The organism is Croceibacterium atlanticum (genome assembly GCF_001008165.2).
Lineage (GTDB): Bacteria > Pseudomonadota > Alphaproteobacteria > Sphingomonadales > Sphingomonadaceae > Croceibacterium_C > Croceibacterium_C atlanticum.
The window spans coordinates 1-88,815 of record NZ_CP011453.2; the positions used below are offsets into that span (position 1 = coordinate 1).

The 88,815-nt window shown below is 62.4% G+C and carries 63 protein-coding genes and 3 pseudogenes; 25 read left to right on the plus strand and 41 right to left on the minus strand.

Annotated features, from left to right (window positions below):
- Nucleotides 1-38: 38 nt before the first annotated feature.
- The 3 genes and pseudogenes from WYH_RS17405 to katG all read right to left on the minus strand — a co-directional run bounded on the left by WYH_RS17405 (nt 39) and on the right by katG (nt 5,467).
- A pseudogene (locus tag WYH_RS17405) lies at nt 39-1,131 on the minus strand (Zn-dependent alcohol dehydrogenase).
- A gap of 129 nt (nt 1,132-1,260) precedes the next feature.
- Nucleotides 1,261-2,691 (minus strand): annotated as a pseudogene (locus WYH_RS17410) (aldehyde dehydrogenase family protein).
- 604 nt (nt 2,692-3,295) lie between these two features.
- Nucleotides 3,296-5,467: a catalase/peroxidase HPI gene (katG, locus tag WYH_RS16050; protein ID WP_046905285.1), complete on the minus strand. Its 2,172-nt coding sequence runs from the start codon at nt 5,465-5,467 to the stop codon at nt 3,296-3,298.
- A 337-nt stretch (nt 5,468-5,804) separates the two neighbouring features.
- Between katG and WYH_RS16055 the strand changes: the two genes are divergently transcribed.
- The 5 genes from WYH_RS16055 (at nt 5,805) to WYH_RS16075 (ending at nt 11,322) form a co-directional block, all read left to right on the plus strand.
- Nucleotides 5,805-7,007 carry an AAA family ATPase gene (locus WYH_RS16055; RefSeq protein WP_046905286.1) on the plus strand — a complete coding sequence of 401 codons (1,203 nt, stop codon included), beginning with the start codon at nt 5,805-5,807 and terminating at the stop codon, nt 7,005-7,007.
- 88 nt (nt 7,008-7,095) lie between these two features.
- Nucleotides 7,096-8,217: a ParB/RepB/Spo0J family partition protein gene (locus WYH_RS16060; RefSeq protein ID WP_046905287.1), complete on the plus strand. Its 1,122-nt coding sequence runs from the start codon at nt 7,096-7,098 to the stop codon at nt 8,215-8,217.
- A 145-nt stretch (nt 8,218-8,362) separates the two neighbouring features.
- Nucleotides 8,363-9,652, plus strand: coding sequence for a replication initiator protein A (locus WYH_RS16065; protein ID WP_046905288.1), 1,290 nt, complete (start codon nt 8,363-8,365; stop codon nt 9,650-9,652).
- A 499-nt stretch (nt 9,653-10,151) separates the two neighbouring features.
- Entirely contained in the window at nt 10,152-10,994 is an 843-nt protein-coding gene (locus WYH_RS16070) for a hypothetical protein (RefSeq protein WP_046905289.1), read from the plus strand.
- A 127-nt stretch (nt 10,995-11,121) separates the two neighbouring features.
- Nucleotides 11,122-11,322: a hypothetical protein gene (locus tag WYH_RS16075; protein ID WP_046905290.1), complete on the plus strand. Its 201-nt coding sequence runs from the start codon at nt 11,122-11,124 to the stop codon at nt 11,320-11,322.
- A gap of 24 nt (nt 11,323-11,346) precedes the next feature.
- On the opposite strand, the gene WYH_RS16080 is transcribed toward WYH_RS16075, so the two are convergent.
- The gene (locus WYH_RS16080; RefSeq protein ID WP_046905291.1) at nt 11,347-13,989 is read right to left on the minus strand and encodes an AAA family ATPase; all 2,643 of its coding nucleotides are present in this window, start codon (nt 13,987-13,989) and stop codon (nt 11,347-11,349) included.
- A 1-nt stretch (nt 13,990) separates the two neighbouring features.
- Nucleotides 13,991-15,097, minus strand: coding sequence for a metallophosphoesterase family protein (locus WYH_RS16085; protein WP_046905292.1), 1,107 nt, complete (start codon nt 15,095-15,097; stop codon nt 13,991-13,993).
- A 191-nt stretch (nt 15,098-15,288) separates the two neighbouring features.
- On the opposite strand from WYH_RS16085, the gene WYH_RS16715 reads away from it, so the two are divergent.
- On the plus strand, nt 15,289-15,633 hold the full coding sequence (locus tag WYH_RS16715) for a WGR domain-containing protein (protein ID WP_082348127.1): 345 nt from the start codon (nt 15,289-15,291) through the stop codon (nt 15,631-15,633).
- Here the strand turns inward: WYH_RS16715 and WYH_RS16095 are convergent.
- Nucleotides 15,563-15,793, minus strand: a complete 231-nt coding sequence (locus WYH_RS16095; RefSeq protein WP_046905294.1) for a helix-turn-helix domain-containing protein — start codon at nt 15,791-15,793, stop codon at nt 15,563-15,565. The two genes, WYH_RS16715 and WYH_RS16095, sit on opposite strands and share 71 nt — an antisense overlap.
- 242 nt (nt 15,794-16,035) lie before the next feature.
- On the opposite strand from WYH_RS16095, the gene WYH_RS17415 reads away from it, so the two are divergent.
- The 4 genes and pseudogenes from WYH_RS17415 (at nt 16,036) to WYH_RS16110 (ending at nt 26,752) form a co-directional block, all read left to right on the plus strand.
- A complete protein-coding gene (locus WYH_RS17415) occupies nt 16,036-17,055 on the plus strand; it encodes a DUF6923 family protein (protein WP_156320214.1) in 1,020 nt (339 codons plus the stop codon).
- Nucleotides 16,977-21,647 (plus strand): annotated as a pseudogene (locus WYH_RS16105) (beta strand repeat-containing protein); the annotation flags it as partial. The gene WYH_RS17415 and the pseudogene WYH_RS16105, both read left to right, overlap by 79 nt.
- An 888-nt stretch (nt 21,648-22,535) precedes the next feature.
- Entirely contained in the window at nt 22,536-23,039 is a 504-nt protein-coding gene (locus WYH_RS17420) for an OmpA family protein (protein WP_425304764.1), read from the plus strand.
- Between the two features lie 14 nt (nt 23,040-23,053).
- Nucleotides 23,054-26,752 carry an RHS repeat domain-containing protein gene (locus WYH_RS16110; RefSeq protein ID WP_046905296.1) on the plus strand — a complete coding sequence of 1,233 codons (3,699 nt, stop codon included), beginning with the start codon at nt 23,054-23,056 and terminating at the stop codon, nt 26,750-26,752.
- Between the two features lie 51 nt (nt 26,753-26,803).
- Here the strand turns inward: WYH_RS16110 and WYH_RS16115 are convergent, their stop codons facing one another.
- From WYH_RS16115 to WYH_RS16925, 12 genes are all read right to left on the minus strand, one after another.
- A complete protein-coding gene (locus WYH_RS16115) occupies nt 26,804-28,063 on the minus strand; it encodes a ferredoxin reductase family protein (protein ID WP_046905297.1) in 1,260 nt (419 codons plus the stop codon).
- Nucleotides 28,064-28,224: 161 nt separating this feature from the next.
- On the minus strand, nt 28,225-30,687 hold the full coding sequence (locus WYH_RS16120; protein ID WP_046905298.1) for a cation-translocating P-type ATPase: 2,463 nt from the start codon (nt 30,685-30,687) through the stop codon (nt 28,225-28,227).
- Nucleotides 30,688-30,702: 15 nt separating this feature from the next.
- Nucleotides 30,703-31,134: a universal stress protein gene (locus tag WYH_RS16125; RefSeq protein ID WP_046905299.1), complete on the minus strand. Its 432-nt coding sequence runs from the start codon at nt 31,132-31,134 to the stop codon at nt 30,703-30,705.
- A gap of 113 nt (nt 31,135-31,247) precedes the next feature.
- Nucleotides 31,248-32,351 carry a Fic family protein gene (locus tag WYH_RS16130; RefSeq protein WP_328700739.1) on the minus strand — a complete coding sequence of 368 codons (1,104 nt, stop codon included), beginning with the start codon at nt 32,349-32,351 and terminating at the stop codon, nt 31,248-31,250.
- Nucleotides 32,352-32,502: 151 nt separating this feature from the next.
- A complete protein-coding gene (locus WYH_RS16135; RefSeq protein WP_046905301.1) occupies nt 32,503-32,814 on the minus strand; it encodes a hypothetical protein in 312 nt (103 codons plus the stop codon).
- Nucleotides 32,815-32,941: 127 nt separating this feature from the next.
- Nucleotides 32,942-35,521, minus strand: coding sequence for a G8 domain-containing protein (locus WYH_RS16140; RefSeq protein WP_053833711.1), 2,580 nt, complete (start codon nt 35,519-35,521; stop codon nt 32,942-32,944).
- Nucleotides 35,522-35,696: 175 nt separating this feature from the next.
- Nucleotides 35,697-36,227, minus strand: a complete 531-nt coding sequence (locus tag WYH_RS16145) for a MarR family winged helix-turn-helix transcriptional regulator (RefSeq protein ID WP_046905302.1) — start codon at nt 36,225-36,227, stop codon at nt 35,697-35,699.
- 137 nt (nt 36,228-36,364) lie between these two features.
- The gene (locus WYH_RS16150; RefSeq protein WP_046905303.1) at nt 36,365-38,824 is read right to left on the minus strand and encodes a TonB-dependent receptor; all 2,460 of its coding nucleotides are present in this window, start codon (nt 38,822-38,824) and stop codon (nt 36,365-36,367) included.
- A 103-nt stretch (nt 38,825-38,927) separates the two neighbouring features.
- Complete coding sequence (locus WYH_RS16155) at nt 38,928-39,734, minus strand: hypothetical protein (protein ID WP_053833712.1); 807 nt, start codon at nt 39,732-39,734, stop codon at nt 38,928-38,930.
- A 26-nt stretch (nt 39,735-39,760) separates the two neighbouring features.
- Nucleotides 39,761-40,141: a DUF6152 family protein gene (locus tag WYH_RS16160; protein WP_046903031.1), complete on the minus strand. Its 381-nt coding sequence runs from the start codon at nt 40,139-40,141 to the stop codon at nt 39,761-39,763.
- An 18-nt stretch (nt 40,142-40,159) separates the two neighbouring features.
- Entirely contained in the window at nt 40,160-40,564 is a 405-nt protein-coding gene (locus WYH_RS16165; RefSeq protein WP_053833713.1) for a DUF6152 family protein, read from the minus strand.
- Nucleotides 40,565-40,656: 92 nt separating this feature from the next.
- Complete coding sequence (locus WYH_RS16925) at nt 40,657-40,821, minus strand: hypothetical protein (protein WP_156320215.1); 165 nt, start codon at nt 40,819-40,821, stop codon at nt 40,657-40,659.
- Here WYH_RS16925 and WYH_RS16170 point away from each other — a divergent pair.
- Nucleotides 40,820-43,537: a G8 domain-containing protein gene (locus tag WYH_RS16170; RefSeq protein WP_053833714.1), complete on the plus strand. Its 2,718-nt coding sequence runs from the start codon at nt 40,820-40,822 to the stop codon at nt 43,535-43,537. The two genes, WYH_RS16925 and WYH_RS16170, sit on opposite strands and share 2 nt — an antisense overlap.
- 58 nt (nt 43,538-43,595) lie before the next feature.
- Here WYH_RS16170 and WYH_RS16175 read toward each other — a convergent pair whose 3' ends face one another.
- On the minus strand, nt 43,596-43,916 hold the full coding sequence (locus WYH_RS16175) for a DMT family transporter (protein WP_046905339.1): 321 nt from the start codon (nt 43,914-43,916) through the stop codon (nt 43,596-43,598).
- Nucleotides 43,917-44,266: 350 nt separating this feature from the next.
- Between WYH_RS16175 and WYH_RS16180 the strand changes: the two genes are divergently transcribed.
- A complete protein-coding gene (locus WYH_RS16180) occupies nt 44,267-44,845 on the plus strand; it encodes a 5-formyltetrahydrofolate cyclo-ligase (protein WP_046905304.1) in 579 nt (192 codons plus the stop codon).
- A 141-nt stretch (nt 44,846-44,986) separates the two neighbouring features.
- Nucleotides 44,987-46,327, plus strand: coding sequence for an NADP-specific glutamate dehydrogenase (gene gdhA / locus WYH_RS16185; RefSeq protein WP_046905305.1), 1,341 nt, complete (start codon nt 44,987-44,989; stop codon nt 46,325-46,327).
- Between the two features lie 134 nt (nt 46,328-46,461).
- Here the strand turns inward: gdhA and WYH_RS16190 are convergent, their stop codons facing one another.
- The gene (locus WYH_RS16190) at nt 46,462-47,034 is read right to left on the minus strand and encodes an outer membrane protein (RefSeq protein ID WP_046905306.1); all 573 of its coding nucleotides are present in this window, start codon (nt 47,032-47,034) and stop codon (nt 46,462-46,464) included.
- A 259-nt stretch (nt 47,035-47,293) separates the two neighbouring features.
- Nucleotides 47,294-48,013 (minus strand): phosphatase PAP2 family protein, encoded by a 720-nt coding sequence (locus WYH_RS16195; RefSeq protein ID WP_053833715.1) that lies wholly within the window; start codon nt 48,011-48,013, stop codon nt 47,294-47,296.
- A gap of 83 nt (nt 48,014-48,096) precedes the next feature.
- Between WYH_RS16195 and WYH_RS16200 the strand changes: the two genes are divergently transcribed.
- Entirely contained in the window at nt 48,097-49,149 is a 1,053-nt protein-coding gene (locus WYH_RS16200) for a tyrosine-type recombinase/integrase (RefSeq protein WP_046905307.1), read from the plus strand.
- Between the two features lie 82 nt (nt 49,150-49,231).
- Here the strand turns inward: WYH_RS16200 and WYH_RS17035 are convergent, their stop codons facing one another.
- On the minus strand, nt 49,232-49,369 hold the full coding sequence (locus WYH_RS17035) for a hypothetical protein (protein WP_169780832.1): 138 nt from the start codon (nt 49,367-49,369) through the stop codon (nt 49,232-49,234).
- 28 nt (nt 49,370-49,397) lie between these two features.
- Between WYH_RS17035 and WYH_RS16205 the strand changes: the two genes are divergently transcribed.
- Nucleotides 49,398-50,231, plus strand: coding sequence for a polysaccharide pyruvyl transferase family protein (locus WYH_RS16205; RefSeq protein ID WP_169780834.1), 834 nt, complete (start codon nt 49,398-49,400; stop codon nt 50,229-50,231).
- A 103-nt stretch (nt 50,232-50,334) separates the two neighbouring features.
- On the opposite strand, the gene WYH_RS16210 is transcribed toward WYH_RS16205, so the two are convergent.
- From WYH_RS16210 to WYH_RS16240, 7 genes are all read right to left on the minus strand, one after another.
- Nucleotides 50,335-51,822 carry a lipopolysaccharide biosynthesis protein gene (locus WYH_RS16210; RefSeq protein WP_046905309.1) on the minus strand — a complete coding sequence of 496 codons (1,488 nt, stop codon included), beginning with the start codon at nt 51,820-51,822 and terminating at the stop codon, nt 50,335-50,337.
- Nucleotides 51,823-52,166: 344 nt separating this feature from the next.
- Nucleotides 52,167-52,559 (minus strand): hypothetical protein, encoded by a 393-nt coding sequence (locus tag WYH_RS16215; protein WP_046905310.1) that lies wholly within the window; start codon nt 52,557-52,559, stop codon nt 52,167-52,169.
- A 15-nt stretch (nt 52,560-52,574) separates the two neighbouring features.
- On the minus strand, nt 52,575-56,339 hold the full coding sequence (locus WYH_RS16220) for an Ig-like domain-containing domain (RefSeq protein WP_156320216.1): 3,765 nt from the start codon (nt 56,337-56,339) through the stop codon (nt 52,575-52,577).
- 30 nt (nt 56,340-56,369) lie between these two features.
- The gene (locus tag WYH_RS16225) at nt 56,370-56,960 is read right to left on the minus strand and encodes a hypothetical protein (protein ID WP_169780836.1); all 591 of its coding nucleotides are present in this window, start codon (nt 56,958-56,960) and stop codon (nt 56,370-56,372) included.
- A gap of 24 nt (nt 56,961-56,984) precedes the next feature.
- A complete protein-coding gene (locus tag WYH_RS16230; protein WP_169780838.1) occupies nt 56,985-57,743 on the minus strand; it encodes an SH3 domain-containing protein in 759 nt (252 codons plus the stop codon).
- 8 nt (nt 57,744-57,751) lie between these two features.
- Entirely contained in the window at nt 57,752-59,029 is a 1,278-nt protein-coding gene (locus WYH_RS16720; RefSeq protein ID WP_082348128.1) for a Yip1 family protein, read from the minus strand.
- Nucleotides 59,030-59,208: 179 nt separating this feature from the next.
- Entirely contained in the window at nt 59,209-60,138 is a 930-nt protein-coding gene (locus WYH_RS16240) for a helix-turn-helix transcriptional regulator (RefSeq protein WP_221232190.1), read from the minus strand.
- Between the two features lie 377 nt (nt 60,139-60,515).
- Here WYH_RS16240 and WYH_RS16245 point away from each other — a divergent pair, with 377 nt between their 5' ends.
- The 4 genes from WYH_RS16245 to WYH_RS16260 all read left to right on the plus strand — a co-directional run bounded on the left by WYH_RS16245 (nt 60,516) and on the right by WYH_RS16260 (nt 64,159).
- Nucleotides 60,516-61,388 carry a LysR family transcriptional regulator gene (locus WYH_RS16245; protein WP_046905315.1) on the plus strand — a complete coding sequence of 291 codons (873 nt, stop codon included), beginning with the start codon at nt 60,516-60,518 and terminating at the stop codon, nt 61,386-61,388.
- A 161-nt stretch (nt 61,389-61,549) separates the two neighbouring features.
- Entirely contained in the window at nt 61,550-62,524 is a 975-nt protein-coding gene (locus WYH_RS16250) for a DUF1852 domain-containing protein (RefSeq protein ID WP_046905342.1), read from the plus strand.
- A gap of 20 nt (nt 62,525-62,544) precedes the next feature.
- Nucleotides 62,545-63,636: a methionine synthase gene (locus tag WYH_RS16255; RefSeq protein ID WP_046905316.1), complete on the plus strand. Its 1,092-nt coding sequence runs from the start codon at nt 62,545-62,547 to the stop codon at nt 63,634-63,636.
- A gap of 13 nt (nt 63,637-63,649) precedes the next feature.
- Nucleotides 63,650-64,159, plus strand: a complete 510-nt coding sequence (locus tag WYH_RS16260) for a flavin reductase family protein (RefSeq protein ID WP_046905317.1) — start codon at nt 63,650-63,652, stop codon at nt 64,157-64,159.
- A 146-nt stretch (nt 64,160-64,305) separates the two neighbouring features.
- Here WYH_RS16260 and WYH_RS16265 read toward each other — a convergent pair whose 3' ends face one another.
- The 3 genes from WYH_RS16265 to WYH_RS16275 all read right to left on the minus strand — a co-directional run bounded on the left by WYH_RS16265 (nt 64,306) and on the right by WYH_RS16275 (nt 69,044).
- Nucleotides 64,306-66,681, minus strand: coding sequence for a TonB-dependent receptor (locus WYH_RS16265; RefSeq protein WP_082348125.1), 2,376 nt, complete (start codon nt 66,679-66,681; stop codon nt 64,306-64,308).
- An 83-nt stretch (nt 66,682-66,764) separates the two neighbouring features.
- Nucleotides 66,765-68,066, minus strand: coding sequence for a cytochrome P450 (locus tag WYH_RS16270; protein ID WP_046905318.1), 1,302 nt, complete (start codon nt 68,064-68,066; stop codon nt 66,765-66,767).
- A gap of 234 nt (nt 68,067-68,300) precedes the next feature.
- A complete protein-coding gene (locus WYH_RS16275) occupies nt 68,301-69,044 on the minus strand; it encodes a MerR family transcriptional regulator (RefSeq protein ID WP_046905319.1) in 744 nt (247 codons plus the stop codon).
- A 95-nt stretch (nt 69,045-69,139) separates the two neighbouring features.
- Between WYH_RS16275 and WYH_RS16280 the strand changes: the two genes are divergently transcribed.
- From WYH_RS16280 to WYH_RS16290, 3 genes are all read left to right on the plus strand, one after another.
- Complete coding sequence (locus tag WYH_RS16280; protein ID WP_235980155.1) at nt 69,140-69,976, plus strand: FadR/GntR family transcriptional regulator; 837 nt, start codon at nt 69,140-69,142, stop codon at nt 69,974-69,976.
- Nucleotides 69,977-70,089: 113 nt separating this feature from the next.
- Nucleotides 70,090-71,271, plus strand: a complete 1,182-nt coding sequence (locus WYH_RS16285; RefSeq protein WP_328700741.1) for a CaiB/BaiF CoA transferase family protein — start codon at nt 70,090-70,092, stop codon at nt 71,269-71,271.
- 47 nt (nt 71,272-71,318) lie between these two features.
- Nucleotides 71,319-72,536 carry a LysR family transcriptional regulator gene (locus tag WYH_RS16290; protein WP_046905320.1) on the plus strand — a complete coding sequence of 406 codons (1,218 nt, stop codon included), beginning with the start codon at nt 71,319-71,321 and terminating at the stop codon, nt 72,534-72,536.
- Between the two features lie 16 nt (nt 72,537-72,552).
- Here WYH_RS16290 and WYH_RS16295 read toward each other — a convergent pair whose 3' ends face one another.
- The 5 genes from WYH_RS16295 to WYH_RS16315 form a co-directional block, all read right to left on the minus strand.
- A complete protein-coding gene (locus WYH_RS16295) occupies nt 72,553-74,034 on the minus strand; it encodes an aldehyde dehydrogenase family protein (protein ID WP_046905321.1) in 1,482 nt (493 codons plus the stop codon).
- Entirely contained in the window at nt 74,031-75,689 is a 1,659-nt protein-coding gene (locus tag WYH_RS16300; RefSeq protein WP_046905322.1) for a GMC family oxidoreductase, read from the minus strand. The genes WYH_RS16295 and WYH_RS16300 overlap by 4 nt, the downstream gene beginning before the upstream one ends.
- A complete protein-coding gene (locus tag WYH_RS16305; RefSeq protein WP_235980143.1) occupies nt 75,673-77,034 on the minus strand; it encodes an MFS transporter in 1,362 nt (453 codons plus the stop codon). The genes WYH_RS16300 and WYH_RS16305 overlap by 17 nt, the downstream gene beginning before the upstream one ends.
- A gap of 66 nt (nt 77,035-77,100) precedes the next feature.
- Nucleotides 77,101-78,033, minus strand: a complete 933-nt coding sequence (locus tag WYH_RS16310; RefSeq protein WP_046905323.1) for a PDR/VanB family oxidoreductase — start codon at nt 78,031-78,033, stop codon at nt 77,101-77,103.
- Nucleotides 78,034-78,142: 109 nt separating this feature from the next.
- Complete coding sequence (locus WYH_RS16315) at nt 78,143-79,456, minus strand: Rieske 2Fe-2S domain-containing protein (protein ID WP_046905324.1); 1,314 nt, start codon at nt 79,454-79,456, stop codon at nt 78,143-78,145.
- A gap of 246 nt (nt 79,457-79,702) precedes the next feature.
- Here WYH_RS16315 and WYH_RS16320 point away from each other — a divergent pair, with 246 nt between their 5' ends.
- Both WYH_RS16320 and WYH_RS16325 read left to right on the plus strand, forming a co-directional pair.
- Nucleotides 79,703-81,988 (plus strand): TonB-dependent receptor, encoded by a 2,286-nt coding sequence (locus tag WYH_RS16320; RefSeq protein WP_082348126.1) that lies wholly within the window; start codon nt 79,703-79,705, stop codon nt 81,986-81,988.
- A 26-nt stretch (nt 81,989-82,014) separates the two neighbouring features.
- On the plus strand, nt 82,015-82,791 hold the full coding sequence (locus tag WYH_RS16325; protein ID WP_046905325.1) for an SDR family NAD(P)-dependent oxidoreductase: 777 nt from the start codon (nt 82,015-82,017) through the stop codon (nt 82,789-82,791).
- 6 nt (nt 82,792-82,797) lie between these two features.
- On the opposite strand, the gene WYH_RS16330 is transcribed toward WYH_RS16325, so the two are convergent.
- Genes WYH_RS16330 through WYH_RS16345 form a run of 4 tightly spaced genes read right to left on the minus strand, consistent with a single transcriptional unit; the run spans nt 82,798 to nt 87,296 of the window.
- Nucleotides 82,798-84,444 carry an electron transfer flavoprotein-ubiquinone oxidoreductase gene (locus WYH_RS16330; RefSeq protein WP_046905326.1) on the minus strand — a complete coding sequence of 549 codons (1,647 nt, stop codon included), beginning with the start codon at nt 84,442-84,444 and terminating at the stop codon, nt 82,798-82,800.
- Nucleotides 84,441-85,382: an electron transfer flavoprotein subunit alpha/FixB family protein gene (locus WYH_RS16335; protein ID WP_046905327.1), complete on the minus strand. Its 942-nt coding sequence runs from the start codon at nt 85,380-85,382 to the stop codon at nt 84,441-84,443. The genes WYH_RS16330 and WYH_RS16335 overlap by 4 nt, the downstream gene beginning before the upstream one ends.
- 2 nt (nt 85,383-85,384) lie before the next feature.
- Nucleotides 85,385-86,131, minus strand: coding sequence for an electron transfer flavoprotein subunit beta/FixA family protein (locus tag WYH_RS16340; protein ID WP_046905328.1), 747 nt, complete (start codon nt 86,129-86,131; stop codon nt 85,385-85,387).
- Between the two features lie 28 nt (nt 86,132-86,159).
- Nucleotides 86,160-87,296, minus strand: coding sequence for an acyl-CoA dehydrogenase family protein (locus WYH_RS16345; protein WP_046905329.1), 1,137 nt, complete (start codon nt 87,294-87,296; stop codon nt 86,160-86,162).
- Nucleotides 87,297-87,703: 407 nt separating this feature from the next.
- Between WYH_RS16345 and WYH_RS16350 the strand changes: the two genes are divergently transcribed.
- Complete coding sequence (locus WYH_RS16350; protein WP_046905348.1) at nt 87,704-88,747, plus strand: aromatic ring-hydroxylating dioxygenase subunit alpha; 1,044 nt, start codon at nt 87,704-87,706, stop codon at nt 88,745-88,747.
- Nucleotides 88,748-88,815 lie beyond the last annotated feature (68 nt).

An 88,815-nucleotide genomic window follows, 5' to 3' on the forward strand; every position in this document is an offset into this window, starting at 1 on the left:
GGCGCCGCTCCTTTTCTTTTACCTGTTTTCGGCAGCCCTCAGAACGAGGTGATGACGCTGCGTGCAATCGCGCCGCCCTTCAACTCTGCATAGGCATCGTTGATCTCGCCAATCCCGATCTCGCGCGAAATCAGGTCGTCGAGATTGAGCTTACCCTGCAGGTAAAGCTCGGCATACATCGGGATGTCGTGCTTGATATTCGTCGAACCCATATAGACGCCGCGAATGTCGACCTGGTTGGTCAGAAGGTCGACCGTGACATTGACGTCGATCGTCGATGTCGGCGCGTGGACGCCAATCAGATAGGCACCCCGCCCTTGCGGGCCATCCGGATCGCCTGCTCGGACGTGGACTTGATGCCGACCACCTCGAACACATGGTCCACGCCGCCAGGGATCAGGCTGCGAACCGCTTCGACGCTATCGCTCGTGGATGCGTCGATGAAGTCAGTTGCGCCAAATCGGCGGGCCAGTTCCTCTTTCTTTGATTGCATGTCGACCGCAATGATGCGGCCCGCACCTGCCAGTTTCGCACCTGAAATAACATTCAGGCCCACGCCGCCAATGCCGATCACGGCCACTGTGTCGCCGGGCCGGACCGAAGCGGTGTTAATTGCCGCGCCCGCCCCGGTGATCGTGCCGCAACCGAGCAGAGAAGCCTGCGCGAAAGGCAGTTCCCTGGGAACCTTGGCAAGCTGGTTTCATGCACCAGCGCCTTTTCGGCAAAGGCACCGGTCCCGAAAACCTGGGTAACGGGCGCGCCGTGCCGGCACAGGCGCGGATGATCGCCCTCATCCGCGCGTAGCGTCTGCTCGGGCCGGGTGCATTGCCAGGTGCGGCCGGCCTGACAGGCCTTGCAGTGCCCGCAGAACTGGATCAGCGAACCAACGACATGGTCGCCGATCTCGAATTCGCGCACTTCCGGGCCGATGGCGATTACCACGCCTGCCAGTTCATGCCCCAGCACCGCCGGCAGCGGCACGCCGAAATCCGTTTCGGCAAAGTGAAGGTCCGAATGGCACAACCCCGAAGCCTTCACTTCAACCAGAACCTCGTGATCGCGCGGTTCGTCGATTTCTATTTCCTCGATCTGGAACGTCCCGTCCAGATTGTTGAGAATGGCTGCCTTCATCCTGTCCTCCCAAGCGCGCTTTGACGCGTAACATTCATATCGGCGCGGCCATCATATTGGCGCGGCCATCTCTTCGTTCGTCACCACGGGCCATTGCCTGCGCGAATGGATCGCAGGCAGGCAGGCGCATCATTCGCCCAGCAAGGCTGTCACGGTTTTCGTCTCGGTATAATGCAGCAGCCCTTCTTCGCCGACTTCGCGGCCCCAGCCCGATTCCTTCACGCCGCCGAAAGGCGCGGACGGATCGTTCATTCCGTGCGTGTTGATCCACACGACCCCCGCTTGGAGCTTCCGGGCCGTCAGATGGGCGCGCGAAAGATCCCGGGTCCAGATATTGGCGGCCAGTCCATAGCGCGTGTCGTTCGCCGCCTTTACGACTTCCTCGACATCGTCGAAGGGAGTTGCGACCAGAACAGGCCCGAATATTTCTTCTCGCACGATGCTGGCATCCGGTGACGGATTGGCGAGATCGTCGGTTCGACGAAATATCCTTTCTTCCCGCCCGTTCCGCCGCCGGTGACGACTTCGGCACCGCACTGGCGCCCCTGCTCGATGTAATCGAGCACGCGGATTTGCTGCGTACGGGATACAAGCGGGCCCAGCATCGTGTCGGGATCACGTCCATGGCCAAGCTTGAAGCTCTGCGCAGCCCTGGCGACACCCTCGACCACTTCATCATAGACCGACCGCTCGACGAACAGGCGCGAAGCCGCGAGACACACTTGCCCCGAATTGAAGAAGATCGCGAGCGCTGCCCCAAGCGTTGCCTTTTCAAGATCCGCATCGGCAAAGATCAGCGACGGCGACTTGCCGCCCAGTTCCAACGTCACGCGCTTCAAATCGTCGGCCGCCATACGCACGATCTGCTTGCCGACCCGGGTTGATCCGGTGAAGGCAATTTGTCGACACCAGGGTGTTCGACAAGTGCCTGCCCCGCATCCTGACCATACCCGGTCACGACATTCAGCACGCCTTCGGGCAGCCCTGCCTCAAGCGCCAGCTCGGCGAGGCGCAATGCAGTCAGCGGGGTGAGTTCCGACGGCTTGAGAACGATGGTGCAGCCGGCAGCCAGCGCCGGCGCAATCTTCCATGCAGCCATTGCCAGCGGATAGTTCCAGGGGACGATCTGCCCGACAACGCCAACCGGCTCGCGAATGGAATAGCTGTGATATTGCTGCCCATCGCCGGAGATCGGGTTGACCTGCCGCCGATCTTGGAGGTCCAGCCCGCCATGTAACGGAAAATATCCACCGCGGCCGGCACGTCGACACTCAGCGCATGATGCACCGTCTTGCCGTTGTCATAGCTCTCCAGAAGCGCAAGTTCGTGCCCGTTTTCTTCGATCTTGCGCGCGATATTCTCGATGATCTTGCCGCGATCCAGCGGGCGCATGCGCGCCCAGCTACGGGATTCGAATGCCCGACGCGCTGCTTTGACCGCGCGGTCGATGTCTTCGGCGGAACCGCCCGGCACACGCGTGAACACCTGCGTGGTCGCGGGATCCTCGACATCGATTGTCTGGCCGTCTGCGCTTTCGACCCATTCGCCACCGATCAGCATCCGGGATGGCGGAAGCCTGACCTCATGCCCCTTTTCCCCGTGTGGCGCTTGCTGCCCGAGGTTGCTGCGTTCATGAATCTTCCCCACCTATCGCTTTATTCTTGGCCGACTTCGCAAGGCTTCAGGAACCGTTCCGAGCGGTATTGCCTTTGGAAACAGACATCAGAACGCGGTCTTTGAAAGATCGGGAAATCGCGATTTCATGGCACGAGCCTGCGCCCGCCCGACCAGCCTGGCCAATATCAGCCCTCTCATCCACCACGCATCTTCGCCCGTGCGTATTGCACATACGTAACTGCGCCACGGTTAGCGCGCAAATGAATTTAATGGTCGGACCATTTCCGCGGGGGCTGCCGGAAACTGGCGGATTCAAGCCAGAAATCCACCTGCCGGTTCGATGCCGTGCGCTAAAATGAATAACGCCAAATAAATCGAATAGGCGGCAAATCCGCCCACGACTGGAGGCGAATGCCGGGACGAAGGCGACAGGCAGGTTGCAAGGGGGCCGGCTCCGGAATGCAGCGAACAGTCCCGCCGGTCGGGAGAAGCGCCGGCGCTGCTTCAGCGCACAGGCTGAAGGCAGCGCCGGTCTTCCGATGCGGGATCAGTCCAGGTCGAACCGATCGGCATTCATCACTTTTACCCAGGCTGCGACGAAGTCTTTCACGAACTTCTCCGCATTGTCGTCCTGGGCATAGACTTCCGCATAGGCCCGCAGGATCGAATTGGAACCGAAGGTGAGATCGAGTTCCGTCGCGGTCCATTTCGTTTCGCCGGACTTGCGATCGATAATTTCATAGAGATTATCTTCCACCTTGTTCCAGCGATTGGCCATGTCCACCAGGTTGACGAAGAAATCATTCGTCAGCGCGCCTTCGCGGTCAGTGAACACGCCGTGCTTCGTGCCGCCGTGATTGGTGCCGAGCATACGCATCCCGCCGACCAGCACGGTCATTTCCGGCGCGGTCAGCCCCATGAGCTGGGTGCGGTCGAGCATGAGTTCCGCTGAACTGACGACATAGTCTTTCTGGAGCCAGTTGCGGTAGCCGTCATGGATCGGTTCCAGCGGCTCGAAACTCTCGCGGTCCGTCATCTCCTGGGTCGCGTCACCGCGGCCGGGGGCGAAGGGGACGGCAATGTCGAAACCGGCTGCCTTGGCCGCCTTTTCGACACCGACATTGCCGGCCAGCACGATGATATCCGCAATGCTGGCGCCCGTTTCGGCTGCGATGGGTTCCAGCACGGCCAGCACTTTCGCCAGGCGATCCGGCTCATTGCCTTCCCAGCCCTTCATCGGTTCCAGGCGGATGCGCGCGCCATTGGCGCCGCCCCGCAGATCCGAACCGCGGAACGTGCGTGCACTGTCCCAGGCGGTTGAAACCATTTCGCCGATCGACAGGCCGCTGGCCGCGATCTTCGCCTTGGCGCCTGCCACGTCATAGCTTGTCGAACCGGCCGGGACCGGGTCCTGCCAGATCAGCTCTTCCGAAGGCACGTCCGGGCCGACATAGCGGGCCCGCGGCCCCATGTCGCGATGGGTCAGCTTGAACCATGCCCGCGCGAACGTGTCCTTGAAATAGGCCGGATCGGCGCGGAACCTTTCCATGATCTCGCGATAGGACGGGTCCACCTTCATCGCCATGTCCGCATCGGTCATGATCGGATTGTGGCGGATCGACGGGTTTTCGACATCGAGCGGCCTGTCTTCCTCCGCGATCTGGACAGGTTCCCACTGCCAGGCGCCGGCGGGGCTCTTCTTCAGCTCCCACTCGTGATCCAGCAGCATGTCGAAATAACCCATGTCGAAGACAGTGGGATTGGTCGTCCACGCGCCTTCGATACCGCTGGTGACCGTGTCGGGGCCAAAGCCCTTGCCGGTGGAATTGGCCCAGCCGAAGCCCTGCGCCTCCACGCCGACAGCTTCCGGATCGGGGCCCAGCGTGCTGGCATCGCCATTGCCGTGACATTTGCCGACGGTATGCCCGCCCGCGGTAAGCGCAACGGTTTCCTCGTCATTCATTGCCATGCGGGCAAAGGTGACGCGCACGTCCTGCGCGGTCTTCAGCGGATCGGGATGGCCGTCAACGCCTTCGGGATTGACGTAGATCAGGCCCATCATCACCGCGGCAAGCGGATTTTCCAGGTCGCGTTCGCCGGAATAGCGGCTGCCTTCGCTGCCACTGGGGGCAAGCCATTCCTTTTCCGAACCCCAATATGTGTCCAGCTCCGGCCCCCAGATATCCTCGCGCCCGAAGCCGAAGCCGAATGTTTTCAGCCCCATGGTTTCATAGGCGATATTGCCGGCCAGGATAATCAGGTCCGCCCAGCTCACCTTGTTGCCGTATTTCTTCTTGATCGGCCACAGCAGGCGGCGCGCCTTGTCCAGGCTGACATTGTCGGGCCAGGAATTGAGCGGCGCAAAACGCTGATTGCCGGTGCCGCCACCGCCGCGCCCGTCCGCGACGCGATAGGAACCTGCCGAATGCCAGGCCATGCGGATCATCAGGCCGCCATAATGGCCCCAGTCAGCCGGCCACCAGTCCTGGCTGTCGGTCATCAGGTCACGCATGTCCTGCTTGAGAGCTTCGAAGTCGAGCTTCTCCAGTTCCTTGCGATAATCGAAGCCCTTCCCCATCGGGTTGGTCTTCGTGTCATGCTGGCTGAGAATGCCCAGATTGAGCGCCTGCGGCCACCATTCCATGTTGGACACGCCGGCGGAGGTCATGCCGCCATGCACCACGGGGCATTTGCCCGGTTGCTTCGCCATCTCGTTCATTGCGCTTCTCCTCTCCTGGGCCCTCTACTGGGCATCGTATTTCGCCAGAGTGCTGCCGCAGGTTTAACAAACAATGACAGGATAACGCAGGGTTCTGATTGCCAAAATCAATTTATCAATATGTATTGATCGATGCGCCCGATCATACTGGCCTGCGCCATATCTTGCCAAGGCCTGCAAGCTGGCCCGGCATACCATCGCTTTGCCCCGGATGAGTCAATGAAAAGCGCCAAGAGGTGTGAGATGGCGCCCGCCAAGGGAGGCGCGAAGGGCCGCTATTTACCAATTGAAGCAATTTCGGTAGAAAGCGCCTGAAACTCCTTCAAGGCGCACTGATATGACCGATCCGCATTCAATCGTCTCCCAAATCGGCGATCTCGCTCAAAATGGGGAGAGGATGATCGAGCGGCTTCGCAAGAGAGCCTTTTTGCCCGAAAGCCGCAAGGGGTTGAATGTGCGCTTCGGCATTGCCGAGGCGGCGCAATTGCTTGATTGTTCGACCAATCGCATCCGCATGGCGGAAGAAGACGGCCGCCTGCCCCCTCCCCCCGCAGGCGAAAACGGGCGCAGGCTCGGCTATACGGTCGAGGAATTGCTGAATATGCGCGAAGTGCTGGGCGCTTCGCCGCGCCGGGCCGAAAATGACGTGCCCGCCATGATCGCGGTGCAGAATTTCAAGGGCGGCGTGGGCAAATCCACCGTCACCACCCACCTCGCCCATTATTTCGCCGTGCAGGGTTATCGCGTGCTGGTGGTGGATTGCGACAGCCAGGCCACCACGACCACGCTGTTCGGCTTCAACCCGCATTTCAACATCACGCGCGAAGAAACGCTGTATCCCTATCTGTCGATCGACCCGACCCAGGCGGACCTGCTTTACGCGGTGATGCGCACGCCCTGGCCCAATGTGGACCTGATCCCTTCCAATCTCGAACTGTTCGATGTGGAATATGAACTGGCGGCGGCCGGGGCCGATGGGGAAAGCGTGCTTGCGGCACGTTTTCGCAAATTAAAACAAGGGCTTAATGACCTTGCCCGCAATTATGACGTGGTCATTCTGGACCCGCCCCCTGCGCTGGGCACGATCAGCCTGGCGGTGATGCAGGCGGCCAATGCGCTGCTGGTGCCGCTGGCGGCGACCACGCCGGATTTCTGTTCCACCGTGCAGTTTCTTTCGATGATGGACCAGGTGCTGCAACAGCTGATCGAAGCGGGGGTGCAGGTGGATTACAGCTTCGTCCGGCTGATCTGTTCCAAGTTCGATCCCGGCGATCCCAGCCATGACATGGTGCGGGCGATCATGGAACAGAGCTTCGGCCCTGCCCTGCTGCCGGTGCATATTCTGGAAAGCGCGGAAATCAGCCACGCCGCCATGCGGATGATGACGGTTTACGAACTGGAAAAGCCGATCGGCACGGCCCGCACGCACAAACGCTGCAAGGCCAATCTGGACGAGGCGATGGGCCAGATCGAACAGCTGGTCCGCAATGGCTGGGGCCGGGTGGAAAATGTGGACGAGGAACTGGTCGTCAATGGCTAAAAAATCACTTTCCTACTCCGCATCGGATTGCCACCCCGCTTCGATCCTTCGGGAACAGCCCCGTGATCGCGCAGGAAGGACCGCCTGAATGGCCCGGAAACAGAAAGATTATCTCGCCGCCCTGCTGGCAGAGGACGAGGATACGGACGCCCCCGCCAATGGCGCGGCGCCCTCCCCCTCCCCTTCCAATGGCCCCGCCTCATCTTCCGGCCCGGCCCCGGCCGAAGCGGACACGCCGCCCCCCTCCCCCGCCGCTTTGCGGGCGGAACGGGCGCGCGGCACCACCTTGCTCGGCCGGCAGAGCGCGATTGCCCGCGTCGCCAGCGGCGAGGTGCGGCAGGTCACGCAATTGCTGCTGGACCCGGCGCGGGTGCGCGTGTGGGAAGGCAATGCCCGGTCCTATCAGCATCTGAGCGAGGAAAGCTGCCGCGAACTGATCGATTCCATCATCGCCGAAGGCGGGCAGAAAGTGCCGGCCATCGTGCGCAAGGCGAAGGACGATCCCGATCACGATTATGAAGTGATCGCGGGCACGCGCCGCCACTGGTCGATCAGCTGGCTGCGCGCCCATTCCTATCCGGACATGAAGTTCCTGGCGCAGGCCGTGGAAATGGATGACGAGGCGGCCTTCCGCCTGGCCGACCTGGAAAACCGCGCGCGCAAGGACGTGTCCGACCTGGAACGCGCGCGCAATTATGCCGCCGCGCTGAAAACCCATTACGACAATCACCTGACGCGGATGGCCGAACGGCTGAAACTGTCCAAGGGCTGGCTGTCCAAGATGCTGAAGGTGGCGAAGATACCCGATGGCGTGGTGGAAGCCTTTTCCTCCCCCGCAGACGTGCAGCTGAAGCCCGCCTATCCGCTGGCACAGGCACTGGATGACAAGGACCGCGCAGCCGCCATCAGGCGCGAAGCGGCGAAGATCGCGAAACAGCAGCAACAGCAGCGGGAAAATGGCGCGCCCGCCCTCCCCTCTGCCGAAGTCATCGCCCGCCTGCTTGCCGCCGGGCAGACATCGGACAAGCCGGAAAAGCTGGTGCTGGAAGGGGCGCATGGCCGCCCCGCCGTGACGGTGCAGAGCAGCAACAGGCAGGGCGTGACATTGCGGCTCCATTCCGGCCACGGCCTTTCCGACAAGGACTTGCTGAACCGGTTGCAGGATGCGCTCTATGCGCTGGAGGAGGAAGGCCGCGGCCTGCAACGCTGATGGACGCCCTCCCCACCTTGGCCGGTTCTTCCTGTTTCCCCGGGAAAACATCGCTGCCCTGGCGATACGCCTCGGCGGGGAAAACACGCAATGTTTCCCCGGGGAAACACCGGCCTGAACAGGCACTGCCGATGGGGGGACATGCATGAGCCGCGCAAGCCGCCGCGCCGTGAACGAACAGTTCGACCTGTTCCTGCCCTATCTTGCCGATCTGCCCCTGCGCGATCAGCGCGAGATGATGGAACGGCCCTTCTTCTCGCTGTCCAAGTCCAAGCGCGTGAAGCCGATCGATTACACCGCGCCCGATGGCAAATTATGGGTCCATGTCAGCGCCAATCCCGATTACGGCATGGCCACGATCTGGGATGCCGACATATTGATCTATTGCGCCAGCATGTTGGCGGACATGGCCCGGCGCGGCGTGAACGACGTGCCGCGCAAGCTGCACATCATGCCCTATGATCTGCTGCGCGCCATTGGCCGCCCGACCACGGGCCGGTCCTATGAATTGCTGGGGCAGGCGCTGGACCGGCTCGTATCCACCACGATCAAGACCAATATCCGCGCCGAGAAACGGCGGGAGGCGACCTTCTCCTGGCTGGATGGCTGGACCCAGCTGGTGGATGAAGAAACCGAACGCAGCCGGGGCATGACGCTGGAACTGTCCAACTGGTTCTGGGAAGGCGTGACGATGAAGGGCGGGGTGCTTTCCATCGACCGCGCCTATTTCGATATCAGCGGCGGGCGGGAACGCTGGCTGTACCGCGTGGCGCGCAAACATGCAGGCGGCGCGGGGGAGGGCGGCTTTGCCATATCCATGCCCGTCCTGTTCGAAAAATCCGGGGCGGAAGGGCAATATCGCCGCTTCAAGTTCGAGATATTGAAGCTGGCGGAAAAGAACACGCTGCCCGGATACCGGCTTTCAGTCGAAACCTCCGCCCGCGATGGCGAACCCATGCTGCGCATGACGCGGGAAGACGGCAAGGACGGGGCGGAACCCGATCTCGCCACCGCCGCGCCGGGCGCCACGCCGGGCGCCGCGCCGGACACGCCCGATGCCCCGCAGGCGCGCCCTGTTTCCCCGGGGAAACGCAAGCAGGGGCGTGCGAGCAAGGGTGCAGGGCAGGGCACGCAAACCGGGGCGCAGGGCGCTGAGGAGAGCGCGGCAGGGCAGGAAGATCTGGTCGATGCGTCCAGCCTCGTCCGGTCCACCCTTGTCGGCCTGTCGGACAAGACGACGCGCGGCTTCATGACGGACGAGACGATCGAACATCTGCGCGAGAAATGCCCGGGTTGGGATCTCTACGCGCTCCATGCCGATTTTGAACGCTGGGTCGCCGCCGATAGCGAACGCACGCCCGCCAATTGGCAGAAGGCCTTTATCGGTTGGGTCCGCCGCCACCACGAAAAACACCGCCACCAGCTGCGCGGCTGACAGGTTCCGGCCCCGATATGCGGGCCGTCAGGGGCCGGGCTATCGAGGGGGGCGTTCCCGAAGTGTCGAATTTCCAACATCGCCCGGAAAATCCGCGCAGACCGCATCCGCTTTTGAAGCTTTTTCCCGGCCACCCTGAAAGAAGTGATTCAATTCCGCCACTCAAAACACCGGCCAGCCAGCAGCTTCGACACAACGGGAACGCCAGACGACATTTCAGGAACGCAGCGTCGATCCATCGGGAACGCTGCCAACGATCTTTCGGGAACAGCCATTCGACACTTCCGGAACAGCCAAAACCCGCGAATCGCCGGACAAGCGCGATTCGCAGCCCATATCCGCCCGCCTAACCTTTCTAACTTGCCCTTTAACCCCTCTAACCCGTCATGAAGCCCTGCGGTTTTGGGGGAAGGGTGGATGGGCGCGTGCCGCCCGTGTTTTGCCCTCGCCGCAAGGCGCCATTATATAATGCGTAACTAAGCCGGACGGGTGGTGTTAGATGCTGACGCCCAACCGAATCGTGAGCCGCTGGTACGTGATCCAACTACAAGCCCATAACCTGTTGGCTTCAGCCGCTAATGTTGCTCTGATTTGCGAGAAACTACGCCACGAATCCGAGCTTTGCCCGCGTGAGGTTGAAACGGTCTGTTTTGAAAATCGTGAGCCGATCTTACTTTTAACCGCATCAATTCATCTGATTGTGGCGGAAGCTGAGAACGTCGGTTTGTCGATGACCCAGGCGGCAGCGGGACGGGTAGCTTACGTCCTTAATCAGCTCCAGGATACTGCCCGCGGATTTACATTGCCGCGGCATTTGGTGGATCGCCTGATCGACTATGGCGCTCAATTGAATCAGACATTCAGCGACGAGATTGCATCAAAGAAGGTTTATGTCCTTCGTCCTGAACTCGCGCACCTTTACTCAGAAGCGTCGGGCGGGTTTGGAGCCGAGGTCATTGACACCTTCCCCGAGGCGATTGAGGACATTGAAGAGGCATCCAAGTGCCTTGCCCTAGGGCGTTCGACGGCGTGCATCTTCCATCTAATGCGTGCGATGGAACTTGCCGTTCGCCAGATGGCAGGACGCTTAGGGATACTCAATGTTGAGAAGGAATGGGGCAAACTGCTAAGCGAAATCAGCGGTAAGGTTGAGAAGCTACCCAAAGGCCCTGATCGCGACGCTTGGTCAGAAGCGCATAGCCACCTTTATCACGTTAAACAGGCGTGGCGGAACAGCACCATGCATCCCAAGAAGACATACACCGACGTTGAAGCCAAGGCTGTCTTTGATGCAGTGGGATCGTTTATGCGTCACTTGGCTCCTTTGGTTCCGCCAACTTAATTACTAACCGCTCAAACCTTTGCGCGCGCAGGGGAGGGGGAGGTACGACCGGATTTGTCGTCCCGGCATGCTGTTGGTAATCGGGCAAGGGGGCTGCCGGGCGGTAGACCTGTTACGGAGGACCGGCATGGCACCGAAGAAGCATACATGCAGCCCGAGTTTTATCGCCTATGCCATCGGCGTGGTTGGCACCCAGATCGGCACGCTCACCTGGCTCGGTCTCATGGTGGTGAAGGGGCCGCTGGCCGTCTTCAGCAAAACCGGCCTGCTGATAGCTGCGGCAGTATTCATCAGCGGATTCCTGGCGAGCTTTCAACCGGATGAATAAGCGCGTATAACCACATCGGTTCGCTCACACCGCATCAAGCAACCGCAGCCGTTTGCCCGGTGCGGCGCGGAAGGCGCGTTCGCGGCAGGTGAGGACGATGATCTGCATGTCGCGCGATGCTTCTTCCAGCAGGTCTATCATCGCGTCCAGGCGGACATCGTCGGAATAGACCAGCGGATCGTCCAGCATCAGCGAAACGGGCCGCCCTTCCTCGCGCAGCAATTCGGCAAAGGCGAGGCGGGAGAGGACGGCAAGCTGTTCCTGCGTGCCCTGCGACAGGAGATTGCAATCCTCTTCCCCGCTGGCGCGGCGGATTGCCGCCATGCCGAGGTCGGACCCGAATATCGGATCGCATCCGGGCAGGATCCGCTGTGTATAGCGGCGCGCCCGTTCCGCCACCGGGCCGACCATGCTCCGCGATACTTCTTCCCGCGCTTCGCCCAGCACATCGCGCAGCAGGGCCAGCGTTTCCGCCTCGTCCGTCATCCGCGCCAGTGCGGCGGCGGCGGCGGCCTGTTCGTCGCGGGCCGTGGCAGTGCGTTCGGCCAGACCGCGCCCGCCTTCCGTTTCGATCCGGGTTTCGAGCCGGGCAATTTCCTGGTCGAGTTCCGCCTTGCGCCGCGCGGCCCCTTCGCGCCGCCGGTCCAGCATCTCCATCCGCCGCCGGATCGCATCCGCATCCAGCGCGGCGGCATTGCGCCGTGCCTCTTCCAGCGCCGCCGCCTTCCGGGCGAGATCGGCGCGCGCTTCGGGCAAGTCATCCGCCAGCGTGGCGAATTCGGCCAGCGCCTCTATCTCCGCCAGGTCGCGCTGGCCGCGCGCAAATTCGCCTTCCGCCTGGCTCGTGCGGACGGAGCCGGCCATTTCGTCCTTTTCCGCCGTCCGCAATTCGTCCAGCGCGGACTGGTTGAATTCCTCGGCCCGGGCGAGGGCGGTTTCGCTTTCTTCCAGCGCCTGCTGCAATTCGGGGAGGGGAGGGGTCTTCCCGCCATCCTCTTCGGCAGGGTCCGCGCCTTCCGGCAATTCGGCGATGAAGAGTTTAAGCGCCTCCGCCCCGGCGGCGATGCCCAGCGTTTCGTCGGCCGCCGTCAATGCCTCGATCTGTTTGCCGATGCCCTGCAATTCCACCGCCGCATCGCGGGCTGCCCGGTCCCGGCTGCGCAATTCGGCCAGCGATCCGGCCTGCAATTCTTCCAGCAGGGCGGCATGGCGGGCGCGGGCATCTTCCAGGCGATATTCCGCCCCGGCGAGGTTGGCGGGCGGGTGGATGCGGATTTCGCTGCCATCGGCCAGCGCGATGCGCGCTTCGCGGGTCAGCGTGGTTTCCCCTTCGGCCAGATTTTCACCATCCAGCGTGACATTGGCGGAACCGCTGAAGGCAATCCGCACGCCGCCCGCCTGCAAGACCGCGCGTTCCTGGTCTATCGCCGCTTCGATCCGTTCCAGATCGGTGAAGGCGGATGCGGGCACGGCGGTTCTGGCAATGCGGGCAAATTGGGCGCGCTGTTCTTCCAGTTTCAGCAGGCCTGCATGGCGTTGCCGCGCCCGTTCGATATCGGCGCGTTCCCGGCGGCGCGCCTCCTGCTTCTGCGCGGCGTCCAGCGCCTTGCGCGCTTCATTGCGGGCCCTGCGGCATTCATCCAGCGCGGCGCCCGTTTCCGCCGCCTTGCGCCGTGCATTGGCCAGCCCATCGGCCAGAATGGCGTGATCGGCCTTGCGCCTTTTCAGCTCCGCCTCGCTTTCCGTCACCAGCCTGCGCGCCTGATCGTGCCGGCGGTGCAGATCCTCCAGCTTTTCCACCCGCGCGGCGGCACCGGCATGGCGCGCCTGTTCGGTTTCGAGCCGCTGCGCTGCGCCCCTGGCCAGTTCAAGGTCTCCGGCCAGCTTTTCCCGCTGTTCCATATCGCCCGGATCGGCCAGTTCGCCCGCCACCAGCGCCAATTGCCCGCGCGCCTGTTCCAGTTCGGCATAGGCGGCTTCCAGTGCGCTTTCGCGCTGCTGCGCCTCTTTCAGCGCGGCTTCGGCTTCTTCCAACCGCGCTTCGGCCTGTTTCAGTTCGCCAGTGCTGCTGCCCGCGCGGGCCGTGCGGAACCGCGTATATTCCGCCTCTATCCTGTCGCGCACGCGGTCGAACATGGCGGAACCCAGCAGCGCATCGGCCTGCCCTTCCAGCGCGCCGCCAATCCCTTCGCGCACCTTGTCGCCGGGCGGGACGAGATCCAGCCCTTCCGTCTGCGGAACCCAGAGCAGGCCCAGAGTGCCAAGGGAGGTGGAATCCAGCCCGCTGGACTGTTTTTCAAAGCCCAGCAGGCTTTGTAGCGCCTCTTCCGCGGCATCGCCATGCTGGCGCCCGTCCGGGCCTTCCAGTTCCGCCACCGGGCGGGAGAGGAAGCGTTTGACGAGGCGATAGGGCGCGCCGTCAATCGTGAAATCCAGTTCCACCTGCGGGGCCACGGCATCGCCATATGGCTGGAAGGACTTGATCAGCTGCGTTTTCGATCCGTGGCGCAGGAACAGGGCGGCGCGCACCGCCTCCATCAGGGTGGATTTGCCGGTTTCATTCGGTTCGACGATGACATTCAGCCCATCGGTCAGCCCGGTGATTTCCTGCCGATCCCGGAACTTGCGGAAATTCTCTATCGCGATGCGGTTCAGCACCAGCCCCATGTCACGCCCCCTGCCGCGCGATTTCGACGAATAGCCGTTCCAGCGCCCGGCGGGCGAGGGCGGATTCGCTGCCGCCTGCCTCCGCCCGTTCCTTCAGGATCGCGGCGGCGCGGCCCAGCATCCCTTCGGCATCCAGCGCGGCCAGATCATCCTCGCTGGGGCGGGCCACCAGATCGCCATCGCGGATTTCCAGATGGCGCAGCAAATGCCGCAGATCATCTTCGATATGGCCGATCATGCTGACACGGTCCGCCAGCGGCACCAGCCCGGCCAGGTTCAGCCGCAACAGCGTGTCCGAAGGGGTGCAATCGCCCAGCAGCCGATCGCATTCGGCGCGGAAACCGGCGGCATCGCTGACTGTCCAGCTGCGGGCAAGCCATTGGTAACGCCCGGTTCTTACCGGCGTGACGCGCGGCGCCGCGCCTTCGGCCAGTTCCACTTGCAGGCAATGGCCCGGCTCGTCCCGCTGGAAACGGTCGGTTTCAGGCGTGCCGGAATACCATGTGCGATCATCCACGCCCAGATGGCCGTGCCAGTCCCCCAGCGCCAGATAATCCAGGCGGGCGCGCCGCGCCCTGTCCGGCGCGATCAGGTTGGGCGCTTCCCCGCTGGTGCCGAAATCGCGGATGGACCCGTGCGCCAGCCCGATCCGCAGCCGCGCGCCCGGCGTTTCCATATCGTCCCACGCCGCGGTGGGATCATCCACCATGTGCCGGTGTAGCAATGGGGCGGGCAACAGCCACACGCCATCTTCCATTTCCACCGGATCGTGGCTGGCCAGCACGGCAACCCGGCCCCCGGCGCGTTTGCGGACCCGGTCCCACAAGCCGCCATTGCGGGCGAAATCATGATTGCCGGGCAGCAGCCACCATTTGCAGGCATAGCGTTCCATCCGCGCCAGCGCCTGCACGATGGTGCGTTCATCCGGCCCTTCCGTGTCGAACACGTCGCCCGCCACCAGCACGTGCTGCGCATTATGCGCCGCCGCCGCCTTGCCCACCGCGTCAATCGCATCGAAACGCGCTTCCGTCAGCGCATTGCGCGTTTCCGCGTCGAAACCGCCAAAGGGTTTGCCAAGCTGCCAGTCAGCCGTGTGAATGAACCGCATGATCTATCCTGCTGCGTCGATTGGTTTGGCGGGCGGCGGGGGTGCGAGGGGGCGTGGAAAGCCGTTGATATCGCAGGGCAGGGCGGCCTGTCACCCGCCTGCCGCCGCTTATCGACCGGCTGAATCAATGGCGCGGTATTGATTCAATTTCCGCGTTGGACCGGGATTCCGCGATCCAACAGAATCGCCCCATGATCCCGCTTCCGCCCGATGTCCCGCCCGGATTTGCCGTGCATCTGCGCGCCGTCGATCCGGCGCGGAACGTGGCGCGCAGATATGAAATCGTCGCCACGGCGGGGCTGTTCGGGGAAATCATCGTCCAGGTGGACTGGGGCAGGATCGGCACACGCGGCCAGTCCCGCCGCCTGTCCTTCCCCAGCGAAGGCGAGGCGGGCGATTACGTGCGCACCCTGCTGCGCCGCCGCAACACCGCCCACCGCCGGATCGGCGTGGCCTATCGCGAAGTTACAGGATCTTGCCCAGTTCGGCCGGGGGGTCGAGGTCGAGATTCTGGGCTACGTCGACATATTCGATGATGTCGAGCCTTCGCTTGGACAGTTCGTAGCGGGAAACGAATTGCTGGGGACGGCCCAGGCGGCTTGCCAGTTCGGATTGTGACATGCCCCGATCCTGGCGCGCAGCGATCAGTGCGGCGAGAAGTTTCTGATAACGCTTATCATGCACCCCTTTTGCCATTTTCTTGCGCTTTCATGTTTCAGGACGGGATATGCGGCGGCATCCTTCTGGAAATGACTGGCGTATAACGATTCTGCCTGCCCAAATGGTTCCCGGCGCCTGGGTGAATTTTACCAATTCATCGAAGGATAAAGCGCTAACAGCATTGATCCCCGTCAAGTCATTAGCTTTTTGTTAACGCATTTCACATCATCTTGATGTGGATCCTCATGGATCGAACGATAAGATTCATGGGGAGCGTGATGGGTTACGTTGCTGAAGGACCGACTCTTCGGGGAGCCGGTCCAGACCCGGATAATGCGCTGTCTCGTATTGCGACAAGATGCGCCGCTTTCCTTGCCCCGTTCCTGACCGTTGCGATCGTGCTGGTGCAATTGCTGGCGGTTCCCGCGCCGGCATTTGCCCAGTCCACCCCGCCGCCATTCCCGGGCTGCACGCCCGGCGTGTTCCTGGCCCAGAATAATCCGACGCAGCTTTTCCAGGTGGATACGTCCACCAATCCCTTCACCTATCCCAATATCGGCCCTGCCCACAGCAGGACCTATAATACAATCGCGTTCAACCCGGCTGACAATTACATTTACGGCGTCGACCGGCCCAGCGGTTCCAATATTCGTCTTTTGCGGATCGGCAGCAATGGCGTGGTCCAGGTCCTGGGAACGATTTTGGGCGGGAACATCAATGTTCCAAGCGGCTATCCCGTGTCCGGTGAAATCGGAGCCGACGGATTCTACTATCTCAAATACCAGCTGGCCAGCGACCAGGCGATCTACCGGGTCAATCTTGCCACCAGGCTTGCGGCGCGCATCAATCTTTCCCTGCCACGCACCTCGTTGGACCTGGCCTGGTATAATGGCCGCCTCTATTCGCATGATGCAAACATCGACGTTTTTTATTCGATCGACCCGTCCACTGGGCAGGTGCAGGATATCGGCCCCACGGGCATCAGCGCCCAGTTCGGCGGCATGGTCAGCGCATCCAACGGCGTCTTCGGCATCAATAATGGCGGCGGCTTCTATCAGTTCAACCTGCAGACGGGCGCGGCCACGCTGATTTCGTCCTCCCCCAGCACGGCAATAATGACGGCGCCAAATGTTATAGCACGCCGCTGCAATTCGGCACGGATCTGGCCATCACCAAGACGGACAGCACGGATTTCTACACCGCCGGGTCCAGCACGACTTACGAAATCGTGGTCAGCAATAGCGGCCCCTTCGGCGTCCAGGGCGCCGTGGTGGACGATCCGCTTCCGGCCGGGATAAGTTCGGCAAGCTGGACCTGCGGCGGCGCCACTGGCGGCGGGGCCTGCGGGCAGGCGAGTGGCAGCGGCGCCATTTCGGGGCGGACGGTGGATCTGCCGGTGGGCGCTTCCGTCACCTTCTCCATGACATTGCAGATACCGGCGGGCTATTCGGGCGATCTCACCAATATCGCCACCGTCACGGCGCCCGGTACCGCGCTTGAAACCGATCTGACCAACAATAGCGCAACCGATGTGGATGCCGGGGTCGTGGTTACGAAAACACTGATCGGCGAGAACGGCGTTCTGGCAAACCTGGCGGAGCCGGGCGAGCAGCTGACTTACCGGATCACCGTAACCAATAATGGCAGTGTCGCGGTAAGCGGCTATGATGTCATCGATACGCTGGACCCCAATACGAGCCTGGTCATGGCGACGGGTGGCGGCATTTTGAACGGCAGCAATGTGGAATGGACCAACCTGTCCATTCCACCGGGCGGTTCGCTCTCCGTCCTGCTCATGACCCGGATTGACGATCCGCTGCCATCCACGCTGACCCGGATTACCAATATCGCCCGCCATCCGGACGGGCCGGTTCCCTCCTGCCCTTCGGGCCAATGCGTGGTCACGCCGGTGGCGCCGGCCGTCACCTATGCCAAGTCCACGACGGCGACCAATGCCGCGGTCGGCGATGTGATTACCTATACGCTGACGGCCCGCGTGTTCCATTCACCCACGACCGACGATCTGACGCTGACCGATACGCTGGGCAGCGGGCTGGATTTCACCGCCGTCACCAATGCGGGCGCCTTCACCTGCACGCCGGGCAGCCCGCTGGTCTGCACGCTCCCGTCAGGGACGGCGGTGGGCACTTACAGCCTGGCATATACCGCCACGGTGAATGCCAGCGCGACCGGCAGCGTGACCAATGCCGTGGTCGGCACGGGCGGGGATGATCCCAGCTGTTCCGGCACTTGCGATACGGACACGCCCGTTGTCGCCCCGGATGTGACCTTCGCCAAGAGTGCCGACACGGCAGGCCCGGTTTCCACCGGCGATATAATCACTTTCACGCTGACGACCACGATCACCAATTCGCTGATCACGTCGGATATCGTACTGCTGACCGATACGCTGGGCACGGGGCTGGATTTCACCGCCGTGACCGATGCGGGCATCTATGGCGTGGATAGCACCGGCGATCCGGTGATCGAATTCACCCTGCCTGCCGGAACGGGGCCGGGCAGCTATTCCGTCAGCTACACCGCCATCGTCGCGCCGGATGCGACCGGGTCGGTCAGCAATGTCGTGGTCGGATCGGGGCCGGACAATCCCACATGCACCACCGCCTGCGGCACGGAAACCACCGTCGCGGATCCGGTCGTGACTTATGGCAAGAGCGTCAGCGCGCCGGGGGCGACAGTCGCCGTGGGCGATGTGCTGGACTATACGCTGAGCGTCACCGTGGCGAATTCGCCCACCACGGGCATTGTCACGCTGACCGATACTCTGGGCACGGGGCTGGATTTCACTGCCGTCACCGATGCGGGTGTGTTCACCTGCAATGCGGCCAATCCGCTGATCTGCACGCTGGCCGCCGGAACGCCGGTCGGCACTTACGACATGACCTATACCGCCACGGTCAATGACGATGCGACGGGCAGCGTCACCAATGCCGTGGTCGGCACCGGGGATGACGATCCGGGCTGCGACGGCACTTGCGATACGGCGACCAATGTCACGCCTTCGCAGGTCACTTATGCCAAGAGCACCAGCGCAACCAATGTCAGCGTGGGCGATACCATCACCTATACGCTGAGTGCGACCGTCACCAATTCCCAGACCACCGATGACCTGACGCTGACCGATACGCTGGGCACGGGGCTGGATTTCGGCAGTGTCACCAATGCGGGCGTGTTCACCTGCACGCCGGGCAACCCGCTGTCCTGCACGCTTCCGGCGGGGACTGCCGTGGGGACTTACAGCCTGGCATATACGGCCACGGTGAATGCGGCGGCCACCGGCAGCGTGACCAATGCCGTGCTGGGCACGGGCGGCGATGATCCGGCCTGCCTGGGCAGTTGCGATACCACAACCACGGTTGATGAGCCGGCAGTCGCCTATGCCAAATTCGCGGATACGGCCGGGCCGGTCAGCGCGGGCGATGTCATCACCTTCACCCTGCGCACCACGATCGCCAATTCCATGACGACATCGGATATCGTGCTGCTGACCGATACTCTGGGCGCGGGGCTGGATTTTACCGCCGTCACCGATGCCGGGGCCTATGGCGTGGATGCTTCGGGTGCGCCGGTTGTCGAATTCACCCTGCCTGCCGGAACCGGGCCGGGCACTTATGACGCTGTCTATACCGCCACGGTCACTGCCGATGCATCGGGCGCGGTCAGCAATGCCGTGGTCGGCACGGGCGGCGATGATGCCACATGTTCCGGCGATTGCGATACCGATACGTCCGTCGTCGCGCCGGGCGTCACCTATGCCAAGACGGCCAGCACGGCCGGGCCGGTCAGCGCGGGCGATGTCATCACCTATACGATCAGCACCATCGTGGCGAATTCGCAGACCACGGGAGATGTGGTGCTGGCCGATACGCTGGGCAGCGGGCTGGACTTCACCGCCGTCACCGATGCGGGCGCCTATGGCGTGGATGCCTCGGGCGCGCCGGTGGTCGAATTCACCCTGCCTGCGGGCACTGCGCCGGGCACTTACGAGGTAAGCTACACCGCGACCGTGAATGGATCGGCCAGCGGGTCGGTCAGCAATGCCGTTGTCGGCACCGGGGATGACGATCCGACCTGTACCGTCAATTGCGGCACCCAAACCGCGGTTGAGGATCCGACCGTCACCTATACGCTGAGTGCGACCGTCGCCAATGCGGCGACGAATAACGTCCTGACGCTGACCGATACGCTCGGCACGGGGCTGGATTTCGGCAGTGTCACCGATGCGGGCGCCTTCACCTGCACGCCGGGCAACCCGCTGGTCTGCACGCTTCCGGCGGGGACTGCGCCGGGGACCTACAGCCTGACCTACAATGCAGAGGTGAACGCCAGCGCCACGGGCAGCGTCAACAATGCCGTGCTGGGCACAGGCGGGGACGATCCGGCCTGCCTGGGCGATTGCAATATCGACACGCCGGTAATCGCGCCTGCGGTCAGCTATGCCAAGACGGCCAGCACGGCAGGCCCGGTCAGCGTGGGCGATGTGATCAGCTTCACGCTGACGACTACCATCGCCAATTCCATGACGACTTCGGACCTGGTGCTGCTGACCGACACGCTGGGCACGGGTCTGGACTTTACCGCCGTGACCGATGCGGGCGCCTATGGCGTGGATGCGTCCGGCGCGCCGGTCGTGCGCTTCACCCTGCCTGCGGGGACGGGGCCGGGCAGCTATGCCGTCACCTACACCGCCACGGTGAATGGATCGGCCAGCGGATCGGTCAGCAATGTCGTGGTCGGATCGGGCGGCGATAATCCGGTCTGCACGGTGAATTGCGGCACCGAAACCACGGTCGAAGACAGCACCGTCACCTATTCCAAGAGCAGCAGCGCAGCGCAGGTGCAGGTGGGCGATAGCATCAGCTACACCCTGACGGCCACGGTCGGGAATTCGGCGCTGACGGATGCCCTGACGCTGACCGATACTCTCGGCACCGGACTGGACTTCGTGGCGATCACCGATGCAGGCGTGTTCACCTGCACGCCGGGCAATCCGCTGGTCTGCACGCTTCCGGCGGGGACCGCGCCGGGGACCTACAGCCTTGCCTATACCGCCACCGTCAATGCGGCGGCGGGGGGCAGCGTCACCAATGCCGTGCTGGGCACGGGCGGGGACGATCCGGCCTGCCTGGGCGATTGCATCACCGAAAACCCGGTGGCGGCGCCGGTCATCAGCATCGCCAAAACCTCTGACCCGGCAGCGGGCGAGACTGTGCAGGTGGGGCAGACGGTCAATTATGCGCTGGTCGCAACCATTGCCAATGGCGCCATCACGGCACCGCTGGTGCTGGTGGACACGCCCGATCCGGGCCTGACCATCACCGATATTCCGGCGGGCTGCGAAATGGCCGGGGGGATCATCACCTGCACGCTTCCCGCCGGGACGCCTGCCGGCACGCACAGCCTGGCCTATGGCGCGACGATCAATGACAGCGCGGGCGATGCCGTGCGCAATGTGGTGACGGCCACGGGCGGCGGCGGAACGACTGAGCCGGGCTGCAATAGCTGCGCGACGGAGCACAATGTGGCGCTGCCCCTGATCCGACTGGCCAAGACGGCTGCGGTGCGTGAAGTCAGGATCGGCGATCTGGTGCGCTACACGCTTTCAATAGAGAATGTGGGCGAGCGGGACCTGATCGGTGGCAGCATCATGGACATGCCGCCCGCGGGCTTCACCTATGTCGAAGGTTCGCTGCAAGTGGTGGATGGCGATAATGCCGCCACCCTGTCCGGCCAGGGGCCGCTGCGCTTTGGCGAAATTGACGTGCGGGCAGGGGAAACGGCGACGCTTGCCTATCTGATGCGGGTTGGCGCGGGTGTCCGTCCGGGCACGCATGTCAACCAGGCGCAGGCCTATTCGGCGGAGGATGTGTCCGTTTCCAATCCGGCCACGGCGCGGGTGGAACTGGCGGGCGATCCGCTGGTGGACGAGACATTGATCTTCGGCACATTGTTCGATGATCGTGACGGCGACGGGTGGCAGGACAGCGCCGCGCTTTCCGGCCTGCATGTGCGGGGCGGATTCGCGCCCGGCGCCTATGTGCCCGGTTCCACCATGATCGACCGGGGGCAGGGCATGGTGCCCGTGCCCGATGCCAGCGCGCCCTTGCTGCACGGCATGGATCTTGGCGGCATTGCCGCGCGCCAGTCCGAAGCCGATCCGGCGGGCAGGAACCGGATCGTGATCCGCCAGCGGCTGACCGATGCGGCCTTCACCGATGATTTCATCCTCACCAGCGCGCAGGGCGTGACCATCCGCATGGATGCGCAGGGCCGGACCAGCGTGGAAAAGGGCGGCGATGCGGCAAAGGGGCTGAACGGCGCGGAACCGCGGGTCGAACGGCGGATCGCGCAGGGCGAAGGCGGCCATGTCGTCGATTACGTGATCGAGAATGACGGTATCGACGAACGCGGCATTCCCGGCGTGCGTATCGCCTCGGTCGAAGGTCTTGTCATGGAGACGGACCAGTTCGGCCGTTACCACCTGGCCGCCGTGCCGGGCGGAGCCTGGGCGCGGGGCCGCAATTTCATCCTGAAGGTGGATCCGTCCACCCTGCCTGACGGGGCCGAATTCACCACGGATAATCCGCTGCTGCGGCGCATTACGCCGGGCATCCCGGTCCGTTTCGACTGGGGCGTGAAACTGCCCCCCGCGCTGGTGGAAGGGCGGACCGAAACGGTGGAGCTGGAACTGGGGCAGGCCATCTTCACCCCCGGCAGCGCCGAAATCCGCGCGGAATATCTCCCCGCGATTGACCGGATGGCGGCCGAAATCGGCAAATATCAGGGTGGCGAGATCGTGATCGAGGCCAATGGCGAGAATGCATCGCTGGCTTTCGACCGCGCCGAGGCCGTAAAGACCATCCTCCTGCGCAAACTGGATACGGCCTCGGCGCGGAATCTCGCCATTACCGCGCGGGGCAGGGTGGATGATCCATCCTCGCTGATTGCCGGGGTGGATGAAGGCGGCGTGCTGCTGGGCACGGTGCTGTTCGATACGGACAGCGCGCAAATCAGGCCCGAATTCGCCCCCCTGCTGGGCCGGGTTGCCGCCCGGCTCGCACGGGAAGGCGGCGGCGCGGTGGCCATTATCGGCCACACCGATCTGCGCGGTTCCTTCCAATATAACACCGCGCTGGGAATGCGCCGCGCGCGGGCGGTTTACGAAGCGCTCGCCAGCCAGCTCCCACCCGACATTCGCGCGAAAATCCGCGTGGACAGCAGCGAAGACCCCGCGGCCCCGGCCGACGGGCAGGCCGGGTGAGGGGGGACAGGATCATGAATAACAAGCTGATGAATCTTGGCCTCGCGGCGCTGATGTCCGGTGTCTCGCTGCCCGCGCTGGCGCAGGACCAGCGCATTCCGGCATCCGATCCGGGCCTTGCCGGGGACGATACGACTGTCTGTTCCGAAGACGGCTGCACCGATGATGGCGATCTCGTCTTCCGCCTGCGCACGCGCAGCTATGCCCAGCCTGCCACGGTCGGGACCAGCCAGCATTCGCCGTCAGAAGCCTTGCAGCCCGACCGGCGCGTGACCATCGCCGCCGAACCGGCAGGGCAGCCCGGCCAGGCGACTGCACTGGGCAAGTTCTCTGTCAGCCTGCCCGATGGCGGCGTGATCTGGGCCACGGAAGATCCCACGCTGGGGCAGCCGGAACTATCCGTCTCGGCCCCGTCAATGGTCCCTTATGACGGGACGCGGATCACCGAACCGGTGCGGTTTTTCGTGCGCGGCAATTATCCCGGCTTCATCCGCAAGCTGGAGATTTCCATCTATCGCAGCACCGATGCCGATCTGATCGAACCGCTGGCCGTCATCCCGCTGGACGTGGCCGCCGTCACGCAGGCAAGCTGGGACGGCGCGCTGCCCGGCAAATACAGGTTCCGCACCGGGGACGATCTGATCTACGTGCTGCGCGCCCATGGCGAAGATGGCGCTTTCGATGAAACCGTGCAGCGGCGCCTGCAACTGGTGCGGCCCGAAGACGCGGCGCGCAACAACCAGATATTGCGCCGCGATGCGGAAAAATCGCTCGGCACTGCGCTGACCGCGGAACAGGCGCGGACGCAGGCCCTCATCAACGACGTGTTCAGCGGCAATGGGCTGCGCCAGCAGAATATCGCCATTCGCGGTTCGCGGATCCGTATCCAGGGGCGCAATCTCCCGCCCGGTGCCCAGCTTGCCATCAATGGCGAATCCTGGCCGGTTGACCTGGAACGCAAATTCGCCGCCGAATATCTCGCCCCCGTCGGCCGCCACGCTTTCGACATTGCGCTTCAGGGCGCGGGCAGCGAAGCGGCGCAGCATCACCGGCTCGATATTGATGTGACGGGCCGGTATTTCTTCGGCGTCGGCATTGCCGATCTGACCATTTCGCAGAACGATATTTCCGGTTCGGTGGAACCGTTTGCCGGGGATATGCGCGCCGATGACGATATTCTGGCGGATGGGCGCCTGGCCTTCTATCTCAAGTCCAAGCTGGGCGGGCGTTATCTGATAACGGCGCAGGCCGACACGACGGAACGCGACCTTGGCGACCTGTTCAAGGGTTTCGGGAAAGCCGATCCGCAGGATATTTTCCGGCGGCTCGACCCCGATCTCTATTATCCCGTCTATGGCGACGATTCGACCACATACCGCGATGTGGACACGATGGGCCGGTTCTATCTGCGCGTCGATTGGGACAAGAACCAGGCGCTGTGGGGCAATTACCAGACCGGCATCACCGGCACGGATTACGCGCAATATATCCGCTCTCTCTACGGCGCGGCGCTGAACTGGCGTTCCAACGGCAATAATCCGTGGGGCGATCCGCAATCGGAACTGCGCGTCTTCGGATCGCAGGCGCAAACCGCGCCGGGGCATAATGAATTCATCGGCACGGGCGGCAGCCTCTATTACCTGCGCCATACCGATCTGCTGCCGGGGTCCGATATCGTCTATCTGGAAATCAGGGACCGGACCACGGGCCGCGCGGAAAACCGGGTCCAGCTGACCCGCGGCGCGGATTACGAGATTGACGAGCTGCAGGGCCGCATCATCCTGACCCGCCCGCTTGCCCAGATCACGCGGGAAAATGCGCCGTCGCTGACCCGCGATGCCCCGCTGGACGGGTTTGAACAGCGGCTGATCGTCGATTACGAATGGCTGCCCGGCAGTTTCGACAGTGACGAGATAACGGCCGGTTTCCGCGGCAAGCACTGGCTGGGCGATCATCTCGGCATCGGCGCGACCTATGTGGATGAAAACCGCGCGGGCGATGATTACACCCTCTATGGCGGGGACATCACCCTGCGGGCGGGCAGGGGCACATATCTGAAGGGCGAATTCGCCCATACGCAGGCGCTGGCCGCGCCGACTTTCCTTTCCACCAATGGCGGTTTCGATTTCACCCGCCTTGCGGCCACCGGCCCGCAGGAAGGGGATGCCCGGTCCATCGAAGCGCGGGCCAATTTCACCGAACTCGGCCTGACGGCGCTGGACTGGAGCGCGGGGGCATGGTGGCGCGAAACCGATGCCGGATATTCCACGGGCCGTTACAATAACGGCCTGCCCACCACCGAATATGGCGGCGAAGTGCTGGGCCAGCTGGCGGCGAATCTGGGCGTCTATGCGCGCTACAGCAAGGCGGAAAGCGGGACGGATTCCCTGCTTCAGGCACAGGCGAGCCTGGACTGGCGGCTTGACGATGCGAACGCCATCGCGGCCGAAATCCGCCGGGTGGAGGAAAATTCCGCCTATGCGGATGCGGCCGGTATGCTGGGCGCTGTCAAATACAGCCGCCGGATCGGCACCGCTCTGGATCTCTATGCGCAGGGCCAGCTCACGCTGGATGACGATGCGGGCCGTTATCGCAGCAATGACATGGTGCTGGCGGGCGGGCGCTATCTGCTGGGGGACCAGTCATCGCTCGGCGCGGAAATCAGCACGGGCGACCGGGGCGATGCGGCGACGGTGGATGCGGAATACAGGCTGGCGCCGGATCATACGCTGTACGGGGCCTACACCTATTCCACCGATACGACGCAATATGAAAACCTGCTCAACCCCAATCGCCGCAACGGTTGGACGCTGGGCCAGCGCTGGCGCGTTTCGGACCAGGTAAACCTCTTCAATGAAAGCCAGTATCTGAAGGAACCGGCCCAATCCGGCCTTGCCCACACCTATGGCCTGGATTTCTACCCGGCGCGGGGGTGGAGCACGGGCTTCACCATCCAGACCGGGGAATTGCGCAACCAGATGGGCGGCATTGTGGACCGGCGCGCCGTCAGCCTGCGCCTGGGCCGCACTTCGCCCGATACGGACTGGCAGAGCAAGCTGGAATGGCGGCGCGACACCGGGGCCGAACGGCGCCGGCAATGGGTCACCACCAACCGCATCACCCACCGGATCGACGAAAGCTGGCGCGTGGCCGCCCGCTTCAATTATTCGGACACGACGGACGCGATCAATCCGCTGGCCGGGGCCCGGTTCGTGGAAGGCAATGTGGGCTTCGCATGGCGGCCCTGGAACAACACCCGCTGGGGCGTTTTCGGCCGATATACCTATCTCTACGATCTCGCCACGATGGGGCAGGAAGGCGGCGCGGAATATGACCAGCGATCGCATGTCCTTTCGCTGGAAGGTGTCCACCGGCTTGACCGTTACTGGGAATTTGCCGCCAAGATCGCCCGCCGGGAAGGGGAAGCGCGCATGGGGCGCGGCACGGGCGAATGGTTCGATTCAGCCACCACCTTCGTCGCCGCGCAGGTCCGGTACGAGCTTTTGTCCAAATGGCACGCCCTTGCCGAATATCGCGCGCTGGATGTGGCCGATGGCGGGATCAGGCACGGCGCGCTGGTGGGGATAGACCGCGACGTGGCCAGTAATCTGCGCATCGGCATCGGCTATAATTTCACCCGCTTCAGCGATGATCTGACCGATCTGGATTATGACAATAAGGGCTTTTTCATCAATCTGGTCGGCCGATATTGATGGCTTGCCCGGCAGGGTGAAGAGGGCGGGGCCATCCGGCCCCGGCCCCGATCATCGGAAGGCGAATAATTCGTAGCGGATATTGCGGTCGCGCAGGCCCTGTTCGCGTGCGGCGCGGCGTATGGAATCCAGCAGCCCCTGCGGGCCGCAAACCGCGATATCGACTTGCGATGCGTCCGCCGCCCGCACAATCTCCGCGAAGCGTGCCGTGAAGTCTTCGGATTTGGGGCCGGTGGATATGGGCACGAATTCGATGCCCCGTTCCCGCGCCATCTCTTCAAGGACAGACACATCGGGAAATACCCGGCCGGGCGTGAAGAAATAGAACAGGGTCACCTGTTCGAAGCGTTCCGCTTCCTTGTCGTTCAGCCACGCGATGAAGGGCGATATCCCCACGCCGCCGCCGATCCAGATTTCCCGTTCACATTCCGGCTTTCTCCTGAACCGGCCATAGGGGGCATAGACATCGGCATGCATTCCCGGCTCGACCTGTGCGATCAGCCTGGTCGTGTAATCGCCAAGCGCCCTGATGACGAATGTGATCTTCCCTTCGGGCGTGGGTGCCGAGGCAATGGTGAAGGGATGCGGTTCGCGCAGCCCGTCTGCCTTCATCCGCAGGAAGCCGAAATGGCCCGGGCTGAATTCTGCGCGGTGGCTGACGGGTTCGAGTTCGATCGAGGCGGCGGCGGCGCCCCGCTGGACGTTGACGACCCGGTAATGGCCATGGCGCGCCACCAGCGGATAGAGCAGAAGCTTGTAGGCCGCGGCGATCACGCCCAGCGCGGCAAGGGCCGCCAGCCACAAACCGGCGGCGCTGCCAAGTGCGATCGGGGACTTGATGCTGAGCCAGTGGGCAAGCACAATCAGGAATAACGGCCCTGACAGGCGGTGCCACCAGCGCCACACGCTGTACGGAATGTTCCGGTTGAGCGCGAGGATCACTATCACCATCAGCGCCACGAAACTGGCCTGCCGCACGAAACGGGTCGTGGCGGCGGGCAAGGCCAGGATTGCTTCCGCCTGCCACAGCGGATCCCCGGCTTTGAAAAGCAGGTGCACCGATGCCAGCGCCAGCGCCCAGATGCCGAGCCACTTGTGAACATTATACACACGGTCCAGCCCGCCAAACAGGCTTTCGACCCAGGGCCACCTTCCGGCCAGGATGGCGGCAGTCGCCATCAGTGCCAGCGCCGAAATGCCGCAAGCGAGACTGAGCGTGGCCGGAGTCCACCAGGTCTGCGAAGGGACTTCCATGAGCGTGAGGCCCAGGCTGATTGCCACGATGGCGACAATGGCTTGCCACGGTTTCATGATGAGATCGGCTCCCTATTGTGGCTGAAGGCCCGCCCGCGCATTTACATGCCCCCGTGCGCGGGTGGCGTCAAACGACAAGACACGACAAGACACGACACGACACGACACGACACGACACGGCGCGGTGCCCGGATCAGGCGTTCCCGCGCCGGGCACCGTCACCCCGCCTTGCGTGCTGATTTCCGATGGCCGGCAGGTTTGGCATGGAACAGCAGGCCGGGCAGGGATGCGGCGATGCCGGTGCCGGCGGCGGTCAGCCAGTCGGGCAGGTTCAGCGGATGCAGATCGAGCCAGCCTGCCGGGACCGGGGCGAGCGTGGCCGCGAAGGAAAAGACCAGCGCCGCCGCCGCGATTGTCCGGCTTGTCCGGCCGCGCAGCCCGGTCAGCACGGCGAGCAGGGTCGCCAGTGCGGCGATCAGGCAGATCAGCGCCATGGTCCGCGCATGTTCGGGCGGTTCCCCGCTGCCCACAACCACGATGAACAGGGCCGCGACCGCAATCGTGACGAGAATGCCCGTGCCGATAATCACGGCGGTTTCGGCCTTGTCGAAAAAGCCCTTGCCGATCTTCCTCCTGCCCTTCAGCCCATCGGGCAATTGCTGGAAGCCGAGAATGGCGGCCGGGTGGATCAGCAGTTCCAGTATCACGATATGGATCGGCAAATAGAGCAGCGGATAGCCGAGCAGGGGGATCAGGGCCGCCGTCGTCACCAGCGGGATATGCACCATCAGCAGGAAGGCGAAGCTGCGCGTCAGATTGCGGAACAGCTGGCGCCCTTCGGCAATGGCGCGCACGATCGTGCCGAAATTATCGTCCATCAGGACAATGGCGGCCACTTCGCGCGCGCTTTGCGTTCCCCGGCGGCCCATGGCGATGCCGATATCCGCGGTTTTCAGCGCGGGCACATCGTTCACGCCGTCGCCGGTGACGGCACTTATCCTGCCGCTTTCCCGCATTGCTTCCACCAGCAGCACTTTCTGCGCCGGGGTCGCCCGCGCCACGACATCGAGACTGTCGAGGAATGCCCGGTCGCCCTGCCCGAGCCGGGCCTCCATCTCGTCTCCCGAAAGCACCACGGGGTCGGCGGCAAGGCCCGCCTCACGCGCGATGGCCTGCGCGGTTTGCGGATGGTCGCCCGTCACCATCACGGTCTGGATGCCTGCCTGCCGGGCATCCTCCACTGCCTGGCGGACCCCTTCGCGCAGCGGATCGGCAATGCCGATGAAGCCGGTGAAGCTGAAACCCCCCTCCGGTTCCGCCGTGGTCGCCACGTTCCGCCGGGCGCAGGCGATGACTTTCTGGCCGCTGGCCGACATGGCGGCCAGTTTTCCATCGCGCCGTTCCCTTTCTTCCGCGCCAAGGCTGCATAATTGCAGGATCGTTTCCGGCGCGCCCTTGGCCACGGCGATGGTCTGGCCCGTTTCTTCCCAGATCGCGACTTCGCGCCGCCGCGCCTCCGTGAAGGGATAGGATGCCAGCAGGCGCGATCCGGCGGGGGCAGGGGGCGCTTCTGCCAGCAATGCCTCGTCCAGCGGATCGTGCGATCCGGGGCGCGATGCCATTGCGGCCATTTCCAGCAGCCGTTCCTGCGTGATGCCGCTGGCGGGGCGGAGTTCGTGCAGGCGCAGCACGCCTTCGGTGATGGTCCCGGTCTTGTCGCTGCAAATGACGGATAATCGCCCGATATTTTCCACCACCACCGCCCGGCGGACCAGCGCCTTGTGCTGGGCAAGCCGATAGACGCCGACGCCGAGAAAGAAGGTCAGCACCACCGGGAATTCTTCCGGAATGGCCGCCACGGCCAGCACGGCCGCGCTCAGGAATGCATCGATCAGCCCGTGCCCCTGATAGAGGCGGACAGCGGCCAGCAGCAGGCAGATGGCCAGCGCGATGACGATCAGCGCGCGGACGAGGCGGGCGACATCCCCCTGCAAGGGCGTGCGTTCGTTCCGCGTGGCGGTGGCTGCCCGCACGATCTCTCCGTACAGAGTATCGCCCCCGGTGAAGATCAGGCGGACCTGCGCCTCCCCCGTCAGCAGCCGCGTGCCCGCAAAGGCCCAGTGCTGTTCTTCCGGATCGCCTTGTGCGCCCGCCGGCAGGGGCGTTTTCGGCACCGGATAAGCCTCTCCGGAAAGGGAGGATTCGTCCGCTTGCAGCTTGCCCCCGGCCAGGATCACGCCATCGGCGGGGAAGGGTTCGCCCGTTCTCACCCGCACCAGATCGCCGGGCACCAGTTCGTTTGCCGGGACCTGGCGTTCCTGCCCGTCCCGCATGACGCGGGCATGAGTTGCCAGCGCGCTGCTGAGCCCCTGCACCGATGCTTCTGTCCGGCGGTGGAGATAGAAATCCATGCCCACCAGCGGCACGATGGCCAGCAGCAGCACCACCGTATCGGTCCATTCCCCCAGCAATGCGAAGATCAGGCTGGTCGCGGCGAGGAACCACAACATCGGGTCACGGGCGGTATCGCCAGCGATCTCTCCCACGGATCTGGCCCGGTGTTCCGCAATGCGATTGGTGCCGAAACGTGCCGCCAGTTGCGCCGCCTGCGCCTGGCCGATCCCGGTGGGATCTTCCGCGCGCAGCAGCGCCCGGCGTTCTTCCGGTACTTCGCGCTTCATCCCGTTCCCCGCCTGTCAGCTGTCCTGATCGCGTACGACCATGACGGAACAGCGCGCATGGCGCACCACGCGCGCGGCATTGGCGCCGATAAGGTAATCCTTCATCTGCGGCCGGTGCGATGCCAGGACGATCAGATCCGCCCCCGTTTCCGCGGCGATTTGCAGGATGCCGTCATAAATGCTGCCGCTGGTGACATGCGCTTCCACCCTGGCGCCCCCAGCCAGTTCATCGGCCAGTGTCATCAGGCGGATGCGGTGATCGTCCAGCATCCGGCGGACGGAAAGGCTGGACCACTGGCCCTTCAATGTCAGCAGCGATTCCGGCACCACATGGGCCAGCGCGATCCGGGCATCGAAACAGCGCCCCAGCGCCAGCGCCGTGGGCACGGATTTCTGCCAGGAACTCGGTTCGTCCAGGTCAATCGGGACCAGAATGCTGGAATACATCGGGGCGGCCCTTCCATGTCGCGTGCGGCGATCGGGCCAGTGTAATCTTCGGCGCGGACTTGGCCAGCCTGTTGTCCACCGGCGCGTTTTTCAGCTTCGGTCCGCGACACGAATTATCCTGCCTCCGGTTCACGCTCCACGAACAGGGCAACCAGCGGCCGATTGATGTAGTAATTGTTGCGACCTTCGCGGTGCTTGAACAGCATCCCGCCTTCGGCGAGTTCATCGAGATATTTGGTCGCCGTGGGACGAGAGACTCCAATCTCTTCCTGGACGAATTCGATGCGCGTATACGGGTGGCGGAAGAGATTGTTGAGCAGGTCCTGCGAGTAGATTTTCGGGTGCTCGGTCCGCATCCGTTGCTTCGTCTCAGCCATCAGGCCCCGGATCGCTTCGACCAATCGCAAGGTTTCAATGGCAGTCTCCTCCACACCCTTGAGCATGTAGAGAAGCCACTCTTCCCATTCACCGGATTCACGTACGGCCTGGAGCAGGCGATAATACTCTGCCTTGTTCTGGGTGATGTAACGGCTGAGGTAGAGGATCGGGATATCGAGCAAGCCGCAACGTGTGAGATAGAGCACGTTGATGATGCGCCCGATGCGCCCATTCCCGTCCGGGAAAGGGTGGATGCTTTCGAACTGGTGATGGATGATTGCCATCCGGGTCAAAGGGTCGAGATCGGCCCCGTCACCATCTTCGTTGATGAACTTTTCCAGCGCCCCCATTTCATCGCGAACTTCCTTCGCATCCTGAGGCGGTATGTAGACAAGCGCGCCCGTTCCTTCGTTCTTGAGTGCGGTGCCCGGTGTTTCGCGGAAGGTTCCATCGCTCTTCTTCAGAATGCGGAACATGGCGATGAGCATGTTGTTCGTGAGCAATCCGTCGAGACGCCGTTGCTCCTCATATCCGTACCGCAGCGCGTCCCGATATCGGGCCACTTCTTTTGCCGCAGGGGAACCCGCACTTTCGGGGAATGCATTGAGCTGGAAGAGCTCGTCTTGCGTCGTGACGATGTTCTCGATCTCGGAACTCGCCTTCGCTTCCTGGAGCGACAGCGTGTCAATCAGAATGCCCTGATTGGGAATGGTTGCAGCGCGGCCTTTAAGCTCGGCAAGGAAGCGATGGGCGCGCGCAAGCGCCTTCAGGACGCTGGGCGTTTCAGTGAGGCCGGGGGGCGGCAGGTCTGGAATGGCGTAGGTCGGGTCAAGGGCCACAGATTGTCTCATGCAAAGAATATGCGGAAAAGCTTATCACGATTGTCATACGTGTAAATATTTTCCGGTTTTCTTTACATGTCTGCGGCGAACCGCCGCCAGAGCTGCGCGTTTCGGGCCGGGTGGGGTTTGGGGCAGGGCGAGGGCGGGGCTATTCCTCCTTCGCGCCGGAATTGGGGTTTCCGCCGGGTTCGACTTCCTGATCGCCCAGCTGGCCCTTGCCGTGATAGCCCATTCGTGACTGGCCGCCATGGCCGAACACGCCTTCGGCGAAGCGCGGCTTGTCATCGTCGGAATTGGTCTTGCGGGGATCGGGGCGGGGGGCGCCGGCCTGGCTGCCGCCGGTGGCGTTCCATTCCGCCTGCGTGTTCACACCGTCGGCACTGCCTTTCAGGCCGTCATCCGGCCCACTATCCGGCCCGTCATCTGGCATGGCCTGCGTCTTGCGCGTATCTTTCGTCATCCTGCATCTCTCCGCGAGCTTGCCCTGTGTTCAACCCAACTCATGCAGGCGGAGAACTTTCCCGCTTTTCCGGATTCGGTACGGAAGGGGGGCCTGATGGATGACGCAATCAGCCGCCCCCTTGCCGTCAGCCGCCGAGGCGGTCCCGGCCGACTTCGATACTGGCCTGTGCGGTAAGATTGCCGACCTTTTCGATGACGGGGCCGTCCGCCGCGGCGTCTTCCACCACCAGCTTGACCCACAGCGTATCGCCATCCTTGAAATAGGCCGTGCTGTCCGCCGCGCGCAGCGCGTCGAGGCTGTCTTCCTGCCTGCCGCCGGCAGAAGTGGTGAAGCCGGGCAGTTCGAACAGCACGAATGCGCCTTCGTCCATTTCCCGCAGGGCGAGGGACAATGTCTCCCGGCCCGTTTCCACCCTCAATTCGGCGCCGCTGCCGATCGTGGTTTCGCCGATATATTCAAACCTCTTGCCATTGCGCTGGAGGATGATCGGTTCCGCGATGGGGCCGGTCTCGAACCCGTTGAAATTGCCGCTGATGCTGAAACGGCCGATATCGCCGTCGCAGATGGCGGCATTCCAGCTGGCCTTGATCTCGCAGCTTTCCTCGTCAGAGGCGATGCCGTTGTCGATGACCACATGGGCACCGGGAATGCCGGTGACGGATCCGTCCAGGTCGCGGAAAGCGGCGCTCTTATAGGCGGCGCTGCGGCCGTAATCCGATGCCCAGCGGCGCTGGATCGGCGGGAAGCTGACCGGCTGCGCATTCTCGAAGCTGAGGCCCTTGACCGAATTTTCCGTGCTCATCCCGAAGCTGGTAAACAGCAGATAGGACAGCGCGCCCGCATCGCGTTGCTGGTTGGGCATGAAATTGACGAACCGCGTGTTCTCCACCTCGTGGTGGAAATCGTAATATTCATATCCGCGGATCGGGAAATCGGGCGCGGCGCTGGGCAGGCTGCGGCCATAGGCGATTTCTTCGGGCGTGGTCGGATTGCCGATATTGTCGCTTTCCCCGACGAACAGCGAATCCACGACGCGCGAGGTGAAGGGCGCGATGCCCGGGCTGCTGGTGGCGTGGGTGAAGCCGATGGCGTTGTCCGCCAGTTTCAGACCCTTGTAGAGGTGATATTCGCCCCGGCCCCAGATCGCGCCATTGCGGTTCTTGTAGCCGGTGAAATCTTCGAACACCGCCATCACCACGGGGCTGGCCGGGTCGGCGGGATCTTCCCGACTGGTGAGGTTGGGGCCGGCAATGCCGAAAGTGCCATCGGGCGCGGGGCCGCGATCCAGCATCAGGCCATCGAAATTGGAATGCGCAACATTGCCCTTGAATTCGCGCAATTGCATCCGTCCGGGCCAGGTATTGGCGCTGATCTCCGTCCCTTCGAACTGGCCGGTCGGATGGGTGGGAAACGCCATCCAGAAGCCGATCTGGTCGGACCCGGCCGCCACATTGTCGCGATAGATATTATCGGGATTGGTGATCCAGAAAGTGGACACCGTATTATCCGACGGGATCAGGATATGTTCGGATTTCTGCCCCTCGGTCGATTGGTGGGCCAGGAACAGATTGGTCGGTTCGCAGGGCAGGGTCGGATGGCACTTGGTCTGGATGCCGAGATTGCGGACGAACTGGTTGCCCGTTTCGATCCCGTCTTCCATGAAGAAGCAGTGGCCCACCGTGTTGTAGGTCACATTGCCTTCCACCAGCAGATTATTGGTCCCGTGCACGGTCACGCAGCGGCTGAACGTGTCGTGGATCGAGGAATTGCGGACATATTGCCCGGCCCCTTCGCCGATCAGGTGCCAGTGGACCGGGTAACGCGCCAGCGTCAGATGCTGGCCCATCCGCGTCAGTTCGACACTGTCGATATACATTTCGGACCCGGCCATCGCCATTATGTGGCCGCCGAAATAGGTTTCCTGCGAATCCTCCGACGCCTGGATGCGGATATTGCGCGTCAGCAGGCCCACCTCTCCGCGTTCGTCCACGCCGAAGGTAATCTCGCCGAAATGCATATATTCCAGCGGGCGGTCGAGCGTGATCCGGTTCCCGTCAATGGCGGTGACGACGCGTTTTTCCGCCTGCCGCGGATTGAAGTCGGTCGAAGCGAGGATGATCTCGTCGCCCTTGCGCCAGCCATTGGCATCCAGCACCTCGATGCTGGTGGCGCCGGCCTCTGCCGTGCGGGCCAGCTTGGTCCAGCTGTTTTCCCGGTCGCCATGCAGGTTCAGCGTGCCGTTCAGCAGGATGATGCCGCGATCGCCCATCGTGTTAATGTCTTCGCCGGGGACATTGTCGGTCAGCGTGATCGTGGCCTTGCGCCTGTGCGGCCGGTCTTCGGTGCCGATCTCCAGCTCGCCGCCGGGCACATAGATCCAGTCGGACACGAGTTCGAGATCGCGCTCGTCCGAAAAGCGCAGCTTGCCGTTCACCGTCAGGCTGCGCAGGGCGGGCGGGCTGACATCCAGCAGCACGTCCATGCCGCGCGGGATCGTCACCGCATCGCCTTCACCCGGAACCTTGCCATCGGGCCAGGCGGCCGGATCGGACCAGCGCACCGATTTCGTCTCAGTGGGGGCCGCCCCGGCATCCACGGGGGTATGCGCATGCTGATCCTGCGCGGCCAGGGCTGTGCCCGTGCCGCAAAGCAGCGAAACGGGCAGCAGCGCACAAAGTCGATACAGGCGAGTTTGCTCGCGCATAGATGTCATCCTCTCCACCGTGACCGGGCGCGCCGGCTGTTCTTTTCTTGCCGCGATCCTGCACGGGCAGGGCCAATTTGACAAGATCAAAAGAGAGGGTGCTTCATGCGTGCCGGGCATGGCCGGGGCCGGATCGGGGCCGGACCGGGGGTGTGCCGAAACGGAAAGATCCGCGTCAGTCGCCGTGCTCTTCGCGCTCTTCTTCCATGATGGTTTCCGCGCGCCCGATCATGTGATCCAGCGCGCGGCGGACCGTTTCCAGATCGGCCGGGTCCAGCCCTTCGGTCAGCCGCCGGTCCCACTCCATCGCGCGTTCGATCATCTTTTGGTGCAGCGCCTGTCCCTCGGCGGACAGGTCGATCTCTATCTCCGGCCCGCCGGGCTTGCGTTCGCGGGTCAGCAGGCCGCGCTTCACCATGCTCTTGACAGTGCGGCTTAACTGGCCGCGATCCTGCAACAGCATTTCGGCCAGTCCGTTGAGGGAAAGGGGCGCGAATTCGCCCAGATAGGCCACGATGCGCCATTCGATTTCGGCCAGGCCCAGAAGGCGCCGCTGCGTCAGCAGGTTGGAACGGCGCATGAGGTTGAACAGCACCACCATGCGCATGCTGACCAACCGGGCCAGCGGCCCCGTGCGGCGGCTCGGGCGCGGTTTCTCCCGCGCCGAGACTTCGCTTTCCTGTTCGCCGGTTCGTGCCTGTCCCATGCTGCCTTTTAATTTGATTGTGCCAAAAGCCAATCATGCTGACGGTATCGGCCTGGGCATGGCCAGCGTGTTCGCGCGGGTCGTAACGGAGAGACGGGCCTTCCTTCTGCCGGGGAAGTGCCCGCCCTCCGCGTCGATCAGAAATCCTTGCGGAGCGTGATCGACCATTCCCGCGGCCGGCCCACCGTGGCGCTGAGGAAGCCGAAGCTTTCACGCTGGTCGGTGATCGTGGTCAGGTAATATTTGTCGAACAGATTGGTGACCGCGCCCGAAATCGAGAAGCCGAGATCCTCGTTCCGATAGGTCAGCCGGGCATTCACCAGCGCATATCCTTTCTGCACCGAGGAAGTGGCGAGGACATTATTGGAATATCTGATGTCCGACCGATAGCTGACATCGACACGGGGCGAGATCAGCGAGTTCTTCCCGGCTTCGAAATCATACTGGACCGCGCCCGACAGGTTCCATTTCGGCACGCGCGTCTGCGGGCTGTCCAGCGTCAGGCCCTGCGTAGCGGCGAGCAGTTTCTTGTACTGGAAATCGGTATATCCGGCATTGGCCGACAGCATCAGGCCATAGGCCGGGCGGGCCACGGCCTCGACTTCAAAGCCCTTGATCTCGGCATTGCCGATATTGTCGTTACAGAAGGGGAAGCAGCCGCCATTGCGCGCCGTGGGATCGCTCAAAGTGCCCACGATCGCGTCGAATTCGGTCAGGAAGGCCGACGCGTTGAGGCGCAGCATATTGCCGAACAGGTTGCTCTTGAAGCCGGCCTCGTAAGCCGTCACCTCTTCCGGTTCCAACGCGAAGATACCGCTCGCGCCGAAGGGGCGTGCATTGAATGCCGATGCGGTGAAGCCGGTGGAATAGGACGCATAGACATTCACTTCCGGCGTCACTTCATAATTGATCGACACGCGCGGATTGAACCGGTCGTCCTTGTTCTCGCCCTTCGCCACGAAGTTGAGGAAACCCAGCCCCGAAGGCGTGTAATCGCGGTCGAAAGTATAGGTCTTCGTCTCGTTCGAATAGCGCAGGCCCGCGCTCAGCGTCAGCCGGTCGGTCGGGTGGAGGTCCACCGCGCCGAAAAAGGCATAGCTTTCCAGCGTCGCAGTGTCGTCGCTGAAGAAATCGAGCGCGCTGGGGATGAACCCTTCGGTCTGCACGCGCGCGGGATTGAGCGTGCGCGTATCGAGGTAATAGCCGCCCAGCGTATAATCGACCAACCCGTCAAACGCGGTGCCCAGCAGGCGCAATTCCTGGCTGAACTGGCGGTGGCTAAGCCCGTTGCGCACTTCTTCCACCGGCACGGCCAGCAGGCTCTGCCCGAAATCGCCTTCATATTCGCGATAGGCGGTGATCGAGGTCACGTGCATGGAATCGGACAGGTCGGCTTCCACCGTCATCGATCCGCCGAACGCTTCATATTCCCCCTCGACCGGGTTGGAGAAGCCGACGCGTTCATTGCCGTAACGCGCATAGGTGGAATAACCGTCGGGCGAGACGAAGGAAGCGATCACCTCGTCCATCTGTGCCTGCGTGCTGACATCGAAACCGTAATAGCTGGTGCCCAGGCCGCGCAGCCAGGTGGCAAGGCCATTGGTGAACTCTCCCCCCGCGGGGATGGAGCCGCCGCCGATGAGGCCGGTTTCCGGATTGATCCGCGAAGCCTGCGCATCGAGGATCACTTCGGCAGAGGCTTCGGACACTTCCTTGGTGTAATCGCCGGAGATGTAGATCTTCACCGCCGGGCTCGGTTCGATGCCCAGCGTGCCGCGGAAACTGTGGCTATCCCCGCCGCCCAGCGTGCCGATCTTGCAATCGCCGTCGCCAAAGGCTTCCATGCCCGGACCGGCCACCAGTTCATTGCCGAATTGCGGGTTCACGCAGCGGTAATTCAGGCGATCGACATGGCCGTCCTGCCCCTTGGCGCTTGCCACCATGCGGAATGCCAGCATGTCGTTGATGCCGATATCATAGGCGCCGCGCAGCTGGTAACGGCTGCGGCTGCCGCCGGTCACTTCCAGATATCCGCTATTGTCGCCGCTCGGCTTCTTGGAGATCAGGCGCATCGCCCCGCCGACCGAATTGCGGCCGAACAGCGTCCCCTGCGGGCCGCGCAGCACCTCGATCCGTTCAAGGTCGAGCACGTCGAACACCGAACCGTAAGTGGTCGCGTAATAGACATCATCGACATAGAAGCCGACGCGCGGTTCGAACGTGGTCAGGAAGTCGATCTGGCCAAGGCCGCGAATGAAGGCCTGGTTGGTCCCGGCGCCATAGCCCGATCCGCCAGTGGTCATTTCCACATTGGGCACGGAATCCGCGACATCCACCAGCGTCCGCACGCTGCGCTGTTCCAGTTCTTCGGCATCGACTGCCGTGATGGAGATCGGAACGTCCTGCAGCACCTGTTCGCGGAACTGCGCGGTCACGATGATCGTGGCGTTTTCCGCCCGGCGATCGGGCTGTTCATCCTCGGCATCCTGCGCGCTTGCGGCCGATAGCGGCGCGAGTGACAGCATGGCCGCCATCGCGGCCAGCCCGGCCGAATGCTGCAAGCGCCGGCGCGATCCTTCAAAGCCTCTCTTATTCATGATTTCCCCTCCCCTTTGTGCCGCCATGTTTTCTGGTCGGCTGTGTGTTTATCCCCATCGTCCGGGCTGCGGGCCCATCTCGGCCAGCGAGAACGCGCCGCCCTCATTCAAACAGCGTCTCGCCATGTTCGTTGACGGGATTGCGGTCGTTTTCGGAGCACTGGAATTCGATCAGCGAGCCGTGGCGGTCCCGGCGGTAGCGGGCTTCGACCTTGTACGGTTCGGCCAGCGCCAGCGGATCGGTCATGGTCATTTCATTGACCAGCACGTCCGGATCGTCGGGTGACAGGTGGATCCGTTCGACCAGGCGGAACTGGTCGGAATGCACCCCGCCTTCGCCGAACTCCAGCTCGTCCGAGATGCCGATTGTATCGACAACCAGCGTATCGCCTTCCCAATGGCCGATCGAATGGCCGTGAAATGTCGGGTCGATCTCCTCGATCGGGGGATGTTCGCGCCCATCGGTCCAGATCGTGCGCGTCTGCATCCAGGCTTCCTGGTTGATGGTGACGCGGCCCGGAGTGAACAGGAATTCATAAGGATATTGGGCCAGGCGCATGATGCGCGGCAGGCCGGGGGGGCTGCAATTTGATCGGTTGCGCCTTTCCACCCCGCCATTGGCCAGCACTTCGGCCCGCCAGCGTTCACGCTCTGCGGCGTAATCATCCTTCAGCACCGGCTGCGTTTGCGGCCCGGCGGAGCGGACCAGGAACCAGATGCCGCCCCAGTCGGGCAGCGCGTCCAGCGCGGCATATTTGCCCTTGGCGAAGCCCGCGCTGTCCTGTGCATCGATCCCCTGCGGCACCGGGCTCTGGATCGGTGCTGCCAATTGCGCATATGCCGTGGTCGCGATACCGGCCGCCAGCAAGCCCGCACCGGCCAGACAGGCCGCCCGCTTGAAAATCATCATCCGTCCCCCCTTCGCCGCTCAGGCGATCAATCTACCTCGCCCAGCGTGCTGCCATCGGCCAGCTTCACCCCGGCATAGCTGGCGCCCAGCGCGCCATTGCGCAGCGGGTGGACGTAAAGCTGCACCCGGTCGCCGGTCTTGAGCGTGCGCCGCGTCCAGCCTTCCTGGATCAGATTATTGGGGCTGGTCATCTCGATGGACCACAGCTCCGTCCCCTGATCGGTCGGCACCCGCACCCGGATGAAGGCGTGGGGATTGGACCAGCGGAATTGCTCCACCGTCGCGTCCAGCACCACGGTCTTTTTCATGTCGAACATCGAATAGCTGTGATGGGCCAGCGCCGTACCCCCGGCGAGCGGCATCAGGCCAAGCGCCGCACCGGCTATCAGAACTCCCAAGCGGGTCATCTCGCGCACTCCAGTCTGTCAGATTTGGGGGACGTTCACGGGCTGCCCGTTCTTGGGCAGGCCGGAATCGAGCACAGTGCCGTCAGCCTTGCGCAGATCGAGGAACAGGCCGCCCGGCTTGCCGTTGCGCAACGGGTTCATGCGCAGGCTTATGTGTTCCCCGCTGCGCAGCGAAACCCGGTTCCAGCCTTGCCGCTTGAGATTGTTTGGGCTGTTCAGTTCGATGCTCCAGTGCCGGCCATCGCCTGCTTCCAGTTCGATGAAGGCGTGCGGATTGGTCCACTGGAATTCGATGACATCGCCTTCGATCGTCATGATCTGGCGCTGGTCGAACATGGCGAAGCTGTGATGGGCGGCGATGGGCGATGCAATCGCCAGCATCAGCACAGGCGCGGCAATGCGCCGCAGGATCTTACTGTTCATCGCCCGGAACCGCCCCGAACGACCATGTGCGCCATGCCCAGCCTGAATCTTGCACCCATCATATAGCTGCCCCTCTCTCATCGCCAATTTGACTACATCAAAATACCTTTAGTCAAGTTGAATCGCATTTGCGGCTGTTCAGGCGCATCGCCGCGATCCCGCGACGGGCTCTTGGCAAAGCGAACCTTCCGATGCATACTTATTGCCGAAATCAAAAAGGGGCGGGCAAGAATCCCGCCGGAGAGGGAATATTCCATGGTCAAGCAGTCTCGCCTGCATCCAGTTTCGTGGCTTTTGCCGGTATCGGCCCTGCTGGGCGGGGGGGGCGCCGCCGCCGCGCAAGGCCATGCCCATGCCGATATTCCGGCAGAATCGCAGGCTTCGATGCGGGCGCTCAACTGGTCCGATCCCGCGGCATGGCCCGGCGGCAAGGTTCCGGCTGAAGGCGATGCAGTGACCATCACCCGCGACATGGACGTGCTGCTGGATGTCAGCCCGCCCGCGCTGCGCAGCCTGACGGTGCAGGGCCGGCTGCGCTTTTCGGACGAGCGGGATCTCGACCTGATGACCGAGTGGATTTACGTGGCCGGGGGCGAGCTGCAGATCGGCACCGAGGGCGATCCCCACACGAAGAACGCCACGATCACGCTGACCGACCGTTTTCCGGGCGAAGACATCAACACGATGGGCGATCGCGGCATCATGCTGCTGCGCGGCACGCTGAACATGCACGGCAACCGCGATCACACATGGACCAAGCTTTCCGCCACGGCAGAGGCCGGGGCCACCAGTATCGAAGTGCTCGACGCATCCGGATGGCGCGCGGGGGACGAGATCGTGCTGGCTTCGACCGACTTCAATCCGCGGCAGGCGGAGCGCCGGACGATCACCGGCGTAAGCGGCAACAGGCTCAATTTTGCCGAACCGCTCGAATATATGCATTTCGGCGAAATCACCCATGGCGTGGACGAACGGGGCGAAGTCGCCCTGCTGACCCGCAACATCAAGGTGCAGGCGTCAGAGGACGCGGCGGAAAGCTATTTCGGCGGGCATATCATGGCGATGGCCGGATCGCATGCCTATGTGGACGGGGTGGAACTCAACCGCATGGGCCAGCATCTGACCCTCGCCCGGTATCCGATGCATTTCCACGTGCTGGGCGAAGGGCTGGGCCAGTATGTGCGCAACAATTCCATCCACGACACCTATAATCGCTGCGTCACCGTGCACGGCACGAACAATCTGAAGATCGAGAACAACGTGGCCTACAACACGGTGGGTCACTGCTTCTTCATGGAAGACGGGATCGAGACGGGGAACGAGTTCATCCGGAACCTGGCCATCCAGACCAAGTGCCATCCGACGCTGGACTGCGTGCCCACCAATCTTGCCGCCAATGGAGAGGTCAACAATCCATACGGGGATATGGCGGCCTACCGGGAAGCCAGCTTCCACGGCGGGAACACCCTGCTGCCTTCGGACAATACGGTGGCGTCCTTCTGGATCACCAACCCGGATAACAGCTATATCGACAATGTCGCGGCCGGATCGGACCAGGTCGGTTTCTGGCTGTCCATCCCGCAACACCCGAATGGCGCCTTCCTGGGCACGGAAATTTCCGCCAAGACCTGGCCGCGCCGCACGCCGCTGCGCAAATTCAGCGGCAATGTGGCCCATTCCAATTTCGACGGTTTCCTGATCGACCGGCATATCGACGAAGATAATACTTTCGGGCTGGCCTCCCTGCCGTTGATTCCCCTGGCCGATCCCACCGATCTGGAAAGCGAAGTGATGGAAACGCACTTCGAGGACCTGACCGCCTACAAGAACCGCAATGGCGGCCTGTGGGGCCGGGGCGATCTTTACGTCTACAGCAACATGAAACTGGCCGATAATGCCATCGGCATGACGCAGGCCGCCGGTGACATTGGCAGCCTGCCGTTCAGTTCCCGACTGGTGGATTCGCTGGTCGTGGGGGAAAGCGACAATATCGGCAATCCGACCACGCCCGAGGAAATCGCCTATGGCCGCAGCCTGCCGAAGCCGGCGATCCCGGATTTCCCCATCCGCGGATATGAATATTACGATTACCGCGATGACGTGGTAAACACGAAATTCGTGAATTTCCAGGACAATGACCAGCGAAAGACAGGGGCCCTGTCCTTCCTGCTCTATACCAGCGCGGGGCTGAGCACGCGAAGCACGATCAGCGGTGCGGAATTCGTCAATGCCAAGCCCGTCTATTTCCCGAAATTCGATGCCCGGTTCGATAATGATAATCGCGGCGGCGATGCCTATCGCACGCTTTCCTTCCACGATCTGGACGGATCGGTAACGGGCATTCCCGATAGCCAAGTCATCCTCCACGATGGCGAGAATGACAGCGTCGCCACCGATGAAAGCTGCGTGATCCGGCCCAGCTGGAACGCCTCTGTCTGCACGGGCGATATCGGCCGCCTGAATCTATCGGACGCCAGGGGAGAATTTCCCGCGGCGGTCGATCTGGAATCGCGGACCGCCCGTTTCGCCCTGATCGCATCGATCAGCCCGAATGCGCCCGATACGCCGCTGGTGAAGGCCCAGCGTGCCGCCCTGTTCTCTCGCCGTGCACCGCAGGCCCCCATCGCGCTTGTTCGGGACGGCAAGGAATTCAAGGTCAATGGCGACATGAGCACCGTGCGCGCCGGCACCGAGATACAGGTGAAAACCGAAAGGCCGGAAGTCACCCTCAGCCTGTCCGAAATGGATGCGGGTTCATGGGTCATGTTCGAACTGCCGGGCTTCACCCACGCGGCGTCCGGCACCGAACAGGGCAGCATGGCCGCATTGCGCCGGGCGGACGAGACTTCCTATTTCCGGAACGGGGATTCCCTCTGGGTCAAGCTGGTGGCCGATGCCCCGGCCAGGCCGGTCATCCGCCCCACGGATCTGCAGGCCAGCATAACGGTCGGCAAGGAAGGCCGGGGCGGCTGACCGGACGAGAGCCGAAGCGGCGGCGCGGGTCGTTCCGTCAACCGGGCACCGACCCGCCTCAGCCAGGGGTGGCAAGTTTCATCAGGACAAGCCCGCTCACGATTAGGAGCGCGGCGAAAATCCTCAGAAAACCGAGCGGTTCGCCAAAAACGGCAACGCCGACAATGAATGCACCCAACGCGCCGATGCCGGTCCAGATCGTATAGGCTGTGCCGAGCGGGAGAACCCGCATGGACCAGGCCAGCAGAATGAAACTGAGCAGCATGGCTGCCACCATGATCCCGGTTGGAACGGCTTTGGTGAAACCTTCGGACATCTTCATGGCCGTCGCCCAGACGACCTCGAACAGACCTGCAAAAAACAAGACGAGCCACGCCATGGCAGCCTCCCGGTGAAGCCGCCGGGCCGTCCCGGTCTTGAAACACCCATGCTCGGGGCGGGAACGTGGTCGCCGCGCAAGAACCTTTACAGCGGAGGTTGTGCTTGAAGCAATGCTGCAATGCAATATCGCCTCCGCCATGTAGATCGCCATCGTTGACGAAAGCGCTGCGCGCGCATCGATTATCGAATATGGGCTTTCGGCGCTGGAGGATTGCGAACTCTTCGGAGGCCGCGCCTGCCACGACCGTTCTTCGCGGCTGCTGGCCTTTCTCACGAGCGAACGCCCGTTGGGTTCGCCCCCATCTTGTGCTTTGGGCGTTTGACGCAGACAATCGCAGCTGGGGACACATGAACGAACCGCATGATCTTGATGCCTGGCGAAAGGGCGAACGCACCCGCCTGATCGATGCGCGCATGGCTGTTCCTGCGTCGGGGCGCGAGGAACGCACCTTGCGCATTGCCGCACAGCTTGAAGAACTTATCGGAGATCCGGCGGGGCTGGTGGTCAGCGCCTACTGGCCCTTCCGCGGAGAGCCCGACCTCAAGCCTCTTCTCAAGCGACTGCGAGAGCGCGGCGCGACGACGGCGCTGCCTGTGGTGGTGCGCAAGGCGGAGCCCCTGGTCTTTCGCGCCTGGCGCAGCGGGGCCAGGCTGGAACGCGGAGTGTGGAACATCCCGTTTCCGGCCGATGGTCCCGAAATTCTGCCGGACATTGCGATCGCGCCCGTCGTCGGCTTCGACCGGGCCTGCTACCGGCTTGGTTACGGGGGTGGCTTTTTCGACCGGACGATGGCGGCGCTGCCCCGGAAACCGCGGTTTTTCGGAGTGGGATATGCGGAGCAGGAGATAGCGACCATCTTCCCGCAACCCCACGACATCGCGATGCAGGCGGTCATTACCGAAAGCGAGATCGTGCGGCCCGCCTGACGGCAACATGCCGTTCTGCTGCGGTCCCGGCCCCAGTCCCGACCCCAGCCCCGGCTCTGCAAAAAACAAGCATATCCATGACCGCTCGATCTACGGGGGCACCCCGGCATCGGGCAGGTCAAAAGCAAGGTAAGAAAGAACATGATCGACGAGAAGTTGCAGCCCATCCTCAATGACGTGCTTCGCCGGAACGCCGGCGAAACCGAATTCCTGCAGGCTGTGCAGGAAGTGCTCGAGAGCCTGGGACGCGTGATTGCCAAACATCCGGAATATGCAGACAATGCGCTGATAGAGCGCATCTGCGAGCCCGAACGACAGATCATCTTCCGCGTGCCCTGGGTGGATGATGACAACAGGGTGCGTATCAACCGGGGCTTTCGCGTCCAGTTCAATTCGGCGCTGGGGCCGTACAAGGGCGGATTGCGCTTCCACCCTTCGGTCAATGTCGGGATCGTCAAGTTTCTCGGCTTCGAGCAGATCTTCAAGAATGCGCTGACCGGGCTGCCGATCGGCGGCGGCAAGGGCGGTTCGGACTTCAATCCGCGAGGCCGGTCCGACGGTGAGATCATGCGGTTCTGCCAGTCCTTCATGACCGAACTCTATCGGCATCTCGGCGAATATACCGACGTTCCCGCAGGCGATATCGGCGTGGGTTCGCGCGAGGTCGGCTATCTGTTCGGGCAGTACAAGCGGCTCACGAACCGGTACGAGGCGGCCGTCATGACGGGCAAGGGGCTGGTCTATGGCGGATCACGCGCGCGGACGGAGGCGACGGGCTATGGCGCGGCCTATTTCGTCGAGCGGATGCTCGCCACCCGCGCCGGCAGTTTTGACGGGAAGCGGGTCGTGGTTTCCGGATCGGGCAATGTCGCGATCTACACGATCGAGAAAATCCGGGAATTCGGCGGCAAGGTCATCGCCTGCTCGGATTCGGGCGGATTTGTAGTGGACGAGGAGGGTATCGACCTCGATCTGGTGAAGGAGATCAAGCAGGTCCGCCGCGGGCGAATATCCGAATATGCGGAACTCAGGCCCAAGGCGCGGTACCAGGATCAGGGAAGCGTCTGGAACGTGCCCTGCGACATCGCCATGCCTTCGGCCACTCAGAACGAGCTGACCGGCAAAGATGCGAAGGCCCTGATCGCCAACGGCGTCGTGGCGGTGGGTGAGGGGGCCAACATGCCTTGCACGCCCGAAGCGGTGCGCCTGTTCCACGAAGCAGGCGTGCTGTTCGGCCCCGGCAAGGCGGCCAATGCGGGCGGCGTCGCCACTTCGGCGCTGGAGATGCAGCAGAACGCCTCACGCGATAGCTGGACCTTCGAGCAGACCGAGACGCGGCTCGCGGCGATCATGCACGACATCCACGATCGCTGCGCCGCGACGGCCGAAGAATATGGCCGCCCCGGCGATTACGTGCTGGGTGCGAATGTCGCCGGTTTCATCCGCGTTGCCGAGGCGATGAAAGCGCTCGGCGTGATCTGAGCGCTTTTGCCGGCAGTCCGGCCGCTGTTTGAAACGGCGGGCGTGTGGCACCGGACTGATTGCGGGCGCGTTTCGCAAATGGCCCCGCGGCCGGATGATCCGGGCGCGGGGCCGCTTGCATTCTCGGATCGGCGTCAGAACCGATAGGCTACACCGGCCAGCACCTGGTGCCGTTCATACTTGCCGATATCGTTATTATCGCCAAGATCGCTGTAGCGATATTCGACACGGGTGGAGACATTGTCGAGCAGCTTGCGTTCCACGCCGCCGCCCACGAACCAGCCATCGTAATTATCCTGGCTGCGCACCGCCACGCCGCTGATATCCTGCGTCAGCCGCGCGCGCGTATTGGCATAGCCGCCCCGCACATAGAGCAGGTTGCGTTCGCCAAGGACATATCCGGCGCGGGCCGAAGCATCGAAGGAATAGCGCGGATCGAGAGAGGCATTATCGGCACCGTTCGGGCCGATCCGGTCGCTGGCGCCAAGCGAGAAGCCGCCTTCCACGCCCAGCACGACATTGGGCGCCACTTCATGATCGTAACCGGCGAAAACGCCGCCGACAAAGGCATCCTGCTTGCCGTCAACGGCCTTGTCCTGGTTCCAGCCAGCCTGTGCGCCGACATAGGGCCCCTGGAATTCCTGCGCGGCGGCCGGTGCGGTCGAAAGCGCGGCAATGGCTGCCCCGACGAGCATAAAACGCTTCATTTTATTACCTTTCCTGATGTCAGCCGAGCGAAGATATGCCCGCCGAAGCGAGGTCCCCGCCGGCCGTGGGGTGATCCAGTCTGCCATCCTGGAGAACCGGCCCGGAACCGGGCTGCAAGGCCCGGTCCAGCAAGCTGCTCCATTCTGTACCGGAAGGTATGGTAATCGCCCCAACCCGCTTCAAGAGCATTTTATACCGGGCGATATAATTTTTTTGAGAAATGGGAAAAGGGCCGGGCAGCGCGCCGGACCTGCGGGCCTAGCCCGCCTTGGGCGCCCGCAGCCGCCAGAGCGGGATCGTGGCGAGCGTTGCAAAGGCCCATCCGCCGATAATGTCGCTCGGCCAATGAACGCCGAGCACGATCCGGCTCGCGCCCACCACGGCGCAGATGGCCAGCGCAATGCCGACCGCCAGCCTGCGGGCGGAATGCGTGGGCGGCAGCAGGATCGCAATCGCCAGCAAGGTGGCGAGCGAGTTTGCCGCATGGGCGCTGGGGAAGCTGGCGCTATATTCCGCCATCCAGTGTTCGACATCGGGCCGGGGGCGGCCGAATAATTCCTTCTGCGCGGCCACCAATATACGCACCGCCGCCACTGTGCCCAGCAAGCCCCAGGCCTGCGCGCGCCGCCCGCGCCACCAGAGATAGCCCGCCGCCGCCAGCGCCAGCGGGACCAGCACCAGCCAATCGCCCAGCCATGTCAGCGCATAGGCCCATTCCGCGATCCACCCCCGTTCCTGCGGGCGCAGCAAGGCAAACACCATCCGGTCCCACCCGGACGCAGGGCCGCCGGCCAGCAAGGCGGCCAGCCATGCGGCCATCGCCGCGCAGGCCAGCGCGATATATCGTCCATTATGAAGGGAGACTTGCGGCAAGCGGGGCTCCTGCGTCATCGGATCGGGCCCATAGGCTTTCTTGCCCGCGTTGGCGATCCGAACGCCCCCGGCAAGCGCTTTCCCGCCAATGCCATGCGGGGTCATGCGGGCCCAAACCCTACTAGCGATAATGGCAGTTATCACTAGTAGGGTTGCGCCGGGCATGGGGTGGGGGCATTATCCGGCCCATGTCGGACCTTGTGCCCATTGCCCCCGGATCGCCGGTTCGCTTCGATGCGGAGCTGCTGGAAACGGCGCGCCGGGCGATGAGCGCGAACAGCGTGCGCGCCCTGCAATCGGACATGCGGGTTTTCGGCACATGGTGCCGCGCCCGGCAATGCAGCGGCTTGCCCGCCAGCCCCGCCGATATTGCCCGCTTCATTCGGGACAAGGCGGCGGAGGGGAAGAAGGCCGCCACGCTGGCCCGCTATGTCAGTTCCATCGCGCGGGCCCACACGCTGGCGGACCTTGCCGATCCGACCAGGGCGGAACTGGTGAGGCTGGAACTCAAGGCCCAGCGGCGCGAACTCGGCGTGCGGCAGAAACAGGCGCGCGGCCTGCGCTATCGCGGCGAAGTGGCCGATCCGCGCGACGTGTCCGGCTTTGTCGGCGTCAGCGTGGAGGCGATGCTTGCCGCCGCGCCGCAGGGGATAAAGGCCACGCGGGACAAGGCCTTGCTCAGCCTCGCCTTCGATACGGGGCTGCGCCGGTCGGAAATCGTGGCGGCGATATGGGACCATGTGGAAAGCGGGACCGGCGGCGGCGGCCGCCTGTTCGTGCCGCGCAGCAAATCGGACCAGGAAGGCGCGGGCACCTATGCCTATCTCTCCCCCCGGACCATGCAGTTTCTGGGCGAATGGCAGGCAGCCTCCGCGAAAGAGGGGGGCGCCGTGTTCCGCCGCCTGCACCGCGCCCAGCGCAAGACGGGGGAGGATGTCTGGTCGGTCGGCGCGCGGATTACCGGGCAATCGGTCACGCTGATCTATCGCGACATGCTGGATACGGCGCGGGCAGCAGGCCATTTCGCGATGTTGAGCGAGGCGCAATATGAAAGCTGGCGCCGCTCCCTCTCCGCCCATTCGACCCGCGTGGGCCTGACGCAGGACCTGTTCGCCAGCGGGCAGGACCTGGCCGGCATCATGCACGCCCTGCGCTGGAAAAGCCCGACCCAACCCGCCCGCTATGCCCAGGCACTGACCGCAGAAGCCAATGCCGCGGCGAAAGTCGTCGGCGGGCTGTGACGGGGCGCGGCATGAGCCGCCAAACAGCAGCCTATCGCCCGGCCCGGCGGCCCGCTATGCTGCGAAATGTGTGATAGCTTGCTCAGGTGAGGCAGAGATAAAAGCCACGATCGACGCTGCTGACGGGGGCGTGCCGCCCCATCGCAACATCCTCAATAAAGGTTCTGCAATCCACGCCTTGCCGCGCGGACGCCGGGATGCGCTGCTTGCCATCGGCCATTGCCATCCCCCATGTGCAGCGCGATAGCATGACCATGTTTGGCAGGATCAGGGAAAAGCTGCATCGGGCGCCACTCCGCGCCCGGCGCCCCGTGCTTGAGGAAAGCTATCCTCATGTCGAAATCTTCTTCTGGAAGCCGGCGCAAGGTCTGAATTTTGGCGATTACCTGGCATCTGCCGTTACGCAGCGAATGCTGGCGGCCAGAGAGATATTGTTCGATGAACCTGCGCCCAAGGCGCGCCTGTTCACCATCGGATCGGTGTTACATTTCGCCGCAACCGGGGACACCGTCTGGGGCAGCGGCCGCAACGGCAAGATCAGTAGTGAGCAGCATCCTTTTGCCGATCTCGATGTCCGGGCTGTTCGCGGCCCGCTGACGCAGAAATTCCTGATGGATCGCGGCATCAGCGTGCCGAGTGTGTTCGGGGATCCGGCCCTGTTGATTCCGCGCTTGTTCCCCCAGCGCTTCAAGCGGCGGACGCAACCGGGAAAGATCGGCGTTGTCCCAAATCTTCACGACCGCGACTTGCTCGACCGGGACGATGTGATTGACCCGATGTGGAATTGGGGCCGGGTCATCGACGCCATCTGCGAATGCGAGTTCATCGTTTCGAGTTCGCTGCACGGGCTGATCATCGCCGATGCTTTCGGCATTCCCTGTTCCCATGTCCGCCTGAGCGAAACAGAGCCGGATTTCAAATATATAGACTATTGCGAGGGGGTCGGGCGTTCAACATTCCGGTCTGCCACCTCCGTCGAAGAAGCGCTGGATGCCGGGCCTCTATCCCCTCCGAACTTCGATGCCGCCCCGTTGCTGGAGAGCTTCCCCTACGATTTATGGGAGCCGAAGGGGGCGCGGTAGCGAGAGGGAGCACTGCCCTTGGTTCGCAGGCCACCCGTGACATGCGAAGTTCTGCGAACCAGATATTTCCTGCCTGAAAAGAAACCGCCGCGTCAGCTATCCGTCACGCCAGACGGGCACGAATTGCTGCCATCCCCTTGCCCGCCCATTCTAGCGCCGAAGCTTCCGGCCCCTGCGGCCTGCCCGCCGCGATCCAGACCAGCAATCCGCCGCCAAGATATATAAGGCCGCCAACTGCGATCAGACCCGCCAACTGCGCCAGTTGCACGAACCAGTCACCCGATACCGGCATCACGCCGGAAAGGCTTTCCACCCCGATTACCATCAGCCCCACGGAAAGGATCGATCGCCAGCTATTGGTCAATTGCTTCACGATGGATTGTCCGATCAGCGATTTCACGATCGCCATGTTGAAGCCGATTACGATCAGGCCGGAAAATACGCGCGCTATCAGCACGCCCATCAGGCCGCCGAACACCAGCCCGGCAACGATCATGGGCAAGCGTATGAAAAGCAATTGGAGATCGCGCTTGAACAGGGCCTTGGTCTCGCCCATCGCCATGGCCAGCGGGTGGGCGATGGATCCGATCGTCTGGAACGCAAAGACCGAACTTAATATCTGGATCACGATGATGGAGGGGATCCATTTCTCCCCCATGGCAAGCGGCACCAGCCGTTCTGCCACCAGCGCGAAACCGACCCCGACCGGCAATGCCACGGCAGTCACCAGCCCCTGCGCGCGCGTATAGGCATGGGCGAGCCTTGGCAGGTTGGAAGTGAGGTTGCTGAAGGCCGGGAACAACACGCTGGTCAGCGGCAGCGTGGCCTCTCGCGTGGGCAGCTTGGCCAGATTGTCACCCACCGAATAGATGCCCACCGCGGTCGGTGACAGCAGCTTGCCGATGAACAACTGGTCGGACTGCGAATTGATCGTGCTGACCGTGCTTTTCAGCGTCATCCAGCCCGAAAAGGACCAGAGCACGCGGAATTCGGACAGGTCGAAGCGGGGGCGATAGCGCACCAGGGTATAGGATGCGATCAGGGTTGCCAGCTGGCCGCCCACAATGCCAACCACCAGCGCCCAATAGTTTTGCCAGAGATAGGCGATACTTATCGAAAGCAGCACGGCGCCGAGCTTGCCGATAACTTCTATCGAAAATTCCTGCTTGAAAATCAGCGCCTTCCGCAACAACGCCCGCCGTGGATTGGCAATCCCGGAAATCAGCAGCGAAGCGGCAAGCGCCAGCATGATATTGCCCAGCCGCGCTTCTTCGAAGATCGCCGCCACGGGCCAGCTTGCCCCGGCAAAGATCACGGCGATTGCTATCGCGCGCAGCAGCCCCATCGTGAAGGCCGTGTCGATATGGCGCTGCGAAGGTTCCTTCAGATGGATCAGCGCCTGGCCGACCGGAACATCGGTTACGGCAATGACGATTGTCTGCAAGGAAAGCGCAATTGCGACCAGCCCGAAATCTTCGGGCATCAGGAATCGCGCCACCATTATGGTCGATAAAAAGCCCAGCGCGTTCACGATCGCGCGCGAAGCCGTGAGTATCAGGCTGCCGACCCCTATCTTGCGGAGATTGCTCACCGGCCTGTGATATCACGCAACAGGGGGGTTTCGCCTGGCCAAATGGCGCCATCGCCGGAATTTGCACAGGACAGGGCGCGGCGGATGAAGTTCGGCTTCGCGGCGGCCTCGGCCTTCGCCGGGGTGGCCCCTTGAATCATCCAGGAATTCTCCACCTCGGAATTGCAAAGCTGACCATCGATCCTCGCCCGCCATACGGCTTCCCGCGAGAAGTGCAACAATCTGGCGATGAGGCGGTCTGGCCGGGCGGTTATGCGTGCCGGGCCGATGCCGGACGGGGGCCTGCCCCACCCAAGCCCAGCCCGGCCCGGCCCGGCCCGGCCCGGCGCGGCATCTTTTATTGGCTAGCAGCGGGCAATCAGCGAAACTTGCCTTTCGCCCGGATGGCTGGTGGAAGTCAGCGTGGCCTGAACGCGGATCACTTCGCCCCACTCGCCCACGATCGGTTCCGCCGGCTGCCCGCGATCGAGCCATCTGCCCCCGATAAACATACGCGTCGCGGCCCAGTTGGCGTTGTCCTGGATGATACTGATCGTTTGCACGTGATCCGCCCTGGACAGGTTCAGGGTAACGTCCATCTCCTGGACGAGAAGGCGGGCAGGCATCCCGTTCCGCGCATCGAGCGAACAATCCGCGATCGCGTGCGTGGTGGTTTCCCCGTTCACCGTCAGCTGCACTGTCCCCGGTTGCGGAACTGCGGCAGCGGCAGCGGCAAGAGTCAGAAGAAAACCGATCATTTCATTCTCCGGATATCATGGTTGGGCAGGGCATTGGCCGGTCACGGAAAAGCCCGCCACATCGCCGCCAAATCCGACCTTGCCCCTGGCGCTGATTTGCCCCTCTTGGTCCAGCTGCATCTCCCATCCGCCGGTCGAACCGCTATTGCTCACATCATAGCCGTCGCTGCGGGACAATTCGGCCGTGATGGTACCGCCGGCCTGCTGCATCCGGATCTCCAGGCGGCTGCCGGGATTTGTTTCAAACACGATGCCCAATCCGCGCAGCGCGCCGCCATTATCCAGCTCGCACCGCGTGATCTTTGCCGGGATGGTGGGATTCGATCCGACTTCGAGAGTGATTTCACCGTCCCCGGTCGCGGCCACATCATCCGCGCGGGGCGGCTGCCGCCCCTGTTCCGGAACGGGCTGCGGCGAATCCCCTCCGGATGCGGAGCCGAGCGCCGGGCGATCCGCTGCCCATGGCTGTGGAGCTTCGGCTTCAGCACCGGCATCGGGGGCGAATTCCAGGCGGATTTCCCGCTCCAGCCGCCGTCCGTCAAGGGCGCGCAGGCCCGTGCCGATAATGGCGGTGTAAGCCCGGCCGGGCACCGGATCGCGCGGGGCGATGGTCAGAATATTGCCCGAGGGGCTGAGCGAAATGCGCGCGGGAACCGGGGCGCCATCCGCCTGGATCGAAACTGCATCGAGGGAAGCAGGGTCGATGGCGACATTGAAGGCAACACCGGCGGAGGAATCCTGCCCGGACTGCCCGCCCTCGGACGGCCAGCTGACGAGCGGGGTGAGCGGAATTTCGACCTGCACCGGCAGCAGGGTGACGCGTTCGGCCACACCGTCATGGGCGATGATCTGGAAGGCGGCCCCCTCCCCCGGCATCAATGTCTGGGCATCGGGTGTGAAGCCGGTTTCCGCAAGGAATATGGCCAGGTCGGACCATGTCCGGCCATCGGGCGAAAATCGCACGCTGTAAGCCAGGCCGCCATCCGCGTTCTCGCCCGCTTCCCATTCCAGCCTGTCGCCTGCACGGAATGCCGAACCCGGCGCGTGGGAAGTCACCACGGGACTGGCCAGTTCCGGCAAGGCACGGCTTTCCGCCAGGATTTCATCGCCATTGCGCAGGATGATGCGGGCCGGTTCGCCCGTTACCGCGACGGTGGCCGAAAACGGCCAGATGATTTCGTCATTGGCCGCAGGCCCCACCGGCGCAAGGGCGAGCAACTGGCCGTCCGCGTCTTCCACGCGTAGTTCAAACGGGCCTGCACCGGACACGGGATCGCGCGGCCCCGGCACGCCGACGGCGGGCAGGAACTGCGCCCTCGTGCCGTCGCTGACGCCCGAAACCATGATCCAGCGCTGGCCATTGCTTGCCCCCTCGTCGAATGTGACACTGGTGAACACCTCGTCCCCCGTTTGACCGGGCAAGGCATAATGCCGCCGGTCCAGCGACGAGAGCGAACCCGTATGCGCGCCCGCATTGCGCAGGATGGCCGGCATCCGTTTCACCAGCCATTCGTACTGGTCCGCATCGATCCAGTATTCGTCCCGGTGATCATAGGCGCATGGGAACATGAGGTTGCGCATCGGCCCGCCGGACTGGGCGTTGCCGAATTCGGACGATTTCTGCCACCCGGTCGTGCCGTCCAGCGCAATCCGCATCCCGTCTATTCCCGGGACCTTGGCGTTGCGGAGGGAGTTGCACACTTCCGCCCTGTGCGCCCCGTCGTCCACAAAGGGGGTGTGTGGAAGCGCGAAAACATGGCCGAACTCGTGTTCGATCAGGGGCGCGGTCACGAAGCCCGGAATGACGCCGCTGGGAAGCGGCGAACTGCTCATGACGATCACGTTGCGGTTTTCGACGCCCGGCAGCCTGAGCGAGGCAAGATCGGGGGCAGGTAAGTGGGCCTTGCCCGTTTCGCCCGGCCTGGCGATCAGCGTGGAGGGTTGATCGAACGGAACAGAAGTCTTGCCCGACCCGCCAAGACTGGGCGGATGATAGGAAACGATCACGTGAGCGACGGATCGGGCGGAAACATGTTCGTGAAACAGCCTGAGCAGAGCGGACAGATTGCCTGCATCCTGATCGCAGAACACCCAGTCCAGCGCGTCTGGCAATTCGCAGATCGGCCGCGCGATATTGTAGCTCCCCTGATAGCGGCCCACGACACGGGCGACAGGGAATATCTGGTTCATGTATGTCTGCTGCTGCTGGGCTGCGAGCAAGGCGTAATGCTTCGCGCGTTCGTCGGCGCCGTCGGCCCATTCCGCATGTTCCGCCAGATAATAGTCGAATACCAGCAGGTCGCTATGCTCCGCGGCATATTGCATGGTGTGATCGACTGTCGCAGGCTCCGGCTCCGCAGTCTCGGGGTAAGGGTTGGCCGGTTTGACCCTGGCGGTGAAATGCATCGGCAGCGACCCCGATCCGGGCGTCCAGCCGAACAGGTTGAGGCTGTGCTCCCCAAGGCGGCGTTCCTCGTCCGATATCACGTCGGGACGGCGCGCGCGGTCGGCAATTTCAGGAAAGACGGGGTTGTCGTCGAGGTCGGTAATCTCGGCCAGAACGGGGTAATTCAGCACTTGCCAGGAAGGGTGAACGTCGTCCCGCTCCTCCCATTCCACGAAGATCCGCCCGGCCGCCGGCTTGCCCTTCACCAGCGGCGCATCCCGCGAAACCTGATGAATTTCCAGCCGCAATTGCTCCGGCTCCACAAGGGTGGAGATCGAGAAGCGGAAATCGCTGGCAAGCATTTCCTCTTCGAGGCCGCGCAGCCCATCCTCGCCCGACATCACCTCGATATCATAGACCGTTCCGCCCAGAAGCGGCTCCGTGGGGCTGATCCGCACCCGGTCGGACGCGACGAGAGACAGGTCCGTGGCGACGAAGATCGGCCCCCCGCCCGAATTGCGGGTGGTCATGAAGACCGTGGTTTCGTTCAGCGTTGCCGTTTCGATGGGTGCGTCGAATTCGATATAGAAATGCGCACCTTCGAGAACCACGTTCTCCCGCCCGCCTTCGGGCTCGGTTTCGACGACCTGGAGAAATTCCTTCTCCTCGCACAGGGTCAGATCGAAAACTTCCTCGGTCTCGGGCGTTCGTTCGAGAGTGAAAACCGCATCCAGTTGCAGTTCTTCCAGCCTGCCCTCTCTCTGGCGATCGTAATCGAAGGTCTGGTTGGCAACCGGCGTGACCACGGACACGAAGGTTCCGGAAAGGTGCAACGTAAAGCTGTCCTCGTCCCATTCGGCAGTGATCGTGGCCGGGCGCCTGGCTTCCGCCCCGTAAACGGGAAATAGCTGAAGGCTGGAATCATTGGTCGCGCCCAGGCGGTTGTCGAATGACACGGTGGCAAAGCTGCCGCGCATATTCGCCGCTTCCAGTCCGTGAACGGCATCTATCCGGCGCCGTCCCGGTCCGCACGGAATGGTCCCGATATGGATTTCGGAAAATGTATCGCCGACCCGATGGCGATGATCGTGCAGGACAATGCCGAAATAATCGCTGTCGCGATAGCCGCGCCGCACGAAGACGGCCTGCCCTTCCATCTGGCCGTCCTTCTGCGAAACCGAGCTTCCGGCAACACTCCCCGACCATGAGCCGACAAGCCGGTCCCCATGCAGCACATCGTAACTGTCGCGGTAAGGCGCGTTCGGATCACGCCCCTGGGCGCCCGCCGCGGGACTGAACGCCAGCAGGTGGACCAGCAGCCCGCATATGAACAACAAGGCTCCCAATCCGTGCCTGTCTGGCCCCAGCATCGATTTCTCCGTTTTCCCGGTCATTCCGGTGTCGCGCGCGGCAAGGGCGCGGGATCAGGCGCCCTTGCGCAAGGCGGTGTCGAAACTTCCCTCGACATTCATGCAATCGCTCGTGTCGGCTTCGGCAAAGAAGCGGGCCTTGCGGCAGAGACTGGCCGTGAACTGGCCGATTGCCGAGGCGGAACCCTCTTCAAGCGACAGGGATTCGAGCGAGATTTGCGGGGCGGTTTCGCTGCTCTCGCTGCTGTAGAACGGCTCGTCCATCCCGTCCGGGAAGTAGGATATCGTGACGCCGGCAAGCGGGGCGGATGCGTCCTCTCCCGCCAGGGTAAAGCCGAGATTGATGACATTGTGCATCACGCTGTCCGCATCGGGATCATGTGCCTGCACCGAAATCATCGTCGTCGGGCCGATCTTCCTGAATTCGGCGGTCGCTGTTCCCTCTGACGGAACAGCCAGCGTGGCCCCGCGATAGGCGGTGCCATCCATCGTGGCATTCACCTCGCCAATATGGGACCGTTCGATGGCGCCACTGGATTGGGGCGCGGCTTCTGTTTCAGTCTCTTCGGATTGGGAACAGGCGCCCGTCATCAGAACCGCAGCCATGGCGAAAACGGCAGAAGAGTGTCGGGATGGCAATATCATCAGGGGTTCCTTGTCAGCCGGCGGTCAGGGGAAAGACCAATCGCCGTGTTCGATGCGAAAAATGCGTATGGGGGCGCCGGGCTGATCCGGGTCGGCACGCAGCCTGAACAGCGCGGTGTGCAATTGCCCGAAATTCACGATATCCACCTTCACGGTGATCATTCCGCGAAACATGGGCTGGTCCGGATCCGGAACAGGGTCGCCATAAGTTCCGTCGAAATCCTGCGCGCCGAACAGCGGATCGGCCTGGAGCGGGCGCGATTGCATCGCCTTCACGGCATCCGCGGGAAAATAATCGGGCGCATTGGCCGGATCGAGTGGATGGGAGCCGGTATTGGCGGCGCGGTCCGCATGGTCATAGAGCGCGCGCACCAGATCCACGGCCCCGGCGATCATGGCCTCGCTTCCGGCCGGTGCCGGCCTTTGCGCCGCTTCGTACCCCTCGCCCACGAGGTAGCGTTGCCGCACCCAACCGGCCCTGGACAGGTCTGCCGAGCGCATCAGGCACCAGCTCGGAGGAAGCGCATCGCGCTGGGCCTGCGTCAATTTCGCCTGCGCCGCCGCTATGAGAAGCGGCACGCATGTAACCTGCTGAAGGCCGCGCTCATCATGTGCAAACGCGTCGATGACGGGATAATTCGTGCCGGGCCCCATCCGGGCATTGAGCACGTCACCCGCCGCAACATCATGGACCCTCCAGGCATCAGGCCCATGTCCGTCGATCTCGGCATGGGCCATGGCCGGGCAGCAGGAAATGCACAAAGCTGCGAGGAAAACACGCATCGGAGCGGTTACTTCCGGGCAACGGCCGCTTCGATGGCGTCGAGATCGAGATCGTTGATGGCCGCTTTCAGCACATCAATTTCCACCCCGCGGCCTTCTGCGCTGACCATCACGCGGTTGCCGACAAGGATGTTATATTCGCTCCGCTTGGAAACGCTGTCCCATTTTTCGCCGGTCATGCGCCCATTGACCTGCCCCAGCCGTTCATATCCGGTCGCGGTTTTGCGGTCGCGCTGGACGCTGAGGCTGGACGCCATGGCGGAAATGCCCCCGATCGGCGCCATGTCCACCATCTCGACACTGACGGTCCTGTCTCCGCTGCCATATCTGGCTTCGGCGCTGGATCCGAGACCGCCGCCCACGGATGCGTTCTGCGTTTCCGTCACCGGCAGACCGGCCAGGTTTTGCGGCAGGAGGGAGGCCAGCCGCTTCGGATCAATGGCTGCCGACTGGCTGCCCATGGGGTTTTGCAGGATCGCCCCGGCCTGATCACCCGCTGCCATGCTTTCGGCCAGTCCCGCAATATCGGCACTGTTTACTGTCTCGTCCCCTTCCCCCAGGCTCTCCACCATATCCGCGATCGCGGCACTGCCGATGGCATTATCGCTTGCAAATGGCCGGGTGAGAGCCGCGGTCAGCGATCCGATCAGCAATCCGCCAATCACCATCACCAGGACGACAACGCCTGTATAGGCCAGCGCTTTTTCCTTCGGCGCCTTCATCAGCAAGGGCAGGCCGAGATAGAGCAGATAGAGGCTGTACAATCCCAGGACCGTCAGAACTGACAGCGCCGGGAGGATATTGAAGACCCCGACGACCCATGCCGCCGTGGCGGAATAGGCGGCCACCTTGAATGCCCGGACCTTGTCCGCCGCGCCGCCGAATTTCGGTGCCAGCCAGTTGATTACCAGACCCAGCACGAAGATTCCGGCCAGCGTCAAACCATATTGCACCACGGCCGAGGTGAGCGCCGACGCCACGGATGGCCGGTATGTCATGCCGAGCACCGACACACCGAAGACAAGCGAGCCGATCAGCGTTGCAATCGGCGGTATCGCCGCGAGCGGGAGAACATGCCGGGAATAGATGCCGGCAATGCTCGCCGGTTCCTGATCGATGCGCTGCCATTCGGTCCGGGGGGTGAACAGGATGTTCCTGACCCGCGCGGTCAGCTGCGCCCTGGCTTCAGGTGAATTCCACGCTGCGCCTTCTGCTTCGCTCCCCGCCGGGGCATGGCTGGCCGCATCCGGCGCGGCCTGATCCTTGGTAGAGTCTGGTGTCGTCATCCTGGTGCCTTCCATCGGGCACCGGCGATGGCACCCTTCCCCTGGGCCTGCCCGCCGCGCTTTCCCCGAAGGGAACCATCGCGCGATCCGGGCCCGGCCTCATGTCCTGAGCCGCTGCGATAGTCCGCCGCCGCCAGCGGCGGGAATAGTGCAAATGCTCTATGGCAGTGCGGCTGAAGTCAGCGCCGCTCGCGGTCGATCAGCGAAGCCAGGCTCGCCTTGCTGGAGATGCCGAGCTTCTCGTAAATCCGCGCCAGCTGATTGCGGACGGTGGAAGGAGACGAGCCCAGTTCGCGGGCCACGTCCTTGTGGGTCAGACCGGCGGCGAACAGTTCGGCGACTTCGCGCTCGCGCGGGGAAAGGCAATCGAGCACCGGCGCGGCTGACAAATGGAGGAAGTAGTTTCTGCCAAAGGGCGCAATTCGGGCGCTCACATTCATGCCGCGCACGCTTTTCCGCCGCTTCAGCGCGTGCAGCAATTCAGTGGGCAGGCCGCTGGCGCAATTGCCCCATTCCCGCCTGGCGAGTTCGAAAAAGGGCTGTTCGGCGGACAGGATCGTACCATCCGCACTCACCAGCGCCACGGCTTCTCTTTCGACATCGCCGCGCGCGCGCCGGATATCCCGGCTCATCCGCAAAGCCTGGGAAAAATGCGGCATGAGCAGCTGCTTGATGCTGCGTTCGTCATCCGTGAATTCGGACGGGCGATTATCGGCGCACAGGCCCACGAAGCTGACATATCCGTCAGACTGTTCCGCCACGATGGTGGCCATCATGTGCGAAGCATCGAACCTGCGCCAATGTTCGTTATAGGCCAGGCCTCTGCGATAGCTTGGCACATCATCGAAACGAGCCGTGGTGCCCAGCCTGTTCAGGGTGAGATCGCAGAAAGCGTCCTGGTCGGCGACCTCCTCCCATTCCCCCAGGATCGCCTTGCTCTGGTCAAGAACAATGAGATCGGTAACCAGCCGGCCCTCTGCCTGCCCTCCCCCCCATACGGCGAAGTCGAAGGGCACGATTTCCTGAAAGCGCCTGAGCACGCGGAGCCGCAGCTCATCGGGTCCGCACTCCGCCGCATCGTGGTAGAGTTCGAGGAGGAAATCGGCCATCCCCGTTGCTGATCCCAGGAGCGTTGCGCCGCCCGACATGATTTCCCCGTTTCCTGCCCGAGCGGCAAACCGCATCGCTTGAAGAACCGGAACCTAGCATTATCCGCAAAGACTTTAAGGCCGGATGCAAATATCCTGCTCACGCTCTCGTGATTGGCGGACGGGACATTACCGGGCATAGCGGAAGGCGGCTTAATGACAGGTGATCAGCACAAAACCGTTACAAGCCCACTTCTCCTCCTTCCGAAGATCCCAGGGTCCCGGTATCGGAATGCTCTTGCATCGTATGACGAGATAGAGGGTCTGCTTACCGGCGCAGATCGATCACCGTGGAAGAATGGACCAAGTGAGGGATAAATGAGAGGTCGTCACCGCTAATGCTCGATATCCAGCCTCTTGCCATTCTGCGCGAGATTAACCGGACGGGAAGTCTGACGCAGGCGGCAGACAACCTTTGCCTGACCCAATCGGCGGTAAGTCATGCGATCCGCCGTTTTGAAAAACGTCATGGCGTCAAAGTGTGGGAGCGCGAGGGGCATAAGCTGCGCCTGACGCTCACCGGCGAATATCTTCTGAGCCTCGCTCAGCGGGTGTTGCCGCAACTCGAACATGGCGCCAACGTGCTCGAGGATTATGCGCGTGGAAGGCGCGGTGCGATCCGGGTCGGAATGGAATGCCATCCTTGCCAGGACTGGCTGATGCGGGTGGTCGATCCATTTCTCGTGGAATGGCCCGATGTCGAGCTGGACGTGACCACAGCATTCCAGTTCGGCGGCCTTAACGCGTTACTCGGTCATGAGATCGATATTCTCGTTACCCCCGATCCCATGGAACGTGCGGGAACCGAATACCGGGCCGTCTTCGATTACGAATTGGTGCTCGCAGTCGCCAGCACTCATCCCCTCGCGCGGAAAACGCGGATCGAGCCGGAAGATCTGGCAAGCGAGACCCTGATTACCTATCCCGTCTCGCGCGAGCGGCTCGATATCTACACGCGTTTTCTGGCCCCGGCCCATGTCATGCCGCACCGTCATCGAACCGTCGAAACCACAGATCTGATGTTGCGGATGGTCGCCTCGGGCCGTGCCGTCAGTGCGACACCCGATTGGCTTTTGCACGAAGTCGAGGGGGTGAGAGGGGTGCCGATCGGCGAGGGCATCCAGAAATCCATCCATCTCGGCCGGCGTGCCGGTAAGGCGCCCGCTTACATGAACAGCTTCATGGAACTGGCAGCCAACGTCCACCTCTAGATTGGCGGGCGGCCACATGACCACATGTCATGAATTCGGCCTGTATTGTCATTTGAATTCATGCTGCACCTGCGCAAACAGGCGCCCATCCACCGCGCCCGGCTCAAGCGAGAAAGCTACCGTGCGCCGCCCGATGAAAGGCATATGTGATGCAGGTCACCATGGCGCGAGATGTCGCTTTTACGATCCGAAGTCTCCGGTTCGACGACACCTATACTCCAACAGAAGGCACGCGGCTCACCACCAATTTCGCCAATCTGGCGCGCGGAGAACGGCGCCAGGACAACCTGCGCAACGCGTTGCAGATGATCGACAACCGTTTCAATGATCTGGCACATTGGGATAATCACAAGCGCGATCGCTACACGGTCGAACTCGACATCATCTCCGTCGAGATAAATATCCCGGACGAAGCGGCGTTCCCGGCGATTGAAATCCTCAGGACCACGATCCTCGACCGCAAGACGGGCAAACGGATCGAAGGCATCGCCGGTAATAATCTCTCGTCCTATGTGCGCGACTATGATTTCAGCGTGCTGCTGCCCCGCCACAATGAAGGGCGCGAGGAGTTCAGCGTGCCGGAGGGTTTCGGCGAGCTTCACGGCAGGCTGTTCAAGGCCTTCGTTGCCTCCGACGCCTTCAAGGCGCATTGCGGCAAACCCCCGGTGATCTGTCTCAGCGTATCGGACGCCAAGACCTATCATCGCACCGCGAACCGGCATCCGATCCTGGGAGTCGAATTCGTGCCGGACGAATCCTCGCTGACCGAGCAGTATTTTCGCAAGATGGGGATGCAGGTGCGCTATTTCATGCCGCCGAAGGCCGCGGCCCCGCTCGCATTCTACTTCGTCGGCGACCTGCTGAACGATTACAGCAACCTCGAACTGATCGGCACGATCAGCACAATGGAAACCTTCCAGCGCATCTACCGCCCGGAAATCTACAATGCCAATTCGATGGCCGGGGAATGCTTCCGGCCCAGCTTGGGGCATCAGGATTTCTCGCTCACGCGGATCGTCTACGACCGTGAGGAGCGCGGGCGCCTTGCCGTCGAGCAGGGCCGTTTTGCCGAACGCTATTTCATCAAGCCTCACAGCGCGTTCGTTGGCCGCTGGCTCGATAATCTTGCCGCCTGATCCAGAGAGAATTGATTACCATGACAGGATTGCTCCCCACCTCGATTGTCGGCAGCCTGCCCAAGCCCGTCTGGCTGGCCGAGCCGGAAAAACTCTGGTCACCGTGGAAAATGGAAGCCGGCCAACTTGCCGAGGGCAAGCGCGACGCTCTTGTCCTGTCATGTGCCGAACAGCACCGCGCCGGGCTCGACATCGTCAGCGATGGCGAGCAGACGCGGCAGCACTTCGTCACGACCTTCATCGAACAGCTCTCCGGCGTCGATTTCGCGCGGCGCGAGACGGTCACTATCCGTAACCGCTACGAGGCGAGCGTGCCCACCGTGGTTGGCCCGGTCGCCCGCGAAAAACCCGTGTTCGTCGACGATGCGCGCCATTTGCGTGCGCATACCGATCGCCCGATAAAATGGGCACTGCCCGGCCCGCTGACGATGGTCGATACGCTCTACGACGCCCATTACCGGAGCCGTGAAAAGCTGGCCTGGGAGTTCGCAGCGGTCCTCAACCAGGAGGCGCGCGAACTCCAGGCTGCGGGCGTGAATATCATCCAGTTCGACGAGCCCGCATTCAACGTGTTCTTCGACGAGGTCAATGACTGGGGCGTTGCCGCATTGGAACGCGCGATCGAGGGGCTGAATTGCGAGACCGCCGTGCACATATGCTATGGCTACGGCATCAAGGCCAACACCGACTGGAAGGCGACGCTCGGTTCGGAATGGCGGCAATATGAAGAAATCTTCCCCAGGCTCCAGACATCCGGCGTCGATCTGGTTTCGCTCGAATGCCATAATTCGCGCGTTCCGATGGACCTGATCGAGCTGATCCGCGGCAAGAAGGTGATGGTCGGGGCGATCGATGTGGCGAGTAACCGGATCGAAACACCGGAGGAAGTCGCGAACGTCCTGCGCAGCGCGTTGCAATTCGTCGATCCGGACAAGCTCTACCCTTGCACCAATTGCGGTATGGCGCCGCTTCCCCGTGAGATCGCAAGAGGCAAGCTCAAGGCATTGTCAGAAGGGGCTGAACTCGTGCGCCGGGAACTGACGGGTGTGCAAGCATCGCCGCGGGAATCGTCGACGCATCACCGGGCCGGTGAAACCGTCGCGGCAAGCTAGGAACGAGGACTTCATGTCAGATTCCGCCATTTTCGACGCGACCAGCATCCGGGCCTTGCGGGATTGCTGCAGCCGGTTCGCTACCGGTGTCGCGGTCATCACTACCCGCACGCCCGAAGGCGACCACGGCATGACGCTGAGCGCTTTCATGTCGGTCTCGCTCGATCCGCCGCTGATCTGCATTTCGGTCGACAAGCGGGCCAAGATGCTGCCGCGGATCGAAGCTTCGGAACAATATGTGGTCAATGTCCTTCCAGAGCACATGCGCGCCCACGCCCTGCATTTCGCCGGGAGACCCGAAGCGGGGCTGACCGACCTGTTTGAAGAGCGGTATGGCCTGCCCGTTCTGCGCGAAGCGGCTGCCGTGATCGTGACCGATCTCGTGCAATGCGTTACGGCCGGCGACCACGTTCTTCTGGTCGGCCATGTCCGCCACTTTCGCCATGATTCATTCGCCAGGCCGCTGCTCTGGTACGCCGGTGAGTTTGGCAGCCTCGCGGCGTGGGCGAATCCTGCCATATAGTGCTGCAGATTCCGGGCGACGCTCTATCAAGCGAACTAACCCGAGTGCTTGCGCAACCTGGCATCGGGAGCGTGTAGCCGGACAATTCGACCCCGGGCGGAACCGCAGCAGTTCGATCGGAACGGCTGCGGTTCTCGGGAGAGCTTTCAAAAGCTTACGGAAGCGCTGATTCCGAAGGTTCGCGGCCGGCCGGTATAGCGCACGGTCGTATCGGTGATGCGTGTCGCATTCGTCCAATAATATTCGTTTGTCAGATTGCGGACGAATGCACCGATCTTGTATTTCTCGGCGATCGTCATACCGGCACGCAGATCGATCAGGATGTAATCGTCGATCAGCAGACCGCCACGGCTGCTCAGATCAGCGGAAGGCGTCACACGCGCATCGCCCAGCACAGCTTTTGAATCGCTCTGGAAGCTGAGATTGGCGCCGATATAGGGCGAAACATTATCGCTGAGCGCCCATTCGTACTGGCCATCCATCACGACCTGATACTTGGGTGTATAAGGGAAGCTGGATCCGGCAAATTCGACTTGATTGCCATAGGAATCGTAGTTGACGAAGCTACCCTTGATCTTGGTGTCGAGATAGGTCGCGCCGATACTGATCCGCAGGCCATCGGTGGGAGCAAGATCAAGCTGGACTTCGGCGCCCTTGACCTCGGACCTGGGCACATTGACCAGCGCTTCGAGCGGGCCGAAGATATCCGGGTTGGCTACCACCCTGCCCTTGAACTGCTTGTCACTGTAATCATAGTAGAAAACAGCAGCGTTGATCTGCGCCATGCGGTCAAGCACCGTCAGCTTGGTGCCGATCTCATAAGCGGTAACCGATTCTTGCGTGACCGGGCTGAACTGCTTGGCATCGCTGGCCGAGAGCAGTGGGAAGCTGCCCGACTTGAAGCCCCTGCTGACACTGGCATAGACCAGCGTATCGGCCGAAGGCTTGAAATCAATGCCTGCCCGCCACGACACATTGTCTTCGTCCAGCGTATCGGTAACCTCCACGGCAGTCAGCGTTGCGGAATCGATGGTGACACAGGCATCAGGCGCGATGGTGACGGGATCGAGCCCGGCCCCCGACCGGATGAAGTTGAGCAGGTTCTCGATCCCCTGCCCCAGCGCGTCTCCGCGGTCGGCGGTACAGCCGGTAAAGTCGATGTCGGTGTCGGTATAGCGGATACCGCCATGCAGGGTGATCATGTCCCCGATATCGTAATCAAGATTGGCGAAGACCGCCTTGTTCACGAATTTCTGGCGCGCATACTGGCTATAGACAAAGAACGGGCCGCCAATCCCGGCATCGACGAAATTATACGCGGATGTCGACTGGTCGTAAGGTCCCGCATCATCCTGCTGATAAGTCTTTTCGCGCGCGAAATTGCCGCCAAGGATCCAGGTCAGATTTCCCGTCTCGCCCTGAATGCGCAATTCCTGCGACAGGGCGGTGATCTTGCCGGTGGTGTTATAGAAATAGCCGCGCAGCGAAACGCCGTCGGGGTCGATGTCGGTGTCGTGCGAATATTCCGACCAGCTTGTAATCGAGGTGAGCGTAACAGCATTCGACAAATCGAGATCGCCGCGCAGCGAGGCCTGGTAGAACCAGTTGTCGCGCTTGGGCTGCTGCTCTTCCGTCCAATCCGCATCGCGATTGTTTTCAGGCGCGATGGGATAGGTGGCCAGATCGCCCAGCCGTGCCGGATTGCCCAGCGGCACCACCCCTGTCAGCTGGGCCGCCTGCCCGTCGCTCTTGTCAATGAAGCCATTCACATTCATCTCGAAGCGCAAGCTATCCGACGGTTCGAAATCCACCAGCATGCGCGCATTGGTAAAGCGCTGATCCCCAAGCTCGTCGTCACGGGTATAGCTACGCTGCCACGCACCGCCTTGTACTGTCTGCGCGGCAATACGCGCCTTGATCGTATCTCCCAGTGGGCCGCTGACATGGCCGCCCACGGTCACCTCTCCAAAGTTTTGAACGCTGGCATTCATGCCGCCTTCGAAATAATCGGTAGGCTTCGCGGCGATATAGTTGATCGCGCCACCCGTGGCGTTTGAACCGAACAGCGTGCCCTGCGGCCCCTTCAATACCTCAATGCGCTCAAGGTCGAGCGTAGCTCCGCGCGTCATGATCGAGAACGGGATCGGCACCTGGTCCTGATAGACGCTGACAGTGGGCTTGGCCGCAAGGCTTGTGTCGTAAAAGCCCACGCCGCGCAGCGTATAAACCGGAGTGGCATATGCGCTTTCGGTATAATTGAAGCCCGGCACGATCTTGACGAGGTCGGCGACGTCGCTGACGCCCTGGTTCCTGAGCTGTTCGCCCGATGCAACGGTGATCGAAAGCGGCACGTCATTCAGCGATTCCGTGCGCTTTTGCGCCGTAACGATGATTTCCTGGAGGCCCTGCGATGACTGCTGGGACTGTTCCTCCCCGGCGGCTGTTGTCGCTTCTTGCGCGGCTGCATTACCGGCAAGCGCCAGTGTCGAAACCGAGAAAGCAAGCATACCGGCTTTTTTCATTGTCCCTCTCCTTCTTGCAGGGCCGCCCGTCTGCGCGGTCTGGTCCCTGGCGCATTCACATATTATATTGGTATTTTAGGTAGTTATGCTTTGCGGAAGCGTATCGGCAGGCTTTTGTATCCGCCGACGAAATTCGTCTCGACCAGCTTTGGAGAACCCGCCAGTTCGACGGCTGCGAGGTGCGGCAAAAGCTCCTCGAACAAGATCCGCATTTCCAGTTTGGCCAGATGCTGGCCAAGGCACATATGCGGCCCGAAGCCGAAGGCGACATGCCGATTGGGGCTGCGGGTGATGTCGAAACGGTCGGGATGTTCGAACACTGCTTCGTCGCGATTGCCGGACGGGTAGCAGATCATCAGCCGATCCATGGACCGGATAAGTTGGCCGCCTACTTCAGTATCCTGCGTGGCGTTACGCATGAAATGCTTCACCGGACTGGTCCAGCGGATCGCCTCGTCGACAAGGCCCGGAATCAGTGCCGGATCCGCCTTCACCTTGGCGAAGTTCTCGGGAAACGCGATCATCCCGTGCATGCCGCCCGCCACCGAGGACGAAGTGGTGTCGTGCCCGGCCGTCGCGATGGCCACGAAATATCCGTTGGCCTCGTCCCTCCCGATGGGCGATCCGTTGATCCGCGAATTGGCGATCAGCGTCAGCAGATCGTCCTGCGGCTCAGCCCGGCGCTTTTCGGCAAGTGCATCGAAATACTGGAAGAAATCCTCCAGAGTCGCGGCCCACATCTTGGCGGCGACAATCGGGTCCTCCCGCAGTTCGGCGCGCTGCTCCTCAGGATCATGGCCGCCAAAGAATTCCTGCGTCAGCTTCAACATCTTCGGTTCGTCTTCGGGTGGAACGCCGAACAGCGTCATGATTACGCGCAAGGGATAATGCAGCGCGAAATCCCGCACGAAGTCGCATTCACCGTCAAAACTCAGGAAGTGTTCGACCGACTGGCGTGCCAGAACGCGGATCTGGTCTTCCAGCTTGCTAATCTTGCCGGGCAGGAACCAGTTGGCCGTGAGCATGCGATATTGCTGGTGTACCGGCGGGTCCATATAGGTCAGCGACGCCAGGCCGCTGACCGATCCTCCGGTCATTTCCCGGGTGAAGGCATCGGACGCCCGATCGTTGAGGATCGGATTGAAATCAGCATTGTGAAAGAGTTTTGCGTCTTTCTCGACCTGGCGGATGTCGGCATGGCGCGTGACCACCCAGACGGGATCGAACCCCTCAACCTCGGCAATGCCGAGCGGCATGTTTTCGCGCAGCCATTTGAATGCGTCATAGATAACCGCATCGTCAGTGTAGGATTTGGCGGAAAAGACCGTTTCCGCGATATGCTGGGGTATCAGCGGACCTGATGCCGTCTGCGTAGCCGAAGCCATGACTTTCTCCCGAACAGCGGCTGTTTCGCCGCTTTTTGCGTATGCCATATACGTAGTTCGCAGGGATTATTCGGGTCAAGCATCAAATGGTCCGACCAATGGTAGCGGGGCGGGATGGTCCTTCCCGAAAGCGCTGGATTGGCGGAAAATCAGGGATAATCATTCGAGAAATCGAATGATCGATCATAGTTTGAATGATGCGCGGGGCGCCTTGGCTAACGGCACAAGGCGCGATCAGGCATCGCCACTCATTCGGCTGTTCAAACTTGGGTTTTTCGATGTCTCGCGCGCATGCTGGAATGCGTCGACATGCCGGAAGAAGGCGCAACGCCGCATCAGTCCGAAAAAGTTGAGCATCAGCGGCATGGCTGCCTCAACCAATCGCGCCGCCTCGTTCACATCCATGCGGCCTTCGACATGGTCAAGGAACGTCTTGGCTTCCCATGCACCGACGAATTCCGATGCCTCGACATAAAAGCCAAGGATGTCGGGTGAATAATCGAGCGTCTCGTCAAATCCCGCATTGCGCATGTCGCCCCAGATGCTGACCAGCTGCGCCGATGTCAGGCTCAGGGCTTCGCCATGATCGGTCTCGATAATATCGATGATCCCGATCTCGCTCATCGTTTTCGCATCCTGCCGGGCCTTGGGATAGCGTTCGACGAGTGAATCCAGCGGAACCGGCGCCTGGTCCGACGAGGCCCGGTGCAGCACCAATGTCTCAAGGTCATCGAAGGCGCTTTCATCGACCCGCTTGCCCGTCCCGCTTCCCGAGACGAGGGCCTTGATCTGCGCCAGCGTCAGCCGGTTTTCGCGCTGCAGCCGGCGTACGGCCAGGATCGCCTCGACATGCTGATCGCCATAATCCGCGACGGTCCTGCCGCTGCGCTCAGGCTGAGGAACCAGGCCTTCGCGCAGGTAAACGCGAATTGTCTCGCGATTGACCCCGGTCGCCTGTTCCAGTTCCTTCATCTTCATGCGGCGTTCTACAGCACGCAGTGCCGGACTCTGCAAGTTGGGCCCGATCGCCTCGTCATGACCATTGCCCCAGATCAATGCGCCGAAGCGCGATCATGGCCATCGCCCTGACGACAAGAGGTAGGACCATTCATCCATCCCTTGTTTCTCAGCGTGACCCGCAATACCGAGACATGGAAAAGCTACAAAAGAAGCGGAAAATGATGATGGCAAAACCGGCAATAGGCACAGGTGCAGGCTTCAAGCCCATCAAGACGCAACGCGCGTTCGAAGTGGTGTGCGACCAGGTCCGCCAAATGGTCGCCGATGGAACGCTGAAGGCCGGTGACAAGCTTCCTGCCGAACGCGAACTTGCGGTACGGTTTCAGATCAGCCGGAACGCAGTGCGCGAGGCGCTGCGCAGCCTGGAAATGTCTGGCATCATCCGGAACGAAAAGGGCGTCAAAGGCGGCGCTTTCATCCAGGCGGCCGAAAACGAACACGTTGCGCAGGCGATGCAGGACTTCGTTCATCTGGGCAAAGTCTCCCTTGATGAACTGACCGAGGCGCGTCTCGGCATTCAGGCCATCGTCGTGCGCCTCGCATGCGAGCGGGGGACGGAAGCCCATTTCGACCGCCTGGCCGAAATCGTCGAGCAGACCCGCATCGAAACCGATATCGATGCACGCTACAGATGCGCGGTCGAGTTCTACCAGGTGCTGGCGGAAGCCACGGGCAACCGGATCTATGCCCTCTTCGTCGGCGCCTTGTCTTCCATCCTCCAGGCGTTCATTGCCGGGCCGGATTACAGGACGCTTCAGGAAACGCTGATTGATTCCCGGCATCGGCTCGTCAACGCATTGCGTGAACGCGACTGCGATGCAGCCGTGGCCGAGATGACCGCCCATCTCGATCGCATCCACACTCATATGCAAGAAAACCCCGCGCGCTAGGCGGCCTTGTCGCCCCGGCTCTCGCACATGGTTTCCAGGGATGACGCTTGCAGATATGCGCCTCAAGCCTATAGGTAGAACCATTATACCTTAGGCGAGGCGGAGAGTATGGCGTGGCGGAAAAGATGGCAGGCGCGCTGGATGGGATCAGGGTACTCGACTTCACGGCAGTGATGGCCGGGCCCTATGCCACGCGCATGCTGGCGGATCTCGGGGCGGAAGTGATCAAGGTAGAAGCCATGAATGGTGGTGACCAGGTCCGCGCCCGCCCGCCCCTTCGCGATGGCAAGAGCCGTTATTTCGCGCAACTCAACGCCGGCAAGCGCAGCCTGGCTTGCGATCTGAAGAACCCCGAAATGCAGGCAACCATCCGCGCGCTGGTGGGTGAATGCGACATCGTCGTGGAGAATTTCCGACCGGGCGTGATGGCGCGCTTCGGCCTCGATCACGAGACTCTGCTGAAGATCAATCCCCGCCTGATCTATTGTTCAATCTCCGGCTACGGGCAGAAGGGGCCAAAGGCGCATTCCCCTGCCTATGCCCCCGTCATCCATGCCAGCAGCGGTTTCGACCTCAGTAATCTTGAATATCAGGACGGATCCGACAAGCCGGCAAACGGCGGCATCTTCATCGCCGATGTCCTCGGCGGGACCCATGCCTTCGGAGCAATCCAGACCGCGCTCTTCCAGCGGGAGCGCAACGGCCGGGGCCAGTTCATCGACGTCTCCATGCTTGAAGCAATGGTCGGTATGCTCGTTTACGAAACGCAGGTGGCGCAACAACCGCTGGACGAACGACGCCCCCTGTACAAGCCACTGCGCACCGAAGACGGATTTATCATGGTCGCGCCGACCAGCCCAGCAAACTTCCTAAGCCTTATCAAGGCAATGGAACGTCCTGAGCTCGCCCAGGACCCGCGTTTTGTCACTAATGTCGACCGCAACCGCAACTGGGATGCGCTTCTGGCCGAAGCCGAGGCGTGGACCATCCGGCACAGTTCGCAAGAGGCAGAAGCGATCCTGTCCGCGCAAGGCGTGCCCTGCGCGGTCTATCGAACCGTCGAAGAAGTCATGGAGGATGACCAGCTGGCCGCTCGCAACGCCTTCACCACTATCGACGATGGCGCAGGCCCGTTCAAGGTCACCAATCCGCCGTTCCAGATGACCGCTTCCGCCGCGCATGCCCGGCCGCGCGTGGCCGCATTGGGTGAAGATGGAGCTGACATCATGCGCCAGATATTGAAAATGCGGGACGAAGAAATAGAAACCTATCGCAAAAACGGACTGATGCTATAAGCTGCACGCAACGCTGATAGAACAGGGCCGCCAATCGGGCTGAGAGAATGGCCGAAGTTTTCGACATCAACATCCGGCATCTGCGCGGGCTTCTGGCAATACGCGATCACGGCAGCATCACCGCCGCCGGGTCTCTGGTCAATCTCTCGCAACCCGCACTGACCCAGGGCATTGCCAAGCTGGAACGGCAATTCGGATACACGCTGTTCGAACGGCGATCGGGCGGGATGGTCCCCACGGCCATGGGGCGGATCGTGATAGAGCGGACCGAGGCGGCATTGAAACACCTGGCCGAAAGTGCGCAGGGCCTCACCAATGTCTTCAACAATCCCGAACGATTGATGACGATGACCCAGCTTCGCGCCTTTCTCGCGCTGGCTGATGCAGGCAGCTTTGCCGAGGCGGCCCGAACTATCGCGATTTCGCAAACGGCGGTGCATCGCGCGGTGGGCGATCTTGAAATGGTCATCGGCACCGAACTGGTGGAACGGCGCGGCCGGGCAGTCTGGCTGAACGCTGCCGGCAAAAAGCTGGCGCGCGGCGCGCGGCTCGCCGTGGCCGAGATCCAGGCGGCTCTCGTGGATCTTGCGCTCGACAGCGACAGCCGCAGCGAGATGATATCCTTTGGCGCGCTCCCGCTGGCCCGTCCGTTCATCGTGCCGCGCGCAATGGCGGATATCGCCAGGGAAGTACCCAAGGCCTCGTTCAAGGTGCTGGAAGGCAATTGGAGCGAACTGGTTGAACCGCTGCGCGATGGTGCGATCGACATGATCGTTGGCGCGCTGCGCCCGCATGAGATTGCCGACCTTTATCAGCGCCCCTTGCTGGACGACATGCTGGTGGTCGCCGCCGGCAGTCAGCATCCGCTTGCCTCGGTAGAGCGGCCAACGATGGATCAGCTGCGATCCTATCCATGGATCGTGGCGCCAGCCAATTCTCCGCTCAGAAACCATTGGGAAAAATTTTTCGCCGAAGGCCCGCGTCCGGAAACCCAGATCGAATGCGGATCGGTGATGATCATCGGCCGGTTGCTGACCTATGCCAACCTGCTCACCCTGCTGTCACCTGACCAGGTGGCGCTGCAGATCCGCAGCGGGTTGCTGACCCAGATCGGCAAACCGTTGGAAGGCAGCCGCCGCATGGTGGGGATTGCGACGCGGCGGAGCTGGCGCCCCACCGCGACACAGCGCCTTTTCCTCGCCAAGCTGGAGGATGCAGCGCGGGAACGCATTTCAAACGCCGCACTGACGGGCACGTGGATTTGACCACGCACCCTTCCCCTTAGTCCAGATTGATCCACACAGCCTTCGTTTCGAGATATTCCTCGATATGGTGCGGGCCGGATTCCCGGCCAAACCCGCTCATCTTGTAGCCGCCGAAGGGCACACCAGGGTCAAGCATCTGATAGCAGTTCACCCAGACCGAACCCGCCTTGATGCCGCGCGCCATGCTGTGCGCGGTGGCAAGGTCGCGGGTCCATACGCCGCTACCGAGGCCGAAACTGGTGGCATTGGCGCGGGCCACGACCTCGTCGATAGTGTCAAAAGAAAAGGCTGACAGCACCGGACCGAAGATCTCCTCGCGCGCGATGGTCATGCCGTCAGTGACATTGCCGAAAATGGTCGGTTCGATAAAATAGCCCGCGTCATAGCCTTCACCGGCCTTGCGCGCACCGCCCAGCAGCGGGCTTGCCCCCTCCCCTTCGGCACCGTCGATGAACGACAGGATGCGTTCCATCTGGGCCTGCGATACAACCGGCCCGATCTGTGTTTCGGGGTCGAGCGGATCGCCAACCCGAATGGTGCGGCTGTGCTCGACCAGTCGCTCCATGAATTCGTCATGGATCGAAGACTGGACGAACAGGCGGGTGCCCGCGCTGCAGATCTGGCCCGCATTGGCGAAGACTGCATTGGCCGCGGCCGGCACCGCCTTGTCCAGATCGGCATCGGCAAAGACGATATTTGGCGACTTGCCGCCCAGTTCCACGGTGACGCGCTTCATCGTCGGGGCCGCGGCCTCGATGATCTTCTGACCCACGCCCGTCGATCCGGTAAAGGCGATCTTGTCGACATCGGGATGCGATGAAAGCGCCGCACCCGCATCGCCCATGCCGGTCACCACGTTGATCACTCCTTCGGGCACACCTGCCTCAAGGCACAATTCGGCAAAGCGCAGCGCCGACAGGGGGGTCTGTTCGGCCGGCTTCATCACCAGCGTACAACCGGTTGCCAGCACTGGGCCGGACTTCCAGACCGACATGCCAATAGGCCCGTTCCACGGATTGATGGCGCCGACCACACCGATCGGTTCCTTCAGCGTATGGCTGAGCACGTCGCCCGGCGCAGAATTGCCCAGCGTTTCGCCCGAGATCAGCGTCGCCTGACCTGCGTAGTAACGCAGCAGCGATCCTGCCCGCACCTTGCCCAGCCGTGTGCGAGAAAGCGGCGCACCCAGATCGAGCGTGTCGAGCATGGCAAGCTCGTCCCAGTTCTCTTCGACCAGATCGGCAAGTCGCAGCATGATCGCCTGCCGCTCGGCCGGTTTCATGCGGCTCCACGGGCCGTTCAGGGCCTGGCGGGCAATTTTGACGGCGCGGTCTATGTCTTCCGCCCCGCCATGCGCAACATTGGCCAGAAGCTCGCCGGTCGCGGGGTTTCGCGTCTCGAACCGGCGGCCCGAAAGCGCCGGCACGCGCTGCCCGCCGATCAGCATGTCCTGATCGCGATGGGCGATCACCGATTGAATGGGCGTGTTTGCGTTCATGGCTGAAACTCCGTTGCTGCGAGCGGGGACAGTTTACCCCCTGGCATCGCGCGCTCTTCCAGAATGAAATCGGCAGCGCGCTGCGCGATCATCATGGTGGGCGCGCTGGTATTGCCGCTGATGATGGACGGCATGACCGAAGCATCGATCACGCGCAGCCCGGCAATGCCATGCACCCGCAATCGTTGGTCAACCACGGCCAGCGGATCGGTGGCAGGGCCCATCTTGCAAGTGCCGGTGGGATGATAGGCTGTGTTGACGATCTTGCGCAGCGCCGCATCCAGTTCAGCGTCGCTTGCATGTTCGGCGCCAGGCTCCAGCTCCTTGCCGCGCATGGCGGCAAGTGCGGGCTGATCGAAAATGCGCCGCGCCTCGCGGAAACCGGCGATGAGGGTCGCCATATCGCGTGGATCGTCAAAGAAATTCGGCTCGATAACCGGCTTGTCCTCGGGCCGGTTGCTGGCCAGCCGCACGCGGCCTTCGCTGTTGGGGCGCAACAGCTGGATCAGCGCCATGAAGCCATGGTCGCTAGGCACCACGCGGGCATTGCCCTTCAGCCCCACCAGAAATGTCATCTGGATATCCGGCCGCCCGCTGCCGTCCATCGATACGAAGCCCCCGCATTCCGCGACATTGGAGGCGAACATGCCGCGACGGCGCAGCAAATAATTGAACGGCGCCAAGGCATTTCGCATCAGTGAAGAGCGCGACATGGCATAGGATTCACCACTGGGATTCTCGACCGAGAGATGGACGGTGGGATGATCCTGCAAATGCGCACCCACGCCGGGAAGATCATGCTTCGTATCGACGCCAGCAGCAGCAAGTGCATCGCGTTCGCCAATCCCGGACAACATTAGCAAGTGAGGCGAATTGGTGGCGCCGGCGCTGACCAGCACCTCGCAATCCGCATTCAGGATGCCACGCTTTCCATTGCGTTCGATCTCGATCCCGATCGCCCGGCCATCTTCGATGATGATCCGGCGAACCAGCGTTTCCTCAAACACCGTCAGGTTGGCGCGGCCCAGCGCGGGATGAAGGAAGGCGCGAGCCGCGGAAAGCCGCGTGCCCCGCCGCTGGTTCAGGTCATAACGGCCAAAACCGTCCTTGCGCTCGGACGCGAAATCGTCGTTGCGGTAATGGCCCGCCTGTGCGGCCGCCTCTATGATCGCGGTGGTAATGGGATTGCATGACGCCGGCTTTTCAACGTCCAGCTCCGCGCCCTTGCCGTGCCACGGCTTGTCGGGACCGTGGTAGTTTTCCAGCCGCTTGAAGACAGGCAGCACGTCTTCCCAGCCCCAACCGGGATTGCCCGACTGGACCCAGCCGGCGTAGTCTTCTTCCTGCCCGCGAATATAGACGCCGCCATTGATCGCGCTGCACCCGCCGAACAGCTTGCCGCGCGGGAAGCCGATGACGCGCCCGTCTATGGCGTCTCCCCCGCTCAATTGCTGCTGCCAGTTGTAGCGCGCGTGCGGGATCAGGAAGATATTGCCGACCGGCATGACCGTCTTGATGTTGACCGGCCATTTGCGGTCCGACGGCCCGGCCTCGATCAGCGCCACGGATATACGCGGATCGGCCGACAGCCGGTTGGCAAGCACGCTGCCTGCGGAGCCGGAGCCGATGACGATATAATCAAATCTGCGCGTCATGCGGGCGCCTCTTGTTGCGGACCAGCCGCGGAATATGGCTGCGGACGATCAGGAAGCCGATCACATTGACAAGCATCAGCACAGCCAGCGCCCCGAAAAACATCTGCGAGCCGCCGCCGATCAGCCAGGCACCGGCCACCGCGCTGACAATGGCTCCCGCACGACCGGCAACGCCCATCGTGCCCAGCCCACGTGCCCGGACGCCAGTGGGGAACGCATGGGCACCCACGGCGAACATGGCCGATTGCGCGGCGCTGGCGAACAGGCCCATCGCGACCAGAAGGGCAAGCATGGGGATTTCATTGCCGCCGCCCGCCATCGGCATGATCGCCAGTGCGGAGCAGACAAGCATGCCGACGATCGCCATGGCGACAAGTGTCACGCGCGATCCCAGCCTGATGATGGCGAAGGACGCCAGCATCGCACCGATGACCCCGCCCATGTTGAAGCTAGTGAGGCCCAGGCTGGCGGCCTGCAGGTCATAGCCGCTGCTGGTCAACATGGTGGGGGCCCAGTTGAACATCAGGTAAATCATGAACATGCCCGAAAACATCGCCAGCGCCAGCGCCAGCGTGTCGCGCAGATGCGCGGGGCCGAACAGGGCAGAGAAAGGCATCTTTTCGACTTCGCCCCCCGCTCCCTGGGGGACCAGCGATGCCGGATCGGGATGCCCGATCCGGCCCATCACCTTTTCGAATTCCCTACGCCTGTTCCCGCGATCGAGCAGATATTGCGGTGATTCCGGCAATACCGCCCAAAGATAGACAACGAAGGCCATGGTTATGCCGCCGCCGAGGTAGAACAGCCAGCGCCAGCCCAGCGAAGGCAGGATCACCGCTGCTGCCAGACCGCCCAGTACACCGCCGATCGAAACGCAAACCACGCCGAACGTCACCGCCTGGCTGCGCCAGCGTGCGGGCGTGAATTCCGCAATCATTGCAGATGCCGTACCAGGCACGCCGCCCAGACCCACGCCGGCGAGGAACTTGAGGAAGGCGACCTGCCAGAGAGACGCCGAAAATCCGGTCAGCAACGTGGCCACACCGAAGATGCCGACGCCGATCAGCAATGCGCCGCGCCTGCCGAACAGATCTCCGATCACGCCCGACACCAGCGTGCCGATCGCCATGCCCACGAAGCCGAGCGCGAACACCATGCCCAGCGCATCGCGGCTGATATCCCATTCTGCGATCAGCGAAGGCGCGGCAAGGCCCAGCATCTGGTTGTCGAGCCCGTCGAGCACGACGGTAGCCGCGATCATCAGCACGGACCAGATCTGGTAATAGGACAACGGCAGGGCATCAAGAAAGCCGCCCTGCTGATTGCCGTTCGGCGAAACTGACAAAATCCTCTCTCCTGGGTTAAACCAGCCGGCCGATTTTCGGCTCTTTCATACCGGGGTCGGTGCGCTTCAGATGTCGAGCACCAGCTTGGCCGAATTCGAGCCGGAACAGCACACCATGACCGAAGAATTCGCGGCCTTTTCCGCATCGGTCAGGAAGTGGTCGCGATGGTCGGGAACACCGTCCAGAACCTTGACCTGGCAGGTGCCGCAAACCCCTTCGGAGCAGGCAAAGCCGATATCGACGCCGGCCGACAGCAGCGCATCGAGCATGGTTTCGCCCTCCGCCACCTGGATCGTCTTGCCGCTGCGCGTGAGTTCGAGCGAATAGCCGCCATCGGTCGCGATCTCGGTCTCGGCCGAGAAATATTCGATATGGACCTTGTCCGCCGGACGGCCTTTGTTGAGAGCCACGAAAGCATCGAGCATCCCGCCCGGCCCGCAGCAATAGAGATGCGCGTCGGCAGGCGCGCCCTCGCTCAGTGCCGCAAGGTCGAGCCTGGCGCCGCCCTCGATCCCGTCATACACGATCCTGGCGGAAGGATAGGCCGAAAGCCTGTCCACATAGGCTGCGCGCTCGGGAGTGGCGGCGACGTAGTGCAGTTCCCAGCTCTTCCCCAGTTCCTCCAGCCGCGCGATCATCGGCAGCATGGGGGTAACGCCGATGCCACCCGCGATCAGCACGGTGTGCGCTGCATCCTCGTTCATCGGGAAATTGTTCCTGGGCGCCGAAATCTCGACCACCTCCCCCACGCGCCATACCTCGTGAATGTGGCGCGAACCGCCGCGGCTGTCGATCGCGTGATGGACCGCGATCTCGTAATAGCCGCGCTGCTTCGGATCATTGACCAGCGAATAGCTGCGGGTCAGCCCGGGCTTGAGTTCGACATCGACATGGGCGCCCGGTTCAAAGGCAGGCATATCCTGGCCATCGAGAGAGGTCAGGAAATATGAATTGATCCCATCCGCCTCCCATTCGATCTTCTTGATTCTTGCCTTCATGGCAGTTTCCCGGCTGTACGCAGGCGTCCGTCACAGGCGAGCGCATCCCTTTCGCCTGCATACTGCATGTCTTTCATATCTCGCATCGCCCTCTCCCGAAACGATGGGCCTATTCGGCCGCCTCGACTGCCTTGCCCCAACGCGTCGCATTGGAGAGGGCGGTCTTGTATGCGGCTTCAAGGCTGTCTTCCGGATCGTGCAGGAAGGAACCGGCGCGCGCGCCATAGAACACTTCGGGTTCGTTGGCGCCGGGAGCCGGTGCCTTGCCTTCGGCGAAGGCGCGGGCGGCCATCAGGACACGGCGACGAACGCGGGCGATCATCTGGTCGGTCGGGGCCAGATTCTCGAAACTGTGATCGGTGATCGCCCCCATGCTTTCAGTCACGGCCTGGTCCTGCATGGTGATGTTGGGAATGCCGGTGAACTGTGTGCCGTTGCGCTGGGAATCGCGGTCGATCGCCCAGTCATTTGCCTCGCTATCGGTCGAACGCCAGCGGCCATACCAGTCCGTGCTGTTGGGTTTGAAGCTGATCTTTTCGAACAGCGGCGTGCCGTCCTTCAGCGTGGAGGTATAGGCAGGGTTGCCGGTATCGGTGCCGCAGGTGATGTCGAACAGCATCGAGTGTTCGTCATCGATCGGCACCCAGGCGCGGGCAATGGCGCGAGTTGCGAAGCGATTGTTGGGCGTCTGCGTCCAGAACGGGAACATGTAATGCGCCACGCGCCAGGACATCTTCCCGTCATCATTGGGGCGATAGCCGCCATACATCACGCCCCAGTCAGACTGCTGCACCTCATATTCGGGCGCCCGGTTGAGCACGGTCGGCCGCATCGGGTGATCCTCTTCGAGATCCTCGACCGTGAGCGAGCCGACATGGAGGAAGCCGACATGGCTGGTGTCGATGTCGCCTTCCAGCGCCTGGAGCCAGTTGCAGTCGCGCTGCAGGCACCAGATCTCGGCATCGGGGTGCATTGCCGCCTCGATCTGCGGCTTCGGCGGAGGCGAATCCTGATCGGCCCCCATATAGACCCAGACGAGGCCGTTCGCCTCATAAGTCTTGTAGGCCTTGGCGTGGACGCGCTCCTTGAAATCCATGCGCGCGGGGACGGAAGGCATGTCCACGCACTTGCCGTTCACGTCGAACTTCCAGCCGTGATAGACGCAGCGAATCCCGCTTTCCTCGTTACGGCCGATGAACAGCGACGCACAGCGATGCGGACAGCGGTGATCCATGATGCCGACACGGCCTTCGCTGTCGCGGAAGGCGATCAGCTTCTCGCACAGCAGCATCAGACGAACCGGATCGCCATCGGCCTCCAGCTCCGATGAAAGGCATGCCGGAATCCAGTACTGGCGCATGAAGGTGCCCATGACGGTGCCGGGGCCCACGCGGGTCAGGTCTTCGCTGTCCTTGGTCTGCATCTCGTCCTCATAAAATTTCGTTTGTCACGCATTGCGGTCCGACCACCTGCCGAAACCCGCAGACACCCAGCGGTTCGGGCGTCATTTCCATTTCCGAGCTAAATCCTTCGCCGCCGCATCCCCAATCGGATTATGGTTGGACCATTCAGAAAACGGGACGATACTATTGCTATTATTTCTCTTCGTCGCTCTTTCTCCGCTCCAGAACCACATTACATGCAACGTCTCAGGGAGAGAGATCCGAAAATGAAGAAGGCATTTCAGCCATTTGCGTCGTGCATCGCCATCGCAGCATTCTGCGGAACACCGGCATTCGCCCAGGACGCCGGAGAGCAATCACCATCAGATTCGGTCGGCACTGCCGAACAGGGGCAAGCTGCGCAGGCGCCTGCTCGCCGTGATGACACACAGGAAATCATCGTCACTGCACAGCGTCGGGAATCGACGGTTCGCGACGTTCCCTTCTCGATCGCGGCCTTTGGCGGCGGCGAACTGGCCGAACAGCAGGTCTTCAGCCCCACCGCGCTGACGACGGAGCTTCCCGGCATCACGGTCAACACGTCGGACAAGTCGCTGTCGATCCTTTCGATCCGCGGCAACGTGTCGACTTTCCGCACGGCCACGCTGGATACGCCCGTCGCCTATTTCCAGGACGACATCTATTACGTGTTCAACAATGACCTGAACGCCAACTTCTATGACGTGAACCGCGTCGAGGTTCTGCGCGGGCCGCAGGGTACGCTGTTCGGTCGCAACGTGGTGGGCGGCGCCATCGCGGTGGTCACGAACAATCCGAAGTTCCATGATGAATATTCAATGCAGGTAACCGCCGGTAATGGCGGCTATATCCGCACGGAAGGCATGATCAACGGCGCCCTCGTCGAAGACAAGCTGGCCGCCCGCCTTGCGTTTTCGACCGAGAGTTCGGACGGGCTGATCGACACGCCCAACCAGCCGGGCAGCTATGGCAAGACCGATGGCTATGCCGCGCGCGGCAAGCTGCTTTTCACGCCCACCGATACACTCGAGATCATTCTCGCCGGCGATTATTCATACACCAAGGGCAATGGTGGCTCGATCCAGCTGGGCATCGGCGGGGAACAGGTTGTGCCGGACACGTTCGGCGACTTCACCAATGATGAGTGGACGAACAACGACTATGCCCGCTCCCCCTATCGCCAGCGGCTTCGCGGCGGCTATCTTCGTGGCGATCTGGAACTGTTCGGCGGTACGCTGACGGCGATTTCCGGCTATCGCATGAATGACAGCCACGCGATCAACGACGATATCCCGGTCGGCACCGTGCTCCCCGTCTTCGATCGTCGCCAGGACGTGAAGAATCGCAGCTTCACGCAAGAAGTGCGTTTCGCATCGGCTCCCAATCGCCTGTCCTATGTCGTGGGCGTCTATTATCTGAACGCCGACGTCTCGACGACCAACATCTTCTATTACAGCCCCTTGCCTGGATCGGTGTTTGACGGGGTCATCCCCACCAACCCGGATATTTCCAACATCACCCGCGTGCAGGACGGCAAGGTGCGGTCCTACGCGGTGTTTGGCGAGCTGACCTTTGAAGTGACCGATCGCCTCTCGCTGGTTGCAGGCGGCCGCTACACGAAGGACAAGAAGTCGATCGACTACCGGGCCTTCTCCACCACCGATCCCACCGGCATTCCGGGGCTGGGCTATCCGGGCGATGTCAGCGCGTCAGGCGGCGAAAGCTGGGATGCGTTCACTCCTCGCTTCACCGTGAAGTATGAACCGATCGACGGGGTGAACCTGTATGGTACCTATGCCAAGGGCTTCAAATCAGGCGGTTTTGTTGACAACGCCTATCTGAATCCCACCATTCCGCTCAACCCGGAAAAGGCCCGCAACTACGAAATCGGCGCGAAGAGCCGGCTGTTCGACAACATGCTCGACCTCAACATCGCGCTGTTCGACCAGAAAACGGAAGACCTGCAGAACTTCTCGGGCGCGGGCGGCGTGGCGCATACGTTCAACGGCACGCTCAAGATGCGCGGACTTGAACTGGAATCGAAACTGCGCCCGGTCGAAGGGTTGCAGTTGACGTTCAACTACACGCATCTCGATGGCGAATATTCCTCGCTCTACGATCCGCTGGTCGATGTCGACTATTCCGGCAACCCGGCCAAATACGCGCCCAAGCACGCGTTCCTGGCTCGCGCGAAATATGATGCCTATCTGCCGAGTGGCGCAATTCTCACCCCGCAGGTCGAATTCAATTATTCCTCGCACATATCGACCGACGATGCGAACAACCTGTCGACCTTCCAGAACCTGTATGACGACACACGCGGTCAGACGGTCAATGCCCGCCTGAACTTCGAGAGCGCGGACGGCCGCTGGAATCTGGGCCTGTGGGGCAAGAACCTCACCAACAATTACCAGATCATGCATGCCGACGACATCACGGCCTTCCTCGTCGCGCCCACCGGGCAGACGCGGTACTGGAAGATCTTCACCAATACCCCGCGCAGCTATGGCCTGACGCTGGGCTACAAGTACTAAGCCTCCGAGCAGAACTGGATCGCAGCATGTCTCTCACTGAAATTCCCGCACCCGGATCCTTCTCGTTCGAAGGGCGGACCGCGATGGTCACAGGCGGCGCCAAAGGCGTCGGCGAGGCCATCTGCCGCGAAATCCATGCAGGCAGAGGGCGTGTTGCGATCTGCGATATCGACCTGGCGGCGGCAGAGGCCGTCGCCAGGTCACTCGACCCGTCGGGCGAGACCGCAATGGTCTTCAGCCTCGATGTCCGCAACAAGGATGACTTCATCGCCGGTCGCGATGCGGTGATCGCCAAATGGGGCAAGGTCGACATATTGGTGAACAATGCCGGCTTCGCGAAACGCACGCCGGTTGACGATATCACACCGCAGGAATTCGACGAGATCGTCGCCATAAACATGCGCAGCGTGTTCCTGGGCTGCCAGGTGTTCAAGGATCACATGGCAGCGAACGGCTATGGCCGGATCGTCAATATTACGTCGCTCGCCGGACAGAACGGCGGCACGGTAGCGTCACCGCATTATGCTTCGTCGAAGGCGGGGGCCATCATGCTGACCAAGTATTTCGCACAATTGCTTGTCGATACGGGCATCACGGTCAACGCGATTGCCCCAGGCCCCATCGCCACGGCCAAGGCCCGTCTGTCGGACGAACAGATCGCGATGGTAGAGGGCAAGGTTCCTGTCGGGCGCTTCATGGAAGTCAGCGAAATAGCCGCCGCAGCGGCCCTGCTCGCCTCGGACCGGGGCGGCTTTTTCGTGGGTGCGACGTTGGACATGAACGGCGGACTCTATGTCCGCTGACGCTCTTTACATATTGGGATAGTTCGGCCCGCCGCCGCCTTCGGGCGGCACCCAGTTGATGTTCTGGGTGGGATCCTTGATGTCGCAGGTCTTGCAATGGACGCAGTTCTGCGCGTTGATAACGAAGCTGGGCTCGCCCTCTTCCACGCCCGCATATTCATAGACACCGGCCGGGCAATAGCGCGCGGCGGGGCCTGCAAAGACCGGCAGGTTGATCTTCAGCGGAACCTCGGGATCCCGCAGCTGAAGGTGGCAGGGCTGGTCTTCCTCGTGATTGGTGTTCGACAGGAACACGCTGGAAAGACGGTCGAAGCTGATCTCCCCATCGGGCCTGGGATATTCGATCGGCTTGAACAGATCGGCGCGCTGCAACTGGTCGCAGTCGCGGTGATGCTTCATGGTGACGGGCAGGCCGATTTTCAGCGTGCGCATCCACATGTCGGCCCCGGCGATAATCGTGCCCAATGCGCCGCCGAACCTGGCAAGGGCAGGCTCCGCGTTCTTCACCAGCTTCAGCTCATCCGCGATCCAGCTGCCACGCAAGGTAGTCTCGTAATCCACCACTTCGTCATTGGCGCGTTCGGCCGCGATGGCGGCAGCCACGCTTTCGGCGGCCAGCATGCCCGATTTCATCGCGGTATGGCTGCCCTTGATGCGCGGCACGTTCACGAAGCCTGCGGCGCAGCCGATCAGCGCGCCGCCCGGAAAGGTGAGCTTCGGCACTGACTGCCAACCGCCTTCATTGATGGCGCGCGCACCATAGGTCACGCGCTTGCCGCCTTCGAGAATGCCGCGGATTTCCGGGTGCTGCTTCCAGCGCTGGAATTCCTCGAACGGGAACAGGTAGGGATTTGCGTAATCGAGCGCGACCACGAAGCCCAGTGCCACCTGCCCGTTGGCCTGGTGATAGAGGAAGCCGCCGCCCCAGGCGTCATTCTCGCTCAGCGGCCAGCCCTGGGTATGGATCACGCGGCCGGGCACATGCCTGGCGGGATCGATGTCCCATAGCTCCTTCATGCCCAGGCCATAGGTCTGCGGCTCGCAATCGGCTTCCAGATCGAATTTCGCCTTCAGCTGCTTGGTCAGCGATCCGCGCGCGCCTTCGGCGAACAGCGTGTATTTGCCGTGCAATTCCATGCCGGGCTGATAATCGCCCTTGTGGCTGCCATCGGCGGCAACGCCCATGTCGCCGGTGGCCACGCCCTTGACCGAACCATCATCGTTATAAAGCACCTCGACAGCCGGGAAGCCGGGGAAGATTTCCACGCCCAGCCCTTCGGCCTTTTCGGCCAGCCAACGGCACAGGCTGCCCAGCGATCCGGTGTAATTCCCCTCGTTCGACATGAAGGGCGGCATCGCCAGATGCGGCAACGAATATTTCCTGCCTGCCGTCAGCGTCCAGTGCCAGTTGTCGGTAACCGGCACCTGCGCCATCGGGCAATCATCGTCGCGCCAATCGAGCAGCAGCTCGTCCAGCGCTTTCGGATCCATCACCGCGCCCGAGAGGATATGCGCGCCGATCTCGGACCCCTTTTCAAGGATGCAGACCTCAAGCGCGTCGTTCACCTGCTTCAGCCGGATCGCGGCCGCCAACCCGGCAACGCCTCCGCCGACGATCACGACGTCATACGGCATGGATTCGCGTGTCATCATAAGCCGGCAGTCAGATCCGGCACGGCCTTGTAGAGATCGGCGACGAGGCCGATGTCGGCGACCTGGAAGATGGGTGCGTCCTCGTCCTTGTTGATGGCGATGATGGTCCTGGAATCCTTCATGCCCGCCAGGTGCTGGATCGCGCCGCTGATGCCGATGGCGATATAGACCTCCGGCGCCACGATCTTGCCCGTCTGCCCGACCTGGTAATCATTGGGGACATAGCCTGCGTCAACCGCGGCGCGCGAAGCGCCCACGCCCGCGCCGAGCTTGTCAGCGAGCGGCATTATGATCTGCTGGAAGGTTTCGGCATCCTTCAGCGCGCGGCCACCCGACACGATGATTTTCGCGCTGGTAAGTTCGGGACGTTCGCTTTCGGCCAGTTCGGCGCCGACGAAGCTCGACAGGCCCTTGTCGCCGGTGGAGGCGACGGCCTCGATAGCTGCCGATCCGCCTTCCGCGTCCGCCTTGTCGAAGGCCGTGCCGCGGACAGTGATGACGAGCTTCGCATCGCTGCTTTCGACCGTGGCGATGGCATTGCCGGCATAGATCGGGCGGGTGAAAGTCTTCTCACCCTCGACCGACAGGATGTCCGAGATCTGCATCACATCGAGCAGCGCCGCCACGCGCGGCGCGATATTCTTGCCCGTGGTGGTGGCAGGGAACAGCACGGCGTCGTGCCCATGCTCGCCTGCGTCCATGAGACCCGCGATCAGCGGCGCGACATTCTCGGCCAGCTGGTGTTCGTAGGCGGTATCGTCCGCGACATGGACCTTGCCCACGCCCGCGATCCTGGCGGCGGCATCCGCCACCGAACCGCAGCCTGCGCCCGCGACCAGCAGATGGACTTCCCCCAGTTTCGCGGCAGCCGTCACCGTGGCAAGCGTGGCATCGCCCAGCATCGAATTGTCGTGATCGACATACACAAGCGTCTTCATGTTCACGCCACTCCCATGGCTTTGAGCCTGGCGACCAGTTCATCGACGTCGGCCACTTTCACGCCCGCCTGACGGACCGGCGGTTCGGACACATTCAGCGTCTTCAGGCGCGGAGCGATGTCGACGCCGTAATCGGCCGGAGTCTTCGTCTCCAAAGGCTTCTTCTTCGCCTTCATGATATTCGGCAGGCTCGCATAGCGCGGCTCGTTCAGGCGCAGATCGGTGGTGATGATCGCGGGGATCGACAGCTTCACCGTCTCCAGCCCGCCATCGACTTCGCGCGTCACCTTCACGTAATCGCCTTCGACCAACACCTTCGATGCGAAGGTGCCCTGCGGCAGGTCCATCAGCGCGGCCAGCATCTGGCCGGTCTGGTTGCTGTCATCGTCGATCGCCTGCTTGCCGAGGATGATGAGGCCCGGCTCGATCTCCGCCGCCACGGCCTTCAGGATCTTGGCCACGGCCAGCGGTTCGACAGTTTCATCCGTTTCGACCAGCACCGCGCTGTCCGCGCCCATTGCCAGCGCCGTCCTCAGCGTTTCCTGCGCCTTTGCCGGGCCGACCGATACAGCCACGATCTCGCTCACCGCGCCCGCTTCCTTCAGACGGACCGCCTCTTCCACCGCGATCTCGTCAAACGGGTTCATGCTCATCTTCACATTGCTCAGGTCAACACCCGAACCGTCCGACTTGACGCGCGGCTTCACATTATAATCTATCACCCGCTTCACGGGCACCAGGGCTTTCATGCAGCTGTCCTTTTCCGCTTGCAGGGCTTTAGCGCAGCAATTCGCGGGCGATGGTGTTCTTCTGAATTTCGGAAGAACCCTCATAGATGCGCGTGATGCGGATATCGCGATAGAGCCGCTCGATCGCATAGCCCTTGCAGTAACCGGCACCGCCGAAGATCTGCAGCGCGGTATCAACCGTGCGGCTGCCCGCTTCCGTTGCAAACAACTTCGCCATTGCCGCCAGCTCGCGTCGCTTTTCACCCTGGTCGTAACGCCATGCGGCATCCAGCAGGATCAGGCGTGCGGCGCGCATGTCGGTCGCCATGCCGGCAAGATAATGCCGGATCGCCTGGAAATCGGCGATCACGCTGCCGAAAGCAGGACGCACCTTGGCCTCTTCCGTTGCCAGCTCCAGGGCGTATTCACCCATGCCGACAGCAGTTGCGCCAACATTCATGCGGCCTTCGTTGAGGCATTCCAGCGCATAGTGAAAGCCCCTGCCCTCTTCCCCGATGAGCGCGTCCGGACCGACCTGGCATTGGTCAAAGGTCAGCTCGTACACGGCGGGGGACGTACCCATCAGTTCGATCACGCCGGTCACGGCGAAGCCCGGCGTGTCGGCGTCCATCAGGAAGGCGGAAATACCGCCGCGCGGGCCCGCGCTCTTGTCCGTATATGCGTAAACCGTGACATATTTGGCGTTCTTGCCGTTCGAGATATAGGTCTTCGAACCGTTGATCACCCAGCCATCGGCGTTGCGGGTCGCAGTCGTGCGCATCGACCCCGGATCGGAGCCGGAACCCGGCTCGGTCAACGCGAAGGCCACAGGAATTTCGCCCGATGCCATCCCGGGGATCAGCAATTCCTTCTGCGCCTCCGAACAATGATATGCGATGTTCTTGGCGCCCGGCCCCATCAGGGGGCGGATCTCGGTCCAGAACTGCGGTGGGAGGCGGGCAAGCTCGATCTGCACTGCCGCCTGCGCCAGCGCGCCAAGACCAAGCCCCCCATATTCTTCGGGCAGCGCCATGCCGAAATAGCCGTTTTCGACCAGCGTTTCGCGCACGATCGGCGGAACTTTGCCGCTTTCAACGAAGTCTCGCTCCAGCGGCAGCAAGTCGTTGACGATGCTGCGCGTGGCTTCGCAGAAATCCTTGATCTCGTCGGGGAGTTCGAAATCCATATTGAGCCTTCCTGGTGTGGCGATCAGTCTCCCGGCGAAAAAGCATAATGGTCCTACCATTGCAAGTGGGCACTCTGCAATTCGCGCCAATTGCCGGGTTTCCAGGCGGCTAACCGTCAGGAAGTGGACAGGGGGGCGCCATAAAGACCCACACATCATGCTGTTTTTATGGTGTTTTTATCAGGCGCCTGGAGCGGCATTCATTTTTGACAAAGCCATTTGGAAACCGCTGCGCTTCCCGGTGCGCGCGTGGCTGGGTCCAACCCAGCTGAATTTCAGCCGGTCCAAATCCCGGAAAACTTATGGCATTATTCTATTGGAATTGGCTTGCGCGGATCAGGCGCTCATACTTCCAGGGAAAACAGAAAAATGCCGCGCCTGTCAGCGCGATAATTCTGGAGAGAGACATGTTCATCAAGAATGCCTGGTATGTCGCCGCATTCGCCGCCGAGATCGAAACCGGCAAGGCCCTTGCCCGCAAGTTCCTGAACAAGCCCGTCGTCCTGTTCCGTACGGAGGATGGCGAGATCGCCGCGCTGGAAGATCGTTGCAGCCATCGCGCCATGCCTCTCAGCGCCGGCCACGTTGACGGGTGCCGGATTCGCTGCGCCTATCATGGCGTCGAATTCGATACGGGCGGCAAATGCGTGCGCATTCCCAACCAGGAACGCATTCCGCCGGCGGCCAATGTGCGCAGCTATCCCGTGGTCGAAAAGGATCACCTGATCTGGATCTGGATGGGCGATGCCCACTTGGCCGACCCCACGCAGATCATCGACAGTCCCGAGCATAACGATCCCCAGTGGACCTGGCGCCCGTATAATTTCCCGGTGAAGGCCGACTGGCAGCTGATCGTCGACAATATCCTGGACCTGACCCATGTGCCCTACATCCATGCAGGCACGATCGGCGGCAATCCGGAACAGCATTACGGCGCCGAAACCAAGGTCGAATTCGACGGCAAGCGCATTGAACTGCTGCGCAAGATGCCGAACTCCGTTCCCCCGCGTTCCTATATCGATGCCGGCGGCTTCAAGGGCCGGGTCGATCGCTGGCAGGAAGTGCGCTTCGAGCCGGGCCGCGGCATGACTCTGCGCGTGAATGCGGGCGGATGCGATGCGGGCACGGGCGCCTATGAAGGCAGGCGCGACAATGGGTTCGTGCTGGCGAACAATCATTTCATCACGCCCGAGACTGAAACGACCAGTCACTATCTCTGGACGATCTGCACGACTGCGGACCCAGCCACAGGCGTGCCCGACAAACTGTTCGACCAGTTCTTCGACACGATTACCGAAGACGAGGAAACGCTGGCGCTCCAGCAGCAGCGGATCAATGACGATCCCGATCGTAATTTTGTCGGTATTGCCAGCGACGGTGCCGTAAACCAGGCCCGCCGCCTTCTCAGCGCGATGTACGAGGCCGAAAATGATCAGGGCATTGCCGCCTGATCGCGATCGGCATCACGTACCACACTCAAGAAAATTTCTCCCCCCCCACTAAAAAGGAGCGGCGCCCT

Excerpts from the sequence above, each read along its gene's own strand:
- katG (WP_046905285.1), bottom strand. The coding sequence starts at position 5,467 with ATGAACGAGATGGCGAAGCAACCGGGCAAATGCCCCGTGGTGCATGGC.
- WYH_RS16055 (WP_046905286.1), top strand. The coding sequence starts at position 5,805 with ATGACCGATCCGCATTCAATCGTCTCCCAAATCGGCGATCTCGCTCAA.
- WYH_RS16060 (WP_046905287.1), top strand. The coding sequence starts at position 7,096 with ATGGCCCGGAAACAGAAAGATTATCTCGCCGCCCTGCTGGCAGAGGAC.
- WYH_RS16065 (WP_046905288.1), top strand. The coding sequence starts at position 8,363 with ATGAGCCGCGCAAGCCGCCGCGCCGTGAACGAACAGTTCGACCTGTTC.
- WYH_RS16070 (WP_046905289.1), top strand. The coding sequence starts at position 10,152 with ATGCTGACGCCCAACCGAATCGTGAGCCGCTGGTACGTGATCCAACTA.
- WYH_RS16075 (WP_046905290.1), top strand. The coding sequence starts at position 11,122 with ATGGCACCGAAGAAGCATACATGCAGCCCGAGTTTTATCGCCTATGCC.
- WYH_RS16080 (WP_046905291.1), bottom strand. The coding sequence starts at position 13,989 with ATGGGGCTGGTGCTGAACCGCATCGCGATAGAGAATTTCCGCAAGTTC.
- WYH_RS16085 (WP_046905292.1), bottom strand. The coding sequence starts at position 15,097 with ATGCGGTTCATTCACACGGCTGACTGGCAGCTTGGCAAACCCTTTGGC.
- WYH_RS16715 (WP_082348127.1), top strand. The coding sequence starts at position 15,289 with ATGATCCCGCTTCCGCCCGATGTCCCGCCCGGATTTGCCGTGCATCTG.
- WYH_RS16095 (WP_046905294.1), bottom strand. The coding sequence starts at position 15,793 with ATGGCAAAAGGGGTGCATGATAAGCGTTATCAGAAACTTCTCGCCGCA.
- WYH_RS17415 (WP_156320214.1), top strand. The coding sequence starts at position 16,036 with ATGGGTTACGTTGCTGAAGGACCGACTCTTCGGGGAGCCGGTCCAGAC.
- WYH_RS17420 (WP_425304764.1), top strand. The coding sequence starts at position 22,536 with ATGGCGGCCGAAATCGGCAAATATCAGGGTGGCGAGATCGTGATCGAG.
- WYH_RS16110 (WP_046905296.1), top strand. The coding sequence starts at position 23,054 with ATGAATAACAAGCTGATGAATCTTGGCCTCGCGGCGCTGATGTCCGGT.
- WYH_RS16115 (WP_046905297.1), bottom strand. The coding sequence starts at position 28,063 with ATGAAACCGTGGCAAGCCATTGTCGCCATCGTGGCAATCAGCCTGGGC.
- WYH_RS16120 (WP_046905298.1), bottom strand. The coding sequence starts at position 30,687 with ATGAAGCGCGAAGTACCGGAAGAACGCCGGGCGCTGCTGCGCGCGGAA.
- WYH_RS16125 (WP_046905299.1), bottom strand. The coding sequence starts at position 31,134 with ATGTATTCCAGCATTCTGGTCCCGATTGACCTGGACGAACCGAGTTCC.
- WYH_RS16135 (WP_046905301.1), bottom strand. The coding sequence starts at position 32,814 with ATGACGAAAGATACGCGCAAGACGCAGGCCATGCCAGATGACGGGCCG.
- WYH_RS16140 (WP_053833711.1), bottom strand. The coding sequence starts at position 35,521 with ATGCGCGAGCAAACTCGCCTGTATCGACTTTGTGCGCTGCTGCCCGTT.
- WYH_RS16145 (WP_046905302.1), bottom strand. The coding sequence starts at position 36,227 with ATGGGACAGGCACGAACCGGCGAACAGGAAAGCGAAGTCTCGGCGCGG.
- WYH_RS16150 (WP_046905303.1), bottom strand. The coding sequence starts at position 38,824 with ATGAATAAGAGAGGCTTTGAAGGATCGCGCCGGCGCTTGCAGCATTCG.
- WYH_RS16155 (WP_053833712.1), bottom strand. The coding sequence starts at position 39,734 with ATGATGATTTTCAAGCGGGCGGCCTGTCTGGCCGGTGCGGGCTTGCTG.
- WYH_RS16160 (WP_046903031.1), bottom strand. The coding sequence starts at position 40,141 with ATGACCCGCTTGGGAGTTCTGATAGCCGGTGCGGCGCTTGGCCTGATG.
- WYH_RS16165 (WP_053833713.1), bottom strand. The coding sequence starts at position 40,564 with ATGAACAGTAAGATCCTGCGGCGCATTGCCGCGCCTGTGCTGATGCTG.
- WYH_RS16170 (WP_053833714.1), top strand. The coding sequence starts at position 40,820 with ATGGTCAAGCAGTCTCGCCTGCATCCAGTTTCGTGGCTTTTGCCGGTA.
- WYH_RS16925 (WP_156320215.1), bottom strand. The coding sequence starts at position 40,821 with ATGGAATATTCCCTCTCCGGCGGGATTCTTGCCCGCCCCTTTTTGATT.
- WYH_RS16175 (WP_046905339.1), bottom strand. The coding sequence starts at position 43,916 with ATGGCGTGGCTCGTCTTGTTTTTTGCAGGTCTGTTCGAGGTCGTCTGG.
- WYH_RS16180 (WP_046905304.1), top strand. The coding sequence starts at position 44,267 with ATGAACGAACCGCATGATCTTGATGCCTGGCGAAAGGGCGAACGCACC.
- gdhA (WP_046905305.1), top strand. The coding sequence starts at position 44,987 with ATGATCGACGAGAAGTTGCAGCCCATCCTCAATGACGTGCTTCGCCGG.
- WYH_RS16190 (WP_046905306.1), bottom strand. The coding sequence starts at position 47,034 with ATGAAGCGTTTTATGCTCGTCGGGGCAGCCATTGCCGCGCTTTCGACC.
- WYH_RS16195 (WP_053833715.1), bottom strand. The coding sequence starts at position 48,013 with ATGACCCCGCATGGCATTGGCGGGAAAGCGCTTGCCGGGGGCGTTCGG.
- WYH_RS16200 (WP_046905307.1), top strand. The coding sequence starts at position 48,097 with ATGTCGGACCTTGTGCCCATTGCCCCCGGATCGCCGGTTCGCTTCGAT.
- WYH_RS17035 (WP_169780832.1), bottom strand. The coding sequence starts at position 49,369 with ATGGCCGATGGCAAGCAGCGCATCCCGGCGTCCGCGCGGCAAGGCGTG.
- WYH_RS16205 (WP_169780834.1), top strand. The coding sequence starts at position 49,398 with ATGACCATGTTTGGCAGGATCAGGGAAAAGCTGCATCGGGCGCCACTC.
- WYH_RS16215 (WP_046905310.1), bottom strand. The coding sequence starts at position 52,559 with ATGATCGGTTTTCTTCTGACTCTTGCCGCTGCCGCTGCCGCAGTTCCG.
- WYH_RS16220 (WP_156320216.1), bottom strand. The coding sequence starts at position 56,339 with ATGACCGGGAAAACGGAGAAATCGATGCTGGGGCCAGACAGGCACGGA.
- WYH_RS16225 (WP_169780836.1), bottom strand. The coding sequence starts at position 56,960 with ATGATATTGCCATCCCGACACTCTTCTGCCGTTTTCGCCATGGCTGCG.
- WYH_RS16230 (WP_169780838.1), bottom strand. The coding sequence starts at position 57,743 with ATGCGTGTTTTCCTCGCAGCTTTGTGCATTTCCTGCTGCCCGGCCATG.
- WYH_RS16720 (WP_082348128.1), bottom strand. The coding sequence starts at position 59,029 with ATGACGACACCAGACTCTACCAAGGATCAGGCCGCGCCGGATGCGGCC.
- WYH_RS16240 (WP_221232190.1), bottom strand. The coding sequence starts at position 60,138 with ATGGCCGATTTCCTCCTCGAACTCTACCACGATGCGGCGGAGTGCGGA.
- WYH_RS16245 (WP_046905315.1), top strand. The coding sequence starts at position 60,516 with ATGCTCGATATCCAGCCTCTTGCCATTCTGCGCGAGATTAACCGGACG.
- WYH_RS16250 (WP_046905342.1), top strand. The coding sequence starts at position 61,550 with ATGGCGCGAGATGTCGCTTTTACGATCCGAAGTCTCCGGTTCGACGAC.
- WYH_RS16255 (WP_046905316.1), top strand. The coding sequence starts at position 62,545 with ATGACAGGATTGCTCCCCACCTCGATTGTCGGCAGCCTGCCCAAGCCC.
- WYH_RS16260 (WP_046905317.1), top strand. The coding sequence starts at position 63,650 with ATGTCAGATTCCGCCATTTTCGACGCGACCAGCATCCGGGCCTTGCGG.
- WYH_RS16265 (WP_082348125.1), bottom strand. The coding sequence starts at position 66,681 with ATGAAAAAAGCCGGTATGCTTGCTTTCTCGGTTTCGACACTGGCGCTT.
- WYH_RS16270 (WP_046905318.1), bottom strand. The coding sequence starts at position 68,066 with ATGGCTTCGGCTACGCAGACGGCATCAGGTCCGCTGATACCCCAGCAT.
- WYH_RS16275 (WP_046905319.1), bottom strand. The coding sequence starts at position 69,044 with ATGAAGATGAAGGAACTGGAACAGGCGACCGGGGTCAATCGCGAGACA.
- WYH_RS16280 (WP_235980155.1), top strand. The coding sequence starts at position 69,140 with ATGGCCATCGCCCTGACGACAAGAGGTAGGACCATTCATCCATCCCTT.
- WYH_RS16290 (WP_046905320.1), top strand. The coding sequence starts at position 71,319 with ATGGCCGAAGTTTTCGACATCAACATCCGGCATCTGCGCGGGCTTCTG.
- WYH_RS16295 (WP_046905321.1), bottom strand. The coding sequence starts at position 74,034 with ATGAACGCAAACACGCCCATTCAATCGGTGATCGCCCATCGCGATCAG.
- WYH_RS16300 (WP_046905322.1), bottom strand. The coding sequence starts at position 75,689 with ATGACGCGCAGATTTGATTATATCGTCATCGGCTCCGGCTCCGCAGGC.
- WYH_RS16310 (WP_046905323.1), bottom strand. The coding sequence starts at position 78,033 with ATGAAGGCAAGAATCAAGAAGATCGAATGGGAGGCGGATGGGATCAAT.
- WYH_RS16315 (WP_046905324.1), bottom strand. The coding sequence starts at position 79,456 with ATGCAGACCAAGGACAGCGAAGACCTGACCCGCGTGGGCCCCGGCACC.
- WYH_RS16320 (WP_082348126.1), top strand. The coding sequence starts at position 79,703 with ATGAAGAAGGCATTTCAGCCATTTGCGTCGTGCATCGCCATCGCAGCA.
- WYH_RS16325 (WP_046905325.1), top strand. The coding sequence starts at position 82,015 with ATGTCTCTCACTGAAATTCCCGCACCCGGATCCTTCTCGTTCGAAGGG.
- WYH_RS16330 (WP_046905326.1), bottom strand. The coding sequence starts at position 84,444 with ATGATGACACGCGAATCCATGCCGTATGACGTCGTGATCGTCGGCGGA.
- WYH_RS16335 (WP_046905327.1), bottom strand. The coding sequence starts at position 85,382 with ATGAAGACGCTTGTGTATGTCGATCACGACAATTCGATGCTGGGCGAT.
- WYH_RS16340 (WP_046905328.1), bottom strand. The coding sequence starts at position 86,131 with ATGAAAGCCCTGGTGCCCGTGAAGCGGGTGATAGATTATAATGTGAAG.
- WYH_RS16345 (WP_046905329.1), bottom strand. The coding sequence starts at position 87,296 with ATGGATTTCGAACTCCCCGACGAGATCAAGGATTTCTGCGAAGCCACG.
- WYH_RS16350 (WP_046905348.1), top strand. The coding sequence starts at position 87,704 with ATGTTCATCAAGAATGCCTGGTATGTCGCCGCATTCGCCGCCGAGATC.